Annotated in this window: 123 protein-coding genes, 1 tRNA gene, 4 pseudogenes and 1 riboswitch (2 of these 129 running past the window's edge); of the genes and pseudogenes, 23 read left to right on the top strand and 105 right to left on the bottom strand. The window is 41.6% G+C overall.

Features of this window, described 5'->3' with window-relative positions; translation table 11 throughout:
- From gndA to JV16_RS04050, 3 genes are all read right to left on the bottom strand, one after another.
- Positions 1–299 carry the 5' portion of an NADP-dependent phosphogluconate dehydrogenase gene (gene gndA, locus JV16_RS04060; protein ID WP_042534346.1) on the bottom strand. Its footprint begins 1,111 nt before the window's first position, so 299 of the gene's 1,410 nt are visible here — the first part of the coding sequence; the start codon lies at positions 297–299; the stop codon falls past the left edge of the window.
- Between the two features lie 65 nt (positions 300–364).
- Complete coding sequence (locus JV16_RS04055) at positions 365–832, bottom strand: chemotaxis protein CheW (protein ID WP_042534344.1); 468 nt, start codon at positions 830–832, stop codon at positions 365–367.
- A 4-nt stretch (positions 833–836) separates the two neighbouring features.
- Positions 837–1,961, bottom strand: coding sequence for a M20/M25/M40 family metallo-hydrolase (locus tag JV16_RS04050; RefSeq protein WP_042534342.1), 1,125 nt, complete (start codon positions 1,959–1,961; stop codon positions 837–839).
- A 164-nt stretch (positions 1,962–2,125) separates the two neighbouring features.
- On the opposite strand from JV16_RS04050, the gene JV16_RS04045 reads away from it, so the two are divergent.
- Complete coding sequence (locus JV16_RS04045) at positions 2,126–3,460, top strand: PepSY-associated TM helix domain-containing protein (RefSeq protein WP_042534340.1); 1,335 nt, start codon at positions 2,126–2,128, stop codon at positions 3,458–3,460.
- 39 nt (positions 3,461–3,499) lie between these two features.
- On the opposite strand, the gene JV16_RS04040 is transcribed toward JV16_RS04045, so the two are convergent.
- Positions 3,500–5,047 carry an acyl-CoA carboxylase subunit beta gene (locus JV16_RS04040; protein ID WP_042534338.1) on the bottom strand — a complete coding sequence of 516 codons (1,548 nt, stop codon included), beginning with the start codon at positions 5,045–5,047 and terminating at the stop codon, positions 3,500–3,502.
- Complete coding sequence (gene mce, locus JV16_RS04035) at positions 5,047–5,460, bottom strand: methylmalonyl-CoA epimerase (protein WP_035063622.1); 414 nt, start codon at positions 5,458–5,460, stop codon at positions 5,047–5,049. The genes JV16_RS04040 and mce overlap by 1 nt, the downstream gene beginning before the upstream one ends.
- A gap of 143 nt (positions 5,461–5,603) precedes the next feature.
- Here mce and prli42 point away from each other — a divergent pair, with 143 nt between their 5' ends.
- The gene (gene prli42, locus JV16_RS15495) at positions 5,604–5,699 is read left to right on the top strand and encodes a stressosome-associated protein Prli42 (RefSeq protein ID WP_009373849.1); all 96 of its coding nucleotides are present in this window, start codon (positions 5,604–5,606) and stop codon (positions 5,697–5,699) included.
- A gap of 125 nt (positions 5,700–5,824) precedes the next feature.
- Here prli42 and JV16_RS04030 read toward each other — a convergent pair whose 3' ends face one another.
- The 14 genes and pseudogenes from JV16_RS04030 to JV16_RS03965 all read right to left on the bottom strand — a co-directional run bounded on the left by JV16_RS04030 (position 5,825) and on the right by JV16_RS03965 (position 24,278).
- Entirely contained in the window at positions 5,825–7,042 is a 1,218-nt protein-coding gene (locus tag JV16_RS04030) for an RNA-guided endonuclease InsQ/TnpB family protein (protein ID WP_042534336.1), read from the bottom strand.
- Between the two features lie 133 nt (positions 7,043–7,175).
- Positions 7,176–7,673, bottom strand: a pseudogene (locus JV16_RS04025) (L,D-transpeptidase); the annotation flags it as partial.
- 50 nt (positions 7,674–7,723) lie between these two features.
- On the bottom strand, positions 7,724–8,662 hold the full coding sequence (locus tag JV16_RS04020; RefSeq protein ID WP_042534334.1) for an aromatic acid exporter family protein: 939 nt from the start codon (positions 8,660–8,662) through the stop codon (positions 7,724–7,726).
- Positions 8,663–8,727: 65 nt separating this feature from the next.
- Positions 8,728–9,828, bottom strand: coding sequence for a methylmalonyl Co-A mutase-associated GTPase MeaB (meaB, locus tag JV16_RS04015; RefSeq protein ID WP_021095270.1), 1,101 nt, complete (start codon positions 9,826–9,828; stop codon positions 8,728–8,730).
- On the bottom strand, positions 9,825–12,014 hold the full coding sequence (gene scpA / locus JV16_RS04010; RefSeq protein WP_042534332.1) for a methylmalonyl-CoA mutase: 2,190 nt from the start codon (positions 12,012–12,014) through the stop codon (positions 9,825–9,827). Before scpA ends, meaB begins: the two co-directional genes overlap by 4 nt.
- Positions 12,001–13,983 carry a methylmalonyl-CoA mutase family protein gene (locus JV16_RS04005; protein ID WP_042534330.1) on the bottom strand — a complete coding sequence of 661 codons (1,983 nt, stop codon included), beginning with the start codon at positions 13,981–13,983 and terminating at the stop codon, positions 12,001–12,003. Before JV16_RS04005 ends, scpA begins: the two co-directional genes overlap by 14 nt.
- Before the next feature lie 159 nt (positions 13,984–14,142).
- A complete protein-coding gene (locus JV16_RS04000; protein WP_042534328.1) occupies positions 14,143–15,453 on the bottom strand; it encodes a dihydrolipoamide acetyltransferase family protein in 1,311 nt (436 codons plus the stop codon).
- Positions 15,454–15,465: 12 nt separating this feature from the next.
- Positions 15,466–16,449: an alpha-ketoacid dehydrogenase subunit beta gene (locus JV16_RS03995; protein ID WP_003394199.1), complete on the bottom strand. Its 984-nt coding sequence runs from the start codon at positions 16,447–16,449 to the stop codon at positions 15,466–15,468.
- A gap of 2 nt (positions 16,450–16,451) precedes the next feature.
- Positions 16,452–17,450, bottom strand: coding sequence for a thiamine pyrophosphate-dependent dehydrogenase E1 component subunit alpha (locus tag JV16_RS03990; protein ID WP_021095266.1), 999 nt, complete (start codon positions 17,448–17,450; stop codon positions 16,452–16,454).
- A 14-nt stretch (positions 17,451–17,464) separates the two neighbouring features.
- Positions 17,465–18,886, bottom strand: a complete 1,422-nt coding sequence (gene lpdA, locus JV16_RS03985; protein WP_042534324.1) for a dihydrolipoyl dehydrogenase — start codon at positions 18,884–18,886, stop codon at positions 17,465–17,467.
- Between the two features lie 12 nt (positions 18,887–18,898).
- Positions 18,899–19,999, bottom strand: a complete 1,101-nt coding sequence (buk, locus tag JV16_RS03980; protein ID WP_042534322.1) for a butyrate kinase — start codon at positions 19,997–19,999, stop codon at positions 18,899–18,901.
- 61 nt (positions 20,000–20,060) lie between these two features.
- Complete coding sequence (gene bcd, locus JV16_RS03975; protein WP_009373861.1) at positions 20,061–21,164, bottom strand: branched-chain amino acid dehydrogenase; 1,104 nt, start codon at positions 21,162–21,164, stop codon at positions 20,061–20,063.
- A gap of 16 nt (positions 21,165–21,180) precedes the next feature.
- Positions 21,181–22,083, bottom strand: a complete 903-nt coding sequence (gene yqiS, locus JV16_RS03970) for a phosphate butyryltransferase (protein WP_042534320.1) — start codon at positions 22,081–22,083, stop codon at positions 21,181–21,183.
- 128 nt (positions 22,084–22,211) lie between these two features.
- On the bottom strand, positions 22,212–24,278 hold the full coding sequence (locus JV16_RS03965) for a sigma 54-interacting transcriptional regulator (RefSeq protein WP_021095262.1): 2,067 nt from the start codon (positions 24,276–24,278) through the stop codon (positions 22,212–22,214).
- A 123-nt stretch (positions 24,279–24,401) separates the two neighbouring features.
- Here JV16_RS03965 and JV16_RS03960 point away from each other — a divergent pair, with 123 nt between their 5' ends.
- On the top strand, positions 24,402–24,656 hold the full coding sequence (locus tag JV16_RS03960) for a DUF2627 domain-containing protein (protein ID WP_021095261.1): 255 nt from the start codon (positions 24,402–24,404) through the stop codon (positions 24,654–24,656).
- Here the strand turns inward: JV16_RS03960 and JV16_RS03955 are convergent.
- Positions 24,648–25,382, bottom strand: a complete 735-nt coding sequence (locus JV16_RS03955) for a glycerophosphodiester phosphodiesterase (RefSeq protein WP_021095260.1) — start codon at positions 25,380–25,382, stop codon at positions 24,648–24,650. The two genes, JV16_RS03960 and JV16_RS03955, sit on opposite strands and share 9 nt — an antisense overlap.
- Before the next feature lie 55 nt (positions 25,383–25,437).
- Here JV16_RS03955 and JV16_RS15100 point away from each other — a divergent pair, with 55 nt between their 5' ends.
- Positions 25,438–25,584, top strand: a complete 147-nt coding sequence (locus tag JV16_RS15100; RefSeq protein ID WP_021095259.1) for a YycC family protein — start codon at positions 25,438–25,440, stop codon at positions 25,582–25,584.
- A gap of 17 nt (positions 25,585–25,601) precedes the next feature.
- Here JV16_RS15100 and spo0A read toward each other — a convergent pair whose 3' ends face one another.
- The 23 genes from spo0A to JV16_RS03840 form a co-directional block, all read right to left on the bottom strand.
- Positions 25,602–26,381 carry a sporulation transcription factor Spo0A gene (spo0A, locus tag JV16_RS03950; protein ID WP_009373870.1) on the bottom strand — a complete coding sequence of 260 codons (780 nt, stop codon included), beginning with the start codon at positions 26,379–26,381 and terminating at the stop codon, positions 25,602–25,604.
- 216 nt (positions 26,382–26,597) lie between these two features.
- Positions 26,598–27,875, bottom strand: a complete 1,278-nt coding sequence (gene spoIVB / locus JV16_RS03945; protein ID WP_035063304.1) for a SpoIVB peptidase — start codon at positions 27,873–27,875, stop codon at positions 26,598–26,600.
- Positions 27,876–27,988: 113 nt separating this feature from the next.
- Positions 27,989–29,719: a DNA repair protein RecN gene (gene recN / locus JV16_RS03940; RefSeq protein ID WP_021095257.1), complete on the bottom strand. Its 1,731-nt coding sequence runs from the start codon at positions 29,717–29,719 to the stop codon at positions 27,989–27,991.
- Between the two features lie 18 nt (positions 29,720–29,737).
- Positions 29,738–30,187, bottom strand: coding sequence for a transcriptional regulator AhrC/ArgR (gene ahrC, locus JV16_RS03935; RefSeq protein ID WP_004889608.1), 450 nt, complete (start codon positions 30,185–30,187; stop codon positions 29,738–29,740).
- A gap of 93 nt (positions 30,188–30,280) precedes the next feature.
- Positions 30,281–31,126: a TlyA family RNA methyltransferase gene (locus JV16_RS03930; RefSeq protein ID WP_004889606.1), complete on the bottom strand. Its 846-nt coding sequence runs from the start codon at positions 31,124–31,126 to the stop codon at positions 30,281–30,283.
- A gap of 3 nt (positions 31,127–31,129) precedes the next feature.
- Positions 31,130–33,022 (bottom strand): 1-deoxy-D-xylulose-5-phosphate synthase, encoded by a 1,893-nt coding sequence (gene dxs / locus JV16_RS03925; protein WP_042534318.1) that lies wholly within the window; start codon positions 33,020–33,022, stop codon positions 31,130–31,132.
- Positions 33,023–33,194: 172 nt separating this feature from the next.
- A complete protein-coding gene (locus JV16_RS03920; protein ID WP_021095253.1) occupies positions 33,195–34,067 on the bottom strand; it encodes a polyprenyl synthetase family protein in 873 nt (290 codons plus the stop codon).
- Between the two features lie 3 nt (positions 34,068–34,070).
- Entirely contained in the window at positions 34,071–34,283 is a 213-nt protein-coding gene (locus JV16_RS03915; protein ID WP_009373880.1) for an exodeoxyribonuclease VII small subunit, read from the bottom strand.
- A complete protein-coding gene (xseA, locus tag JV16_RS03910; RefSeq protein ID WP_021095252.1) occupies positions 34,280–35,629 on the bottom strand; it encodes an exodeoxyribonuclease VII large subunit in 1,350 nt (449 codons plus the stop codon). The genes JV16_RS03915 and xseA overlap by 4 nt, the downstream gene beginning before the upstream one ends.
- A gap of 14 nt (positions 35,630–35,643) precedes the next feature.
- Entirely contained in the window at positions 35,644–36,495 is an 852-nt protein-coding gene (gene folD, locus JV16_RS03905; RefSeq protein ID WP_021095251.1) for a bifunctional methylenetetrahydrofolate dehydrogenase/methenyltetrahydrofolate cyclohydrolase FolD, read from the bottom strand.
- Between the two features lie 23 nt (positions 36,496–36,518).
- Entirely contained in the window at positions 36,519–36,905 is a 387-nt protein-coding gene (nusB, locus tag JV16_RS03900; protein ID WP_021095250.1) for a transcription antitermination factor NusB, read from the bottom strand.
- A 121-nt stretch (positions 36,906–37,026) separates the two neighbouring features.
- Positions 37,027–37,422, bottom strand: coding sequence for an Asp23/Gls24 family envelope stress response protein (locus JV16_RS03895; RefSeq protein ID WP_021095249.1), 396 nt, complete (start codon positions 37,420–37,422; stop codon positions 37,027–37,029).
- A gap of 21 nt (positions 37,423–37,443) precedes the next feature.
- Positions 37,444–38,796 carry an acetyl-CoA carboxylase biotin carboxylase subunit gene (gene accC, locus JV16_RS03890; RefSeq protein WP_021095248.1) on the bottom strand — a complete coding sequence of 451 codons (1,353 nt, stop codon included), beginning with the start codon at positions 38,794–38,796 and terminating at the stop codon, positions 37,444–37,446.
- 13 nt (positions 38,797–38,809) lie between these two features.
- A complete protein-coding gene (gene accB, locus JV16_RS03885; protein WP_021095247.1) occupies positions 38,810–39,310 on the bottom strand; it encodes an acetyl-CoA carboxylase biotin carboxyl carrier protein in 501 nt (166 codons plus the stop codon).
- A gap of 190 nt (positions 39,311–39,500) precedes the next feature.
- Positions 39,501–40,064 carry a SpoIIIAH-like family protein gene (locus tag JV16_RS03880; protein WP_021095246.1) on the bottom strand — a complete coding sequence of 188 codons (564 nt, stop codon included), beginning with the start codon at positions 40,062–40,064 and terminating at the stop codon, positions 39,501–39,503.
- Positions 40,065–40,076: 12 nt separating this feature from the next.
- Positions 40,077–40,643: a stage III sporulation protein AG gene (spoIIIAG, locus tag JV16_RS03875; RefSeq protein WP_021095245.1), complete on the bottom strand. Its 567-nt coding sequence runs from the start codon at positions 40,641–40,643 to the stop codon at positions 40,077–40,079.
- Between the two features lie 6 nt (positions 40,644–40,649).
- Positions 40,650–41,219: a stage III sporulation protein AF gene (gene spoIIIAF / locus JV16_RS03870; RefSeq protein WP_021095244.1), complete on the bottom strand. Its 570-nt coding sequence runs from the start codon at positions 41,217–41,219 to the stop codon at positions 40,650–40,652.
- 16 nt (positions 41,220–41,235) lie between these two features.
- The gene (gene spoIIIAE, locus JV16_RS03865; RefSeq protein ID WP_021095243.1) at positions 41,236–42,396 is read right to left on the bottom strand and encodes a stage III sporulation protein AE; all 1,161 of its coding nucleotides are present in this window, start codon (positions 42,394–42,396) and stop codon (positions 41,236–41,238) included.
- A gap of 4 nt (positions 42,397–42,400) precedes the next feature.
- Positions 42,401–42,790, bottom strand: coding sequence for a stage III sporulation protein AD (gene spoIIIAD, locus JV16_RS03860; protein WP_026011550.1), 390 nt, complete (start codon positions 42,788–42,790; stop codon positions 42,401–42,403).
- Between the two features lie 18 nt (positions 42,791–42,808).
- Positions 42,809–43,015 (bottom strand): stage III sporulation protein AC, encoded by a 207-nt coding sequence (gene spoIIIAC, locus JV16_RS03855; RefSeq protein ID WP_004889589.1) that lies wholly within the window; start codon positions 43,013–43,015, stop codon positions 42,809–42,811.
- Between the two features lie 15 nt (positions 43,016–43,030).
- The gene (gene spoIIIAB / locus JV16_RS03850; protein ID WP_021095242.1) at positions 43,031–43,543 is read right to left on the bottom strand and encodes a stage III sporulation protein SpoIIIAB; all 513 of its coding nucleotides are present in this window, start codon (positions 43,541–43,543) and stop codon (positions 43,031–43,033) included.
- Complete coding sequence (gene spoIIIAA, locus JV16_RS03845) at positions 43,544–44,467, bottom strand: stage III sporulation protein AA (protein WP_021095241.1); 924 nt, start codon at positions 44,465–44,467, stop codon at positions 43,544–43,546.
- A gap of 13 nt (positions 44,468–44,480) precedes the next feature.
- Positions 44,481–44,753 carry a YqhV family protein gene (locus JV16_RS03840; protein ID WP_021095240.1) on the bottom strand — a complete coding sequence of 91 codons (273 nt, stop codon included), beginning with the start codon at positions 44,751–44,753 and terminating at the stop codon, positions 44,481–44,483.
- A gap of 273 nt (positions 44,754–45,026) precedes the next feature.
- Here JV16_RS03840 and JV16_RS03835 point away from each other — a divergent pair, with 273 nt between their 5' ends.
- Positions 45,027–45,509 carry a GNAT family N-acetyltransferase gene (locus JV16_RS03835; RefSeq protein ID WP_021095239.1) on the top strand — a complete coding sequence of 161 codons (483 nt, stop codon included), beginning with the start codon at positions 45,027–45,029 and terminating at the stop codon, positions 45,507–45,509.
- A gap of 72 nt (positions 45,510–45,581) precedes the next feature.
- On the opposite strand, the gene efp is transcribed toward JV16_RS03835, so the two are convergent.
- The 4 genes from efp to JV16_RS03815 are packed head-to-tail and all read right to left on the bottom strand — an operon-like array spanning position 45,582 to position 48,270.
- A complete protein-coding gene (efp, locus tag JV16_RS03830; RefSeq protein ID WP_004889583.1) occupies positions 45,582–46,139 on the bottom strand; it encodes an elongation factor P in 558 nt (185 codons plus the stop codon).
- A gap of 18 nt (positions 46,140–46,157) precedes the next feature.
- Positions 46,158–47,219, bottom strand: coding sequence for a M24 family metallopeptidase (locus JV16_RS03825; protein ID WP_021095238.1), 1,062 nt, complete (start codon positions 47,217–47,219; stop codon positions 46,158–46,160).
- A gap of 2 nt (positions 47,220–47,221) precedes the next feature.
- Complete coding sequence (gene aroQ, locus JV16_RS03820; RefSeq protein ID WP_009373912.1) at positions 47,222–47,668, bottom strand: type II 3-dehydroquinate dehydratase; 447 nt, start codon at positions 47,666–47,668, stop codon at positions 47,222–47,224.
- A 38-nt stretch (positions 47,669–47,706) separates the two neighbouring features.
- Positions 47,707–48,270, bottom strand: coding sequence for a YqhR family membrane protein (locus tag JV16_RS03815; RefSeq protein WP_042534314.1), 564 nt, complete (start codon positions 48,268–48,270; stop codon positions 47,707–47,709).
- Between the two features lie 115 nt (positions 48,271–48,385).
- Between JV16_RS03815 and JV16_RS03810 the strand changes: the two genes are divergently transcribed.
- A complete protein-coding gene (locus JV16_RS03810) occupies positions 48,386–49,315 on the top strand; it encodes a DUF1385 domain-containing protein (RefSeq protein WP_021095236.1) in 930 nt (309 codons plus the stop codon).
- A 19-nt stretch (positions 49,316–49,334) separates the two neighbouring features.
- Positions 49,335–49,676, top strand: a complete 342-nt coding sequence (locus tag JV16_RS03805) for an SA1362 family protein (protein ID WP_021095235.1) — start codon at positions 49,335–49,337, stop codon at positions 49,674–49,676.
- 12 nt (positions 49,677–49,688) lie between these two features.
- Here JV16_RS03805 and JV16_RS03800 read toward each other — a convergent pair whose 3' ends face one another.
- From JV16_RS03800 to JV16_RS03775, 6 genes and pseudogenes are all read right to left on the bottom strand, one after another.
- Positions 49,689–50,567, bottom strand: coding sequence for a patatin-like phospholipase family protein (locus tag JV16_RS03800; RefSeq protein WP_021095234.1), 879 nt, complete (start codon positions 50,565–50,567; stop codon positions 49,689–49,691).
- 75 nt (positions 50,568–50,642) lie between these two features.
- A complete protein-coding gene (gene mntR, locus JV16_RS03795; RefSeq protein ID WP_009373920.1) occupies positions 50,643–51,071 on the bottom strand; it encodes a transcriptional regulator MntR in 429 nt (142 codons plus the stop codon).
- 69 nt (positions 51,072–51,140) lie between these two features.
- The gene (gene splB, locus JV16_RS03790) at positions 51,141–52,166 is read right to left on the bottom strand and encodes a spore photoproduct lyase (RefSeq protein WP_021095233.1); all 1,026 of its coding nucleotides are present in this window, start codon (positions 52,164–52,166) and stop codon (positions 51,141–51,143) included.
- Positions 52,167–52,263: 97 nt separating this feature from the next.
- Positions 52,264–54,039 (bottom strand): annotated as a pseudogene (locus tag JV16_RS03785) (vitamin B12-dependent ribonucleotide reductase); the annotation flags it as partial.
- 349 nt (positions 54,040–54,388) lie between these two features.
- A pseudogene (locus tag JV16_RS03780) lies at positions 54,389–55,174 on the bottom strand (ribonucleotide reductase N-terminal alpha domain-containing protein); the annotation flags it as partial.
- Positions 55,175–55,333: 159 nt separating this feature from the next.
- Positions 55,334–56,170, bottom strand: a complete 837-nt coding sequence (locus JV16_RS03775) for a lipoate--protein ligase family protein (RefSeq protein ID WP_021095230.1) — start codon at positions 56,168–56,170, stop codon at positions 55,334–55,336.
- 125 nt (positions 56,171–56,295) lie between these two features.
- Here JV16_RS03775 and JV16_RS03770 point away from each other — a divergent pair, with 125 nt between their 5' ends.
- Positions 56,296–56,667: a rhodanese-like domain-containing protein gene (locus JV16_RS03770; protein WP_009373925.1), complete on the top strand. Its 372-nt coding sequence runs from the start codon at positions 56,296–56,298 to the stop codon at positions 56,665–56,667.
- A gap of 31 nt (positions 56,668–56,698) precedes the next feature.
- Here the strand turns inward: JV16_RS03770 and gcvPB are convergent, their stop codons facing one another.
- The 3 genes from gcvPB to gcvT are packed head-to-tail and all read right to left on the bottom strand — an operon-like array spanning position 56,699 to position 60,604.
- Positions 56,699–58,153, bottom strand: coding sequence for an aminomethyl-transferring glycine dehydrogenase subunit GcvPB (gcvPB, locus tag JV16_RS03765; protein WP_042534311.1), 1,455 nt, complete (start codon positions 58,151–58,153; stop codon positions 56,699–56,701).
- Complete coding sequence (gcvPA, locus tag JV16_RS03760) at positions 58,146–59,492, bottom strand: aminomethyl-transferring glycine dehydrogenase subunit GcvPA (RefSeq protein WP_021095228.1); 1,347 nt, start codon at positions 59,490–59,492, stop codon at positions 58,146–58,148. The genes gcvPB and gcvPA overlap by 8 nt, the downstream gene beginning before the upstream one ends.
- A gap of 17 nt (positions 59,493–59,509) precedes the next feature.
- Positions 59,510–60,604: a glycine cleavage system aminomethyltransferase GcvT gene (gene gcvT / locus JV16_RS03755; RefSeq protein ID WP_021095227.1), complete on the bottom strand. Its 1,095-nt coding sequence runs from the start codon at positions 60,602–60,604 to the stop codon at positions 59,510–59,512.
- Between the two features lie 138 nt (positions 60,605–60,742).
- Positions 60,743–60,831: riboswitch (glycine riboswitch) on the bottom strand.
- Positions 60,832–61,017: 186 nt separating this feature from the next.
- Between gcvT and JV16_RS03750 the strand changes: the two genes are divergently transcribed.
- Positions 61,018–62,661, top strand: coding sequence for a DEAD/DEAH box helicase (locus JV16_RS03750; protein ID WP_021095226.1), 1,644 nt, complete (start codon positions 61,018–61,020; stop codon positions 62,659–62,661).
- Positions 62,648–63,418 (top strand): YqhG family protein, encoded by a 771-nt coding sequence (locus JV16_RS03745; RefSeq protein WP_021095225.1) that lies wholly within the window; start codon positions 62,648–62,650, stop codon positions 63,416–63,418. Before JV16_RS03750 ends, JV16_RS03745 begins: the two co-directional genes overlap by 14 nt.
- A gap of 14 nt (positions 63,419–63,432) precedes the next feature.
- On the opposite strand, the gene JV16_RS03740 is transcribed toward JV16_RS03745, so the two are convergent.
- The 10 genes from JV16_RS03740 to JV16_RS03695 form a co-directional block, all read right to left on the bottom strand.
- Entirely contained in the window at positions 63,433–63,621 is a 189-nt protein-coding gene (locus tag JV16_RS03740; protein WP_019416934.1) for a YqzE family protein, read from the bottom strand.
- Positions 63,622–63,647: 26 nt separating this feature from the next.
- The gene (locus tag JV16_RS03735; protein WP_021095224.1) at positions 63,648–64,154 is read right to left on the bottom strand and encodes a shikimate kinase; all 507 of its coding nucleotides are present in this window, start codon (positions 64,152–64,154) and stop codon (positions 63,648–63,650) included.
- Between the two features lie 13 nt (positions 64,155–64,167).
- Positions 64,168–64,584: a competence type IV pilus minor pilin ComGG gene (comGG, locus tag JV16_RS03730; protein ID WP_021095223.1), complete on the bottom strand. Its 417-nt coding sequence runs from the start codon at positions 64,582–64,584 to the stop codon at positions 64,168–64,170.
- A complete protein-coding gene (comGF, locus tag JV16_RS03725) occupies positions 64,544–64,978 on the bottom strand; it encodes a competence type IV pilus minor pilin ComGF (protein WP_042534309.1) in 435 nt (144 codons plus the stop codon). Before comGF ends, comGG begins: the two co-directional genes overlap by 41 nt.
- Positions 64,975–65,283 carry a type II secretion system protein gene (locus tag JV16_RS03720; protein ID WP_042534307.1) on the bottom strand — a complete coding sequence of 103 codons (309 nt, stop codon included), beginning with the start codon at positions 65,281–65,283 and terminating at the stop codon, positions 64,975–64,977. Before JV16_RS03720 ends, comGF begins: the two co-directional genes overlap by 4 nt.
- Complete coding sequence (gene comGD, locus JV16_RS03715) at positions 65,267–65,704, bottom strand: competence type IV pilus minor pilin ComGD (RefSeq protein WP_042534305.1); 438 nt, start codon at positions 65,702–65,704, stop codon at positions 65,267–65,269. Before comGD ends, JV16_RS03720 begins: the two co-directional genes overlap by 17 nt.
- Positions 65,697–65,999, bottom strand: coding sequence for a competence type IV pilus major pilin ComGC (gene comGC / locus JV16_RS03710; RefSeq protein WP_042893999.1), 303 nt, complete (start codon positions 65,997–65,999; stop codon positions 65,697–65,699). The genes comGD and comGC overlap by 8 nt, the downstream gene beginning before the upstream one ends.
- A 6-nt stretch (positions 66,000–66,005) precedes the next feature.
- Complete coding sequence (gene comGB, locus JV16_RS03705; RefSeq protein WP_035063299.1) at positions 66,006–67,037, bottom strand: competence type IV pilus assembly protein ComGB; 1,032 nt, start codon at positions 67,035–67,037, stop codon at positions 66,006–66,008.
- Positions 67,021–68,091 carry a competence type IV pilus ATPase ComGA gene (gene comGA, locus JV16_RS03700; RefSeq protein WP_084220260.1) on the bottom strand — a complete coding sequence of 357 codons (1,071 nt, stop codon included), beginning with the start codon at positions 68,089–68,091 and terminating at the stop codon, positions 67,021–67,023. Before comGA ends, comGB begins: the two co-directional genes overlap by 17 nt.
- A 113-nt stretch (positions 68,092–68,204) precedes the next feature.
- Positions 68,205–68,576, bottom strand: a complete 372-nt coding sequence (locus JV16_RS03695; protein WP_021095216.1) for a Spx/MgsR family RNA polymerase-binding regulatory protein — start codon at positions 68,574–68,576, stop codon at positions 68,205–68,207.
- Positions 68,577–68,765: 189 nt separating this feature from the next.
- Between JV16_RS03695 and JV16_RS03690 the strand changes: the two genes are divergently transcribed.
- A complete protein-coding gene (locus JV16_RS03690) occupies positions 68,766–69,464 on the top strand; it encodes a helix-turn-helix transcriptional regulator (RefSeq protein WP_021095215.1) in 699 nt (232 codons plus the stop codon).
- A gap of 69 nt (positions 69,465–69,533) precedes the next feature.
- Positions 69,534–69,776, top strand: coding sequence for a DUF2626 domain-containing protein (locus JV16_RS03685; protein WP_003394032.1), 243 nt, complete (start codon positions 69,534–69,536; stop codon positions 69,774–69,776).
- 28 nt (positions 69,777–69,804) lie between these two features.
- Here the strand turns inward: JV16_RS03685 and JV16_RS03680 are convergent, their stop codons facing one another.
- Positions 69,805–70,875: a class I SAM-dependent methyltransferase gene (locus JV16_RS03680; protein ID WP_042534300.1), complete on the bottom strand. Its 1,071-nt coding sequence runs from the start codon at positions 70,873–70,875 to the stop codon at positions 69,805–69,807.
- A 149-nt stretch (positions 70,876–71,024) separates the two neighbouring features.
- Positions 71,025–71,657 (bottom strand): MBL fold metallo-hydrolase, encoded by a 633-nt coding sequence (locus JV16_RS03675; RefSeq protein ID WP_042534298.1) that lies wholly within the window; start codon positions 71,655–71,657, stop codon positions 71,025–71,027.
- A gap of 130 nt (positions 71,658–71,787) precedes the next feature.
- Here JV16_RS03675 and JV16_RS03670 point away from each other — a divergent pair, with 130 nt between their 5' ends.
- On the top strand, positions 71,788–71,973 hold the full coding sequence (locus JV16_RS03670; RefSeq protein WP_021095212.1) for a DUF2759 domain-containing protein: 186 nt from the start codon (positions 71,788–71,790) through the stop codon (positions 71,971–71,973).
- Between the two features lie 26 nt (positions 71,974–71,999).
- Here the strand turns inward: JV16_RS03670 and JV16_RS03665 are convergent.
- From JV16_RS03665 to JV16_RS03645, 5 genes and pseudogenes are all read right to left on the bottom strand, one after another.
- A pseudogene (locus tag JV16_RS03665) lies at positions 72,000–72,891 on the bottom strand (M14 family metallopeptidase).
- 73 nt (positions 72,892–72,964) lie between these two features.
- Positions 72,965–74,827, bottom strand: a complete 1,863-nt coding sequence (locus tag JV16_RS03660) for an LTA synthase family protein (RefSeq protein ID WP_021095210.1) — start codon at positions 74,825–74,827, stop codon at positions 72,965–72,967.
- Positions 74,828–75,093: 266 nt separating this feature from the next.
- A complete protein-coding gene (locus tag JV16_RS03655) occupies positions 75,094–76,059 on the bottom strand; it encodes an ROK family glucokinase (RefSeq protein ID WP_042534294.1) in 966 nt (321 codons plus the stop codon).
- Complete coding sequence (locus JV16_RS03650; protein ID WP_009373964.1) at positions 76,044–76,277, bottom strand: YqgQ family protein; 234 nt, start codon at positions 76,275–76,277, stop codon at positions 76,044–76,046. Before JV16_RS03650 ends, JV16_RS03655 begins: the two co-directional genes overlap by 16 nt.
- A gap of 109 nt (positions 76,278–76,386) precedes the next feature.
- Positions 76,387–77,790 (bottom strand): spore germination protein, encoded by a 1,404-nt coding sequence (locus JV16_RS03645; protein WP_167333725.1) that lies wholly within the window; start codon positions 77,788–77,790, stop codon positions 76,387–76,389.
- A gap of 163 nt (positions 77,791–77,953) precedes the next feature.
- Here JV16_RS03645 and JV16_RS03640 point away from each other — a divergent pair, with 163 nt between their 5' ends.
- A complete protein-coding gene (locus JV16_RS03640; RefSeq protein WP_042534292.1) occupies positions 77,954–78,814 on the top strand; it encodes a hypothetical protein in 861 nt (286 codons plus the stop codon).
- On the opposite strand, the gene JV16_RS03635 is transcribed toward JV16_RS03640, so the two are convergent.
- The 6 genes from JV16_RS03635 to JV16_RS03610 all read right to left on the bottom strand — a co-directional run bounded on the left by JV16_RS03635 (position 78,785) and on the right by JV16_RS03610 (position 84,992).
- Complete coding sequence (locus JV16_RS03635) at positions 78,785–80,314, bottom strand: rhomboid family protein (RefSeq protein ID WP_042534290.1); 1,530 nt, start codon at positions 80,312–80,314, stop codon at positions 78,785–78,787. The two genes, JV16_RS03640 and JV16_RS03635, sit on opposite strands and share 30 nt — an antisense overlap.
- A gap of 59 nt (positions 80,315–80,373) precedes the next feature.
- Complete coding sequence (locus tag JV16_RS03630) at positions 80,374–80,559, bottom strand: hypothetical protein (RefSeq protein ID WP_035063295.1); 186 nt, start codon at positions 80,557–80,559, stop codon at positions 80,374–80,376.
- A 76-nt stretch (positions 80,560–80,635) separates the two neighbouring features.
- Entirely contained in the window at positions 80,636–81,586 is a 951-nt protein-coding gene (locus tag JV16_RS03625; RefSeq protein ID WP_021095204.1) for an L-lactate dehydrogenase, read from the bottom strand.
- A 157-nt stretch (positions 81,587–81,743) separates the two neighbouring features.
- Entirely contained in the window at positions 81,744–82,316 is a 573-nt protein-coding gene (locus JV16_RS03620) for a 5-formyltetrahydrofolate cyclo-ligase (RefSeq protein WP_042534288.1), read from the bottom strand.
- 55 nt (positions 82,317–82,371) lie between these two features.
- Positions 82,372–82,521 carry a 50S ribosomal protein L33 gene (gene rpmG, locus JV16_RS03615; RefSeq protein WP_021095202.1) on the bottom strand — a complete coding sequence of 50 codons (150 nt, stop codon included), beginning with the start codon at positions 82,519–82,521 and terminating at the stop codon, positions 82,372–82,374.
- Positions 82,522–82,601: 80 nt separating this feature from the next.
- A complete protein-coding gene (locus JV16_RS03610) occupies positions 82,602–84,992 on the bottom strand; it encodes a sugar phosphate nucleotidyltransferase (RefSeq protein ID WP_042534286.1) in 2,391 nt (796 codons plus the stop codon).
- A 144-nt stretch (positions 84,993–85,136) separates the two neighbouring features.
- Between JV16_RS03610 and JV16_RS03605 the strand changes: the two genes are divergently transcribed.
- Both JV16_RS03605 and JV16_RS03600 read left to right on the top strand, forming a co-directional pair.
- A complete protein-coding gene (locus JV16_RS03605) occupies positions 85,137–85,454 on the top strand; it encodes a hypothetical protein (protein ID WP_021095200.1) in 318 nt (105 codons plus the stop codon).
- Complete coding sequence (locus JV16_RS03600) at positions 85,451–85,867, top strand: endolytic transglycosylase MltG (protein WP_042534284.1); 417 nt, start codon at positions 85,451–85,453, stop codon at positions 85,865–85,867. The genes JV16_RS03605 and JV16_RS03600 overlap by 4 nt, the downstream gene beginning before the upstream one ends.
- A 30-nt stretch (positions 85,868–85,897) precedes the next feature.
- Here JV16_RS03600 and phoU read toward each other — a convergent pair whose 3' ends face one another.
- The 9 genes from phoU to JV16_RS03555 all read right to left on the bottom strand — a co-directional run bounded on the left by phoU (position 85,898) and on the right by JV16_RS03555 (position 94,822).
- Complete coding sequence (gene phoU, locus JV16_RS03595; RefSeq protein ID WP_042534282.1) at positions 85,898–86,557, bottom strand: phosphate signaling complex protein PhoU; 660 nt, start codon at positions 86,555–86,557, stop codon at positions 85,898–85,900.
- Between the two features lie 55 nt (positions 86,558–86,612).
- Positions 86,613–87,425 carry a phosphate ABC transporter ATP-binding protein PstB gene (pstB, locus tag JV16_RS03590; protein ID WP_021095197.1) on the bottom strand — a complete coding sequence of 271 codons (813 nt, stop codon included), beginning with the start codon at positions 87,423–87,425 and terminating at the stop codon, positions 86,613–86,615.
- A 26-nt stretch (positions 87,426–87,451) separates the two neighbouring features.
- Complete coding sequence (gene pstA, locus JV16_RS03585; protein WP_021095196.1) at positions 87,452–88,333, bottom strand: phosphate ABC transporter permease PstA; 882 nt, start codon at positions 88,331–88,333, stop codon at positions 87,452–87,454.
- A gap of 2 nt (positions 88,334–88,335) precedes the next feature.
- Complete coding sequence (pstC, locus tag JV16_RS03580) at positions 88,336–89,286, bottom strand: phosphate ABC transporter permease subunit PstC (RefSeq protein WP_021095195.1); 951 nt, start codon at positions 89,284–89,286, stop codon at positions 88,336–88,338.
- 75 nt (positions 89,287–89,361) lie between these two features.
- On the bottom strand, positions 89,362–90,333 hold the full coding sequence (locus JV16_RS03575) for a PstS family phosphate ABC transporter substrate-binding protein (protein WP_042534280.1): 972 nt from the start codon (positions 90,331–90,333) through the stop codon (positions 89,362–89,364).
- A gap of 120 nt (positions 90,334–90,453) precedes the next feature.
- On the bottom strand, positions 90,454–92,607 hold the full coding sequence (locus tag JV16_RS03570; protein ID WP_021095193.1) for a peptidoglycan D,D-transpeptidase FtsI family protein: 2,154 nt from the start codon (positions 92,605–92,607) through the stop codon (positions 90,454–90,456).
- A gap of 61 nt (positions 92,608–92,668) precedes the next feature.
- Complete coding sequence (locus tag JV16_RS03565; RefSeq protein WP_042534278.1) at positions 92,669–93,883, bottom strand: MFS transporter; 1,215 nt, start codon at positions 93,881–93,883, stop codon at positions 92,669–92,671.
- Between the two features lie 89 nt (positions 93,884–93,972).
- Positions 93,973–94,581, bottom strand: a complete 609-nt coding sequence (gene sodA, locus JV16_RS03560; protein ID WP_042534276.1) for a superoxide dismutase SodA — start codon at positions 94,579–94,581, stop codon at positions 93,973–93,975.
- 167 nt (positions 94,582–94,748) lie between these two features.
- Positions 94,749–94,822 (bottom strand) — tRNA-Ile (locus tag JV16_RS03555).
- A 129-nt stretch (positions 94,823–94,951) separates the two neighbouring features.
- On the opposite strand from JV16_RS03555, the gene JV16_RS03550 reads away from it, so the two are divergent.
- Complete coding sequence (locus JV16_RS03550) at positions 94,952–95,728, top strand: DUF1189 domain-containing protein (protein WP_042534273.1); 777 nt, start codon at positions 94,952–94,954, stop codon at positions 95,726–95,728.
- An 8-nt stretch (positions 95,729–95,736) separates the two neighbouring features.
- Here JV16_RS03550 and JV16_RS03545 read toward each other — a convergent pair whose 3' ends face one another.
- Positions 95,737–97,470, bottom strand: coding sequence for a methyl-accepting chemotaxis protein (locus JV16_RS03545; protein WP_042534271.1), 1,734 nt, complete (start codon positions 97,468–97,470; stop codon positions 95,737–95,739).
- A 157-nt stretch (positions 97,471–97,627) separates the two neighbouring features.
- On the opposite strand from JV16_RS03545, the gene JV16_RS03540 reads away from it, so the two are divergent.
- Both JV16_RS03540 and ispG read left to right on the top strand, forming a co-directional pair.
- Complete coding sequence (locus JV16_RS03540; RefSeq protein WP_042534269.1) at positions 97,628–97,939, top strand: type IV pilus assembly protein FimV; 312 nt, start codon at positions 97,628–97,630, stop codon at positions 97,937–97,939.
- A gap of 79 nt (positions 97,940–98,018) precedes the next feature.
- Positions 98,019–99,113, top strand: a complete 1,095-nt coding sequence (ispG, locus tag JV16_RS03535) for a flavodoxin-dependent (E)-4-hydroxy-3-methylbut-2-enyl-diphosphate synthase (protein ID WP_042534266.1) — start codon at positions 98,019–98,021, stop codon at positions 99,111–99,113.
- A gap of 22 nt (positions 99,114–99,135) precedes the next feature.
- Here ispG and JV16_RS03530 read toward each other — a convergent pair whose 3' ends face one another.
- The gene (locus JV16_RS03530; protein ID WP_021095186.1) at positions 99,136–99,495 is read right to left on the bottom strand and encodes an MFS transporter; all 360 of its coding nucleotides are present in this window, start codon (positions 99,493–99,495) and stop codon (positions 99,136–99,138) included.
- 130 nt (positions 99,496–99,625) lie between these two features.
- Between JV16_RS03530 and JV16_RS03525 the strand changes: the two genes are divergently transcribed.
- Positions 99,626–100,201, top strand: coding sequence for a haloacid dehalogenase (locus tag JV16_RS03525; RefSeq protein ID WP_021095185.1), 576 nt, complete (start codon positions 99,626–99,628; stop codon positions 100,199–100,201).
- A gap of 2 nt (positions 100,202–100,203) precedes the next feature.
- On the opposite strand, the gene JV16_RS03520 is transcribed toward JV16_RS03525, so the two are convergent.
- The 4 genes from JV16_RS03520 to JV16_RS03505 are packed head-to-tail and all read right to left on the bottom strand — an operon-like array spanning position 100,204 to position 103,191.
- Positions 100,204–100,629, bottom strand: a complete 426-nt coding sequence (locus tag JV16_RS03520) for a Fur family transcriptional regulator (protein WP_009373996.1) — start codon at positions 100,627–100,629, stop codon at positions 100,204–100,206.
- Between the two features lie 6 nt (positions 100,630–100,635).
- Positions 100,636–101,469, bottom strand: coding sequence for a metal ABC transporter permease (locus tag JV16_RS03515; RefSeq protein WP_021095184.1), 834 nt, complete (start codon positions 101,467–101,469; stop codon positions 100,636–100,638).
- A gap of 14 nt (positions 101,470–101,483) precedes the next feature.
- Entirely contained in the window at positions 101,484–102,239 is a 756-nt protein-coding gene (locus tag JV16_RS03510) for a metal ABC transporter ATP-binding protein (RefSeq protein ID WP_021095183.1), read from the bottom strand.
- Positions 102,240–102,297: 58 nt separating this feature from the next.
- On the bottom strand, positions 102,298–103,191 hold the full coding sequence (locus JV16_RS03505) for a YitT family protein (protein WP_035063293.1): 894 nt from the start codon (positions 103,189–103,191) through the stop codon (positions 102,298–102,300).
- Between the two features lie 66 nt (positions 103,192–103,257).
- Between JV16_RS03505 and JV16_RS03500 the strand changes: the two genes are divergently transcribed.
- Positions 103,258–103,512, top strand: coding sequence for a DUF2624 domain-containing protein (locus JV16_RS03500; protein ID WP_021095181.1), 255 nt, complete (start codon positions 103,258–103,260; stop codon positions 103,510–103,512).
- Between the two features lie 23 nt (positions 103,513–103,535).
- Here the strand turns inward: JV16_RS03500 and JV16_RS03495 are convergent, their stop codons facing one another.
- Together JV16_RS03495 and JV16_RS03490 are read right to left on the bottom strand one after the other, a co-directional pair.
- Positions 103,536–104,423, bottom strand: a complete 888-nt coding sequence (locus JV16_RS03495) for a deoxyribonuclease IV (RefSeq protein WP_021095180.1) — start codon at positions 104,421–104,423, stop codon at positions 103,536–103,538.
- 13 nt (positions 104,424–104,436) lie between these two features.
- Positions 104,437–105,714: a DEAD/DEAH box helicase gene (locus JV16_RS03490; RefSeq protein ID WP_042534264.1), complete on the bottom strand. Its 1,278-nt coding sequence runs from the start codon at positions 105,712–105,714 to the stop codon at positions 104,437–104,439.
- A gap of 157 nt (positions 105,715–105,871) precedes the next feature.
- Between JV16_RS03490 and vrrA the strand changes: the two genes are divergently transcribed.
- Positions 105,872–106,327, top strand: a complete 456-nt coding sequence (vrrA, locus tag JV16_RS03485; protein WP_021095178.1) for a VrrA/YqfQ family protein — start codon at positions 105,872–105,874, stop codon at positions 106,325–106,327.
- Positions 106,328–106,394: 67 nt separating this feature from the next.
- A complete protein-coding gene (locus JV16_RS03480) occupies positions 106,395–107,342 on the top strand; it encodes a 4-hydroxy-3-methylbut-2-enyl diphosphate reductase (protein ID WP_009374006.1) in 948 nt (315 codons plus the stop codon).
- Positions 107,343–107,351: 9 nt separating this feature from the next.
- Here the strand turns inward: JV16_RS03480 and JV16_RS03475 are convergent, their stop codons facing one another.
- The 9 genes from JV16_RS03475 to recO form a co-directional block, all read right to left on the bottom strand.
- Positions 107,352–108,470, bottom strand: a complete 1,119-nt coding sequence (locus tag JV16_RS03475) for a Nif3-like dinuclear metal center hexameric protein (protein WP_042534262.1) — start codon at positions 108,468–108,470, stop codon at positions 107,352–107,354.
- A complete protein-coding gene (locus JV16_RS03470; protein WP_021095176.1) occupies positions 108,467–109,171 on the bottom strand; it encodes a tRNA (adenine(22)-N(1))-methyltransferase in 705 nt (234 codons plus the stop codon). Before JV16_RS03470 ends, JV16_RS03475 begins: the two co-directional genes overlap by 4 nt.
- Positions 109,172–109,262: 91 nt before the next feature.
- Positions 109,263–109,625, bottom strand: a complete 363-nt coding sequence (gene cccA, locus JV16_RS03465; protein ID WP_021095175.1) for a cytochrome c550 — start codon at positions 109,623–109,625, stop codon at positions 109,263–109,265.
- A gap of 111 nt (positions 109,626–109,736) precedes the next feature.
- Positions 109,737–110,270 (bottom strand): hypothetical protein, encoded by a 534-nt coding sequence (locus tag JV16_RS03460; RefSeq protein ID WP_021095174.1) that lies wholly within the window; start codon positions 110,268–110,270, stop codon positions 109,737–109,739.
- A 74-nt stretch (positions 110,271–110,344) separates the two neighbouring features.
- Complete coding sequence (gene rpoD, locus JV16_RS03455) at positions 110,345–111,463, bottom strand: RNA polymerase sigma factor RpoD (protein ID WP_021095173.1); 1,119 nt, start codon at positions 111,461–111,463, stop codon at positions 110,345–110,347.
- Entirely contained in the window at positions 111,456–113,267 is a 1,812-nt protein-coding gene (gene dnaG, locus JV16_RS03450; RefSeq protein ID WP_042534260.1) for a DNA primase, read from the bottom strand. The genes rpoD and dnaG overlap by 8 nt, the downstream gene beginning before the upstream one ends.
- A gap of 295 nt (positions 113,268–113,562) precedes the next feature.
- Positions 113,563–114,369, bottom strand: a complete 807-nt coding sequence (locus JV16_RS03445) for a pyruvate, water dikinase regulatory protein (protein WP_042534258.1) — start codon at positions 114,367–114,369, stop codon at positions 113,563–113,565.
- 12 nt (positions 114,370–114,381) lie between these two features.
- Entirely contained in the window at positions 114,382–115,011 is a 630-nt protein-coding gene (gene ccpN, locus JV16_RS03440; protein WP_042894011.1) for a transcriptional regulator CcpN, read from the bottom strand.
- Positions 115,012–115,102: 91 nt separating this feature from the next.
- Positions 115,103–115,343, bottom strand: partial view of a DNA repair protein RecO gene (gene recO, locus JV16_RS03435; RefSeq protein WP_021095104.1) — the final stretch only. 521 nt of this gene lie beyond the right edge of the window; only the last 241 of its 762 coding nucleotides appear in the window; its start codon lies beyond the right edge, outside the window; the stop codon is at positions 115,103–115,105.

Here is a 115,343-nt window from a genome sequence, read left to right as displayed (position 1 = left end):
CCATCAATCACGATATCGCCTTTTTCTAAATACGGCTTTAGTTGCTCAATAGTTGCGTCTGTTGCCGCACCTGCTTTTACCATTAATAAAATTTTGCGCGGTTTTTCAAGTGCGTTGACAAACTGTTCGATGCTATATGTACCGACGATGTTTTTCCCTTCCGCCTCTTTTAAAAACTCGTCTGTTTTTTCGCGTGAACGGTTATATACGGCAACGGAATATCCACGGCTTTCAATGTTAAGCGCCAAGTTTTTTCCCATGACCGCTAAACCGATCACACCAATTTGTTGTTTCGCCATAGCAAACGTTCCTTTCTATATTTTGATTGTTCAAAAAAGAACATACCATAATCATCTTTTCTCGTTCAAGTGTTCTGTTTCTCATTTTTTATATGTTCTTTAATCGTACTTGATCCTTCTAAATGATCGAACAATATTGTCGGATCAATGACGGTAATTAGCCGATCAGGCAAGTTCGCAATGCCGATGAAATATGGCGTTTGTTGATAAGCGAGCATATTCACTTGCTTCATCATATGTGATGGGATATCAATAATTTCTTTTGCATCGTCTACAATAAACGCGACATATACATCGTCTGTATGCACAACGATGAGGCGCGTTTTTTCTGTTTCCGTATATGGACGGCGATATAAAATTTGCGACGTATCAAGCACAGGAACGAGTTCACCGCGAATGCGCACAACACCGAGCATATACGAAGGCATTCCCGGAATGATCGTCGGATGGCTCATTTTTTCGATGGAAACAACATGTTCAACCGGAATGGCATATTGTTCATTCGCAAGTTGAAAAACGACGACTTTCTCCATCGTCTCACCCCCTTGTCGCTACTTCCTCAATAATGGCGAGCACCATCTCCGTTGCTTTGACAAGTTCTTCAATTGGCATCCGTTCATTTGTTGTATGAATGTCTTCATAACCGATCGCTAAGTTTACGGTTGGAATGCCAAATCCTGCAATGACATTCGCATCGCTACCGCCACCGCTACGCAACAGCTCATGTGGACGACCAATTTTTTCAGCCGCTCGCTTCGCTACTTCAACAACATGATCCCCATCTCCAAATTTAAATCCTGGGTACATCACTTCCACGTGAACATCTGCACGACCACCCATTTCTTCCGCTACTCGCTCAAACGCTTCTTTCATTTTCGCGACTTGCGCTTCCATTTTTTCTGGAACGAGCGAACGCGCCTCTGCTAAAATGTCAACGCGATCGCAAACGATATTTGTTTGTGTTCCACCTTCAAAACGGCCGATGTTTGCGGTTGTTTCTTCATCGATGCGCCCAAGCGGCATTTGCGCAATCGCTTTCGCGGCGATTGTAATTGCTGATACGCCACGCTCTGGTGCAACACCGGCATGAGCCGTCTTTCCGTGAACGGTCACTTTCAACTTTGCTTGCGTCGGAGCAGCAACGATAATTTGTCCAACTTTTCCATCGCTATCTAGCGCATATCCAAATTTCGCTTGAATGAGCGACGGATCAAGCGCCTTCGCCCCAACGAGCCCAGATTCTTCTCCAACAGTAATAATAAATTGAATTGTGCCGTGCGCAATTTGTTTTTCTTTCAACACTCGGATCGCCTCAAACATGGCGGCAAGCCCTGCTTTATCGTCCGCTCCTAAAATCGTTGTCCCATCTGTCACAATATATCCATCTTGAATGGACGGCTTGACCCCTTTTCCTGGCACAACCGTATCCATGTGTGATGTAAAGTAAATCGGATCTATCCCTTCTTTTGTCGCAGGCAATGTGCAAATTAAATTTCCTGCACCATGACCTGTTTGTGCTGTCGTATCATCTTCAATAACGTGTAAACCGAGCGCTTCAAACTTCGCTTTCAGCACATCTGCAATGTCACGTTCATATTTTGTTTCGGAATCAATTTGCACAAGCTCTAAAAATTCATCAACTAAACGTTGCTCATTGACCATCATGCATCCTCCTATGTATGTACTCACTTTTAAGTATAACGAAAATTCCTTCATATGGCGATGAACATGTACACATAATTTTTTTCTTTCATTTCACACATTTGTCACAATTTCATTATATCATTCATCTTGAACTTCATTTCATAGTAAATTAGGAGGTTTTTATGGATTACTTAACGAACAAAGATTTTTACAAAGCAATATGGCGTTGGCACTTTTATGCTGGAATCATTTTTGCGCCATTTTTAATTATTCTTTCCATTACGGGAGCCATCTACTTATTTAAGCCACAAATTGAATCTGTTTTATACAACGATCTCTATTATGTTCAAGAGGGAGAACATGAGCTAGCCCCAAGCTACGTGATTGAACAAGTCAAAAACACGTATGAAAATGCTACTGTCGTCAGCTATCGTCCGAGCGATGCCCCTAACCGTTCAACAGAAGTGGGCATTGTTTTAGATGGAAAAACTTATATCGTTTTTGTTAACCCATATACCGGCGATATTGTTGGTAAACTCGCAAAAGAAGATAAGCTTATGAATATCATTGTCAAGTTGCACGGCGAGCTCATGGTCGGAACAGTTGGTGATCGAATCGTTGAACTTGCAGCATGTTGGGCCGTTATTTTATTAATAACAGGATTATATTTATGGTGGCCACGAAACCGCTCTTTATATGGCATTGTAAAAATTCGCTTTCATGAAGGAAAGCGCGTCATGTGGAAAGACATTCATTCCGTTCTTGCTATTTGGCTTTCTATGTTTATTTTATTGCTTATTTTAACCGGTTTACCTTGGGCTGGATTTATGGGCGATAAAATTAATCAAATCGCTACAGCCACCCATACAGGATATCCATCTGGATTATGGGATGAAATACCTGAATCTGTTATTCCAACAAAATCGGTCGCAGATGTGCCATGGGCTGCAGAAAATATGCCTGTGCCTGAATCGAAACAAAATGGGGCAATGACGATTCCGGTTGAATCAGTTATTCAAATTGCAAAAGATCGGCATGTTCATCCTGGCTTTTCTATTTACTTCCCTGAAGGAGAAAAAGGAGTATATACCGTTTCCGTCTTTCCGAACTTGCCGCAAGATCAAGCTACATTACATATTGATCAATATAGCGGCGAAGTGTTAGCAGATTTACGCTTTAAAGATTATGGGTGGCTAGCTAAAATGATCGAAATTGGCATTGCCCTTCATGAAGGTCGATATTTCGGCTTATTTAATCAATTGATCGGTCTTGTAACTTGCCTCGGTCTTATTTTCATTGCGTATAGCGGTGTTGTCATGTGGTGGAAACGACGTCCAAAAGGGGCACTTGGGGTACCACCTGCACCACAAAGCAAAAAAGTGATGCGAATAGTCACCTTTATCATTATCGTATTAGGACTTACCATGCCTTTAGTCGCTCTTTCATTAGTCATCGCTTTTATTGCCGATTGGATTGTTATCCGTCGCATTCCAAAATTGCAAACATGGTTCTCGTAAGGAAAAGCGAACAGTGCACCCACTGTTCGCTTTTCTCTACTACAACGGAATATTCCCATGTTTCTTTTTTGGACGTTCTTCCTGTTTATGGCGAAGCATATCGAGCGCTTGAATGAGCTTGATTCTCGTATCGCGCGGATCGATGACGTCATCGACCATACCGTACTTTGCGGCGACATAAGGATTGGCGAATTTGTCGCGATATTCCTCAATTTTTTGCGCTCGCGTTTCTTCTGGGTTCGGACTATTTTCGATGTCGCTTGCGAAAATAATGTTCGCTGCCCCTTGTGGTCCCATAACGGCAATTTCTGCATTTGGCCATGCGTATACGACATCTGCTCCGATCGATTTACTGTTTAATGCAACGTATGCTCCACCATACGCTTTCCGTAAAATGACCGTTATTTTCGGCACCGTCGCTTCCGAATACGCATATAAAATTTTCGCCCCATGTCGAATGATGCCCCCGTGTTCTTGTTTGACTCCTGGGAAAAATCCCGTCACATCTTCAAATGTAATAATTGGGATATTAAACGAGTCGCAAAAGCGAATAAAGCGCGCCGCTTTATCCGATGAGTCAATATCAAGCCCCCCGGCCATAAACTTCGGCTGGTTGCATACAAGTCCGACAACTTCCCCTTTGATGCGGGCAAAACCGATGACAATATTTTTCGCAAAATCTTTTTGTACTTCCATAAACGAACCTTCGTCAACGACTTGCAACACGACGTTTCGCACATCGTATGGACGCACCGCATCAATAGGAATGGCATCCGCTAAATCGGGACGGTAATCGCTTTCCTTTTGTGCAGGTGCAACAGGCGGCTTTTCTTGACAATTTTGTGGAAGATAGCTTAATAGCCGTCGTACTTGCGCAAGCACCTCTTCTTCTGTCGCTCCTGAAAAATGAGCATTTCCGCTAATCGTATTATGAACGCGCGCGCCACCTAAATCTTCTGCGCTAATTTTTTCGCCTGTCACCGTTTCAATCACTTTCGGTCCGGTAATAAACATTTGGCTCGTTTTTTCGACCATAAATACAAAATCAGTAATGGCTGGTGAATAGACAGCCCCTCCTGCACATGGCCCCATAATGACGGAAATTTGTGGAACGACGCCCGAATAAATCGAGTTCCGATAAAAAATATGGCCGTATCCATCAAGCGACAACACGCCTTCTTGAATGCGCGCGCCACCAGAATCGTTTAATCCGATGATTGGAGCTCCTGTTTTCGCCGCTAAATCCATAATATTCGCAATTTTTTTCGCATGCATCTCCCCAAGCGCTCCACCGAATACAGTAAAGTCTTGCGAAAAGACAAATACTGTCCGCCCATCGATTTTACCGTATCCTGTGACAACTCCGTCACCTGGTCCTTTTTTTCCCGCTAATCCAAAATCGGTGCAACGATGTTCAATAAACGGATTTAACTCAACGAACGTCCCTTCATCTAATAAAAGATCGATGCGCTCTCTTGCTGTTAATTTTCCCTTTTCATGCTGCTTTGCAATTTTATCGTCGCCACCGCCTAACTCAATTTCTCGGCGGCGGTCATATAGCTCGTTGATTTTATCGTACATGTCCATTACTGCCCACCGACCTTTTCACAAAGCTCATATAACACGCCTCGGGCTGACTTCGGATGCATAAAAGCGATGTGTGCACCGCCTGCACCGCGCTTCGGTTGCTCGTGAATCATGCGAATGCCGTTATTTTTTAACTCTTCGATGCGCTGTTCGATATGATCAACCCCAAGAGCGACATGATGAATGCCTTCGCCTCGCTTTTCAATAAAAGAAGCAATCGGGCTATGTTCAGAGAGCGGCTCAAGCAGTTCAAGCTTGACATCGCCAACTTTTAAAAATGCTACCCGGACTTGTTCTGATTCGACTGTTTCAATGCCAATGCACGATAAGCCAAGCGTATCCGTATAAAACGGAAGCGCCTCGTCTAACGATTTGACTGCAATACCAATATGATCGACTTTTTTTACTTCCATAAACCCCAACCCCTTTGTTGTTCTCGGTTGCAAACCATCTATGTATTTCGACATCCTTTCTCTTTTTTCCTTCTTTTTTTGCATTTTTCCTGCTTGTTTGCCGCACAGCATGTTTGTACAATAGGAAGCAAGAGGTGAAGAACATGCATTCAAAAAAAGTGCAAAAAATTGTTGTTTATTTAATGCTCGGCTCGATGCTTTTAACTTCTTTGCTCGCTGGATTAAGCATGTGGATATAGAACAAGCTGACCATATTCGGTCAGCTTGTTCTTTGTTTTATTTCAGCGCCCCAGGTTATCAATTTTATTAAAATCATAGAATAATGATAAAGATTTTAACAAAATTGTTTATCCGTCCACGTCGTTTAAGCGACATGTACTCGGATCGGGTGTAACCCCACACCCGCTATCCCATTGGCAAACGCCTTTGGGAATACTTTTCTCATGATGTTGTATGCCCCATTGACATCTGCGTGGATAAGCGTTCCGTTTTCAGATTGAAACAGTCCACGCTTGATTCGTTTTCCTTTGTATTGTTTTTGCTTTTTGATTTCTTCCATGTCTAAAAAACTGCATTTGGATGTATAGCTTTCTTCTGTCACGATGACGCGAATCCCATGCTGTTTTGCTTTGTACTGCAACTGATGAAGAAACGTTTGATACGGAATGTGAACGAATGCTTGATTTGTGCGCTTTCCGAGATGGACTTCACGCTTCCAATCTTTATTCATCCCCACCACAATCGTATCGCAGTCTAAAGACAGCGCATGTTTCATGACAAAGGCACTCGCTTGGTGCATAAAGTTTTCTACGATGCGGTTTCGTTTTTCTGTCATTTTGCTCATTCGTTTTGTCCAATCGAGTCCATTCATCTGTTTCGCTACTTTGCGGTAGTGGCTCATTTGTTTGTTGTAGTATTGATTGACGGATTTTAGACCTTTACCATTGATCACGATTGGTTGTTTGCCCACATTGTTTACAATGGTTGCGAAGTTATCTAAACCCAAATCAATACTGATGTATCTGTTGTAATCTTGTTTTTGCGGTGGAATAGGGATTTTGTAAACGACTTCGACGATGATATGGCGGTGTTTTGGAATGAATCGGACTTGTTGTAGATTTCCTTTCATGTTTGTTTTTAACCGAAACCCTTGAAAACAGGCAGGAAACGTGATGTGTTCATCGACGACTTTACATGATTGATTCGTTAGCACAAGTACATATCGTCCGTCTTTTTTGAGATATTTGGGCGGTTTCGGTCTGCCTGTATATTTGTCTTTGTTTTTTGTCCAATCTTTTATCGACTTAAAAAATGATTGCCAATTTTGATGCAACATTCTTAACGTTTGTTGGGCACATTGAGCCATTGGCATCGCTCGATAGTCTGCATCCATCCCTTCTGTTTTCAGCAGTTTGTCTAGCTTGTTGTAAGAAAGATACGTGCCGTGCTGAAAAAACGTTTGCCTCACTTGATAGTTGGCGAAGTTGTACAAGTTTTTTGACCGAAAACAATACTCATCGATCATCGGATAATACGGATGGTTTGGATAAATGATGTGCCTTTCCACTCGATTCGCCATCATGATCGTTGTTCACCTCGCTTTCTCTTTTACTATATATGTTCATCAGAGAGCCATGCAATAAGATGTAAAAATAATCACGAAAGAAGTGTGATCTCAAATATATTTTATCAAAATTTTTACGATTGAATGAAAAAACAGAACCATACTTTTTACCGAGCTGTTGGAACGATTCATTTGTTTTTACAATCGCTACTTTCGTTCCTAGTGGCACGTTCGGATATAACGCCTCGACATCGCGATTGTGCATGCGCACACATCCTTCTGTTATATAACGTCCAATCGATGACGGTCGATTCGTTCCATGAATCCCATACGTTCGTCCATCTGTCCCGCGCGCATCAAATCCGATCCATCTTGTACCGAGCGGATTGTTCGGGGCGCCGCCTGGAATATTTTTCTTTCGATAGTACGGATTGACCGCCTTCACCGTAACGGTAAATAATCCTTCTGGCGTGAGCGCATTCGTTTTTCCTGTAGCAACACGATATATACGTTCAATTTTTCCATGGCGAATAAAAGCAAGTTGATTCGTTTGTTTGTTAACAATAATCATCGGATCACCAACACGCGGATTGTCTCCAAGCGGCCAAAGCGGTGAAAGAAAAAGAAAGAAAGCAAAAAGAAGCGGCATCATCTCACCCTTTTTCAATTATTGTGCGTAAAAAAAGGGCAACCATACCGCTACAATTGACTTTTGATAATTAAATATTGTTCCATCTCTTTCACAAAATGCAAAAGAGCCGCACGTTGTTCAAACTCCTCGCGCGTTTTTGGTAACGGCATTTGTTGAAACTGTTTTTTCATCTCCTCAAGTTGCCGAATAAAACGATCCGCTGTATTTCCCGGGTGAATCGCATCGCTTAGTTCATCGATAAAATCAGCAATCATATTGCGTTGCTCGACCGTATATGTCATGGAACTAATAAGCGGCAACATCCGCTCAATAATTTCAAATTGCCGTTCGCGCATACGAAAATATCGGTAATAATAATCTTCATTGCGCAAAAAATGATTTTCAATATTTTGCAACGCAAGCGCCTTTGCTTGCTTTAACGTATCGCTCGCTAACGCAATTTCTTTTCCGTCCCATAAACTTTCATTCGTCCGTAAATAATGAACAATTTCTTTAAAAATGATGCGAAATAAGTCTTCTACGATGCGTTGATATTCTTTTAAATCTTTTTCCACGCTCGGCATGTACATATTGACGAGCAAAGCGATGCCGATGCCGATGATCATTAACATCACTTCATTATATACGAGATGCCACGTCATCGCTTTCGCCATATATACATGCAAAATAATGACCGCACTTGTCGCAATTCCTTCCGTCACTTTCAACGAAACGGTCGTCGGAATAAAAAATAACAGCAATAAACCGATCGAAATCGGATGATAACGAAGCCCTTCAAAAAAGAAAAACGAAAACAACAAACCAACTAAACCAGCAACAAACCGAGCGCGCGCTGTTTGCAATGATTTTTTTTTCGTCACTTGAACGCAAAGTAATGTAATAATGCCAGCAGAAGCAAAATTTTCAAGATGTAACGATTGGGCAATCGCAATCGCGCTCGCCGTTCCGATCACCGTTTTCGTCGTTCGATAACCAATTTTTAGCATAGCTATCACACTCCGCCCCTATTATAACACATTCAAATGTAAAAGGTGCCCATCACGGACACCTTTTACATTTGTTCATATAAACGAATTAATTGCTCGGCAGCCATCGTGACAGGCTGTTTTCCTGCCATCACCTCTTGTTCAATAGCCGGCAACTGTTGTTGTACAACTGGATGATGAAAAAAGCGGTTGTGTAAATAATCTTTAATCATCGCATGCAGCCAATCTTTCATCTGTTCTCTTCTTCTTTCCTCAAACACACCCGATTGTTTTGTCGTTTGCACAAACTGTTCGATCACTTCCCAAATTTGTTCAATTCCTTCTCCGTAAAGAGAAGAACATGTATAGGCTTTCGTTTCCCAACCTTTCGTTGCATGGCGCAAGTAGTGTAAAATTTGATTATATTCTTCTTTCGCTACTTCTGCTTTCTTTTTATTGTCGCCATCTGCTTTATTAATGACGATCGCATCGACGAGTTCCATCATTCCTTTTTTCATTCCTTGCAATTCATCACCAGCGCCCGTTAAAGCGAGCAATAAGAAAAAATCAACCATACCGCGCACCGCCACTTCGCTTTGACCAACACCGACCGTTTCCACAAGAATTACATCATATCCAGCTGCTTCACAAAGCAACATCGTCTCGCGCGTTTTGCGATGCACGCCACCGAGCGTCCCGCCTGATGGGGAGGGACGAATAAACGCACGAGGATGGCGCGCTAAATGTTCCATGCGCGTTTTATCGCCAAGAATGCTTCCTCCTGTAATTGAACTGCTCGGATCGACAGCTAATACGGCAACACGATGTCCTTTCTCACATAAAAATTGTCCAAACGCTTCAATAAACGTACTTTTTCCTGCTCCCGGCACACCGGTGATACCAATGCGAATGGAGCGCCCGACATATGGAAGAAGTTCATGCAAAATGCGCTGAGCTTTTTCGGTATGTTTTGCTGCATTGCTTTCAATAAGCGTGATCGCTTGCGCTAAAATGGTGCGATCATGATTCAATACACCTGCAACATATTCCTCAACGGAACGTTCTTTTCGTTTGACCGATCGGTTTTCTTTCGCTAAATGGGCACGATCGTTTCCTTTCACATACGACGTTGCAAACATCTTGCCGTCATCAGCCCATTCAGGCCGAGATGTCCGTTCTTCGCTCATTCACTCACTTCCTCGTAACCGAGTCGCCGATAAATTTCATGCAATACTTTTTGTGCTGCTACCGGGATGATTGTACCTGGTCCAAAAATTGCAGCTGCACCATGTTCATATAAAAATTCGTAGTCTTGTGGTGGAATGACTCCACCAACGACAACGATAATATCTTCACGACCTAATTTTCGCAACTCTTCAACAAGTTGTGGCAACAACGTTTTATGCCCCGCAGCAAGCGAGCTCATGCCGACGACATGGACATCGTTTTCAACCGCTTGCCGAGCTGTTTCTTCTGGTGTTTGAAAGAGAGGACCGATATCGACATCAAACCCTAAATCAGCAAATGCCGTCGCAATCACTTTTGCTCCGCGGTCATGTCCATCTTGTCCCATTTTTGCGATTAAAATGCGTGGTCGTCTTCCTTCTAGCTCGTAAAATTCATCCGTCATTTTTTTGACGCGGGCAATTTCTTCTTCGTTTGTAAACTCGGAACTATATACGCCGCTAACGGAACGAATGACGGCTTTATGCCTGCCTGCTACTTTTTCAATCGCATCAGATATTTCTCCTAACGTCGCCCGAGCGCGCGCTGCCTCTACCGCCAATTCAAGCAAGTTTCCTTCACCTGTTTCTGCTGCTTTCGTAATCGCACGTAGCGTTTGTTGAACGCGTTCTTCATCACGAGAAGCGCGCAACTGTTTTAATTTTTCAATTTGCCGCTCTCTAACGGCCGTATTATCCACTTCTAAAATATCGATCGGTTGTTCTTTTTCTGGACGATATTTATTCACGCCGATAATCGTCTCCGCACCGGAGTCAATTTTTGCTTGCCTTCTTGCCGCAGCTTCTTCGATGCGCATTTTTGGCAAACCTGTTTCAATCGCTTTCGCCATTCCGCCGAGATTTTCGATTTCTTCAATATGAGCCCATGCACGCTTCATTAATTCGTTCGTTAACGTTTCCACATAATACGAACCTGCCCATGGGTCAATGACTTGGCAAATGCCTGTTTCTTCTTGTAAATAAAGCTGCGTGTTGCGTGCGATGCGAGCGGAAAAGTCCGTCGGTAATGCAATTGCCTCATCAAGCGCATTTGTATGAAGCGACTGCGTATGTCCCATCGCTGCGGCATGCGCTTCTAAACATGTGCGCACGACATTATTAAACGGATCTTGTTCAGTTAAGCTCCATCCCGATGTTTGCGAATGCGTGCGAAGGGCGAGCGATTTTTGGTTTTTCGGGTTAAATGTTTTCATCATTTTCGCCCAAATGATTCGCGCTGCCCGCATTTTTGCTACTTCCATAAAATAGTTCATCCCAATCGCCCAGAAAAACGATAGGCGCGGAGCAAATGAATCGATGTCAATGCCTGCTTTTAGTCCTGTGCGCACATACTCTAATCCATCCGCAAGCGTATAAGCGAGTTCAATATCTGCAGGTGCTCCTGCTTCTTGCATATGGTAACCTGAAATGCTTATGCTGTTGAATTTCGGCATATGTTTTGACGTATACGCAAAAATGTCTGCGATAATACGCATGGACATTTCTGGTGGATAAATGTACGTATTCCGCACCATATATTCCTTTAAAATGTCATTTTGAATCGTTCCAGATAGCTGTTCTTGTTTTACTCCTTGTTCTTCAGCCGTCACAATGTAAAACGCCATAATTGGCAATACGGCACCGTTCATCGTCATCGATACGGACATTTGGTCAAGCGGGATGCCGTCAAATAACGTTTTCATATCTAACACAGAATCAATGGCGACCCCTGCCTTGCCGACATCCCCGATAACGCGCGGATGGTCGGAGTCGTATCCTCGATGTGTTGCAAGATCAAAAGCGACAGACAGCCCTTTTTGACCCATCGCTAAGTTGCGACGATAAAATGCATTGCTTTCTTCCGCTGTCGAAAAGCCAGCGTATTGACGAATCGTCCATGGGCGATTGACGTACATCGATGGATATGGTCCACGAACGTACGGCGGAATGCCCGGCATATAGTCAAGAAAATCGAGGTCTGCTATATCTTCTTTCGTATATAGCGGTTTGATCGCAATATGTTCGTTTGTTTGGAATACGAGCTCATCGAATGTTGCTCTTACTTTTTGTTCGATCGCTTTTTTCCACGTTTGTTCATCAACTGGCTTTCCATATTGTAACGATCGATTGGCAAAATTAATTTTCCCCATCCACGTTCACCCCCATATCTTTCATAAATGCGAAAATCGTATCGTAGCAGTTCGAACCGATATGAATGAATCCATTGACGCCCGCTTCTATAAACGTTGCTTCAATATGTGATGGTAGCTTTCCTGCGACATATATGCGAACATCGCTTTTTTTCGTTTTTACTTGACGCACAATATGCGGAACGGCATCTACATAATCATCATCTGTCCCGCAAATGATATAATGCGTTCCGTTTGCTTCAAGTATGCCGTTGACGGCTTCCTCTATCGTCATATAACCGTCATTTTTTACGACCGTAAATCCTCCCGCTTCAAAAAAGCCTGTTATAAAATCGGCGCGCGCTTTATGTTTTGGAATGGAACCGAGATTTACAAGATGCACAGTTGGACGCTGACCGCTTGTTTCTGCATGGCGTTCCGATGCTTTGCGAAGCTGTTCAAACGGCTCAGATAAACGCCATTGTCGAATCGGTGACACAATCACGGCTGAACTTTCCTTTTCATGTATAACATGTTGAGCGATCGCTCGACGTTTAACAAGCGAAAGCGCCTCTTCCATTGTTTTTATATCGATATACATATGATTGCTTCCGTAAGAAGTGTACGTATGTTTCGGTGCTGACGGCTCAGCGATGTTTGCATATACGTTCGTTCCGACGATCTTTTCTTTTCTTTCTTTCACATGTTGTTCGCGTTGTTTTGCTACGTTTTCAATTTCCTTTTGCACAAATCCACATTGAAGCGCTTTTGTCATCCCGCCTTGCGCTTCGATTTGTTGAAATAATTTCCAAGATTCTTCTGCTATTTGTGCTGTCAACGTTTCTACATAATACGATCCGCCAGCTGGGTCAATCACTTTTCCGATATGAGCTTCTTCTAACAAAATAAGTTGTGTGTTTCTAGCGATGCGCTCTGCAAATTCATCTTCTGTTGCAAACGGTTCGTTAAATGGTGAAACATGAAGGCTGTTTGCTCCACCGACGATCGCAGCAAACGCTTCTGTCGTTGCGCGAAGCATGTTGACGTACGGATCGTATACCGTTTTCGTAAAATACGACGTACGCGCATGAATGGATAGTTTTTGCGCTTGTTCGCTTCCTCCGAACGCTTGCACAATGTTTGACCAAATGAGCCGCGCAGCACGTAGCTTCGCAATTTCTATAAAGAAATGTGAGCCAACTGGGAAAGAAAAATCGATACGGTTGGCTACGTCATCAATCGTTAATCCACGCTCGAGACATTCGTTTATATACTCTACGGCTGAGGCAAAAGTAAATGCAAGCTGTTGAATCGCATGCCCTCCCCCATTATGATACGGATCGGCATGAACGAGGATTGTTTTCACATGTGGCATATGTGTTTTCGCCCATTTCGTCACATCTGCCATGACATCATATAAAGTAGAAAGCGACATAGGAAGCTTTCCTGTGATCGTCAATGAATGAAGTGGATCCATTCCGATCGTCCCGCGCATGCGACTAAGCGGCTGTCCACTTTCCTCAATATATGCGACAAAAAGCGGAAGAAACGGAAATGCACATGCCCCTGTATCGATGCGAAGCGAGTAATTTTCTAAAGAAATGTTTGAAAACATCGTTTTTATTTGTTCTATCGTTTGAATAACAAATTTTAGCTTCGGCAATACGACATGAATTTCTGTCTGTCCACGTTCAAGTTGATGTTTCATGAGCTCATTCCATCGTTCAGGTGTCGAAGCCTCGCACTGTTGACTGACTTCCCACGCTTTTTTTATATATCCTTCTACTTCTGTTCCGCGCACATATGAAGGAAAACCTGGATATTGTTCAATAGGCAACCCCTCTACATCAGCGCGTGTATAAATCGGTTTTAATTGAATTTGCTCATATGTTGTGGCATATAACCGATCAAACGGTTTTCCTTTTAGCGATTTCTCCACTTCTTGTTTCCATTCGTCGTAGCTTGGAATCGGAAACGATATTTGTTTCATTGTAGCACCCCATCCCCCTTTGTTGTTGAAACGCTTTCTTTTCTTATTTTTGAAAATATTCGTTACATTTTTTATTGTAGTACATCGTCGAAAGGAAGAAAAGAGAAATCGTTGATATAAGAAGAAGAGGATAACTATTCGTTACCCTCCTCATCATCATTAGTAAATTGGTGTGTTTTCTTTTGTGACATGCTCTAAAATTTCTTTGACACGCGCTAAAAAGCGACCGCAAATTAAACCATCGAGCACGCGATGATCTAGCGATAAGCAAAGGTTAACCATATCGCGAATCGCAATCATGCCGTCTTTTACAACCGGGCGTTTCACGATCGATTCAACTTGTAAAATCGCTGCTTGCGGGTAGTTAATGATTCCCATCGATTGCACCGAACCGAACGAACCTGTGTTATTGACTGTAAATGTGCCCCCTTGCATATCTTCCGGACGGAGCTTACCTGCGCGCACTTTTGCGGCTAATTCAGCAATTTCACGCGCAATTCCTTTAATTGATTTTTCATCAGCATGTTTAATGACTGGAACGAATAAGGCGTCATCTGTTGCTACGGCAATTGAAATGTTAATATCTTTCTTTTGAACAATTTTATCTCCTGCCCACATCGAGTTCATTTGTGGGAATTCTTTTAACGCTTGAGCCACCGCTTTTACAAAAAACGCAAAATACGTTAAGTTAAAGCCTTCGCGCTTTTTAAATTCGTCTTTAATCGAATCGCGATAAGCAACTAAGTTTGTTACATCGACTTCAACCATCGTCCATGCGTGCGGTGCTTCATGTTTGCTGCGAAGCATATTTGTCGCAATCGCTTTTCGAACTGGTGTCACTGGAATTTCAATATCACCTGGTTGAACCGGTACGTTAGGCGCAGCGGCTTGTTTCGGTGTTGCCGCAACTGAAGCTTCCGCTTTTGGCGCTTCTTGCACCGACTGCACAGACTCTTGAACCGGAGCGGTTGGCGCTTGTCCAGGCGTTGGAATGTTGCCGGATTCGATCAATTTCAACAAGTCTTTGCGCGTAATGCGTCCACCCATGCCTGTTCCTCGTACTTGTTCAAGGTCGATGTTGTGCTCTTGGGCAAGGCGAAGAACGGCTGGCGAATAGCGGCCTCTTTCTCCCGCCGGTTTTTTCGGCATTGCTGCTTGCGCTGGCGCTGCCGGAGCTTCCGCTTTCGGTGCTTCTTCTTGTTTCGTTTCCGCCGTTTCTATGCCTTCTCCTTCGACTTCAATCGTACAAATGACGGCGCCAACTGGCAACGTTTCCCCTTCTTTTGCGATAATTTCTTTAATGACACCAGCAAATGAAGATGGAATTTCTGCATTCACTTTATCTGTCATCACTTCGGCAAGCGGATCATATTTGTTGACACGAGTGCCAACAGATACGAGCCATTGACTAATCGTCCCTTCCGTTACACTTTCCCCAAGCTGTGGCATCGTAATTTTCTCAATCGCCATCGTGACTCCTCCTTAAAACTGCGCCAATTCGCGCATCGCCTTTTCGACTTTATCTGGGTTGACCATAAAGAATTTTTCCATCGTTGGCGCATATGGCATAGCTGGAACGTCTGGACCAGCTAGTCGCATAATTGGTGCGTCTAAATCGAATAAGCAATGTTCTGCAATAATCGCCGCTACTTCGCTCATGACGCTTCCTTCTTTATTGTCCTCTGTCACAAGCAATACTTTTCCTGTTTTGCTTGCTGCTTCAATAATCGCTTCTTTATCGAGCGGATAGACGGTACGCAAATCTAAAATGTGAGCGGAAATGCCTTCTTGCGCCAATTTTTCAGCAGCTTGCAAAGCAAAATGAACGCATAAGCCGTACGTAATAACTGTAATGTCTTCTCCTTCACGTTTGACATCTGCTTTACCGATCGGAAGCACATAGTCGTCTGTTGGAACTTCCCCTTTAATGAGACGATATGCGCGCTTATGCTCAAAGAACAACACTGGATCTTCATCACGAATCGCCGCTTTTAATAATCCTTTCACATCGTACGGTGTAGACGGCATAACGATTTTTAATCCCGGCTGATTTGCAAAAATCGCTTCAACAGATTGGGAATGATATAACGCTCCGTGAACGCCGCCACCATATGGAGCACGAATAACAATCGGACAATTCCAATCGTTATTCGAACGATAACGAATGCGCGCCGCTTCAGAAATAATTTGGTTGACAGCAGGCATAATAAAATCCGCAAATTGAATTTCAGCAATTGGGCGTAATCCGTACATCGCTGCACCGATCCCGACACCAACAATCGCAGATTCCGCTAACGGCGTATCAATGACTCGCTCTTCCCCAAATTGATCATAAAGCCCTTGCGTCGCTTTAAATACGCCCCCTTTTTTTCCAACATCTTCTCCAAGTACGAATACGCGCGGGTCACGTTCCATTTCTTCGCGAATGGCCATCGTAACGGCATCGATATATGAAATGACAGGCATGTTTATTCCTCCTCTGCGTACACGTATTTCAACGCATGTTCTGGTTGTGCGTATGGTGCTTTTTCGGCGTAGTCTGTCGCTTCGTTTACTTGTTTCATCACGCGATCAACAATTTCTTTTTCCAGCTCATCCGTTAATACGCCTACTTCTTTTAAGTAGTTCGCAAATAAATAAATTGGATCTTTTGATTTTGCTTCTGCAATTTCTTCTGGCGTACGATATGCACGATCGTCATCGTCTGATGAATGCGCTGTTAAACGATAAGCAACCGTTTCAATTAATGTTGGTCCTTCACCACGACGCGCACGATCTGCTGCTTCTTTTACGACGCGATATACTTCAAGCGGATCTGTACCGTCTACTGTATATCCTGGCATGCCATAGCCGATCGCACGGTCTGACACTTTTTCGCATGCTAATTGTTTTTCAATTGGAACAGAGATGGCATATTTATTGTTTTCGCACATAAAGATGACCGGCAGCTTATGAACACCTGCAAAGTTTGCTCCTTCGTGGAAGTCACCTTGGTTCGAAGACCCTTCTCCAAATGTAACGAACGATACGAAATCTTTTTTCTCCATTTTTGCTGCTAACGCAATGCCAACCGCATGTGGCACTTGTGTTGTAACAGGGGAAGAACCTGTGACGATTCGGTTTTTCTTTTTCCCGAAATGCCCTGGCATTTGGCGACCGCCAGAGTTTGGATCTTCCGCTTTCGCAAATGCTGAAAGCATCAATTCTGTCGGTGTCATACCGAACGTTAATACAACACCCATGTCACGATAATACGGCAAGATGTAATCTTTCGTGCGATCTAAAGCGAATGCCGCCCCTACTTGCGCCGCTTCTTGTCCTTGGCAAGAGATAACGAACGGAATTTTACCTGCGCGGTTTAACAACCACATCCGCTCGTCAATTTTACGCGCTAACACCATCGTTTCATACATTTGTAAAACGGTTTCATCGCTTAAACCGAGTTGTTTATGACGATTTTCCGCCATCATTCATTCCTCCTTTAAAAATGAATCGCTTTTCCGTCAACAGCAAGCGCCGCTTCCATCATCGCTTCTGACAGCGTCGGATGCGGATGAATCGTGTGGGCAATTTCCCAAGGTGTTGCATTGAGCACACGCGCTAATCCAGCTTCAGAAATCATATCCGTTACATGTGGGCCAACCATATGCACACCGAGTACATCATCTGTTTTTGCATCGGCGACGATTTTTACAAATCCTTCAGCTTCCCCGTACACAAGCGCTTTGCCGATCGCTTTAAACGGAAATTTGCCGACTTTCACGTCATATCCTTTTGTTTTCGCTTCTTCTTCTGTTAAACCAACGCTTGCCGCTTCAGGACGACTGTAAATACATTTTGGCACCATCGTATAATCGAGTGGATGAACAGTATTTCCAGCAAGATGTTCAATCGCGATGATTCCTTCATGTGAAGCGACATGGGCAAGTTGCAAACCACCGATCACATCGCCAATCGCATAAATATGTTTTTCTTTCGTTTGATAATACTCGTTTGTTTGAATAAATCCTTTTTCAATAACAACATCGGTATTTTCCAATCCGATTCCTTCAACGTTTGCTTGACGTCCGACGGAAACGAGCATTTTTTCAGCTGTAAACGTTTCGTTTTGTCCATTGATCTCTACTTCAATGCGTACACCGTTCTCAACAACGAGCGTGTCAGGCAATACTTTTGCCTTTGTAACGATGCGTACACCACGTTGTTTTAATATTTTTTCTATTTCTTTTGATACGTCGCGATCTTCCGTTGGTAAAATGCGATCAGCATATTCAACGACCGTGACATCTACGCCAAAATCGTTTAACATTGACGCCCATTCAATTCCAATGACTCCGCCACCGACGATGATAATGGAAGCTGGCAACGTTTCCATGCGCAACGCTTCATCGGACGTCATAACGAATTGTCCATCAATGGTTAACCCCGGTAACGTGCGCGGACGAGATCCTGTTGCAATCACGACGTATTTTGGTACGAGCATTTCATTTTCCGTTCCATCATTCATCTCAACAGAAATCGTTCCAGGCATCGGTGAAAAGATGGAAGGTCCTAAAATGCGTCCCGTTCCTTCATATACATCAATTTTTCCTTTTTTCATTAACATGTGGATCCCTTTATGCAGTTGATCAATGATCGCCTGTTTGCGCGCTTGTACTTGAGCAAAATCTAAACGCACTTCCCTAGCAAACACGCCAAACGTTTCGCTTTGTTTCGTTTGAGCATACACTTCTGCGCTGCGCAATAACGCTTTGCTCGGGATACATCCTGCATGCAAACACGTTCCCCCAAGCTTTCCTTTTTCAACAACCGCTGTTTTTAAACCGAGTTGGGCCGCACGAATGGCGGCAACATATCCGCCCGTTCCACCGCCAAGTATCACGACATCGTACTCTTTAGCCATCGTTTCATCCCCTTAAACTGTTGTTTTGACCGCTTGTGGATATTGTTTCGCTTCTTCTTCTCCACGCAACACGCGAAGTGCCCCTTCAGCAAGTGCCTGCAATTCATTTTCCCCTGGTTGCACGATGACATCGGCAATCCATTGTACCCGATCAGCAATTTCTTTCACAAACTGTTTTCCGTATGCTAAACCACCCGTTAAAATGATGGCATCCACTTTCCCGGCTAACACTGCGCTTGCAGCTCCAATTTCTTTCGCTACTTGGTATGCCATCGCGCTATAAACGAGTTTCGCTTTTTCATCACCATTTTCAATCATTTTTTCAACTTTCACCGCATCATTCGTCCCTAAATACCCAACAAGACCTCCTCCTCCAACGAGCATGCGCATCACTTCTTCACGATAATACTCACCAGAGAAACAAAGGGAGACGAGATCGCCAGCTGGAACAGTCCCAGCACGTTCCGGGCTAAACGGACCTTCCCCATCTAATCCGTTATTGACATCAATGACGCGCCCACATTTATGCGCGCCAACAGTAATTCCACCGCCCATATGTGCGACGATGAAATTGACTTCTTCATACGCTTTCCCCATCTGTTTGGCGACGCGACGAGCAACCGCTTTTTGATTTAATGCATGGAAAATGCTGCGACGCTCGATTAACGAGAAACCGGAAATGCGAGCGATCGGATCAAGTTCGTCTACAACGACTGGGTCGACAATAAATGCTGGGATATTTAATGCAGAAGCAATTTCGTGAGCTAAAATGCCCCCGAGATTTGACGCGTGCTGACCAGAGTATCCACGTCTTAAGTCTTGTAACATTGCCTCATTGACAGCATACGTACCGCCTTCGATCGGGCGAAGTAAGCCTCCGCGTCCGCATACCGCATCGAGCTTTGAAATATTTATCCCTTCATGATCAAGCGTTTCTAAAATCGTTTGTTTACGAAATTCATATTGGTCAATGATTTTTTTATACGCTCGTAACGCCTCTGTATCATGACGAATCGTTTTTTCAAAAATGGAGCGTTCATTATGAAAAACGCCAATTTTTGTTGACGTCGATCCCGGATTAATGACTAAGATGCGAAATGAATGTTCTTGCAATGTTTGCCCCTCCATTTTTATCATCGACAAAGCGAGAACGAACGTCCTCGCTTTGTTATGTTTAACGTGTGCGACGACGGCTTAAAATGTGTTGACCGTTTTGTAAAAATTGGCTGCGTGATTGACGCATTTTTGCAATGCGCTCTTCAGCTAAACGGTCTGCTGCTTGGTATGTCGGAATGCCGTCACGCTTCGCAATTTCGATGACTTTTTCAATATTGTTATAAATTTGTTCAACTTTTTTCATCGCGCGTTCGCGGTTATATCCGTATAGCTCATCCGCTACGTTAATGACACCGCCCGCGTTAATCACATAGTCTGGCGCATAAACGATACCCATTTCATGAATGATGTCGCCATGTCTTGCTTCGCGCAATTGGTTGTTCGCAGCGCCTGCAATGACTTTCGCTTTTAATTGAGGAATCGTTTGATCGTTAATCACACCGCCAAGGGCACACGGAGCGAAAATGTCGCAGTCTACGCTGTAAATATCGTTCGGGTCAACGGCTTGTGCGCCAAACTCTTCAACAACGCGTTGCACCGCTTCTTTATTAATGTCTGTAACGATAAGCTTCGCCCCTTCTTCATGAAGATGACGACATAAATTGTAAGCGACATTACCGACTCCTTGTACCGCGATCACTTTTCCTTCAAGTGAATCGCTACCGAAAGCCTCTTTCGCTGCTGCTTTCATGCCACGATAAACGCCGTACGCAGTAACCGGAGAAGGGTTTCCAGACGAACCGAATGCTGGTGAAATCCCTGTTACATAGTCTGTTTCCTCGTAAATAATATCCATATCAGCAACGGTTGTACCAACGTCCTCCGCTGTAATGTAGCGACCGTTTAATCCTTGAATAAAGCGACCGAACGCACGGAACATCGCTTCGTTTTTATCTTTCCGCGGATCCCCAATGATGACCGCTTTTCCACCGCCAAGATTTAACCCAGCTGCTGCGTTTTTATACGTCATCCCACGCGCTAAACGAAGCGCATCTTCAATCGCTGCATCTTCTGATTCATACATCCACATGCGCGTGCCGCCTAATGCTGGTCCAAGTGTTGTATCATGAATAGCGATAATCGCTTTCAATCCTGATTCTTTATCTTGGCAAAATACTAATTGCTCATAGTCGTATTGCTCCATATATTTGAAAATCTCCATCTTTCGTTCCCCCTTGTTATTCGTTCGTTGCACAAATGGCTAATGCTAATGAATACAATTTACTTTCTGCTGAATCCGCGCGCGATGTTAATACAATTGGTGCTTTCGCGCCAGCAATGATCGCTCCGACTTGCGCGCGGGCAAAATAGACGAGCGATTTATATAGCACATTCCCTGTTTCAATGTTCGGTACAACTAAAATATCAGCATGTCCTGCCACCGAACTTTCAATGCCTTTATGTTGGGCAGATTCAACGGAAATGGCATTATCTAAAGCGAGCGGGCCATCGACGATACAATCTTTTAGCTGTCCGCGTTGATTCATAAGCGACAACGCTGCTGCATCAATCGTAGCTGGCATCGCTGGATTCACAACTTCAACAGCGGCGAGCGGCGCAACTTTCGGTGTATGAATACCAATCGCTTTCGCCACTTGTACCGCATTCATAATGATTTCTGTTTTTTGTTGCAAATCAGGCGCAATGTTCATCGCGGCATCTGTGACGAGAATCGGCCGTCCATAATGTGGCACATCAAACAAAGCAACATGTGATAACACACGGCCTGTGCGAAGTCCATATTCTTTATTGAGCACTGCTTTTAAAATCGTTGCTGTCGGTACGTTCCCTTTCATTAAGACGCTTGCTTCTTTTCCATGTACCGCTTTGACGGCCATGTGAGCTGATTCTTCTTTTGTCGAAGCATGAACGATGCGGATGGCATCGCGATTTTCGTCTTGAACATATTCGGGAACAAGACGCGATAAAACGGATTCATCGCCATATAAAATAAATCGCCCGAATCCTGCTTGTAACGCTTGTGCGACTGCTTTTAACACCTCTTCGTCTTCAGCTGCCGCAACAGCTATGGTTGCTTCAGGAAATTGGGTTGCTTTGGTGATTAACGATTGTAGCTTCATCTCATCTGCTCAACCCCTTTGTTTTTTCGTCACTTTTTATTCTTGCAAAAAGCATGCCAACTTTTTTGTTATTGAAAACGCTTTATTTTATTTATTTTTTCATTGCAACTTTTTGCATACTATGAATATTATTGCATGCTTTTTTTATCAAGTCCATACTTTTCAAGCTTGTAGTATAAATTTCGAATCGAAATGCCTAGTTGTTTGGCAGCTGCGGTTTTATTTCCTTGGCACGCTTGTAAAACGTTCTCAATGACTTTCGCTTCGTATTGCTCCACGAGCTCGTTTAGCGGTTTACGCCCATAAGACAATTCATGGGACGAAAGATGTTCTGGCTCTTTCGATTTGTGCAACAATGAAATATGCTTTCGTTCAATGATCACTTCATTATATTTCATAAAAATCATCGCGCGTCCTAGTACGTTTTCTAGTTCACGTACATTTCCCGGCCAATCGTACGACAGTAAATAAGCAAGGGCATCATCCGTAATTCCCTCCACATTGCGCCCGTAATCTTGATTTAGTTTTTGTATGAGCCGTTCACATAACGCAGGAATATCTTGCTTTCGTGCACGCAACGGAGGAATGTAAATCGGCATGCGATTGAGCCGATAATATAAGTCTTCACGAAATGTCCCGTCGGCAATCGCTTTTTCCAAGTGAACATTCGTCGCAGCAATGACGCGCACATTAATTGGAATTGGCTTCGTGCCACCGACGCGCACAATTTCTTTTTCTTGTAACACACGCAACAATTTCGCTTGCATATTGGCGGATAATTCGCCAATCTCATCTAAAAAAATGCTTCCGTTGTTCGCTTCCTCAAACAATCCTTTTTTCCCTCCGCGCCTTGCGCCTGAGAACGCTCCTTCCTCGTAGCCGAACAATTCACTTTCAAGCAACGATTCGGAAATGGCGGCACAGTTTACACGAACAAATTTATGATATTTTCGATCACTAGCATTATGAATGGCGTGGGCAAACAGTTCTTTCCCTGTTCCCGACTCCCCGCGAAGCAAAATCGTTGCAGGTGTTTTCGCCGCTAATTTTGCTTGTTCAATCGCTAACATCATCTCTTCTGATGTGCCGACAATATCATCAAATGAGTATTTTGCTTCTAATGTACGAATAATTTGGCGGGCGCGTTGTAACTCAGAAGTCAACTGTTCAATTTCTGATACATCATGAATGACACCGACGCTTCCTTTTAACGTGCCGTCGACGATAATTGGCGCAACATTAACAACGACATCGCGCTTTTTCGGACCGACTTTCATGCGCACTCCTCTGACCGGCCGCCGCGTTTTCAACACTTTCATATGCATGCTTTCTCCTTCAGAAATGTCCGCTGTCGCCGGTTTTCCGATCACTTCTTCTTCTGTTAACCCTGTTAATTTTGTATATGCAGGATTAATTAAAATGCCGTTACCGTATTCATCAACAACAGAAATCGCTTCTTCTGAAGAGTGAATAATCGCTTCTAACATCGTGCGAATTTCTTTTAAATTCGTTACTTCTTCTGCTAGATGGACAACTTCTGTAATGTCTTTAAATACAGCGAAAGCACCAAATAATTTTCCAGTTTCATCAATAAGCGGGATGCGTGTCGTAATCATTTTTTTTCCGTTTTCTAATATTAATTCTTGATTCAACTCAACTTCTCTCGTTTGTAATACACGCGGCAATCCGCTAGCTGGAATAACACGCAAAATATGCGTGCCAATGACTTCTTTTTTTCTTTTTCCAATCATTTTTTCTGCGCTCGGATTCATATGAGTGACAAAACCACGTTCGTCAATGACGATCATTCCGTCATGCGTAGAATGAAAAATTAAATCGTGTTTCGTTGTTGCTGTTTTTAACGTCGCAATGAGTTGCTCTTTTTCTTCCACAAGCTGCGCAATAATGTAAGCGATATCACCAGGAATAACGACCGTATGCCCCGGACTTTCTTTGCGCAACGCAGTAAACACTTCATCATCTCCTGTGACCTCAACGATAATGTCAAGATCATCTGTTAACACATCGCGCCAATGTTTGCTCGTTTGGATCCCCATTTCGCGCGCAGCTTTTATCCCAGGGGCATCTTCGTTTCGATCCACAATCGCCACGACATCCATCAATTTCGTTTCATGAAACATTTTTAATAATGCACTTCCACCTTTGCCTGCCCCAACAATTAATACTTTTTTCATTCCCATCACCTATTCGTTTGCAATTTTTTGCAGACGCTTTCATCATACATTGTTTTTCCCTTCTTGACAAACAAACAAAAACATTTATGATGAAAACAGAACGAATGGAAAGGGTTTTGTTTTATGCAACGAATGATTGCCCTACTCATTTTACTTATTCCAGGATTTATCGCAGCGCTAGGGATTAAATGGATGCGCGATACGGTGTTTGGTATTTTGCACGCACCGATCCCTTCACTTGTCATTCAATTTTTGCTCGGTTTATTTTGTTTTATCATCGGTCTTAGCTTTATTGCAGGATTTATTTTGCACCGCGATCGAAAACGAAACAAAGTGCAACCACGTTTTCAAAAAAAGAAACGCTTCGATTCACAATGATCGAAGCGTTTTTTCGCGCACGTTTTTTGCTTTTTCAGGAAAATCTGTAAATATCCCATCAACTTCATATTGAAACATCGTTTTCATCTGTTCTTCTTTATTGATTGTAAAAGGACGAATGAGCAATTGATTGGCATGAGCTGCTTCAACAAACAATCGATCTACAGCGCGATGATACGGATGAAGCGCCAAAGCGTGTAAAGTATGGGCATAATCCCACGGCTGATGCAATTTTTCCATATATAGCAGCGCTGTTTCAATATGAGGAGCTAATTGATGACATGTTGCCATACTTTCATGGTTAAACGATGAAAAAATGACGCGCGATGCTAAACGATATTGCTCGACAAGTTCAATTGTTTTTTCTTCTAGTCGTTCGTAAGGTACAAGATTGTTTTTTAATTCTATATTAATAAGCAACGATGTGTGTTGTGCCCACTCAAGCACTTCTTGTAACGACGGAATCGGACAAAACCCGTATTGTTTAAATTTATAGTTGGCGTTTAATTTTCGCAATTGCCGATACGTCATTTGTCCAACCCATCCTGTTCCGTCTGTCGTCCGATTGACTGTTTCATCATGAATGACGACGACGACTCCGTCTTTTGAAAGTTGTACATCAAGTTCAATCCCGTCCGCATGAACACGTGCTGCTTCTATAAAAGAGGCCATTGTATTCTCTGGATGCGTCCCAGCTGAACCGCGATGAGCAAAAATATGTGTCATCCTTTTCCCACCTTTAAAAACGTTTTATACTTAACATATGAAAGGAGTGGAACTCATGCGACCGTTACAAATTTCGTTAGAAACAGCGCAAAAGCTCGCTAAAGCATTGAACGTGCCGCTAGAACAAATTATGCACATGCCTCAGCACATATTAGTCCAAAAATTGCTTGAAGTCGAAAAAAACGAGCAACAAAAAAGGTAGTCGCCCGACTACCTTTTTTAACTTGCTTTATGTTCAAGTCTTAACCGATCTGCAACCATCGCAATAAATTCTGAGTTTGTCGGTTTCGCTTTTGACATGCTGACCGTATGGCCGAACAAAGAAGAAATGGATTCTAAGTTTCCGCGGCTCCATGCCACTTCAATTGCATGACGAATCGCTCGCTCTACGCGACTAGCTGTCGTATTATATTTTTTCGCAATGTCTGGATAAAGAACTTTTGTAATCGATCCGAGCAACTCGACGTCGTTATACACCATCGCAATCGCCTCGCGTAAATATAAATATCCTTTAATGTGGGCTGGGACACCAATTTCGTGAATGATGTTTGTAATGCTCGCGTCTAAATTTTTCGGCTTGCCGTCGCGAATTGGCGAAAGAAGCGGTCGTTTGAATACGGCTGGTTTTTTGCCACATACTTGACGAATTTGATTCACTAAATGTTCGATGTCAAACGGCTTTAAAATAAAGTAAGAAGCGCCGAGTTCAACCGCTTTTTTCGTTACATCCTCCTGTCCAAACGCCGTTAACATAATGACGTTTGGCAATGGCTGTTTCATCATGCGCAACTTTTCTAGCACAGCTAAACCGTCTAAATGCGGCATAATAATGTCGAGAACGAGAACATCTGGATCGCGATCGCGAAGCAATTGCAAGCAATCTTGCCCGTTATATGCAACGCCAATGACTTCCATATCCCCTTGGCTTGTAATGTATTCTTCAAGCAAATGCACTAATTCTCGGTTATCATCTACAATGCAAACTTTTATTGTACTCACGAAATCTTCCTCCCTAAAGCAATGATCTTTTGTCACATACGTGCTTAATTCGACGCAATGGACAAAAATCCTTTTTTCTTTGCAAAATTAGTCAAATAATTTGTATTTTTCATAAAACATATGTGCACGTTTTTTCTTTCATTTTACACTACATGTTTACGCCGTGTCATGATAAAATATGACAAATTGCGTGGAAAAACAAAAAGCAAGCCAATATTAGCTCGCTTTTTGTTCGCTTTTATCATAAATGTTAATTCCGGCTTCGTGCAACATCCATTCAATGTGCACACCATACCCAGATGTCGGATCGTTGACAAATACATGCGTCACAGCCCCAACGAGTTTTCCGTTTTGAATAATCGGGCTCCCACTCATCCCTTGAACGATGCCACCTGTTTTTTCTAACAAACGTGGATCCGTCACTTTAATGACCATTCCTTTTGTCGCAGGGAATTTTTGCGGAGTGACACTCACGATTTCAACATCAAACGCCTCGACACGATCTTGTTCGACGACGGTTAATATTTTTGCCGGTCCTTTTTTCACATCTGTCGATAAAGCAATCGGCATCGGTTTATCAAAAATACCGTTTTGAATCGGCTGTGAAAGCTTACCGAAAATACCGAACGGGCTGTTTGTTTTAATGTCACCAATCACTTGTTTATCGCTTGAAAATCTCGCTAATTTTTCACCTGGACTTCCATTTCTCCCTTTATCAATGGCCGTTACCGTCGATTTGACGATCGTTCCACCACGAACGACGATCGGCTTTCTCGTATCCATATCAGAAATGACATGTCCGAGCGCCCCGTATATATTTGATTTCGGATCAAAAAACGTCATCGTTCCAATTCCTGCCGCTGAATCGCGAATGTACAATCCGATGCGATACACTTGATCATGTTTATCTTTTAATGGGGTCAAGGTCGTTTCAAACGTATGACGATCACGCGCAACAGTGAGTCGTAAAGGCTTGCCTGTTTTTCCCGCTTCTTCAATAAACGGAGAGACATCTGTCATCTTTTCGATTTTTTTTCCATTAATATGTGTAATGGCGTCTCCGACTTGAATGCCAGCCGTTTCACCGGGGGATTGTTTTCCTTGTTCTGTCTCCACTAAATGATGGCCGACGACAAGAACTCCAACTGTATTTAATTTCACACCAATCGATTGACCGCCAGGAACGACTTTAAAATCCGGTAATACTTTTACGTTTACTTGTTTAATCGGGAATCCTGCCATTTGTAAAATGACATCGCTTTCTCCGACATGTTCCCCGCTAATCGCTAATTTTTCTTTTTGCTGAACAGAAACAGCGCCTGTCGTTATCGTTTGAACAGAACCAAATACAGGTACATGCGCCGTTTGTCCTTGAAATAACATAAGTTGTTTCGGAATGTTTACATATTTTTGAAATGGTGTTGTCATACTTAGAACGATAAAAGAAACAAGGAGAAATGCACCTATTCCTTTTCTTAATTTGTCAAAATCCAAAGTCTTCACTCTCCTCGTTCCTACGTACACACCGAATCCTACACTATTTAATGTTGCCTGAAACAAATGAAATATAACCGAATAAAACGAAAAAACAATGCCAATGTTGGTATTCATACTGTTTCATTTTTGATTTTTTCCGCTAATTGTAACAACTCACGTGCATGCTGTTTCGTCAGTTCTGTAATTTCCACCCCAGAAATCATCCGGCTTATTTCGTTAATTTTTTCTTCTTCGTTTAACGCCTCGACAGTCGTCTTCGTCCGTCCATCGATCGTTTCTTTTTCGATAAATAAATGCGTATCTGCCATCGCTGCAACTTGCGGCAAGTGCGAAATGCATAATACTTGAGAATGACGTGCGACGCGATAAATTTTTTCCGCAATGGCTTGAGCGACGCGCCCACTTACTCCTGTATCTACTTCATCAAAAATAATGGATGTCACACCTTGATGTTTAGAAAAAATACTTTTCAAAGCAAGCATCATGCGCGATAACTCCCCACCCGATGCCACTTTCGCAAGCGGCTTTAACGGTTCTCCAGGGTTTGTCGAAATGTAAAACTCAACTTCATCCATTCCGTTCGCCTGCAACTTGACAGGTGTTCCATCGAGCAGCGGATCATCGTACGATCCTTGACGTTTTCGAAAAACGACATCAAACGTCGTTTTTTCCATGTATAAATCTTTTAGCTCTTGATGAATGTCATCGATGAGTTGTTTCGCATATTGCATGCGCAATTCGCTAATATGTTTCGCTTCAACGAGCAAATCAGCCGTAATGGATTGAAGTTCAGTCTGTAATTTATGAATATGATCGTCGCGATGCTGAATCGTTTCGATTTCCTCTTCTACTTTTGCGGCATATTCTAAAATGTCGCGCACCGTTTGACCGTATTTTCGTTTTAAATGATTAATTTCATTTAAGCGACTTTCAATTTCGTCAAGTCGAAGCGGATCGTATTCTAACTGATCTAACTGTTCACGTAGTTGGTGAGCGACTTCTTCTAACAAGTAATAACAATTCGATACGACTTCTTGAGCTTGTTTCACTGATGCATCGATATCGCTCACATGATCTAAATGGTTCATCGCTAATCCAATCCAATCTAGTCCACGTTGCTCCCCATAAAGCGCCTCATAACTGCTTTGTAACGCCTCGTATATTTTTTGGAAGTTAACGATTTTTCGGCGTTCTTCCATCAGCCGTTCATCTTCATCTATTTGCAAATCTGCTTTTTGAATTTCATCTAACTGAAATGTTAACAAATCTAATCGATGTGCCATTTGTTGCTCATTTTCATTTAATTTTTGCAGTTGACGCTTCACTCGTTCATATGTAGCATATAATGCTCCGTATTCTTCTAACGCGTCACGAATATGCTCGCCCCCATATTCGTCTAATAAGTGTAAGTGTTTACTTTCATCGAGCAACTCTTGATGCTCATGTTGCCCGTGAATATCCACGAGCGTTGAACCAATTTCGCGCAACGTCGCAATCGTTACTAATTTTCCATTGACCCGGCAAACACTTTTTCCGTTTACTGTTAGCTCTCGTCGAAGCACAATCATGCCGTCGCTTATATCGATGCCGAGCTCCGCACATTTGCTATAACACGGATGGTCATCTTGTTCAAGCAAAAACAATCCTTCAATTTCCGCTTTTGTTTCCCCGTATCGAACAAACTCTGCGGAACCTCGTCCGCCAATTAATAAATGAATCGCATCAATAATAATCGATTTTCCCGCTCCCGTTTCCCCTGTTAAAACCGTTAATCCTTTTTCAAACGAAAGCGAGAGCGATTCAATAATCGCAAAATTTTTAATGGATAACTCTGCTAACATGTCACATTCACACCTTTATTACAGCATGTCCAACAATCGTTTAGAAATGACTTCTGTATCTTCTGGCGTGCGGCAAATAATTAAACACGTATCATCGCCACAAATCGTTCCAACAATTTCATCCCACTCTAAATGATCAAGAAGCACACCAATGGCATGTGCATTGCCCGGCAACGTCTTCATGACAAGCAAATGACCAGCTCCATCAATTTTCACAAACGCATCCATCAGCGCTCGCTTTAATTTTTGCAGCGGATTAAATCGTTGATCAGCAGGTAGGCTATATTTATATCGCCCATCCATCATCGGCACTTTTACTAAATGAAGTTCTTTAATGTCACGAGACACCGTTGCTTGCGTGACGTTAAAACCTTCTTTGCGCAACATATCAACAAGCTCATCTTGTGTTTCAATATCATGATTTGAAATAATTTCACGAATTTTAATATGACGTTGTCCTTTATTCAACGAAAACACCTCTTTCGTGTGTATAACATATGCATATTTATACTTCTATGTTACCGAACGACAGACGAGCAAACAAGAGGGAATAACCGATCGTTATTCCCCCGCATGTTCTTTATTTTCTTTCAACTCGCCGTGTGCCCTGGCAACTACTTCTTCTGGAGAAACAGTCAAGCGATTTTCTCCTACTTCTTCTTTGCCTTCCCAACGTAAATGAAGCAAAAATTCAATATTTCCGTCACCGCCTGTAATCGGCGAGTGGGTTAGCCCAATAATGTCGTACCCTTCTTGTTGCGCAAATGCAGTAATTGTTTCAAGTACGTGCACATGAACACGTGCATCGCGGACAATCCCCTTTTTTCCGACAAACTCTTTTCCCGCTTCAAATTGCGGTTTGACTAAAGCAACGATATCGCTATGCGGCACTAAAATCGTTTTTAAGACGGGTAAAATTAATTTTAATGAAATAAACGACACATCGATCGTTGCAAAGTTTGGTAAGCCGTGTTGAAAATCACTCGGCGTCACATAACGAAAGTTCGTCCGCTCCATGACTACAACACGTTCATCTTGGCGCAGTTTCCATGCGAGCTGATTGTATCCCACATCAAGAGCGTACGACAACTTCACTCCATTTTGCAACGCACAGTCCGTAAATCCGCCTGTCGATGCACCAATGTCAACCATAATCTTATCTTTTACTTCAAGCGCGAACATTTGTAACGCTTTTTCAAGTTTTAGCCCACCGCGACTTACATACGGTAGCGCATTTCCTTTCACCGTTAGCGGAATGTCCACGGGAACTTTTTCCCCTGGTTTGTCAAGCCGCATTTCGTTTGAATACACAAGGCCAGCCATAATTGTTCGCTTCGCCTTTTCGCGCGTTTCAGCCAATCCGCGTTCGACAAGCAATACATCTAAACGTTCTTTCTTCCCTTTCATCTCTCATGCCCTTTTTCTTTTTTTCGGAGTTAATAAACAAATTCGTTCCATTACATGTTCTGTCGTTAGTCCAATTTCTTCAAGAAGTTGCGACACACCGCCATGTTCAATAAAACGGTCCGGAATGCCCATTCGATCAATAATCGCCCCATGATACCCGTGATCATGAGCAAATTCAAGTACCGCGCTACCAAATCCACCTTGCAACACCGCTTCTTCAATCGTGAGTAACGGCATATTTTTTTGTAGCAACGTGTGCAACATTTGTTCATCTAGCGGCTTAATAAAACGAGCATTCACAACTTGCACAGAAATGCCGTCATTCGCCAAGCGCTCAGCCGCTTGAAGCGCCATCGGAATCGTCGTACCAAACGTTAAAATGGAAACATCTGTTCCTTCACGCAACACTTCCCATGTGCCAATCGGAATGTTTTTTAATTGTTTATCCATCGGCACACCGAAACCGTTTCCGCGCGGAAAACGCATCGCAATCGGGCCATCATCGTATTGAATGGCTGTATATACCATATGTTGCCCTTCATTTTCATCTTTTGGCATCATTAATACGATGTTTGGAATGTGACGTAAAAAGGCGATATCAAACACACCTTGGTGCGTTTCCCCGTCAGCACCAACAAGCCCCGCTCGGTCGATTCCAAGAAACACGTTTAAGTTTTGGCGACAAATATCGTGAACGACTTGGTCATATGCGCGTTGTAAAAAGGTTGAGTAAATCGCTAAAAACGGTTTCATCCCTTGCGTGGCTAAACCGGCAGCCATCGTCGCCGCATGTTGTTCAGCGATACCGACGTCATACATGCGCTCCGGAAATTCACTTGCAAACCCTTCTAATTTTGATCCAACCGGCATGGCTGGTGTAATGGCAACGATGCGACGATCTTCGCGCGCTAATTTACGTACCGTTTCGCTAACGAGCGCGCTCCAAGAAGGAGCAGATTGTTTTGATTGGATGAAATCACCTGTTTCAATTTTATACGGTCCCGTTCCGTGCCACGTTCCCACTTTATCGTTTTCTGCTGGGTGGTACCCTTTTCCTTTTTTCGTAATGACGTGAACAAGAACAGGCCCTTTCGTCTTTTTCGCATAATGTAAAGTTTCAAATAAATCTTCAAAATGATGACCATCCACCGGTCCAAAATACGTAAAACCTAACTCTTCAAAAAACACGCCTGAAACGAGCAAATACTTGATGCTATCTTTCACTCGTTCCGCTGTTGCTGCAAGCTTTCCACCGACAGCTGGAATTTTCTTTAATAACATTTCTAATTCATCTTTTACCCAATGGTACTTCCCTGCTGTACGCAGACGCCCAAGCACGTTGTGAAGCGCACCGACGTTTGGAGCAATCGACATTTCGTTATCGTTTAAAATAACGATAATATCTTTTTTCTCGTGTCCGATATGGTTTAACGCTTCTAGTGCCATTCCGCCTGTTAATGCTCCATCTCCAATAATCGGAACGATATATTCGTCCGTCCCTTTTAAATCGCGTGCAATCGCCATTCCCATGGCTGCGGACAACGATGTCGAGCTATGTCCTGTCTCCCATACGTCGTGTTCACTTTCACTTCGTTTCGGAAAACCACATAACCCTTTATATTGCCGCAACGTATCAAACTGATTTGCGCGACCTGTTAAAATTTTATGCACGTACGATTGATGCCCAACGTCCCAAATGAGCTTATCTTTTGGGCTGTCGAACACTTTATGGAGCGCAATCGTCAATTCGACGACCCCTAAATTCGGTCCAATATGTCCACCTGTTTTTGATAATTTTTCAATTAAAAATTGTCGAATTTGCTCGCTTAATTGAACGAGCTGTTCATTTGACATGTGCTTTAAAAATTTCGGATTTTGAATCGCTGTAACATCCAACGCGACCACTCTCTTTCATGTAAGCTATCACAACTTATATCATACAGCTTTTTGTATTTTTAATTATACAAGCAAACATGTTTACACGCAAAAAAGAGCCGCTTACACGAACGTGTGAACGGCTAACATTTCTTTTCCACTATATCACATGTTGCTTCTTTCCTCAATGCTATTAATGATCGCGCGTTTCGATAACATCGCAAATGTAATGTAATAGCGGCGCATCGATTTCAGCTTCGTGAAGAAGTGTGCGCGCTTCTTTCATATGGTCATGAAGTTTTTTCTTTGCTCCATCAAGCGTCAAAAGAGAAGGATACGTCGATTTATCATTTTCGATGTCGCTTCCTACTTTTTTCCCGATTTTTTGCTCGTCTCCTTCAATGTCTAAAATGTCGTCACGAATTTGAAACGCTAAACCGAGATGATCGGCAAACGCTGTTAACAATGTTAATTGTCGTTCCGTTGCTTCTCCTAATATTGCACCTGCCCGAACGCTGTATTGCAACAACTTTCCCGTTTTATGGCGGTGAATGTATTCTAGTTGCTGCAAACTAATCGTTTTTCCTTCTCCTTCAAGGTCAGCTACTTGTCCTCCGACCATTCCTTCCGGTCCAGCTGCTTTCGCTAATTCCGAAATAAGACGAACTTTTACGTCAGATGAGATGGCTTCGTCATCTGCTACAACTTGAAAAGCGTATGTCAGTAGCGCGTCGCCCGCTAAAATGGCATTCGCTTCACCGAACACTTTATGGTTTGTCGGCTTACCGCGCCGTAAATCGTCGTTATCCATACTTGGCAAATCATCATGAATGAGCGAATACGTATGAATCATTTCGAGCGCACAGGCAGTTGGCATCCCGATGTGTACTGGCTTCTGAAACGCATGTAACGTAGAAAGCAATAAAAGAGGACGAATGCGTTTTCCACCTGCTTGCAGCGAATATAACATCGCCTCTTTGATCGTTTGAGGCGCTTGTAACGATTCAATATACGCGGGAAGCTGCTGTTCGATTTGTGATTTATATTGTCGCAATAACGATTCCAATGTTTACTCCTCCTGCACCGTAAACGGTTCAAGCTGTCCATCTTCTCGTAAAATAAATTCCATTTGCTTTTCTACTTGTTGTAGTTTGTCATGACAAAACTTCGACAATTTCATCCCCTCTTGGAAAAAGTGAATCGCTTCTTCTAGCGGAACGTCCCCTTCTTCTAACTTTTGCACAATTTCTTCAAGTTTACTCATCGCTTCCTCAAATGTCATACTTCTTCCTCCTCAATATTCGAAACAATGCAATGTGCACGTCCATCTTGAAAACGGATATGAACACGATCCCCTTCTTGCAGTTGTTTCACTGTCTTAATGAGCGCTTCCTGCTCATCGTATGCAAGGCTATATCCGCGCTCCATAATTTTTAGCGGACTGAGTGCATCGAGTTTTGCCATCGCCGTGGCAAGCGACCATTTTTTTTGTTTGATTATATCGTTCATATAGCGAACGATCGTCTGTTCTAACGTGCGGACACGATCGACCGCTTTTTCGATTCGCGATTGTGGATGATGAGCAAATAACGTAAGCTGCAATTGTTGAAGCTTATGTTCTTTTTGTTTGAGCATATCGTTCATTTGTCTTTGCAATCGATCAACTAGCATATCTAACTGTTGTTCTTTTTGTTCATATAACCGTTTCGGATAGCGAAACGCATACGATGAACGTAACGATTGCAACCGTTTTTGTTCCGCGTTCATTCGCTCTTTCATCGCTCGAATGAGGCGAGCTTGTTGGTCCGATACACGCGAAAGCAAATCAGCGACATGCGGCACAGCAAGCTCTGCTGCCCCCGTCGGTGTCGGTGCTCGCAAATCGGCAACAAAGTCAGCGATCGTATAATCCGTTTCATGTCCGACAGCAGAAATAATCGGAACGCGCGAATGAAAAATCGCCCGCGCCACAATTTCCTCATTAAACGCCCAAAGCTCTTCAATCGACCCACCACCACGACCGACGATGAGCACGTCGATATATCCGATGTCATTCGCTTTTTGAATCGATTGAACGATCGATAACGGAGCTTGTTCCCCTTGAACGAGCGTCGGAAACAAAATGACTTTCGCTAGCGGATAACGGCGACGAATCGTCGTTAAAATATCGCGAATGGCCGCTCCCGTTGGCGAGGTCACCACGCCAATATGTTGCGGAAATTTCGGAATCGGCTTTTTATGTTCCTTAGCAAATAATCCTTCTTGTTCTAGTTTCTTTTTTAATTGCTCATACGCTAAATACAGCGCGCCAACACCATCCGGCTGCATCTCTTTTACATATACTTGATACGTTCCGCTCGGCTCATACACAGAAATTTCACCGCGGACAAGTACAGTCATTCCATTTTCCGGCTTAAACGTTAACTGTCGATTATATCCCGCAAACATGACCGCTTGAATGCGCGCTTGTTCGTCTTTTAAAGTAAAGTACATATGCCCACGCGAATGATATGTAAAGTTTGAAATTTCCCCTTTAATCCATAAATCTTGCAAATGAGGGTCGACTTCAAATTTCCGCTTAATATATTTCGTTAACGCTGCAACTGTTACATATCTCATTTCTGCCACAAAAATAACCTCGCTTATTTATGTAGTTCCCGCGCAGCTTGTATCGTGTTGTGCAACAACATCGTAATCGTCATTGGTCCAACTCCTTTTGGTACAGGAGTAATGTAGCTTGCTACTTCTTTTACATCGTCAAAATCGACATCCCCACACAATTTTCCGCTTTCTAATCGATTGACGCCAACGTCGATCACAATTGCTCCTTCTTTCACATATGGTGATGTAATGAGCTTCGGTTTGCCGACAGCGACGATTAAAATATCCGCTTGACGCGTAATCGCCGCTAAATCGTTTGTGCGCGAATGACAATATGTGACCGTTGCGTGTTCACGTAAAAACAGCTGTCCAACCGGTTTACCGACGATATTGCTACGACCGACAACAACGACATGTTTTCCCGCAATATCGACTTGCAAAGATTGAACCATATATAAAATGCCGTACGGTGTACAAGGCAAAAACGTTTTCTGCCCCGTCATCATTCGTCCAATATTTAGCGGATGAAACCCATCGACATCTTTTTCTGGTGCAATCGCTTCAATGATATGTAGTTCATTCATTTGTTTTGGTAGCGGCAATTGAACTAAAATGCCGTGTACCGATTGGTCTTCGTTTAAACGAGCGATTTGCTCTAGCAAAAACTCCTCAGATATGTCGTTTGGGAAAGTAAGTAAAATCGAACGAATGCCAATTTCTTCACATGCTTTTTGCTTCGCTTTTACATACGATTGTGAAGCGGGATGATCTCCAACGAGGATGACCGCTAATGCAGGCTCAATGCCTTGTTGTTTTAACTGCTCGACTTCTTTTGCTAATTGTGCGCGTTTTTCTTTCGCTAGTTCAAAACCGTTAATGATTTGTGCTGCCATAAATCCTTCTCCCCCTTATTCGTTTAAGACAATGTTTCTTTTATTTTCGCAAGTACGCCGTTAATAAAGCGACTTGATTTTTCATCGCCAAACACTTTTGCTAATTCAATCGCTTCATCCATGCTTACATTGAACGGGATGTCATCCATATATTTCATTTCAAATACAGCCATGCGTAAAATGGAACGATCGACATTCGCCACGCGCTCTAATGTCCATTTTTCTAAATGTTGACGCAATAAGTCGTCAATTTCTTTTTGATGTTCCACCACGCCGAAAACAAGCATTTCCATAAATGGATCGGTCTCTTCTTCAGCGACGTTTGCAATCGCCGCATGTGGTTCAATGCCTCCCACGTCAATTTGAAACAATGCTTGCAACGCTTTCTCTCTTGCTGTATGCCGTTTCATGACCAAAACCCTTTCTATTCGTAATGTCGAAAATTATACCATGATCATAACACATTTCGACGAAAGAAAACACTCACCCATCGAAAAAGGGCGATCTCATAAACGAGATTGCCCCTTTTCTTTACTCGACTTCTGCCTCTGCTTTGGACGATTCGAATTGAACGCCAACAACATGAACGTTCACTTCCGCTGTCTCTAATCCTGTCATCGTCAACAATGCTTGGCGGACGTTTTCTTGAATTTTTTGCGAAACCGTCGGAATCGATACGCCAAAATTCATTACACAATAAATGTCAATGACAATCCCGCGGTCCGTTAAGTCGACTTTTACGCCTTTACCGTGATTTTTTTTCCCTAATCGCTCAACGACACCTGCTGCAAAATTACCGCGCATTTGCGCTACCCCTTCAATTTCAGACGCCGCAATCCCTGCGATGACTTCAATCACTTCCGGTGCAATTTCTACCTTCCCTAAGCTGTTATGACCGTTTTCCATTTCTAATACATGTTCAGACATAACGGATTCCCTCCTTTATCATTAAGAGTTCATTACATCGTATGTTTCTAAAAACTTTGTATTAAAGTTTCCTTCGACAAATTTTTCATGATCAAGCAATTTTAAATGAAACGGAATTGTCGTATGAACTCCTTCAATAACAAATTCACTTAAAGCCCGTTTCATGCGGGCAATCGCTTCTTCGCGCGTCGGTGCGTGAACGATCAGTTTGGCGATCATCGAATCATAATATGGCGGAATCGTATAGCCTGGATAAGCAGCTGAATCTACCCGCACTCCAAATCCACCTGGCGGCAAGTACATTTGTATTTTTCCGGCCGATGGCATAAAGTTTTTCGCAGGGTTTTCCGCGTTAATTCGGCATTCGATAGACCAACCGTTGAACGTGACATCTTCTTGCTTCAACGTCAATTTCTCACCTGATGCTACACGAATTTGCTCTTTAATTAAATCGACACCTGTCACCATTTCCGTTACTGGATGTTCGACTTGAATGCGCGTGTTCATCTCCATAAAGTAAAATTGGCGATTGCGATAGTCGTAAATGAATTCGACCGTTCCTGCTCCCGTATACTGCACAGCTTGCGCTGCTTTGACAGCTGCTTCTCCCATCTTTTGACGCATTTCTTCATCAAGCACAGGAGATGGTGTTTCCTCCAACAGTTTTTGTAAACGTCGTTGAATTGTACAATCGCGCTCGCCGAGGTGAATAACGTTTCCATATGAATCTGCTAACACTTGAATTTCAACATGTCGGAAATCTTCAATGTACTTTTCAATATATACACCCGGATTTCCAAAAGCAGTGGCCGCTTCTTGTTGCGTAATCGTAATTCCTTTTCTAAGCTCTTGCTCATCTCGAGCGACGCGAATTCCTTTTCCGCCTCCACCTGCGGTTGCCTTAATAATAACAGGATACCCTATTTCATTCGCTAGTGCAATCGCTTCATCGATACTTTCAATAATTCCTTGCGAGCCGGGAACGATCGGCACCCCAGCTTGTCTCATCGTTTCACGCGCAACATCTTTCGTTCCCATTTTTGTAATCGCTTCCGGACTCGGCCCGACAAACGTTACATTACATTCCCGACAAAGCTCAGCAAAGTCTGCGTTTTCAGCTAAAAATCCGTATCCCGGATGAATAGCATCACACCGAGTTAATGTTGCCACGCTCATCATATTTGTAAAATTCAAATAGCTTTCTTTAGACGTTTTCGGACCGATACAATATGCCTCGTCCGCCATTTGAACATGAAGCGCTTCACGATCCGCTTCAGAAAATACAGCGACCGTCTCGATGCCAAGCTCTTTGCACGCCCGAATAATCCGAACAGCAATTTCCCCACGATTGGCAATTAACAATTTTTTTATCATAACTATCGCTCCTTTATTCAGGCTTCACAAGGAATAAAGGTTGTCCATATTCAACGAGCTGGCCGTTTTTCACAAGCACTTCTACAATTTCTCCATCGACTTCTGCTTCAATTTCATTAAACAACTTCATCGCTTCAACAATACATACAATTGTATCTTTTTTCACTTTATCACCAATTTTCACGTACGGTGCAGCGTCTGGTGATGGCGCTGCATAAAACGTACCGACCATCGGCGATGTAATTGTATGTAAGTTTTCTGTTGCAACAACTTGTTTTTCCGGCTTTACTTCTTCTTTCACTTCTACCTTTTCAACAACTTGTGCCACCGGTGCTTGTTGTTGAACAACAGCTGTTTGCGGCACGTCTACTTTTGGTGTAGCAACAACAACTTGTTCCGTTGCTCCAGCTTTTTTCATTTTAATTTTTGAGCCATCATGTTCATAGACGAACTCAACAATGTTTGACTCGTTTACTAATCGGATTAATTCGCGAATTTCTTGGATTTTCAACATTGACTTACACCCCTCGCCCCATCATTTGTAGAAAAAGATTATACAATACCATGATACGACACACCTTTTCCATTATTCAATAAAATGATAAGAAAATGTTAGAAAATTTATATCTGGTCATAAAAACAATTATTATTATATAGTATTATAAAATTCGTTTTCAACCGAAAAAAAATAACCGGGCAACCGGTTATTTTTGGAAACGAACAGCTACATCTTGTACGCGGCCGATCTCGCTTTGAACGAGCTGAATAATTTCGTTCGCTGCTTTTTTCGAATGTTCTTTTGCTTTCACTGTAATATGCACTTGATTTTCATGGACACGAACAAGCGCATCGTCGTATCCTTTCGATTTAATTAACGTTTCTAGCACCGCTTCTTTTTCTGCAATATTCGATAGTTGTTGTAATTGATCGATCGCTTTACTTTTTTCTTCCGCAGATACGTTATTGGAAGCGACAATCGCATTCAACTCTTGGCGCAACTTGCTTCGTTCATCTTCAATTTCAAGGCGAAGGGCTGTAAATAAATCATCGCTTGCTGTATTCGTTTGTTCAACTGTCACTTCTTCTCCGTTGGCAACTTCTTCTTTCATTGCTTCATCCGTTGGTTTTAAGTCCTTTTCATTGTTTGCTTCCTCTTTTTGCTCAAATGCCACTTGTTCTGTCACTTGAGGGCTTGTGACATAATACACCGATAAAACGACAACTAAACTAAACATTGTTAATAACCAAACCGTTTGCTTTTTCAACATATGTTCTCCCCCTTACTTTTTTGGTAAAACAGCGACGCGATGGCTCGGAACGTTCAACGTTCGCGTCACTGCTTCGACAATCCATTTTTTCACTTGTACTTGATCGGCTCCTTTTGCCACAACAAGCACACCACGAATGTCTGGCTTTTTCGTTTGTAAAACGAGCGGTGTTTCTCCGTCCCCTTTGCGTACGATCACGATTTTTTCGTCTGTTGATTCATCTTCAATTTGACGTTTTCCACCTTCTTTATCTTCTTCCATCGTTCGTTTTTTCTGAACGGTTACATTTTTTTCGAGTACGTTTTGTTCCGTTGCATCGACATTGACGATCACTTTCACTTCACCAACGCCAACAATCGCTTCAAGCGCTTCTTTTAATTGTTGTTCATATCGCTCTTCATAGTCTGCAATTTGCTTTAATTTTTTGTCTTCATCTGTTTGACGAAATACAGTTTGAGTTGTTTCTTGTTGAACGCGTTTTGCTGGCGAAAAGTTGAACACATTGCCAAAGATCATAAATGATAAGCCGATGGCTAAAAGAATGGCAATCAGTAAGTTTTTTTCAATCCATTGTTTCACCCCTCCCTACTCCCTCCTTTCAAGATGAATCGTAATCATCTGTGGATCTACTCCCCACATTTGTGCTAAAAAGCGGGCAATGTCGTCGTGTTTTTCTGTAATCGACGGCGAAGATGGAATGCGAATCGGTTTAACAACAGAAGTCGTTTCTTCTGCTAACTCCACCGTAATCGCCTCAATCTGAGGGGGGATTTGTTCCGACTCCCCAATTGTTAATGAAATGTCCGTCACCGTTAAACCATATGTGCGCATCAACTCCTCAGCCGCTATGTTCTTTAGCTGGACAGCCATTTGTTCTAAAATATATGCACGTTGTGAGGCTTGTATTTCTTTTTTCTTTTTTTCAATGTCATTTTCAAGCGTTGCATGTTGTTGTTGCTGAATTGAGGCAAACCATGTATTTACATCCCCATGAAATAACCGAAGAAGCGGAGAAAATAAAATGAAAATAAACAATAAACCGACAACCATCTTGACGTATTTTTGAAATGAACCGTTTGGCAAAATGAGTTCAATGACAACGGCGAGCAAGATGAATGTAATGATATGGGAAATCCACTCAGTCAACAGTCCCACAACGTCTATTCTCCTTTCAGCGAACCATCATCGTTAAATTTCCTGCTGCAATAATAACTGTCATGCTTAAAAAAAACATAAGCGATACAATCACGAGGGCGGTGAGTACATACATCATGCTTTTGCTAATTACGCTCAAACAGGAAATGACGATGCCTCCCCCCATCGGTTGCAATATCGCAGCAGCTAGCTGATAAATGAGAGCGATGACTAAAATTTTGATCGCTGGAAACGCGGCAATAAGAAGCAATAAAGTGACACCGAACAAGCCGACTGTATTTTTTAATAAGACGGAAGCGGTCACAACTGTATCTGCCGCATCCGTAAACATTCGCCCGATAATCGGAATAAAGTTTCCTGCCACAAATTTAGCGGCTCGTATCGCAATCCCATCGGCAATAGCTGTTGTCGCTCCCTTAACGGACAATACACCGAAAAAAATGGTGAGCATCACACCAAGTGAACCGATGCTAATGTTGCGCAACAAATCTGCTAATTTTGTTACTTTATAATGTTCGCTCAATAAACTAACAATGCTTAAAATCGTTGCTAAAAATAGAAGCGGCAATGAAAAATGTTCAATGATCGTTCCTGTGATATTCATAAAAAACAACACAATCGGATGAAAAAAAGCTACGGATACAACGCCGCCTGATGACGCCATAAGCGCAAGTAAAATCGGTAAAAGAGCGATCATAAAACTCGTCATCGTCTGAATGGCTTCCTTTGCGTACGTGACAGCAACGTGAAAGCTGTTTAACGCAATAATCATCAGCACCATATAAACAACCGCATGTGCGACTTTGCTGACAGCATGATGTGAAAACGCGTTTTGTAGCGATTGTAAAAATAAACTAAATACCGTTAATAAAATCAGTGTGCCAAGCAATTTTCCGTTTGCCATCAGCTCGTACAATAAAAATTTCATAAACGCCTGCAACCATTCACTGAGCGATAGTTGTTTCTCACCGTTTATAAACTGCCAAAAAGATCCTTTTTGACTTTCAGGCAATAACCCTCCATACTGTTGAACGATATGATCCCAATATTGTTTAATCGATTCAACCCCAACTTGTTCAGCTTGTTGTTTGACGAATTCATTTGTTGGCGGTGATGCTTGTACAACGGAAGGCAAGAAAAAAAGGAGAAAGAAAAATAAAATGGGAGCGCGCCTCATGTCATCACCCCTTCATCGGAAGAAAGCTTAAAATCGTTTCAATAAGAGCTGTTAAAATTGGGATGGCCATTGCTAAAATTAAAATCTTTCCACCTAGTTCAATTTTTCCAGCAATCGCTCCTTGCCCGGCATCTTTAGAAATTTGTGCACCAAACTCAGCAATATATGCGATGCCAATAATTTTTAATATCGTTTCAACGTATACCGTTTGAACGTGCGCTTCATTTGCTAACGTTTGAACCATGCGAAAAATGTCTTGAATGCGATCAATTAAAAATAAAAAAATAACTGTTCCGACAAAAACGGTCAGCAAAAGTGAAATATTCGATTTATGTTCGTTTAAAATCGTTACTAAAAACGTGGCGATAAGCCCAAGCCCGACAATTTGTAAAATATCAATGGGTACTCCCTCCTAACTTTGAAACAAAAAAACAGATTTAATTTTTTGAAATAAATCTTGAACGATCGAAATGACTAAAAACAAAATATAAATAAATCCTAGCAGCGTCACCCATTGAGCATATTCCTTCTTCCCAAATCCTTCTAAAACGGTATGCAAAAACGCAACAACAATGCCTACGCCAGCAATGCGAAAAATTAAATCTACGTCAACACCCATTTTGAATGTCCTCCTCTATATGAGTAAAAGCACGATGAGAATGCCTGTTAATACCCCTAAACTTTTCATCATTCTTTCATACCGTTGCTGTTTTTCCATGGCATCTCCTTCTTCTCGCTCTAAATGCACCATCGTTAAACGAATGTAATTTTGTTGAATTTCATGATCGTACTGTCCAAGCGTCTCGCCAAACTGTTTCATAATCTCAAACTCTCCTTCTTTTAAGGCGGTCATTTTCCATACTTCATGCAAGCTTTCTTCCCACGCTTGGCGAGCGTTCATCGTTCCTTTTTGCAACTTATGCGCAAACGATTCAAACAACCATGATAACGGTCGCGATAGTTGCTGTGATAATCGAAGGGAAGCGTCCATTAACGGTGTATGCCCGTACATAATTTCTGCTTCCAACGACTGCAACGCCATTTTTAATTGGCGCAACTGTTTTGTGCGTTCTCTTAAAAGTCGCGACGCTTCAAATCCTGACCATGTCGTTGCTAATATAATACATATCGCTCCAATCCATTTCATTCACATCACGCCCATCTTTCGATATATATCGCGCCCATGTGAATCACGAATCGCTTGAATCGTTCCTGGACGTCCGACATTTGTTAATTCAACAAATCGTTCAAATATAGCTTGTTCCATAATCGGACGCAGCGCTGGACGTTTCACGACGTCAGCCATATGGCGACCGTGCGCTGTCATAAATAAGCCAACTCCTGCATGCACCGCTTCCAAAATGGCCGTACAATCCGCTTCACTTCCAATTTCATCAACAATTAAAACGTCCGGGCTCATCGAACGAATCATCATCATCATCCCTTCCGCTTTCGGGCATGCATCGAGCACATCGACGCGATAGCCGAATGTAAATTGCGGAATGCCTTTGACACAGCCGGCAATTTCTGATCGTTCATCGACGATGCCAACTTTTTGAGGAGCAATACGCCGATCTGTCACCCCGCTGCTGACGATGCGTGCAATATCACGAAGGAGCGTTGTTTTTCCTGTTTGTGGTGCCCCGATAATCATCGTATTGAGCCATCGTCCATCGTATAAATAAGGGAGAAGGGGAACAGCCATGCCGATTTGCTGCCGAGCCATTCGAATATTGAACGATGTAATATGTCGAATCGCTTTTACTTTTCCGTCTTCTACAATCACTTTTCCAGCTAAACCAACGCGATGTCCACCTTGAATAGTAATGTAGCCTTTTTTCAGCTCTTCTTCGATTGTGTAGAGAGAATATTGGCTTAATTTATTTAATAGTTCGATTCCTTCTCCCATTTGTACGACATGCGGACATATGTACGATCTCCCACCAGCAATGACTTCAAGCGGTCGTTCAATACGAATGCGAATTTCTTCAATCGTAAATTGAGAAGCGATAGGCAATGATTGAATCGCATGAACGATCCCCTTAGGCAACAGATCAAACACCGCTTTCATCCTCTTCCCTCCCTCATTTCACGACATAAATACCGATTAATATACATACAACCCCAGCACCAATCCATACGAGCTTAAACAATGACAGCTCGTTTGCCACTGCAACAAGACCAATCATCATAACGACTAAAAAAATGGTCGGACCAACGACAGCAAGCAATGTATTGACCGCAATCGCTTTTTTTACATCATTGAGCGACAACATGACAATCGCTGCACATAATTCAATGGCCGCAGATAAAAAACGTAAACTCGCCATCGTCCAAACAGTTGCATCAATTTTCATCGCATCCTCCTTGTACAACGGTGCTAGTACAACGTATGCTGAAACAAGCGAATTCAGAAGTATAGAAAGGAAAAATTCATCAGGAAATATGTTTGCAGATAAAAAGGATAAATCATACAATAATAGTGACTCTCTATTTTTCCTAAAAAGAAGAATTATTTGAAAAAGCACAAACATTTGAACAAATTTATGGTAAAATTGCTAATAGGTTTAATCGAGCAATTTAGAACACTGAATAACATGTGAAATAAAATATTGAAAGGAACGCTAAAGATGTCATACATCATTCGTAAAATGAAACAAGAAGATATAAAACAAGTTCAAGATATAGCGAAAATAACTTGGAATGCTACTTACGAGGGTGTTATTCCTTCAGATGTGCAAGAAAATTTTTTAAAATCGGCTTACAGCGACGAGCGAATGAAACAACGATTACAACACTCTACTCTTTTTGTAGCTGAAGTAGAAAATAACATTGTAGGATTTGCTAATTTTTCTTCAGTGAGAGAAGATGGAAAGGTTGAATTATGGGCTATTTATGTTCATCCAGAACAACAAGGCAGGGGAATCGGCTCAGCCTTATTACAAAAAGGGATGCAAATAAACGGTGTAAATGAAATTTATGTAAATGTTGAAAAAGATAATCAAATCGGAAGAACCTTTTATGAAGCTAAAGGTTTTGAAGCTGTGAAAGAGTTTGATGAGGAATTTGATGGTCATGTGTTAAAAACGATCCGAATGGTGTTAAAACTTTAAATATCCCATATACGAAATTCAGCTTGTTGACTATGTCAACAAGCTGAATTTCCTTCTTTTTACGATTTTCCATTACGCACGTGATACGTATGTGCCATCTGTTGTGTTAATAATTAATACATCGCCTTCGTTGACGAAGAACGGAACTTGAACGACAAGACCCGTTTCTAACGTTGCTGGTTTTGAACCGCCAGATGCTGTATCCCCTTTAATGCCTGGCTCTGTTTCAACAACTTTTAACTCAACTGTGTTTGGCAACTCGACCCCAATCGTTTCGCCTTGATACATCATAATAAATACTTCCATGTTTTCTTTTAAAAACTTTAATTCATGCTCAATTTGTTTTGCAGGAAGTTCGATTTGCTCGTACGATTCCATATCCATGAATACATGTTGATCGCCGTTTGCATATAAATATTGCATTTTACGGTTGTCGATTTGCGCTTTGTTTACTTTTTCACCCGCGCGGAACGTTTTTTCTTGAATCGCGCCAGTGCGCAAGTTGCGAAGTTTGGAACGAACGAACGCCGCTCCTTTTCCTGGTTTCACATGTTGGAATTCAATAACACGCCAAATGTCACCGTCAACTTCAATCGTTAAGCCTGTACGAAAATCGTTTACTGAAATCATGTTCATTTCCTCCTACGTCTATAAAGTAATGAGTTCTTTTGGTGAAAGAGTGAGCCGCTCATTGCCGTTTTCTGTAATAACGATGTCATCTTCAATGCGAACACCGCCTAATCCTGCTATGTAAATGCCTGGTTCGACCGTCACAACCATCCCCGGCTGTAGCACAGTATCCGAACGCATCGACAGCGCCGGCATTTCGTGCACTTCCATGCCGAGTCCATGACCTGTGGAATGCCCGAAATACTCACCAAATCCGCAAGCAGAAATGTAATCGCGTGTGAGCGCATCTGCCTCTCGCCCTGTCATTCCTGCACGAATATGTTCGACACCACGAAGCTGGGCTTGTAACACGACATCGTATATGCGTTTCAACTCATCGCTTACTTCGCCAACCGCAACGGTTCTCGTGATGTCGGAGCAGTACCCTTTATAATATGCGCCAAAATCAAGCGTGACGAGCTCCCCTTTTTCAATGACTTTCTCTGTCGCTACTCCATGTGGCAACGCTGAGCGCACACCGGATGCAACGATGATGTCAAATGATGAACTTGTCGCCCCTTGTTTACGCATAAAAAATTCTAGCTCATTTGCCACGTCTATTTCACGGACACCTGGGCGAATAAAATCGAGAATATGACGAAAGGCGGCATCGGCAATCTCGGCTGCTTCCTTTAATATCTTAATCTCTGCTTCACACTTAATCAAGCGTAACTTTTCAACCGCACCGGAAACCGGAATAAGCGTTGTTTTGAGCGCTTTTTCGTATGATGAGAACGTTGCATATGAAAGATCGTCTTGCTCAAATCCAAGCTTTTGAATGCCTAATCGCTCAACTTGTTTTGCTACTTCTTCAATGAGCGTTTGCGTATGTTGCACAATTTCATATCCTTCAATTTGTCTTGTCGCTTGTTCGACATAGCGAAAATCTGTAATAAATACAGCATCTGTTTCGCTAATTAAAACGACACCAGCTGTTCCTGTAAAATTTGTCATATAGCGACGGTTATATTCGTTTGTAATAAGAAATCCATCAATGCCGTGCTCAGCAAATTGCGCACGAAGTTTTTGTACTTTATCCAATGTTATTTCCCCTTCCCTTCAACCATATCAAGCAACGCTAAAATCGCCAACCGATATCCGTTTATACCAAGTCCGACAATTTGCCCTGCTGTCACCGGAGCTAAAACAGATTGATGACGAAACGCCTCTCTTGCATGAATGTTTGAAATATGTACTTCAATGACTGGCGTCTGTACGCTTGCGATTGCATCACGCAATGCATAGCTGTAATGCGTAAACGCCCCAGGATTGAAAATGATCCCGTCATATAACGATTCCGCCCGATGAATTTGGTCAATTAACGCCCCTTCATAATTGCTTTGATAGCACGTTAACTCCGCCCCATATTCACTAGCAAATTCCGTTAACTGTTTTTCTAGTTGGGCAAGTGTCGTATGCCCATAAATGTGCGGCTCTCTCATACCGAGACGATTTAAGTTCGGACCGTTTAAAAGGAGGAATCGAACCATTCCCCCTCTCCCCCCTTTACTGATGAAAATACATATGGTTATTTTACCACATCGACCTGTTTTTGTCGCCTCATCTCTGCAACTTCAAACGAAATGGAATAACCGATGAACATCCCATATAAAATGTAAAAGCATACCGTCGTTACAATTGTATTTCGCTCAAGTTGTGGAACAGCTTTTAATTGCGGAAAAATCGGATTTAATACGTAAAAAACAAGCACCCATAGCCCGATGCCAAAAGCAACCCCCGGCCAAATGCCTTGACGATTTTTTAAGAAAGCGTAGTACAGAAGCGCAGCAATGACCGAAGCGAGCCCAATGAACAAAATGGCAATCGCCTGACCGAGCGCCCCGTTTTTCCAATCACCGATCGCCCACGGTTGCAAAATAAAATTTGGCGCCACTTCTGTAAAATGAAAAAAATAAGCACAATATGCAAGGAAGCTCCAGAACACGCCCCCAATAAAACCGATCAACGCGACTTTTGCTAAAACGGGCATTGGTTTTTCTCTTTTGTTTTGTTCAAGTTGTGCGTCTTGTTTTGTTTTCGTTTGCACAGTAATCACCTCCGTTTTTATCTTGTCCAAAATGTTGGATCTCATGTGTATCGTTTCTCATTTTTGGAAACAATACAAATACAAACAATACATCGACCTAGAGGTTTTTATCGTTTTCTTGTAGAATATAAGAAAAAAGAAAATAGGTTGGTGTCTTCTTATGAGCAAAAACGTATACGGTGGGCAAGCGGTCATTGAAGGTGTCATGTTTGCTGGACGCAATCATTCCGTCACGGCCATTCGCCGCAAAGACGGTTCGATTGAGTATTTTCACGTTCCACGCGAAACAAACAAAACGCTTGCTTCATTTAAAAAAATTCCGTTTCTTCGCGGCATTTTTGCCATTATTCAAGCAAGTGCGAACGGATCGAAACATTTACAATTTTCGAGCGAACGATATGATCTCGATCCGAACGAAGATGAGACGCTACAAGCTGAAACCCCGTCCAAATGGACGATGATTTTAGGTGTTGCACTGATCGGCGTGTTGTCGTTTCTATTCGGCAAATTTATTTTTACCCTTATTCCTGTATTTTTGGCTGAATTAACGAGACCGATTTTCCCATCGGACACAGCTCAAATACTTGTAGAAGGATGTTTTAAACTTCTTTTACTTTTAGGTTATATTTACTTTATTTCGCTCACGCCACTTGTTAAACGATTGTTTCAATATCACGGAGCGGAACATAAAGTAATTAATGCGTACGAAAATGGTTTACCGTTGACGGTTGAACATGTACAACAACAATCTCGCCTTCATTATCGTTGTGGCAGCAGCTTCATTTTATTTACTGTCATCATCGGCGTATTCGTTTACATGTTCGTCCCGACCGAACCGCTTTGGGTGCGCGTGCTAAACAGACTAGCACTTATTCCAGTTGTACTAGGATTGTCTTTTGAAGTATTACAACTAACAAACGCGTTGCGGCATGTTCCTGTGTTGCGTTGGTTAGGCTATCCTGGTTTATGGCTACAACTATTAACAACGAAAGAACCGACTGACGATCAAGTGGAAGTAGCTATCGCATCATTTCAACGTTTGCTTGAGTTAGAGGGAGAAGCGACGAACGAGCAAGAAGAAGTGGTGTAACATAAAGGAGGTGGATCGATTGCGTCGGCGCCCATTCCCGCTTATCACTTTGCTTATTGTGTTCGCTATTGTTGGGTTTTCTTATCGTCTATGGAACGATCCGATGCAGTTGTTAAAACAAGTGTTTCTCATCGGATTGGTCGCAGCTGTCTTTTATGGCATATATAAATGGATACAAAGACAAAGCTTTAGTCGTTCGTATCAAAAAGCGGTAAAACAATCGAAAAAGCTCCACCACCAGAAAACGAAGCCGACGTCGAAAAAACAACCGCGCCCAACCGCTTTAAAGAAAAAGCACGCTACTCATTTAACAGTCATTGAAGGAAAAAAAGGAAAGAAAAAAAATCGGGCTTCTTTTTAACCCGATTTTTTTTTAATACGTCCACGTTTTTAAAAATTGTTTGGTGCGCTCTTTTCCAAACGAAATGAGCTTCTTTTTTTCTTCATCCGTTACTGAGAAATCGGTGGCAACGACATGTTTGACAGGCAGAAAAATGATATTTTTTTCATGGCGGCGCGAAATGTATCGTTCATCGTGCGCCTCGCGCATCGTTTGAAACAACGCTTCATACAAATCAATGGCATTATTAATTTTCTTTTTTGCTTTTTGCGCTTGTCTTGCACTTAGTTTGATGCCTAGAACAGGCCGCTTTTTTCGCTCTTCATCAAATAAAAAAATCGGAAAATTGCTTAGTAAGCCGCCATCAACGACAATATGCTTTCCTTCATCTGTCTTTAACTGTACAGGCTCAAAAAAATAAGGAATGCCGACGCTCATTCTTACTGCTTTTGCGACGGAAAAGCGGAGAGGATCAATGCCGTATTTCGGCAAATCATCTGGCAAAATAAGCATCGTCCCATTCGTTAAATCGGAAGCGACGACGCGCAATCGTTCATGCGGCAAATCAGCAAACGTGTACACACCTTTTTTACTTAACTGCTCTGCGATCCATCGTTCGAGCTTTTCTCCTTTATATAACCCCATTTTCCAATAAAGGACGAGCCATTTTAACCATGCATACGGGATGATTGTATGTCTCTCATCGAGAAAGTCCATTAAATTCATTTCTTCGATCATGTCCACAATTTCCTTGCTTGTAAATCCCGCCGCAATAAACGAAGCAATAAGCGCCCCTGCGCTCGTACCAGCAAGCCGTTTAAAACGAAAACCTTTTTCTTCGATCGCCTCATATGCTCCAATTAACGCAAAACCTTTGACTCCTCCACCAGAAAACACACCGTCAATCTCCATGCCCTTCCCTCCCTCGCCATATATGTATGAAAAATGGGAGAGATTGAGCATAAAAAAACAAAAAAGAACAAGCGTTTATGCCTGTTCTTGCTCGTTTTGCTTTTGAATGTTGCGAAGCGCTTCAAGACGTGACCGATCTTCCTCAAAGTATTGTACTAAGTCACCGATGCGGTCAATCGCGTTCCAGCTCAAATGATGTTCGATTCCCTCAACATCGCGATAAATGTTTTCTTCATCGACGCCAATGAGACGCATAAATTGTTCAAGCAACTCATGACGATACACGAGTCGTTTACCGATTTTTTTTCCTTTTGGAGTAAGCACAAGCCCGCGATACTTTTCATATACTAAATATTCGTCTTTATCAAGCTTTTGAACCATTTTTGTCACAGAGGAGGGATGAACAGATAACGCTTCAGCAATATCTGACACGCGAGCGTATCCTTTTTCTTCGATCAATATATAAATTTGTTCAATATAATCTTCCATGCTTGGTGTTGGCATACGTTCCCCTCCTAAACAAACATCCGCAATCATTATGATTATAACATGTTTACCAAGCATGACAACTATTTACGTAAAATATTCAATTGTCGCTTCGGGAAAAAATTGTGCAATATACGAGCGAATCGTGTCATTTAACCGATTCGCCTCTTCATCCTGATACACATATTTCCCGATGCCGTATCGTCCCCATTTATATTTTCGTTTCGTTTCGTCAAGATCGAGCTTCGTTTTCGGATATCGTTTTTGAATAACTGTTTTCGCCGGTTTAGTGAAGCGATGTTGGATTAATTCGAACGTTAAATCCGTTAAGTCGATGCCTTGCAAATTTGTATTCAGTCGTTCAAACAGCTCAAAATATCCTTCTTCCCAACCGTCATGCATATAAATCGGAGCGACGATAAATCCGAGCGGATAGCCAGCATGCGCCACTTTTCGCGCCGCCTCTAGCCGTGCGTCAAACGAAGACGTCCCCGGTTCAAAGTTTTGAATAACATACCGTGAATTGACGCTAAAACGAAAGCGTGTTTTTCCATGATGTTTTGCATCAAGCAAATGATCGACATGTTCATATTTTGTAACAAAACGGAGCCGACCATATTCCGTCGCTCCAATAAATTCAATCGCTTTTTTTAAAGCATGTGTCAAATGGTCGATGCCGACAATATCGGACGTACAAGCTGCTTCAAAGCGCGTAATTTCTGGAGCGCGTTCATCAATATATGCTTTCGCTTGAGCGAAAATATCATCCAGATTGACGTACACACGAATGTAAGGCTTGCTTCCAAGCGTCGTCTGTAAATAACAATAATGACAATGCCCCATGCACCCCGTCGCAAGAGGAATCGCATATTCGGCGGACGGTTTAGACGTATCGAATTTTAATGTGCGCCGAACACCGACAACAAGCGTTGATTTTGCGTTGCGATATTGCTGAAGCTCGTTATCTCCCGGAATGCCGCGCACTTGGTTATGCGATGTCGTTTCGCGAATGTCGATATGCATATTCGTAAATTTTTCATATAGCTCTTTACCGAGCGGATAATTCAGCGCTTCGGGCTCAAAATAAACAAGCTGAGGAATAAATGGCTTCATACAATCACCTCAATGTTAGTATGGTTTATTCGCATGAGGTGATGAAATACAATTTTTGTAATAAAATAAGGAACGGGTTTTCCCGTCCCTTTTTACGTTATAAGCCACATTTTAATTGGGCACCGCAACTTGTGCACGTGTTGCAGCCACCGATTTCTTCGACCGTTCCTTCACGGCATACTGGACAAATGTTTCCGACTTCCGAACCGATTGTGACGTCCGTTGCGCGTAAATCTGGGATCGTTTCAACAAGCGCAACAGCTCGCTTTTTCGGTTCTTCTGGCAGAAGCTCTAGCTGCTCTTCGACCGCATGTTCTTCTGCTTTTAATGTTAATACTTGCGCATCACGGCTACCGTCAACATAGACTGTTCCACCTTTTGCACCACCTCGCCATAAACGCTCGTACACTTTTTGCACTTGCTCGACCGTATAGCCGCGCGGTGCATTCACCGTTTTCGAGAGGCTTGAATCGACCCAACGTTGAATAATGCATTGTACATCCGCATGCGCTTCTGGCGATAAATCCATCGCGGTTACAAACCAATGCGGCAAGTTGTTCGGATCTGCTTCTGGATGTTTATCTAAATATTCTTGAACGATATCCGCCTTCACTTCAATAAACTTACCTAGACGGCCGCTTCGATAATAAGAAAAGGAAAAATATGGTTCGAGTCCTGTGGACACGCCGATCATGGTCCCTGTGGATCCAGTCGGAGCAACCGTTAATAAATGCGAGTTGCGAATGCCGTATTTTAAAATATCTTGGCGAATATCGTCCGGCATTTTTTTCATATAACCGGTGTGAATAAACGCTTCACGCAATTTCATCGTTTCTTCTTCTGTTTCACCAACTAAAAACGGAAAGCTTCCTTTTTCTTTCGCAAGCTCAATCGACGCACGATACGCCGTTGTCGCAATTGTTTTAAACAGCTCGTCAACTAACTGATTTCCTTCTTCCGAACCGTACTCTTTTTCGCAATAAATAAGCAAATCCGCTAGTCCCATGACGCCAAGACCGACGCGGCGCTCCCCAAGCGCTTGTTTTTTATTTTCCTCAAGGAAGTACGGGGTTGCGTCAATAACGTTATCTTGCATGCGGACACCGACTTCAACCGTCCGCTTTAATTTTTCATAATCCACAACTTTCTTTTCTTTATCGACCATATTCGCCAAATTAATTGCAGCTAAATTGCACACAGAATAAGGTGCGAGGGGCTGCTCACCACACGGATTTGTTGCGACAACTTTTTGTCCGTACGCTCTTGCGTTCGTCATGTCGTTGGCGTTGTCGATAAAGAAAATGCCTGGTTCGGCGGAATACGTTGCGCAAATGTTAATGAGCTTCCATAGCTCGCGCGCGCGAATTTTCCGGTAGACGCGAACGCGATAGCCCATTTTCTCCCATTCACGCACATCGCCGACTTCATGCCATTTTTCGTTGTAGATGCGCATTTCTTCTTCCGAGTACGTTTCAACATCTGGAAAGCGCAATTCGTATTCTTCATCGTTTTCTACTGCCTGCATAAACTCTTTTGTTAAGCAAACGGAAATGTTCGCCCCTGTTAAAAAGTCCGGATTGTGCACGCTATACGTTCCGCCTGTCCGCAACTTTTCTTCCGCGTCTTTAATAATTTTTTCTGAAAAGCCGCCGTATCCTGGGATGTTTTTGTAGTTAACAATTCCTTGATACATCGCGCGCTCTTGTTCAGTAAGCGGTGTAAACTTTAGTTTTTCTTTCGCTGCTTTTTGAATGCCTTCATCTTCTGTATTTTCAAGCAAATAGCGCAAAATGCGTGGATTTTGCATTTTCGAAATAATGAATTCAATAATGTCCGGGTGCCAATCGGCCAACATAATCATTTGGGCGCCACGCAATTTGTTACTCACTCATTTGAGTGGGTGTGGTCATTTCTGCCACACTCTCTAGCTTTCACTAGAGATCGGACTATCTCATCAAAGAGGAAGCCTCTTTGTCTCGTGCCCCATCATCTCGTCACCGAATATGATGGTCTACTCCTTCCATTTTCAAATCAGGAAGTTTCGATAGTCTCTGAACCTTCATCTCCGTTTCCAGAGATGCTTGGCTGCTGGTCGCCCATTGTTCCATCCAATTGATTTTTACACCGTCACGCTTGCCGTTGCCAGCTACGTTGTGGTTCAATTGGCTTTAGGGTGTTCCAGCAATTCACGAGATTTTACTCCCGCCGATGGCGTTTTGTTAACGGGAGCCACCTTGTTCGACAAGATGGGTCAGTTTTGCAATGTCGTCAAGCCATGACACTGAACCGGACGATTTTCCATTTACTCCGCGCGCGAGTGTATTGCGTGGACGAAGGGTAGAACCGTTCGTTCCGACACCGCCACCGCGGCTCATAATTTCCATCACTTGTTTGCGATGTTCAGAAATACCTTCACGCGAGTCTTTCACAAATGGCATGACGTAGCAGTTGAAGTACGTCACTTCTGTTCCAGAACCTGCTCCATATAATACGCGCCCTGCTGGAACGAAATTTAGACTGACAAGCTGTTCATAAAACTTTTCGAACCACTCTTGCCGTTTTTCTTCCGTTTGCTCAACAGCGGCTAGCCCGGTTGCGTTCCGCTTTGCAATTTGCTCATAATAAATTTCTAATGGTTTTTCAATAACATCAAGAGAACGAACGACAATGCCTGTTTTCGCCTCGTCCCCTTCTAACACATGGCGATATTCTTCTTCCACAAGCACGTGTGCTTTTTTACTCTCCCAATCCAACTCGACAATAAACCCAAGCCCACGCGCCGGAAACTTCGGATCTTCCTTCACTGTTAAAACGACAAAATCCCCGACGCTTAGCGTCAACTTTTCCGTATCTTTAAACGAATAGCGATCAAGCATCACTAAGCGCGACACACCCTTATATGTAATGTGCATCTCAGGAGTAATCGGGTGCACTTGTGGAAATAGGCGAATGTCTTCATTCAACTTGTCCACATTCACCGTCATTTTTTCAGAAAACGCAACCGTCATGTTTACCTCTCCTCTTCCAACATAATCTTACTACATTAAACTACCATATATCGACAACAATAATCAATAAAAAAATCAATATGTAGTATGTTTTTTTACAAAACCCATACTACATATTGATAATTAAGTCAAGTGTTTTTTATTTGTCAAGAGGAAAATTTACCTTTTAAAATTCCATTCATCTGTTTCATATTTATTTCTCGCTAGTTGCTGAACGTACAGCCGCTCATCATCGGTTAATTCATATCGTTCCAACTGAATGTTTAAACCTTTTTCAAATCCTTTGAAAAATGCTTCTTTCGCCTCATCGATCGTCACTTTTCGATCGGTTAGCTCATTGATTGCGACCGCTTTGTTTTTAAAATTTTGTCGCAACCGCTCTTTCACTCGTTCGTTCGGATACTTAAACAAGCTAAAAAGCATCTCTTCATCTAAGTCTAATAAAATCGAGCCATGTTGTAAAATGACCCCTTTTTGTCGCGTTTGGGCGCTTCCTGCCACTTTTCTTCCTTCGACAACGAGCTCATACCAAGACGGTGCGTCAAAACAAACAGCCGAGCGCGGATTTTTTAAATCCGCTTTTTCTTCTTCTGTTTTTGGAACAGCAAAATACGCATCAAGCCCAAGGAAACGAAATCCTTCCAAAATGCCTTGTGAAATGACGCGATACGCTTCCGTCACCGTCTGCGGCATAGCTGGATGCGCTTCTGATACGATAACGCTATACGTTAACTCTTTATCATGAAGCACACCACGTCCGCCTGTTGGGCGTCTCACAAAGCCAAGTCCGTATTTTTTTACTGCATCCATATCGATCTCTTTTTCGACTTTTTGAAAATAGCCGATCGAAAGCGTCGGTGGGTTCCAACCGTAAAACCGAATGGTCGGTGGAAAGTGTCCTTCACTATGCCATTCTAACAACGCTTCATCAAGCGCCATATTAAACGCTGGGGAACAATTGCCTGAGTCGATAAATCGCCATACTTCTTTTTCCATCTACTCCACCCTTTCCTCTATCATTTTATAGTGTAGCAAACATAATAAGTCAATGGAAAATGCTTTGCTTCTTGGACGAAACATTTATATAATAGACGTGGCAACGATGAAAAAGGAGGGTAAGCATGACGACAGTTCTTATTATTCTCGGAGCAATCATTGTGTACGCGGTAATTACATACTTTTACCAAAAGCGAGTCGTTAAAACGCTTACGGAAGAAGAGTTCCGCGCAGGTTATCGAAAAGCGCAACTCATCGACGTTCGCGAACCAGATGAATACGCTGCCGGTCACATTTTAGGAGCACGTAACATTCCACTTTCACAACTGCGTTTACGCATGAAAGAATTGCGTAAAGACCAGCCGATTTATTTATATTGCCAAAGCGGACTTCGCAGCGGCCGTGCGGCACAAATGCTTTACCGAAAAGGATATCGCGACCTTTACCACTTAAAAGGTGGATTTAAAATGTGGACAGGAAAGGTGAAGAAAAAATAAGGTGCCAAGCCAAAACGCCTGGCACCTTTTTTTATTTCTGATAACGCAAAATCGGTTTGCGGGCCGCCGTCGTTTCATCCAATCGTTTGACGACCGTTGTATGCGGTGCTTCTTGGACGATTTCCGGCGTTTCTTCCGCTTCTTTCGCAATTTGGATCATCGCATCAATGAACGCATCGAGCGTTTCTTTTGACTCCGTTTCCGTCGGTTCGATCATCATGCACTCTTCGACAATCAATGGGAAGTAAATCGTCGGCGGATGGTAGCCGAAGTCAAGCAAGCGCTTTGCAATATCAAGCGTGCGCACACCCAATTTCTTTTGCCGCTTTCCTGATAGGACAAACTCGTGCTTGCAATGACGGTTGTATGGCAAGTCGTAATATTCCGCTAAGCGACGCATCATGTAGTTAGCGTTTAATACCGCATACTCTGTCACTGCTTTTAAGCCGTCTGGCCCCATCGAACGAATATACGTATAGGCGCGAACGTTAATGCCGAAGTTGCCATAAAACGGCTTCACGCGGCCGATCGCTTTTGGTCTGTCATAGTCGAAATAGTATCCATCTTCTCCCTTTTCCACCGTCGGTTTCGGTAAAAATGGAATAAGATCCGCCTTCACACCAACTGGACCAGACCCAGGGCCACCGCCGCCATGCGGACCAGTAAACGTTTTATGAAGGTTTAAGTGCACGACGTCAAAGCCCATATCGCCAGGGCGTGCTTTGCTTAACACCGCATTTAAGTTTGCCCCGTCGTAATACAGCTTTCCACCTGCGGCATGCACGATTTCTGCCATTTCTAAAATATTTTCTTCAAAAAGACCGAGCGTATTTGGGTTTGTGAGCATAAGCGCGGCTGTATCTGAACCGACGACGCGGCGTAAATCGTCTAAATCGACAAGCCCTTCTTCCGTCGATTTCACCGTCACCGTTTCAAACCCGGCAACTGTTGCCGACGCAGGATTTGTTCCGTGCGCCGTATCAGGGACAATGACTTTTGTGCGATTGTAGTCGCCGTTTGCTTCATGGTAGGCGCGAATCATCATCAGTCCTGTCCATTCTCCATGCGCACCAGCGGCTGGCTGCAACGTCACCGCATCCATGCCGGTAATTTCTTTTAAATGCTCTTGTAAGTCATACATTAATTCAAGCGCCCCTTGCACCGTTTCTCCCGGCTGAAGCGGATGAATGTGGGCAAATCCAGCGAAGCGAGCAACGTTTTCATTTATTTTCGGATTGTATTTCATCGTACAAGATCCAAGCGGATAAAAGCCGGAATCAACCCCGTGGTTACGCTTTGATAGCGCTGTATAATGACGCATAATGTCAAGCTCTGACACTTCAGGAAGCTCCGGTGCTTCTTGCCGAATGTAATCGGTTGGAACGACTTGTGCAACATCGACTGCTGGTACGTCTAGTGCTGGTAAGCTATATCCGATTCGTCCTGGCTTGCTTAATTCAAAAATAAGCGGTTGATCTTTATGCATGACAATCCCCCAATTCTTTCACAAGCGTGTCGATTTCTTCTTTCGTGCGCAATTCTGTGACCGCAATTAACATGCAGTTTTGCAGTTCTGGATAATCGCGCCCGAGATCGTAGCCGCCGATGATCCCTTTTTCCAACAGCTTTTTATTTACTTCCGCTACGGGCTTGTTCAGTCGAACAACAAACTCGTTGAAAAACGGTCCTGTAAATACGACATCAAATCCATGATTGACGAACGCTTCTTTTGCATAATGCGCTTTTTGAATATTCATCGTCGCCATTTCTTTTACACCTTTTTTGCCGAGCGCGGTCATCGCCACCGATGCGGCGAGCGCATTTAACGCTTGGTTCGAGCAAATATTTGACGTCGCTTTGTCGCGGCGAATATGTTGTTCACGCGCTTGCAACGTCAAAACAAAGCCGCGTCGCCCTTCTTCATCCGTCGTTTGTCCGACGAGACGCCCTGGAATTTTGCGCATGAGCGCCGATTTCACCGCAAAATAACCGCAATGTGGACCACCGAATTGGGCTGGAATGCCAAACGGTTGCGCATCGCCAACGACGATGTCTGCACCGAACTGACCTGGTGGTGTTAATACACCTAACGCAAGCGGATTGCTTGCGACAACAAACATCCCTTTATGCGCATGAGCGATTGGTTCAATTTCTTTTAGCGGTTCGATTTGTCCGAAAAAGTTTGGATATTGCACAATGACGCATGCGACATCTTCATTCATTTCTGCTTGAAGAGCGTCAAGATCCGTTACACCATTTTTATACGGTATGTCTACCACTTCAAGCCCCGGTCCTTTTGCGTACGTTTTCACGACATCACGATATTCCGGATGCACTGCGTTTGATAATAATATTTTTTTCTTTTTCGTATGCGCTGCGCTTAACAACGCTGCTTCCGCTAACGCTGTTCCACCATCATACATCGACGAGTTGGCAACATCCATGCCCGTCAGCTCACAAATCATCGTTTGAAACTCGAAAATTGCTTGCAATTCCCCTTGGGAAATCTCTGGCTGATATGGCGTATACGCTGTATAAAATTCGGAACGTGAAATGACATGGTCAACAATCGTCGGGATGTAATGATCATACACCCCAGCTCCTAAAAATGAGGTATATGTCTTCATATCGGCATTTTTTGCGGCTAATGCCATTAATTCTTTCATTAGTTCCGGTTCTGATTTTGCTGGCTTAATGTTGTATTCGCCTTGAAAACGAACGCTTTCTGGAATATCAGAAAACAGTTCATCAATCGATTGCACACCAATCGTTTCTAACATTTGTTGCTTATCTTCTTCCGTCATTGGCAAATAACGATGAAGCATAACTCTCTCTCCTCACATTATTTTGTGCGTTTATAAAACGGCGTTGCCACTACTTTCGCTTTTAGTCGTTTCCCGCGAACATCTACTTCTACTTCTGTATCAAGGGGAGAATACGCTGTAGAAATCAGTGCTAGGCCGATATTTTTTTTAAGCGTTGGCGACTGAGTTCCTGTCGTCACAACACCAACTTGCTCACCGTTTACATATACCGCATATCCGTGACGCGGAATGCCTTTGTCGATCATTTCAATGCCGACAAGTTTACGTGTTGTTCCTTCTTCTTTTTGTTTTTTCAATACTTCTTTTCCGAAAAAGTCAACGTCTTTATTCGTTTTAACTGCAAATCCAAGCCCTGCTTCGATTGGCGTAATGTCTTTCGCCAATTCTTGCCCATAAAGCGGCAAGCACGCTTCAAAACGAAGTGTATCGCGCGCACCGAGCCCGCACGGAAGCACTCCGTCTTCTTTTCCTGTCTCTAAAATCGCTCGCCAAAGCGTTTGGGCATCTTCTGCTCGGCAATACAGCTCAAACCCGTCTTCTCCTGTATATCCTGTCCGCGACACGAGCGCTTGAACGCCTGCGACATCGATGTGATCGGCAAAAGCGAAAAATTTCATGTTAGATAAATCAACAGTCGTCAATCGTTGCAACACTTTTTCCGCAAGCGGCCCTTGTAGTGCCAATTGCGCAATATCGTTTGAAATATTGACAAGTTCAACATCCCCCACTACATGCGCTTCAAGCCATGCAAAATCTTTTTCAATATTTGCGGCATTGACAACAAGAAGGTAATGATCGTCTCCTTTTTTATAAACAAGTAAATCATCAACTGTTCCACCGTCTTCATCGCACATAAGCGTATATTGGGCGCGACCATTTGTTAATTTTGCGACATCGTTTGTCATCATTTTTTGTAAAAAGGCAAGGCTATCTTTTCCTTTCACTTCAAACTCGCCCATATGCGACACATCAAACAATCCTGCCCGCGTCCGTACGGCTTCATGTTCTTCTTTAATGCTAGAAAATTGCACGGGTAACTCCCAACCGCCAAAATCAATCGTTTTTGCGCCATACTCTGCATACAGAGGAAATAGCGGTGTTCTTTTTAACATATGCTCCCTCCTTGTTCATAAAAAAAGACAGACGACCCCCATATTGTCATATGGTAGTCTCTGTCCTTTCACCTGAAAGTTTCCCTGTAATAGGTGTCCTCGTGGGTGGTTCACATTCGTGAACGCTCTCCAGAGCTGCGTCAAACAAGAGTTCTTTTGCCTGAGAGATTCGTGTTGCCACTTGCTCCTTCGGCGCTACATTCCGTAGTCTCTCCCCTTGTTCTCATCCGCCCGTATACAATTGTCGTTCTTGAGCCACACTACATGTAAGAACTTAATAAAACAATTTTATAAACTTTCTTACGTTTTTTATTATCTTATAACTTCTCTTTTGTCGCAACATCTTTTTATAAATAAAATACGTAAATTCTTTTTTATTTCAAACGAAAATGTTCGGAAAATGAGGGATACTTATGAACGTCACAGTACATTGGGAGAAAAGTTGGAAGGAAGAATTTATGACGCGCATCGAACGTGACGGTCCGTGGTCAAACTGGGAATTGTACGAGTTGGCGCTTGAATCAGCCAAAGCGTTAACTATTCCTCAGTTTGATGGACTACAAGCGCCAAAACATTTGCCACATATAACGATTTTACCTCATCAATACGATGTTGCACGTCAAGTTGTCGAGCAAATGAACGGAAAAGCCATTTTAGCGGACGAAGTCGGGCTGGGAAAAACGATTGAAGCAGGATTAATTTTAAAAGAATATATGATTCGTGGACTTGTGAAAAAGGCGCTTATTCTCGTTCCCGCTTCTCTCGTCTCGCAATGGGTGCAAGAATTAAATGAAAAATTTTTTATTCCTGCCGTTGCTCAAAGGAAAAGCTACGTATGGGAACAATGTGACGTTGTCGTTTCATCAATCGATACAGCGAAAAAACAACCGCATCGGGATATCATTTATGAACAAACATACGATATTGTCATTATTGACGAAGCACATAAATTGAAAAACAATAAAACAAAAAACTATGAATTTGTCCAAGGATTAAAAAAGAAGTTTTGCTTACTGTTGACGGCGACACCGATTCAAAACCGCGTGGAAGAAATTTTTCATCTCGTTTCTCTACTGAAACCTGGGCATTTAGGGAATGCCGAACAATTTCAAAAAAGGTACGGAAAGCTACGCACATTACATGATGATGCCCATTTAAAAGAACTTATTCGAAAAGTAATGATTCGACATCGTCGCCACGATACAGGAATTGAATGGACGAAGCGGCACGTCGAAACGATGTTTATTGATTTTTCGGAAGCAGAACGAAACGTATATGAGACGATTCGACAATCAAAGCCCCATTTTTCCGATACATCGTTGTCACACATTACGTTATTGCGTGAAATATGTAGTAGTAAAGAAGCGCTTTTTTGCACGTTAAAAAGCATGATGGAGCGACATCCGGACATCGAAACGACCATTGGTGCATTGTTACAAAAAATGAATGAAATCACCGAACATACAAAAGCAAAAAAAGCGCTGGAACTTATTCAAACAATAAACGATAAAGTGATTGTATTTACAGAATACCGAGCGACCCAATTGTATTTGCAATGGTTTTTTAAACAACACGGTATTTCTTCTGTACCGTTTCGTGGCGGATTTAAACGAAGTAAAAAAGATTGGATGAAAGAGCTGTTTCAACATCGCGCTCAAGTGCTTATCGCGACAGAGGCAGGAGGAGAAGGGATTAACTTACAATTTTGCAACCATGTGATTAACTACGATTTGCCTTGGAATCCGATGCGTCTAGAACAACGAATCGGGCGTGTTCATCGTCTCGGACAAACAAAAGATGTGCACATTTATAATTTTGTTGTGCGCAACACGGTCGAAGAACATGTATTTGCATTACTGTACGAAAAAATTCGTTTATTTGAACGGGTCGTCGGTGAATTAGATGACATTTTAATGAAGCTACAATCCCCAACGTTTTCGAACCATTTGGAGCGCATGATTGCTCAATCAAAAAGCGAAGGAGAACTGAAAATTAAAATGCAAAATTTTGTAGAAATTTTAGCAAATACGGAGGAACGGACACATGCAGCAAGATGACATCCAATCTTTTCTTGAACGTTTTTTTATCGCTACCCATTGCCCAATTCTCGAACGTAGCGATGGACATATACGTGTTCAGCTCACGACCGAAATGGATAAACAATTAATGAATCGCCCGTTTTATTGGCATTATGTTGAGCGCATCGGTGCTGTAGGTGAACCATTGCAACTATCGCTCATCACGAAACGATCCATTCACGAACAAGGAGAGTATATTCATTTTGGTTCTCCACGCCTTCATCAAATTTTTTCGATTGCTAAAATGAACGGGCGGTTCGTTCGGCTCTATGAACAAGTATTCGAACGATCTGTCGCTCTTCATCCGTGGCTTCATACAAACATATTGCTTTCATATGAATGCGATCGGAAACAAGATCGTTTATTATCATTAGGTATTCATCTCATTAGCGGAACAATCGTCGAGTCATTTTACGACGTATTAAAAGAAAAACAATGGGGCGTCACTGTGCCAGATTATTGTTTTACGATTTCTCCACTGATTAAGCCAATGAGTGGACTTGCACGTCTTGAAGCGTTTGTTGAACGTCTCATCGCCTCCGAAACGCATGAGTGGGCAGATGGAGCGCGCGCCCGTTGGGAAGAAGACTTAGCGTTACTGCAACATTTTTATGAAGGTGTCGAGGAGAAACAAGAAGAATATGAAAATGAAAAGGAAGCGTTGCGACAAAGATATGAACCGAGAATTCACATTTCAGTTATTAACGGTGGGTTATTTTATTTGCAAGCGAAATAAGGCTAGTATTAGCCTTATTTTCGCTTAAATAAAAGCATAATGGCATACGGAATGACACCGAACCAACGATATAAAAATGGCTGCTTTTGCTGTTTTTTTAACTGTTTCTTCTCTTGTCTTTGTCTTTTCCGTTCATCTTTTGGTTGATCTAAATATTTCACAACTTGTTCGGTCATAAATTTAACATAGTCGTTTCCTGCCATCGTTCATCACCTCGATGCTAGTATCGTCAAAAACGAGGTGATTTAAGCAAAGATACGATGTTTTCTACGATGTCATCAATCGTACGATTTGTTGTATCGATCGTCATATGAGCTTCACGATACCACGGAAGTCTTTGTTCAAATAGCTGTTTTATTTGTTTTTGTTTATTTTCCATCAGTAGCGGTCGGGTCGTATCATCAGCTAAACGACGAAACAATTCATGTAACTCACAATGTAAATAAATGACGATTCCATGCTCGCGCATAAATTGACGATTTTCTTCTTGAATGACAATCCCGCCACCTGTTGTAATAATGACATGTTCTGTTGGAAGCTTTTTTAATGTTTCACGCTCGTACGTTCGAAATGCCTCCTCCCCCTCTTCCTCAAAAATTTCCGTAATCGTTTTTCCAACTTGTTGCTCAATATATGCATCCGTGTCGATCACAGGTAGCTGTAATACTTCTCCTAATCGTTGGCCAATCGTCGTCTTGCCCGCCCCCATAAACCCTGTTAAGTAAATCGCCCTCATATTCTCTCCCTTTCTAGTATAGTTCTTTCCACCCCGAAATGTCGTTTGTTAATACATGAAATTGAAACTGAACGTCATAGCGAAATTGAGCATTCGTTATACATGATACATTGACAAACCAAACATCCGCTCCGTTTTTCGTTGCATGATACGTTGCCCGACCGCGAGGAAATGAAATCGTTTGGCTTAATGATGGCACGTTTTCCGGTGCATTGGCAAGCGTTTGTTTCACATGAATGAGCGTTTGTTTCATTAAATAATCTGCTTCATACCACTTTTTCTCTTCTTCAAAAAACTGTATGTCTGTATGATACAATGCCACAGCGTGGAGAAAAAGAGCGCTTATAAACAACGCACACATGACCGTAAACGGCAAAATAACACCTTGTTCATTTTTCATATGATCGAAAAGACGGGATAAACGCTTCATATACATCCCCCTTATCTGTGAATACTCGCATGCGAATGCCCGTTTGTTCTTTTTCATACGATATATGTTGAATAGATTGAAGCATAATTTCATGACCGGTAGCATTTACACGCCGACGAATGATCGTTCCATACTTTTCGTACGTCACGCGCTCACCCGTCCATTTATCGAATTGAATCGTTGTCCCGTATATCCGAACGTCTTTTGATTCCCTTAGTTCCATTTTTGCTTGTTGAATAAAAACAAGCCATTCAAAATAGTGAAAGTTCCCGCGTTTTGCTGTATAGTTTAACGATAAATGAAATGCCGTTGCCAATAAAGATAAAATGATTAAAAAGGCGGTAAGCGACATCAATACTTCAATTAACGTAAAGCCTCTTTCTGTTCGAATCATTGCAACAATGGCTCACATCTTTCCTTTGTTCTTTTTAGCCAATCTTCCCAACGAACGCATCGCTCATTCGATCGCAAAAATAATAAAAATGTACGTTTTCCCCGAACAACGACCGTTTCGTTTACACGAGGTTCATTCATCATTGCCTCATATAAAATTTCATTCGCAATCGTCTCTATTTTTTTGTTTTCCCGTTCTATAACAACAATTGTCCAATGAGCGAATAACATAGCGATTAAACCGCTCCATAAACTAAGCGAAACGAGCAGTTCAACAAACGTGAAACCGTTACAATTTTTGTGCATACACTCTCCCTTTCCCTAATTGAAAAACGATTTTATATTTTTTATGTCCGTATGCAACGAGAAGCGTCCCTGCTTTATTCACATTGCCGTTCGGATAATAATAAAGTGGCGGAGATAACGTAGCCATTTGAAATTGAAAAGGGGAAGGGAAGGAACGAGCGAGGAGCTCCCTCCCAAACGTCCCTCCTTCTTTCACTTGATAACGACATGTGTCGAAATAAAATATAATCGCTACCGTCTTTTTCCGACTCATTGCATATTGTTGTGCATATAACATATCATTCCTAAACTGTTCTAAAAAATATTGCAACTGCCGCTCAGCTAACACGTGCTGAAACGGTGGAACGGTAAACGACATGATGCTCGTTACAACAAAAAGAACGATTAACATTTCGATCAACGTAAACCCTCGTTCATTCACTTTCTAAAACGTCTCCTCTACTCGTGATGACAATCGCTTTTCCATTTGGACAGCGGTTACTTTCAATATATTTTCCATCTACTAACTGTTGCACCGTCGGGATCGTTCCATGCTCCATTTCATATGCTTTCACTTGGGATTGAACCATCTTTAAAAACGCTGAACATCCTTTGTTATTAATCATACTGTTATGTTTTGTCACATTTGGGATCGTAATTAAAATTAAAATGGTAATGACCATTAATACAATTAACATTTCAATTAATGTGAATCCTTTTTCATTTCTCATATACATCCCCCTCTATATATGATTTAACAGTTGGAAAATAGGCCATAGCATAGCAACATACATCAAAACAACAAAAACGCCAATACAACTAAGCAAAAGTGGTTGCGTAATATATACAATTTTTTTTAGACGATTTTCTAATTTTTGCAACGAAAACTGGCTATAATGAAATAATTCTTGCACTAATTCTCCGTTCGACTGCCCGTGACGAATGACAAATGACAGTTCCTTTTCGTAATACTTCCGCTGCTGAATCATTTCATCTAGCTTTTCACCTGCGCATAGTTGCTGTTTCATGATTTTCGCTTCTTCCTTCAGTAATGGGAGGTGGGATTGATGCTCAAAAATTTGTAGCGCCTCATAAATAGACAGCCCTCCTTTTAACAAGTGACTTAATTGTAAAGAAAATACTTGCGTATGAAATGACACAATCCATGAACGGACAAGCGGGAGCTTCATAAACAAATCTACTTGCTTATGAATGGGCCATGAGCGAATGAAAAACAAATAAAACAAGCCTAAGAAAACGAACATCATGAGCACAGCAGAAAGTATACGCGGAAACCATACTGTAGCAGTAAACATGAAAGTAGAAAAAGATGAACGAGCATGAAACGAAGAAAGAAGATGAGAAAACTGGGGAGCCAATACTTGCTGAAACATGAAAAACATCATGATACAAAAACTAAAAAGAAATAACGGATAACGCAACATACGTTTCACTTGCTCAACGTAACGTGCCCTCATTTGTCCGATTTCCCCTGCTTCTATCAATCCGTGAGCAAGTTGTCCATGTTGCTCGGCAAAAAAGACATATGCTAAAAGATGAGAATGAAATTGGATGCGAGAAAAAACTTCATGAATCGGCACACCTGATCGCAATGCGTGTACACAGTCGTCCAGATCGCGTTGCTTTGCAGGAGGTTGTTGAATTTGCAAAAACTCAATCGCTTGAGCAAGCGAATACCCTTTACTAAGCAATTTACCGAGTTGAAGGAAAAACATACTTTGCTCCTGTAACGACCAATTACAACGTCGCTTCATCTAACAACCAACTTTCAATGACGCTTTCATGTAAAAAACCGAACGCAATTCCTTTTTTAATGACATCTTTTAACCGAGTGTACATATATGTCGCTTGCTCTCCTTTCACTGCTCGCATCGCTTGTGCCAGTTCATTTCCATATAGCAGTTCATAAACAGCTGCTCGTCGAACAGGTCGATACTGTCGACAAAAAGGTGAGCATTCTCCTTCACAAAACGGACATTTCAATTGTACGAGACGTTGCGCTGTTACAGCGACTAATGTTTGTGCCATTTCTTGAAATGGCACACCAAACTCAAGAAGACGATAAATCGCTCCAACGGCATCTTTCGTATGCATAGTCGTTAGCACGAGATGTCCTGTTAACGAGGCGCGAACGGCAATTCGCGCAGTCTCCGCATCACGAATTTCCCCAACCATAATGACATCTGGGTCATGGCGGAGAATCGCTTTCAACCCTGCTGCATACGTAATACCAGCTTTTTCGTTTACTTGCACTTGCAATACATCTTCCGCCCGCTTTTCAACCGGATCTTCTAGCGTGATAACATTTCGTTGAAAATGGTGACGACATACGTTTAACAAACTGTATAGCGTTGTCGTTTTTCCGGATCCAGTCGGTCCTGTAAAAATAATAAGCCCATGAGAATAGTTTAATAAGGCGAGCAACTTTTTTGCCATTGAAGGGAAGAGCGCGAGTTGTTTCAGCGGAAGAAATGAATGTAACGGAAGCAAGCGGATAACTAGGCTTTCGTCATAGATGGTAGGCAACGTTGATAACCGAAGATGTACAGTCGTGTGGGCAAGGTTCATTTCCATCGCTCCGCTTTGCGGACGACGACGTTCTCCAATATCCATATCAGCGAGAAATTTAAAGTGTGCAAGCAAACGTTCACACGTCTGTTTCGATAACACATTTTTCGTAACGAGCATCCCCCCTAAGCGAAATTGCACGAGCGCATCTTGTTTACGCGGAACGATATGAATGTCGGAAGCTTGAAGAATATAAGCTTCTTCAATCAGGCGATCAGCTAACTGTTCAATTGCCTGCAACGTCATCCCCCTTTCCCTATTTTTTTCGCCTTCATTATTCAACATGTTTCGTCAAATTCCTTCTTCATTCGTAAAAAATTCAAAAAAAATATTCACCCATGTGCGGGTGAACGTCATGAAACACATACGCGACGATATTTTTTTGCGATGTTTTTTAACGCTGAAGGGTTATAGCCAACAACAAGCCGTTTGCCATCTGTGATGATTGGACGGCGAAGGAGACGAGGTTCTTTCACAAGTAGCTCAACGACTTTCGATAACGGCCACTCTTCAACATTTTCAACAAGTTGCTTAAATGATTGGCTACGCGTTGCTAAAATTTCATCGATTCCTTCCGTCGTTAATGACAATAAGTGCAACAATTCTTCATAGGTCGGTGTTTCACGAAACAAATGACGCTCACGAAATTCAATATTGTTGGCGCATAACCACTTTTTTGTCTTTCGACACGATGTACAACTCGGGTGCATATATACAGTCAGCATGACAACACACTCCTCTCTCCACTCATGTTATACATATTGTATAATTTTTGTTTAATATTTGTACAGTAATTTGTTTTAAAACTTTGTGAACGTTACAAAAAGATAGGGAAAAAGGCCTATATATGCATTTCCATTGTGGAAATACATGTATTATAATGTAAATGAATGAACATATAGGAGTGAGACATAATGGACCAAGTATTAAAAATCACAAGCGTCCTTGCCGATCCGACTCGTTACGAAATTTATCAGTATATTGCTAGAAAACATCAAGAAGTAACCGTTCAAGAAATTGCTGATGCTTTTCATATTCATCCGAACGTCGCTCGTCTTCATTTAACAAAACTTGAAGATGTCAATATGCTTGTATCCGAAACGAAAAAAACAGGAAAAGGCGGCAGACCGAGCAGACTATACCGCCTATCTGATGATGTCATTCAGCTTCATTTTCCGTTTCGCGACTACCAGCTGTTATCAAAAATTGCGATCCATGCGATGATGAAACTCGGAGAAGCAGGGAAACAAGCGTTGTATGAAACAGGAAAGTTATTTGGTCAAGAACTTGTACAACAACACGTTCAATCGATGCAAGCGCTTGACCAGTTAAGTGTGGAAGAAAAAATGAACATTTTACAAAAAGCGGCCGAAGCAGCAGGATTTTATCCGACGTTCCATTATAGCGAAAATCAAGGGAAAATTTATTTTGAAATTTTCAACTGTCCGTTTAAAGAACTTGCATTTGCACATCCAGATTCCGTCTGTTATATGCATAATGCCTTTTTAAAAGGGATGTTAGAAGTATTGTTTACAAACGCTGAACTAGTCACAGAAGAAATTATGCCATCAGGCTGTAATTCATGTACGTATCAAGCCATCCTAAAAAAATAGAACGTTTACACAACCATTTCAAGTACATTATAATAAGTAAGGGAAACGGTCAGAAAAGGAGGGATACATATGGATCGTATGTTCCGCGTCTTGTCATTTTGGACAGGAATTTTTGCTGTCATGTTTTATCTTGGCCATATGCATACAACGTCATTATTGTTCCTCGGCCAAACAGGATTCTTTCTTTTGTTAAGCTACTTAAAATTAACAGAAAGAATGTACATTTACATTTTCGGTGCGTATTTAACGGTCTTTTTTGCCGGATTTACGTACTGGACAACGTTTATGATGGTCCCTGGCGTGGGCGAATAAAAAGCGATGAGTGCACCTCATCGCTTTTTTATGTAAAAATTGGAACATTCATCTTCTTTTGTTGAACCATCACTTGAAATGCTCTTCCAATATCGCCCATAACGAGTGAGCGAATGGCGCGGTTGTGTCGACTTTGCTCAGAAAACGGATTCGGATCATGATGTTCAATGAGTTCATTCAAAATACCTGCCTGCAATAAAAACTCATCTTGACGCCATAAATGAGTAAATGACCAGCCCGCTTGTTCCCCATAAAAACGTAACGCATCCCACTGAATATGCGTCGTGAGATCCATTTCTCCCGGATAACGAAGCGGATCATCAATAAGCTGATGGCGATAATAACCACGTAAACTGCCCTGTTTTCGTGCTGGATGTTTCCACTCTTCATCAGTGTACCCATAATCAACTGTAAAAATGATCGCCTCATCAATCGCTTGATTAAGCTGAAAAATAAACTTTTTCATCGCTAACGGGATTTCAAATCGTTGCCCGTCAACGAGCTGAATGTTCCGCTCTACGATATATTCAACAATTTCTTCGTTTTCAAGCGGAGCGCACTGTTCAACAAGCTGATCGCCTTCTACTGCAACAAAACATTCATATATTTGACCGTTCCGTTTTTCAATGACATGAACAGGAAAAGCATCAAATAATTCATTGCTAAATACGATGCCGGAAAAAGCGGAAGAAAGCTCAGCAAAACTCGAAACAATATGTACGTGATCGATCAATGAAGCGAGTGTTTCCGCTTGTTTTTCTCGATGATACGGACTTGTTTCAACGATCGTATATTTGCCTTTTTCAAACGTGTTTGGCGATTGGCGCTTCCACTGTTCTAAAACGGCATAAGCAAATCGACCTGTTCCTCCACCGATTTCGCATATAAATGGCGGAACATCATATGTTTCTATTAAACGAATAAATACGCTCGCGAATACATGCCCAATAATATGTCCGACGTTGCTCGTTGTAATAAAATCTCCTGCACGTCCGATTTTTTCTTTTCGTTGCATATAATATCCGTATTGTTCATCATACAACGCTAACTTCATGTAATCTGCGTATGACAAACGTTGATTTCTCATTTTTTCTAACATTTTTTTATCTGCACCCTTTTTTCACTATTGACATAGTGTTTAATTTGTTATATTGTTAAGTTAGTAGCTTAACTATATCCCCTCCCATTATAGGAATAAAAACATCCCCCAAACCCCCTTCTCTGTATGGAGAAGGGAATTTTTTTTGCCTAAAAACCGTTTAAAAACGGATTCGTATCCATCTCTGCTCCGATCGTTGTTTCTGGACCATGACCGCATAACACAACCGTTTCTTCAGGAAGAACAAGGAGCTGACGATGTATGCTTTGCAACAGCTGTTCGTAATTTCCTCCTGGTAAATCGGTGCGACCGATGCTTCCTGCAAATAATACGTCTCCTGACACGATCGCTTGAGCATCTTCTACGTAGTACGATACACTACCTGGTGAATGTCCCGGTGTTTCAAGCACTTGAAGCGAGAAATCACCAATCGTCAACGTTTTCTCTTCTTCAAGCAACACGTCAGCTTCGTTTACAATGATCGTTTCTCCCATAAATAATAAAGAGCCATTTTTCATTGGATCTGTGAGCCAATGTTGTTCTTTTTTATGTACATATACAGGAATCGACCATTGGTTTCTTACATCGTCCACAGCTCCAATATGATCAAAATGAGCATGTGTAAGCAACACAGCTAACGGTGTCCAATGTTTTTCCAAAATATGTTTAATTAATTTTTCTCCTTCGCTACCTGGATCAAAAATTAAACACGTCCCATTTTCATGAACGAGCACATACGCATTTGTTTGCAATGGACCTAAAGGAATTCGCTCCCACTTCATCTCATTTCCCCGCTTTCTGTATATTCTATCCTCATTGTACACGAACAACATACGTTTTGCACCTCGACAAACGTAACAAAAACGTTTACAATGAAAAAGGAATAATCGGTATACATAAGGAGGGGAAGTTATGCCAACAGGAATTATTTTAGTCGTGATTTTTACGTTAGTCACATTGCTCGCTGCTTACGGTGTGATCCGTTCGTTGCGCGAGAAAAATTTCCTCGGCGTATTGCTCGGGATCGGAACAGTTGCCGTATTCGGTTGGTTTACAATTATGACTGTTATTTATCACGGATATCCAGTTGCCCATTAAAAAGACGCCAACGTATCGGCGTCTTTTTACGTACGAGCAAGGGCGGTCATAAAAATACCGATGCTTTCATTGTAAATAGAATGAAACTGAGAAAACGGAAGCGGATTCACCCCTTCGCCAAGCTCAATTGTATACCCACATCGCTTCCAATTGAAAATAAACCAATCGCGATATCCTGCATGGCTGTCAATGTAACGAACAGGTACATACCCACTCCACTTCGCAAATTCATTCACTTCTTCTTCCGCTTCGGGTGGCTCGCATTGTTCATATCCCCAATAAATTTCTTTTCCTTGCGTATGAAAAGCCAATACTTTTAAAAAATCACGCTCCATTGTCAACGTTGCCATCGCTTGCACTTCCGGTTCTGTTAATGGAGAAAAACCAGGAAAATCGCGGGGAGCAGGGGCTTTTGGAACTTTTCTTTCTTTCTCTACTTCCCATTTCGCAGGAAATTGATTGTTTAAATCTATCCCCCGAATGTTTGCTTTCCATTGTGAAAAATCTTCGCTTCCTTCGTTTATGCTTAATACCTCCTCTTCATAATGTTGAGCCGCTTTCCTTCCATGTAACACAAGATCGACTCCATCTGGATTGACCATCGGCACAACTGATAACGTCGTTTTTTTATACAATGGTTGTACATCGTATCCAAACAGATGTTGCTTATCCTTCAATGCTTGCACATAGTCGCGCACAAACGCCATCACAACTGCTGATGTAATCCATTCATTCGCATGAAACGACGCGTTCATGTGCACATATGTTTCTCCTTCGCCAATTTGCAATTCAATGATCGGTTTATTTAGCACACTTCGTCCAATTTCATGTATACGAACAATCGAATGATGTTGCAGTTGTTCGATATCACACATCAATGTCGAAAAGTCGTACATCGCTCTCTCCCCCTTGTTACATTGTATGAACGGTACTTTTGTCCGTATGTATAGCTAGCTAAAAGAAAAAAGCTAGCCCTGTCTTAAGAGCTAGCTTATTGTTTATTTTCTTGTTGTTTATTGTAGAAGCGCAACAAGTCACCATATACAATTTTGTCAGAGTAATCGAGCTCTTGTCGCGCCTTCTCCATATACGGCTCGCAATAAGATACATCGACTTCTGTTCCTGTTTTTTTATCGTAACATGCGTTTTTCGTATATACATAATCTTTTGTCACAAAACTACCGTCACGAAGAACGACGAAATCAAGTTTATCTTTTGAGAATAAGTCTTCGCCAAAATGAATTTGATTGCGTGTATCAATGCCTAGCAAATGAAGCAATGTCGGCTTCACATCAATTTGTCCAGACACTTTTGAAATCACTTTCGGCTTTTTATCTGTCACACCTGGAATATGGATGATCAACGGAACACGTTGTAATTGAACGTGATCAAATGGCGTAATCTCATCCTTGCCTAAATATTGAGCCATCGCTTTATTATGGTTTTCCGAAATGCCGTAGTGGTCGCCGTAAAGGATGATGATAGAATTTTCATACAATCCTTCTTTTTTCAACTGCTCAATAAATACTTTTAACGCCTCATCCATATACCGAACCGTTGGGAAATAACGGTTTAACGTTCGGCTATTTGATGTGTACTCCGGAACCATTTTATCTTCTTCCCCTAATTCAAATGGGAAGTGGTTCGTTAATGTAATAAACTTTGTATAAAATGGTTGTGGCAACGTTTTTAAATGCTCGACAGATTGTTCAAAAAACGGAATATCTTTCAAACCCCAACCAACTGAATTTTCTTCCGTAATGTGATAGTCCGTCATCGAGAAGAAACGATCATACTTCATTGATTGATACATCACATCACGATTCCAGAAACTTTTATTATTCGCATGAAATACGGCTGAATAGTAACCGTAGTTTTTCAATATTTCTGGCGTCGCGTTATACTCATTTGTCGCATGTGTGAAAAAGACAGCACCACGACCAAGTGGGTATAACGAGTTTTCAATGAGAAACTCCGCATCAGATGTTTTTCCTTGTCCTGTTTGATGATAGAAATTATCAAAGTAATAACTTTGTTTAATAAAGTCATTTAAAAACGGCGTAATTTCTTGTCCATTTACAGTGTTGTTAATGACAAAACTTTGTAACGACTCCATCGAAACGATGATGACGTTGCGACCTTTTGCAATACCGAACAATTGTTTGTTCGGTGCTTTTTCGTTCGCATTAATGTAGTTTTGAATATCTGCTAATTCGCTACTATCCGCTAATGCACGCTGCGCTTTTGAACGCGACTGCAAAATAATATCATACACATGGTAGTTGTATATACCTAAGTTTTTAATTAACATTTCGCGGTCAAACGTACGCGTTAATAATTCTGGGCGCTCCGTTTCCGCTAATCCTAGGTTAAACAACGCAAGTGCCACGGTCGCAATAAAATATGTGCGACGGAATCGTTTTGTCGCAGGCACATACTGTGCAATCGATACTTTTTTATACGCCATCCAAGCAAGCAACACAACGTCGAGGAAAAAGAACATGTCAGAAACGTTCATTAATTCAAATACACTATTTCCTAAGTCGCCCATGTTGTTCGTTTGGAACAGCACAGGAATGGTAATAAAGTCGCTAAAGAAGCGGTAAAACATGACGTTCGCATACAAAACGAATGAAACAATGAAACTTGTAATTACAATATAGCGATTCCGTCGTTTTTCGCTCATAAATAAAGCAAGCCCAAAAATAAATAACAGGAAGCTTAATGGACTAATAAATAAAATGAACTCCTGCTTCCATGACTCAATTTTTATATCAAAACTATTTTTATAAACTAAATACGTCTTTAACCATAAAAGCAATACCGTTAAAAGAACGAAACGGTAATTTTTCATATGCTCTCCCTCCTTTAATCCACTCACATCCGATGCTTATTCTATGCTGTATGAGGAACATCCGTTTTTTTACATTTTTTTATCTTAACCAAAGACAATATTAATACTTTCTTAACAAAAAAGCAACTGTTTCTTAAACGATAAACGATATAATAGACAGGCCGCGCATCCACATATGACTGTTTTACACCTTTTCTTATGAAAATGCAAGACGTTTTTTACCGACAAATTTTCGACAAAAAAACAGACGATTTTCTCGTCTGCTTTTACAATATATTTGTTTTTACTAGCCATGCCCCGCCAATCACGCCCGCATCGTTTCCAAGCGTAGCAATGACGATGTCAGCAGCCTCAGCCACGCGCGGAAACGCAAAACGTTTAAAATGACGAGCAACCGCTTGCGCCAATAAATCTCCCGCTTTGGAAACACCGCCACCAATTACAATTTTCTCTGGATTTAAACCGTTCGCTAAGTTAGCGAGCGCTAAGCCGAGATGAAATGTCACTTCATCGACGATTTGCAGCGCGAATGCATCGTTTTCTTTCGCTGCATCAAACACATCTTTTGCTGTCACGCCCCCCATTTCGTTCCATACATCACGCAAACGGCTTCGTTCGTCCGTTTGTTGTAACCGCTCTGTCGCAATGCGAACGATACCTGTGGCTGAAGCGATCGTCTCTAAACATCCTGTTTTGCCGCAATTACAAGGCGCTCCTCCTTCTGGAATGGAAGTGATATGTCCAATTTCTCCACCAGCACCGTTTGTGCCGTGAACAATTTGACCGTTTACAATCACACCGCCACCAACGCCTGTGCCAAGCGTAACGAGAATTAAATTTTTCGCGCCATCGCCCGCTCCTTTCCACATTTCTCCGATTGCTGCAATGTTGGCATCGTTATCAACGACGACAGGAAGTCCTGTTTCCATTTCTAATCGATCTTTGAGAGGGAAGTTTTTCCAACCTAAATTTACTGCTTCATAAATGTCTCCTGTCGCCATGTTGACTGGCCCCGGTGCACCGATGCCAATACCGACAAGACGTTCTTTTGATTCATCTAATTCGCGCAACTTTTCATCAATCGCTTTTGCAATATGTGTTGTAATATGTTTTCCTTGTTCCGATTTATCTGTAGGAATTTCCCACTTACAAATGATTTCCCCATACATATTGACGAACGCTAATTTTACCGTCGTTCCACCTAAATCTACACCGACTAACCATTGTTCCATTGTTCCTTCATCCCTTTTTCTCTTTTTTCTCGTTCAATTTGCGCTTCATGGCGCAAAATAAGGAGCGCCATTTGATAATCTTTCACGTCGATGAGCTGCGCTTGAAATAATTCTTTCACTTCTTCTTCCATCAACTCTAAATCAGCAAGGCGATCACCGACGTAAATGATCGTTCCATATTTTTTTAACAACTGTTGCACATCATATACAGATTTCATTTTCTTCACCTATACGTATAAGCGTTTTCAATCCACATATTCTAAATGTATAAGGAAAACAAAAGGTCGTCAAGAACTGAACAATGACTTTGCGATATTTTTCACATTTTTACCGGTCTGGATCTTTCGGATGTAAGACAGTTGGACGACGATTTTTTAACGGAATTGGTGAGCGAATAAGTACATCGCGCATTCCGCGATACGAAAATGGAATAAACGGCCATAAATACGGAACACCGAACGATTGCATGCGCACAAGCATCATTAACCATACAGTAATTCCAACAACATAACCAACGACACCAAATAGTGCTGTTACAATGAGCAACGCAAGGCGAACGAGCCGGTTCGCTAGTCCAAGCTCATAACTCGGTGTTGCAAACGTCCCGATCGTGGCCATCGCAAAATATAAAATGACTTCGTTAGAAAACAGGCCAACTTCCACTGCAATTCCACCAATCATTAACGCAGCAACGAGTCCAAGCGCCGTGGCTAAGGCAGATGGAGTGTGAATAGCTGCCATCCGCAACATATCTAGTCCAAATTCGATGAGCAATATTTGTCCAAACAACGGAATGTTTCCTTCACTTGATTTTGCAACGAACGATAAAGCGTTTGGAACGAGTTGTGGCGTTTTCATCCACATATACCAAAGCGGCAATAAAAAAATGGAGAGCCATACCGCAAGAAAACGAACGAAGCGCAAATACGCGCCAACAATCGGCTTATTTCTGTATTCTTCCGCATGTTGTAAATGATGCCAAAACGTTGCTGGTGTAATTAATACGCTCGGAGATCCATCCACAAAAATAAGCACGTGCCCTTCATATAAATGAGCAGCAGCCGTGTCTGGCCTTTCCGTATATCGAACGACAGGATACGGATTGAAGTGCCTTCCCGAAATAAATTCCTCCACCGTTTTTTCTCCCATCGGCAAACCGTCTGTATCAATTTTCGCTAATGATTGTTTTACTTCTTCAACAATCGTCGAATTTGCAATATCTTCAATATAACAAACACATACATCTGTTTTTGAACGGCGGCCAATTTGCATATATTCCATCCGTAATGAACGGTCGCGTACTCGTCGTCTCGTTAATGCTGTGTTAAATACAATAGTTTCCACGTATCCATCACGTGCCCCCCGAACGACACGTTCCATATCTGGTTCTTGCGGTCCGCGTACTGGATATGTACGTGCATCAATTAAAATTGCCTTTGCCATCCCATCTACGAACAAAGCTGTCGGTCCTGCAAGCACGCCATCAATGACCTTTTCGAAATCATCTGTTTCATCCAATTCAACATATGGGAGATGCGTTCTTAATAACTTATTTAACGGTTGCTCATCTAACGCCCCATCCGGTAATTCAGATAACAATTTCATTAAGTAATGGAGAATATCATCTTTGACAAATCCGTCAATCATAAATAATGCCATATCTTTTCCAGCATAATGCACATCTAAATAAATGACGTCAAAACTTTTCCCTACCCCAAGCTTTTCTTTCATATATGAAACGTTTTCTAAAAGACGTGAAGATACTTGATTCACTTCAATCACCTACCTTACATTTACTACCATCCATCTTTGACATATCGCCATTCATTCATACATATTTCCTTTTATGCACACATACATTTTTTATAAATGTAAGCTTGACCGGAGGAATGAGATGAAACGTCTATTATCACTTTTTATATTGCTGTTCGTGTTTGTCGTTATTATCCAAACGTTTGAGCGACCAGCTCGTGAGACGATTATGTTTTTTCCGATCGATCCAACTGTTCGCTTTACACAGGCTCAAACGAAATTATCGTTGCACCCAAAAAAGAAAGAAACACGCTACATCATCGATTGGATCGTCACTTCATCGCTCGATCGAACCGCTTACTTACGACAAGATATTTCTTTGTTATTTGCTAATGGGCGGCTTATTGCTATCCAATCGAAATGGAAAGAAAACGGAAAAAAACTTATTCAACAAAAACAGCTCGAACAAAAAGGAAGTCGATTATTTCAAGCGATTTCATACCATCAAGGAGAGTTGCATAACGGCAATGATATTCGAAGTAGTCAAAAAATGAGCGGAGATGCATTATATGTGATAGACTCATCCTTTGCACCGCTTCAATCGTTTCGCAAGCCAGCGACAAACGAACAAAAAAAATGGGCTAGCACATTAAATAAACAAACACAAGCCATTGTCAACAAAGCTGCTAACCAAATGGCAACCATCTTATCAAAGGACGATTATTACCATTTGTACTTAACCGAGCTTGTTCAATATAATGAACAGCCGTTTATGGATTTAACGACAAATGAAACAGAGACGATGATCGGAAACTTATGGGAAGGATTATACAAAAATTATTTTTTAGGCATAAAAAAACAGAACGGTTCGATGGAATCCCCAATCGGCAGCACCGTTCCGCTTATTTTAATTAAAAAAGATTACAGCCAGCTGTTTGTCGTGACAGAAACAGCAGATGGAGAACTGATCATATTAAAGCAATTGCTCGATTTCAAACAATAATTGTTTATATTGTTCATCGTCTGGATGAATGTGCAATGCACGTTCTACTGCTTGTTTTGCTTTTTCGTAATTTTTTTCTTCTGCATACAATAACGCTAAATAATAAAACGCTTCATGAAAACGGTCGTTTTTTTCAATGGCAGCATATAAATACCGTTTCGCTGCATCGTAATCTTTTTGTTGAATACGAATATACGCACGTAAAAAATCTGCTTTATATGCTTGCTCATCTCGTTCATTGATGATTGTCAACATTTGTTCGGCTTGACCGTATTCCCGTTCATCAATATACTGTTTGGACAATGCAAGAATGAGTTGCGCTTGATCTGCTGGCGGTCGTTGAAAGCCAATATATAAACAAATTGCCGTAACGACCGCTGTGAACAAAGCAGCCAACCATTGTCCAAGACGGGCGCGCTCTTTCGGGAGATGGACAATGCTTGCAGCTAAAAATCCACCGATTAAGCCACCAATATGGCCGGCATTATCGATATTTGGAACAACGAGACCAAACGCTAAATTAATTCCAATGACCGTCAATACGTTCATGCCGATTGTTCGAAAAAACAAATGTGGATGTGATTTTCCAAAATATAATAAAGCCCCAAAGCATCCGAAAATCGCCCCAGACGCTCCTGCAGATACAGACGGCGAAAATAAAAAGCTAGCGAGCGAGCCTGAAAAACCAGCAAAAAGATAAATGGCTAAAAAGCGAAACGAACCGTACAATTTTTCAACAAGCGGGCCTAAATAATATAGTGCAAACGTATTCATAAGCAGATGTACAAAACCAATATGCAAAACGATCGGAGTGAAAAAGCGCCACCACTCTCCTTGTAAAATGAGCGGGTTAAATTTCGCACCGTATTCAATAAGTGTCAACGTATTTGTACTTCCACCGTTCCATTCTAAAACAAAAAACATCACAATTTGCAAGGCGATAAATACGTATGTAAATCTCGCTTTTCCACGTTCAAATATGCGCCGTTCATTTTCATACAATCGCTCAGCAAACGACAACACGTGTTGTTTAAATGCTTGTAATTCGTGTTGTAACATCGGAGAATCATCAGGTACATATACTTTCAATGATTGATGAAACAACATGTTTAGTTCACGTAGTACGGCATACATATTGTTTATATGCATCACAAATGTTTTCATATGTACTCGTTCAGTCGTTAACGGGCGATGAACGTACAGTTCCCAATCGTCAACAGGAGGGTACATCATGACATATATGTTAACGACTTGAAGATGACGGCGAAATTGCCGCCTCCGCCATTCATCAACGGCAGTCATGGCGCGCTGCATATCATTTTTTAACGATACGCTCCAATCGATGTCCGTACGAACGAGACGAACGATTGGTGCTTTTCGTTCACGCGTAGACTGCAACCAAAATTCTCGTTCATCGGGCGATAAATACACGATTTCATAGTTCGCCTGCAAAAATTGAAACGTCATTTGCCAATATACAAAATCAAAGCGAATGCTCAACCTTCCCTCTCCCTTCGCTATCATACCCTTCTTTTACCACACTCTTTTACAAAGCGCAACTATTTGTACTTTTGTAAAAACAATGTTGGTACAAGACGTTGGCGAATAAACGGAATAGACATTCCCCATTGAACTACTCGCTTTTGAACTGCTTCCCGCTTCAATATTTCATTCAACAATCGATAGCGAAACCGATAAAGAACAAGCCCAGCGACTAAAGTGACAATCAATGTTTTTCCATTCAATATGATCACCCTCCTCATGCTTACTGTTCCCTTTTCTCATTAAAATTATAAAAAGGTTGCCTCATCATGAGACAACCTATTGCAACCCAACGCGTTTCATTACATCTTTTAACACATTGGCAGAGTGAGTAAATTTTTCTTTTTCTTCTTCATTCAATTGCAATTCGACGACTTCACGAATACCGTTACGGTTTACGATCGCTGGTACGCCGATGTACATATCGTTTTGACCATATTGTCCTTCTAAGTAAGCTGAAACAGTAAGCACGCTATTTTCGTTTTGTAAAATTGCTTTTGTTAAACGAACAAGTCCCATCGCAATACCGTAATATGTTGCACCTTTTCGTTCAATAATTTGATACGCAGCATCGCGCACGTTCACAAAAATGTTGTCTAAATCTTCCTGTTTATATTGTGGTTTTTCTTTCATCATATCAGCAATTGGACGGCAGCCGATAAACGCATGGCTCCAAACCGGCAATTCTGTATCACCATGTTCTCCAATGATATAAGCATGTACGTTACGTGTATCGACATCGAAATATTCCCCTAGCAAATAACGGAAACGAGCTGTATCTAAAATCGTTCCTGAACCGATGACGCGCTCTTTCGGTAAGCCAGAGAACTTCCATGTTGCATATGTTAAAATGTCAACTGGATTTGTTGCAACGAGAAAAATCCCATTAAATCCACTCGCCATGACTTGATCAATAATGTTTTTGAAAATTTTCGTGTTTTTCTCCACTAAATCTAATCGTGTTTCTCCCGGTTTTTGATTTGCCCCTGCTGTTAACACAACAATGTCTGCATCTTTGCAGTCTTCATAATTACCGAACCAAATTTTTGTTGGCGATGGAGCGAACGGCATACCGTGGTTTAAGTCCATCGCATCCCCTTCAGATTTTTCTTTATTAATGTCAATAAGAACGAGTTCTTCTGTCACCCCTTGGTTTAAAAGGGCAAACGCATAACTTGAACCGACAAAACCTGTCCCAACTAAAACAACACGATTTACTTTATTTGACATGTTCCTTCCACCTTTCGTATATGTCATTTTACAATATGTGCATTGTTTATCTGTTTCACACTTACATTGTACACTGTTTCACAAAGTTTATGGGGCATGAATTATTAACATTTTGTTAATTTTTTCTCCTGTATAATATGAAAACGCTTATGCTGTTTTATAATTCGCTTTCACAAATGATTATTCCTTCATTCGTAATGATCATTTTGACAGAAATATCATGCTTTTCAATCGGCAACGCAGAAACGATTTGACAATCATATGCAAGTGAAAGGGTGTCATTAGGAAAATCGACTAAATAACGATCATAATATCCTCCACCGTAGCCAAGACGATACCCGCCTCGAACGAAAGCAAGGCCTGGAACGAATAGCAAATCGATTTCATGTTTTTGTACTTCTTTCGTTTCTTCTACAATCGGTTCATATAAATCAAAAAAAGTGCGTTCTATTTGTTGAAAACAATCAATTTTTCGAAACGTCATTTGTTTTGTTGTTACATTGCATTTCGGAATCGCAACTTTCTTCCCTTCTTGCCACGCTCGTTCAATAATACAAATCGTGTCTACTTCGATTTGTCTTGAAATCGTTATACCGATCATGTGTGCCTTTTGCCAACTATGTTGTTGAAATAATATGTCGTGAATGACGTTCTCTTTGTTCTTCCGCTCTTCTTTTGTCATATGTAAGAGACGTTGTTTCATTTGTTGTCGTAATTGTTTCTTCTCCATTATCCTTCCCCCTATTTCATAAAAAAATAAGCAGCAGGAAAAAAAATCCTACTGCTTACTTCGTTTCACGATGAACTGTTGCTTTTTTGTCTCGTGGGCAATATTTTTTCAATTCAAGGCGCTCTGCGTTATTGCGCTTATTTTTTGTTGAAATATAGTTGCGTTCGCCGCATTCTGTGCATGCTAACGTAATATTTACACGCATCGTTCTTTCCCTCCAAACAAAAGTATTATAATCACACCTTTCCATCATATCATTTTTCTTAAACAATTTCCATATGAATTTTATACGTTTTGATATTGCCGAATTTTCTTTATATAGTATTTCGTATATTCTTTTGCTTTTTGAGCATTTGTCGCTTGGGAATAAATCGTTAACGTCGGTTCATCTACCTTTGGTAAAATGAGTGTCCATGCCCCATCTTCATGATACACTTTTATGCCATCTGTAAAATCAACATGTTTGTCATAACATTCTTCTAACAATTTGCGCATGACAGCTGCTCGTTCATGCCATGGGCAATAAACATCGCGGCATGATAAATGAATCGTTGGGATGGACGAAATAACCGTGCGGAGAGAACAACGTTCAATAGCTAACAAATGAAACAGTTGTACACACGCATACAGTCCATCAAAATAAAAATGAAATGGTTCATGGTGATGAGCAAACAAAAAATCTCGTCTCGCATCTTTGACATACACGATATCGCCGTGTAAACGTTCTGCTAACGTATGCAACATCGATGGGACCCAAGAGGGAACAGCCACTTTTTTCGTTTCACTAAATAAAAGCGATACTAATACGTGCAATGAAATGACTTCCTCATTCGTCAATGCCGTTCCTTGTCCGTCAAAAATTCGAAAACGTTCGCCTGAACGATCAAATACGATCCCAAAATGAGCGTGCTCCCGTTTAATTTGCTTGCGAATATGTTCGTCGTCTTGATGATCTGTCCAAACGACTTGAATGGCAAACGACTGAAGTGTATGTTCAATGATTTCCCGCAGTAAAGGCGAGCTACAAACGACTACTTTCCATTGTTCCGATGACGAAAAAGGAATCCATTGTCGTAAGGCACGAACGTACAATTCGTCTTTTTCTTTTTGTTTCATCGCTTCACCGATTTGTGTCAATGACACATAACAAGCATGTTCATGCTTCATTTGTTGCTCAATAGCTCGTTCCATCGCTCGATCGATCGGGTAGCCATATCCATCATAGATGTCAACAATCGCTTCATCATGTTCATCCATCGTAATAAATACACCGCCATGATACTGTTTATGAGGGACAATATAACGAAAAGCTGGCAAATATCCACCTTCATATATGTTTGTATGCATGCCATACATGTGTAAACATTCGGCAAATAGCATACCCATTGCTCTCGAAAATGGATGGCCGTCAAAGCCGATTAATATGCGACTATCCTTTTCATATAGGCTACTGTACGCGGAAGCAAGCCTCGTTATAAATAGCGGATGGGCATCAATATATGCCCGCATTTTTATTCCTTGTTCACTGAACAACGTTTTCGTATGTTGTTCCCCCCATACAATCGAATGTTTCACTTTCGTTTTTTCGGCAATTGTTTTATTCGGCCAAATTTTCACTCCATGTTGCACTTTCACTTTATTTTCTAATTTACATTTTGCTCCGATGACCGCATAATCAAATATTTCATTTTTTTTGCCGATGTATACATCATTAGCAACGATCGCCCCGCGTAATTCACTATGTTGATCAACATATACGTCAGGCCAAACAATCGATCGTTTTAACGATGCATGTTTACTGATCACTGAACGTGGGCCGATGACCGTGTAAGGTCCAACCGTTGCGTAGTCATCAATACGTACATCATCTCCGATCATAATCGGTCCTTCTAATTTAACCCCTTGCGCAATCTTAACCCCTTTACCAACCCATATAGCAGGGGCAATTTCTTTATAGTGAGAAGGAACGAAACGTTGATTCAGTAAATCGATATGTGTTTGATGATATTGCTCAATGACGCCAATATCGGACCAATATCCATCTGCTTGCCATCCGTATATCGGATATTCGTGTTGAACGAGATATGGAAAAAGATGTTGACTAAAATCGTAAGGTGGATGTTGTGGCATATAATCAAAAATAGTTGGGTGACAAATGTAAATGCCTGTATTCACTAAATCGGTACATACTTCATTCCATTTTGGTTTTTCTACAAAATGAATAATTTTCCCGTATCGATCTGTTACAATTCCACCATATGAAAGAGGAGTCGCTTCGTGGTGCATAAGAACGGTAACTAATGATTGTTTGGAGAAATGAAAATCGATCGCTTGCTGTAAATCGATCGTCGTCAACGTATCTGCGCTGATGACGACAAACGTATCGTCTAAAAACGACTGCGCATGTTTTACACTTCCTGCCGTCCCAAGCGGCGTCGCCTCTTCAAAATAATGAAGATGCACACCAAACCGCTGTCCATCCCCGAAATATTCAATAATTTCTTCACTTAAATATTCAACAGTTACAGCAATATGTGTAATACCATATTGTTTTAACCACTCAATACTATACTCCATCACAGGTTTATTCATAATCGGTACGACCGGCTTCGGAACATGGCAAGTTAACGGACGTAACCGCGTTCCTCTTCCCCCTGCCATAATAACCGCTTTCACAACATATCCCCCCCAAGTGAAAGCACACTTTTTTCTATCATATCATGACAGCTACTTGCGGACAATAGATGAAAATTGTCGATTTGACACGAAAATGATGCATGATCGCTACATTCCTATGTATAATAAAGTGGGGTGAAAAACATGATCGAATATACATTTATTGGACTCGTTTCTTTTGCTATCATACTATTGCTTATTTCTTTCTTCCAAAAAGATCCCGTCAAAGAAGTAGAAGAACAAGTAGAACAGCTAACATTATCGACGATGCAACAATTATACGAAGTAAAAAAGCGAGTGAAAGCACTTGAAGAAGAGTTGCTTGTCGGAATCGAGCCATTTTCGAATGAAGAGCAAATTGCTCACTTATATAAACAAGGGTGGACAAAAGAGCAAATTGCTCGCAAGCTTAACATGCCGATCGATGAAGTGAATATAATGATCGCGAGGAATGAACGATGAAACGGACAACGCGTGCCTTTGCGGGTGGGATATTGTTTGCTACAACGATAATCGCTACAATTTACTATACAAATCATAACGAATCAAAAAATAATACCGTAAGCGAAAAACAATATGAACAGCTCGTTGCTGAACGAAACGAACTAGCGAATGCACTAGAAAAATTAAAAAAAGAAACGAAAAAAACGACACCACCTCAAAAAGAAACGTACATTTATACGTTAACAATCGCTAAAGGGGAAGCAAGTCGCGACATTGCAGAGCGTCTACAACAAGCGCATATTATTGATGACGCCCAGTCGTTTTTAACATATTTAGATGCACATCAATTAACGCGCGCGGTACGCCCTGGCACATACGTCATAACAAGCGACATGTCATATGAACAAATTGCACGAAAAATAACAAAATAAGGATGTCCAACATTGGACATCCTTTTTGCTTTAATCGTTTAAGTCGTAATGTTTTCCCTTCACTAAGTAAAATACGTTTTCCGCAATGTTTGTTGCATGGTCTGCAATGCGCTCAATGTAACGTGCTGTAAACGAGAGTTGAGTAATTTGTGCCATCGCATCTGGATGTGCTTTTGTGCGCTCAAGCAACTCCCGAATCGTTTCACCGTACAGACGATCGACTTCATCATCCATATCCGCTACTTTTTTCGCAGCGACGACATCCTCCTCATAATATGCTTTTAACGTTAACGAAAGCATATTTACCGCAATGTCGTGCATTTTTTCTAACTTATTTAGCGAAATGACAAACGGCTGTTCACCGATGCGAATAGCTGATTTTGCAATATTGACTGCAAAGTCTGCCATGCGCTCAACATCTGTGGCAATTTTAATGGCGACAATAATGCGGCGCAAATCAATGGCAACCGGCTGCTGTTTTGCAATTAATAAAATCGCAAAATCGTTAATTTCCTCATCAAGCAAATCAATTTTTGTGTCGTTTTCAAGCACTTGTAATGCTAAATCGTTATTTTTTGTTTTTAACGCTTCAAACGATTGAGTTAATGCAATTTCTGCCAGACTTCCGAGCTGTAATAGTTGATCACGCAACGTTTGTAAATCGTCATCAAATTTTTCACGTACAGCCATGTTGACTCCCCCTTTTATTTTGAAAAAATCGTGCGAGCACGCCCGCACGATTTTTTTATCCAAATCGACCTGTAATGTAATCTTCTGTTCGTTTATCGTCTGGATTCGAGAATAGTTTATCTGTGTCGCTATACTCAATCACTTCACCGTTTAAGAAGAAGGCCGTTTTATCAGAAATACGAGCAGCTTGTTGCATGTTATGTGTGACGATAATAATACTATAGTTTTTCTTTAATTCTTGCACAAGCTCTTCTACTTTTAATGTTGAAATAGGGTCAAGCGCAGATGTTGGTTCATCCATTAAAATAACATCTGGCTCAATCGCTAAACAACGCGCGATACATAAACGTTGTTGTTGACCGCCTGATAATCCATATGCATTCGTATGCAAGCGATCTTTTACTTCATCCCAAATGGCTGCACCACGTAAACTTTTCTCAACGATTTCATCTAAAATTTTCTTATCACGAATACCGTGAATGCGCGGACCGTATGCGACATTATCGTAAATCGATTTCGGGAACGGGTTCGGCTTTTGGAATACCATTCCAACTTGCGTACGCAATTCTTCTACACGATACGACTTATCGAAAATGTTGCGACCACGATACGTAATTTCTCCGGATGTACGTACGCCCGGCACAAGTTCAATCATTCGGTTTAACGTTTTAATATACGTTGATTTTCCGCATCCTGACGGACCGATAATCGCTGTTACTTCATTTTCGTAAATATCTAAATCAATATTTTTTAACGCATGATGTTCGCCGTACCATAAATTTAAGTTTTTCGTCCGGTACACAACATTTTTTTCACTTCGTTCTTCAGCTTGTTTATTTTTACGTTCTTTCACAACTGTTAATTCCATTAATAAGTTCCCCTTTCAACGCGCAATTAATAACGTTTTTGAAACTTGTTGCGAATGAAAATGGCAATCGAGTTCATAAAGATTAACACAACGAGCAAGACAACGATTCCAGCTGCTGCAACGTTTTGGAAGTCAGCTTGTGGACGCGATGTCCAGTTATAAATTTGCATCGGCATAACTGTAAATGTATCAAAAATACCACGTGGCAAATACGCTAAAAACGTCGGGATACCTAAAACGACAAGCGGTGCTGTTTCACCGATAGCACGGGATAAAGCTAAAATACTACCTGTTAAAATACCTGGGATCGCTGCTGGGAGAACGATGCCATAAATCGTTTGCCATTTCGTTGCTCCCATACCATATGATGCTTCGCGCAATTGATTCGGCACGGCACGAATTGCTTCTTGTGCCGCAACAACGATGACAGGAAGAACAAGCAAACTCATCGTCAAACCCGCAGCAAGAACGCTACGACCTAAATTCAGTTCACGAACGAAAAGTGTTAAACCAAGTAAGCCGAATACGATTGATGGAACACCTGCTAAGTTCGAAATATTCGTTTGAATAAAATCTGTAAAGCGATTTTTTTTCGCATATTCCTCTAAGTAAATCGCTGTTCCAACTCCAAGAATGAGCGAAACAGGGGCAACGATCACCATTAGCCATAACGAACCGACTAACCCCGCTTTAATCCCCGCGTTTTCAGGACGGCGAGACGGAAAGTTATTTAAAAAGTCGATATTTAGCCAGCCAATTGCTTGAGTGAATATCCGATATAGAAGGACGACGAGAACAATAAGTCCAAACAACGTCGCTAAGAAAAATAAAAATTTTAACACGTTATTTCTCAATAGGCGACCGTTCATATGCTGAACGACACGTTGTTTATCAATTAACTTCTCCATGATTAATACTCCTCCCTAAAGCGACGAGAAATGTATTGTGCGAGTAAGTTCATAGCTAACGTAAATACAAACAGCGTCATACCGACTGCATAAATGCTGTAATAAACCGTTGTACCGTATCCGGCATCTCCTGTTGTGACTTGAACAATGTATGCTGTTAACGTTTGGATCGATTTCGTGACATCAAATGTAAAGACCGGAGAGGAACCACCCGCTACTGCTACAATCATCGTCTCACCGACAGCACGAGAGATCGCAAGCATAAACGATGCTGCAATACCTGATGTCGCTGCGGGGAGGACAACTTTTAAAGCAACTTCTAACTTCGTTGAACCGAGACCAAGCGCTCCTTCACGAATGGAGTTTGGCACAGAACTCATCGCATCTTCAGATAAAGAAGCAACCATTGGAATAATCATAATACCCATGACAATCCCTGGGCTTAATGCGTTAAAAATCCCTAAGTTCGGAATGACCTTTTGTAAAAGAGGTGTAACGAACGTTAATGCGAAAAATCCGTACACAATCGTTGGAATTCCCGCCAACACTTCTAATATCGGTTTTAATACTTTCCTTGCTTTTTCAGACGCATACTCACTCAAGTAAATCGCTGAAGCTAAACCGATTGGAATCGCAACGACCATGGCAATCGCTGTCGTTAAAAGAGTACCCGTCACAAGCGGAGCGACACCAAACGAACCTGTTTTTTCATCCCATGGAAGCCATTCTTTGCTCGTTAAAAATTCAACGATCGACACTCGTTCAAAGAAAATAAACGTTTCAAATAGCAATGTAAATAAAATACCGATTGTCGTCAAAATGGAAATGATCGCTGTCAATAATAGAAACTTTGGCATCAACCATTCAACAAATTGTTGTCCGTTTTGTTTTTTCTTATTTTCTTTAATCATATCACGGACGGAATATGAACGATTCCCATCTGTCATCGCCATAATATGAAAACCCCTTTCCAAATTCATGGCAAGATGAGAAGCGACCGTGGAGTCGCTTCTCATCTTTACGTGTCGTTATTTTAATCCTTCAATCTTTTTCAATTGCTCCTCATATTTTTCTTGTGGAAGTGCGACATAACCTACTTCTTCAGCAAACTCTGCACCATTTTCTAACAAGAATTTCGCGAAATCATACACTTGCGCTTTTTCTTTTAACGCCTTTGTGTTCACATACGTAAATAACGGACGAGAAAGTGGTGCATATTCACCGCTTTGAATTGTTTCGTGTGTTGGTTCAACAGGACCGTTTCCGTTATCAATTGGCACAGCACGTAATTTATCTTTATTTTCAACGTAGTATGCGAATCCAAAGTAACCGAGAGCATTTTTATCCCCTGCAATACCTTGAACAAGCACGTTGTCATCCTCAGATAATTGAGCTGTTTTGTTTAACGGTTGTCCATCTAAAATAACTTCATCAAAGTAGTCAAACGTACCAGAGTCATGTCCTGGTGAGAACAATTTAATTTCTTCGTTTGGCCATTCTGGACGAATGTCTGACCATTTCACTTTGTCATCGCCGTTTACTGCACCTGATGTGAAGATTTTCTTTAACTCATCGACTGTTAAATAATCAACCCAGTCGTTATCTTTATTCACTAAAATGGAAAGACCATCGAACGCAATTTGAAGCTCTTCAAATTCAATACCGTTTTGCTCAGCAGCTTGTTTTTCTTCATCTTTAATCGGACGAGAAGCGTTTGAAAAATCCGTTTCGCCTTTTGTAAACTTTTCAAATCCGCCACCTGTTCCAGATAAACCAACAGATACTTTCACATCTGGTTGTTCACCCGCATACGCTTCAGCGGCTGCTTCAACGATTGGGTACACTGTTGATGAGCCATCAACAACTACGTTTCCGCTCAATTTTTCTGCGTTACCTTCCGCATTTTCGCCGCCTTGCTCAGCGCCACCACCACATGCTGTTGTGAATGCTAGTACAGCGCTTGTTACACCTGCGAGTGCAAACCATTTGTTTTTCTTCATCTTTTGATTTCCCCCTACTTTTTCAATTTGTTTTTTGTTTTGTGCCACGAGTTATAGAATAATGGAAAGGTATTAAATTCGTTTTAAACGAATGTTAAGCTTTTGTAAATTCGCTTTCTTTTATCTTTCCATTGTTTGTTCCTCATTATTCAACGGTTCAGTAGGAGATGGTTGACCAGATTGACGTTGCTTTTTCAACTCAAAATACGCATCTAAAATTTTTCTTCCGATATAGTTATTAATCGGATAATGGTTTCTCGCATTTTGATATACCCATGGCACAACGACAGCAAACGCCACTTCTGGATTATTGTAAGGTGCAAAGCCAACTAACGTTAAATTGTATGTTGGCGTCATTCGTCTTGATTTAATCGGTCCATCATAAAACGCCTGTGCCGTTCCTGTTTTTCCTGCTGGATCATACGGAGCATTTGCGAAAAAGGCACGAGCCGTTCCGTTTGAACCGTGCATGACGCGATAAAAGCCTTCACGCACACGCTCAATATATTCTGTTTTCATATCAATTCGGTTTAACACTTTCGGCTCGAACGAGTAGATGATGTTACCTATTTGATCTTTTTCGCTAATTGGTTCACGAATTTCTTTGACAACATGCGGTTGAATGCGATATCCACCATTCGCAATCGTTGAGACGTATTGCGCCATTTGAATCGGTGTATATACGTCAAACTGTCCAATGGCTAAATCGAGCAAGTGTCCTGGAAGTGTACTTTGTCCCGGCCATCCGATAATTTCCCCAGGCAAATCGATGCCTGTTTTCACCCCTAAACCGAACTGATTAAAGTAGCGTCGCATAATGGAAAATGCTTCTTTTTTTATCGGTAGCGCTTGATGTGGGCGATACGTAGAACCGGCAATAGCGATCGCTGTTTTAAACATATAAACGTTTGACGACATTTCAAGTGCTTTTAAATCGTTCATCGGTCCTGGACGAATACCGCTATGCGATTTTTTTGTCGGCGTCCCTTTAATATATAACGGTTCGTCAATCAGCACCGTGCCAGGTTGAATGACACCGGTTTGAAACCCTGTCAATACGGTCGCACCCTTTACCGCCGAACCCATCGCATAAGCAGATGTAATCGTCCCAAGGGCATAATCTTTTAATACAACTTTTCCGTTTTCATCGCGTGTATATCGTTTCCCAGCTAACGATAAAATTTCTCCTGTATTTGGATCCATCATGACGACGAAAGCACGATCAAGCAATTCTGTTCCACTGCGTCGCTTCATTGTCATTAATTCTTCCTCAATAATTTGCTCGACGCGTTTTTGTAATTCCATATCAATCGTTAAAACGATATCTTTTCCACGTTGTCCTTGCGATATTTCAATCGTTTCAATAATGTTTCCTGCTTTATCAGTCACATTTTTTATTTTCGCCTTTTGCCCACGCAATACATCTTCATATTGTGCTTCAATATAACTTTTTCCTACTCGGTCATTTCGGTTATAATCGCGCGCTAAGTAATAGTCAAGCTTTTCGCGCGGCAACCCTTCTTCTGACGATGTTATATTTCCAAGCACTGTACGAAACGTATCACCATGTGCATATTGACGGTTCCAATCTGTCGTCACATCTACACCTGGTAGCTCCTCTAAATGCTCACTAACAACAGCATATTCTTCGTCCGTTACTCCTTCATTTTTAATCATTTGCGGGGTTAAAGCGTATCCTCTATTCATTTCCCGAAAAATAGCAACAACCTCAAGCTCACGTTCTTTAATCGTTTTTACATCTTCTTCTGTAATGCGCTCGAGTTGCAATTGATAAATGTCTTTATCTTTTAATTTTTTTTCTCGAAACAACTTCCATTCTTTTTCAGTAATTTTTTCTTTTGCTTTCTCTTCGTTTGTCAAAATCCAATAATCTTTTATATCTCGCTCTGTGACGCGTTCGGTCGACTTTTCAATATATGTGGCTAACTTTTTAGCTACTTCAATCATTTCCGATGGCTTCGTTGTTTGTGTGCGTGTATACGTAATCGCATGAAGCGGCTCGTTATCGACGACGACTTGATAGTTACGGTCATAAATTTTTCCGCGCGGTGCTGGTGTATGAACTGTGACATTTTCTGTGCGCTCGACTTCTTTTCGATATTGTTCACCATAAACAATTTGAATGACACCTAACCGTAAAATAAGCGCAGAAAAAAGTAAAAACACAACAAAAAATAGCACGTTTAACCGAAATGGCAACTGCATTCGTTTTTTCTTTTTCTTCGCTTTGTGAGCATGTTGTATTTGTTTCAAAACGCGCGAGCACCTCCTTTACTTGCTCCTTCCTCATTGTAAAAGAAACGCTCGCAAATTTCTACATCGAAAGTCGAATACGTCGCACAAAAAAATAAATAATGAAATGACCAGCTCCAACAATTAACATTAATGATGGAATGGCCTCCTTTGCATCAAACAACGTAATGGCTAATAAAAACAATAAAACAGACGTCGCACGTCCCCCGTTTAAAAATAGTTCACGCATAACAATATATTCAATTCGCCATTCTTTCGCATGATTGCTTTGACCAATAACGTCAAATGTAAGCGACAAATATGGAACGAGTAAAATAGGATATCCGATGGCGATTAATGCGCCATAGATGATTAACTTTACATATGATAAATCAAAAATAATTAAAAAGACGGAAGCATACAACAGTACACCACCGAATAAAATGGCACGCAACCGCCATTGTCGCTTCATCCACTTCGACGCAAAAGAATACGTCATAAACGAAACAACTGCATTGACGAATCCAAATACACCGAGTGATTTTTCAGTTCCTGTCGCCATAAATAAAAAAATGGAAACAATAAACACAAACGTTCCTTCACGAAATCCTTGAAAAAAATGAGCGTTTGTAATCATTCGCCAATTTTTATTTTTCTTTCGCTCGTCATATACAGAACGAAGCGCAAATTGTCCTGCTGAACGCCGTCGCTGTAAAAAAAAGCTACAAATGACAGCCGCAATAAATAAGCATAAAGAAGCTAAAAAAATGACCATATACCCGGTAAACTTCTCGCTTGAAGCAATGACCCACCCTGAAAGCGGTGGACCGATCATTCCTGCAACAGATGTCATCGCACCAAGCAATCCATTAAATAAATCACGCGTATTTGGTTCAGTGATTTCAAACGTTAATACGTTAAATGCGAGCCAATAAAAGCCGTAACCAATGCCAAGCAAACCGCCGAGTAAAAATAAATGGTTCATCGCTCGATCACCGCTAAATAATACGACTAAAAAAAAGAATGCTAAAAACGTCACACCCATTCGTAACACAATGACACGATCGATCTTTTTTGCGATTTGACCGGCTACGATAAATGCAAGCGGCTGCCATGTGACAATGGCTAAATTATACACACCTAGAGCTTGAAAACTGTTCACTTTTTTCCAAACGTATACGTTTACAAACGTATTCGACAAGGCGATACTAAGGGAATATAATCCGCCAATTGCTAACAAAAGAAACAATTGTCGATGTGTGCGAACGTGCGCCACCATTCGTTTCCATTTATTCATAGGCAAACTTCCTTTCTTGACAAGTAGTTTGCCTACTCTTTTACAACGATATACAAAAAGAGCTCGACAAATTGTCGAGCCCTTCTTCATTATTTCGCTGCTGCGTAACGCTTGGCCACTTCGTCCCAGTTAACAACATTCCAAAATGCTGAAATATAATCTGGACGACGGTTTTGATATTTTAAGTAATACGCATGCTCCCATACGTCTAATCCTAAAATTGGTGTTTTTCCTTCCATTAACGGTGTATCTTGGTTTGGTGTGCTTGTCACTTCAAGTTGACCATTATGGACGACAAGCCAAGCCCAACCAGAACCGAAACGTGTTGCTGCCGCTTTCGAAAATTCTTCTTTAAATTTTTCGAAGCTTCCAAACGTACGATTGATTGCTTCAGCTAGTTCACCTGTTGGTTCACCGCCACCATTTGGCGAAAGAATAGTCCAAAAGAGCGAGTGGTTCGCATGTCCACCTCCGTTGTTACGAACAGCTGTACGAATATTTTCAGGTACCGCATCTAAATTGGTCATTAACTCTTCAATTGTTTTGTTTTGCAATTCTGGATGGCCTTCAAGCGCTGCGTTTAAATTTGTCACATACGCGTTATGATGTTTTGTGTGATGAATGTTCATCGTTTCTTTGTCAATATGTGGTTCTAACGCGTCGTAAGCATAAGGCAATTGTGGTAATTCAAATGCCATGTTTCATTCCTCCTCATTCATTATGTAATTGTTCACAAATGAAACCGATTAACTGGATTAAGAAACAGAAAAGTTTCATAAGTGAACCTACCTTAAGAGTACCAAAATACATCGAATGTTTCAAATTATTTGCAAAAAAACCTCGCTAATTTACTTAGCGAGGTAAATGGACCCTGCAGGACTCGAACCTGCGACCAGACGGTTATGAGCCGTCCGCTCTAACCAGCTGAGCTAAGGGTCCGCCATATCCGATGGTAATTTTAGCAAAAAAGGCGGAAAGCGTCAATACGTGCAACACACGAAACAAAAAGGTTGTGTACTAAATAGAAAAAGAAGTAGAATGAGAAATGATGACGCATAAAGGATGTGAATGATTATGTGGAAACGGTTGTTACAAAGTCTTTATTCTCCTGTACATATTGCACGCTTTCGTTTTCATCCAATCGGAAAGGCGATTAGCTACGTGTTTTTTTTATCGCTTATTGCAACGTTACCGATTGCCATTTACTTTACAATGAGCATAAACAAAATGATCGGCTCAACGCATCAATTATTAAAAGAAGAGCTTCCTCCATTTGAAGTCGTCGATGGAGTATTGACATCAAACATACAAGAACCGATTGAACTTACGCATCCAAACGTGACCATTTTATTTGATAGCACAGGTACACTCACAACAGATGATGCAGCGCGTTATACGAATGCCGTGGCGTTTTTAAAGGAACAATTTGCGCTTGTTGCCAATGGACACGTTCAGTCATATCCGTATGCTTTCATGCAAGCGGAACGTTTCACAAACGAAGAGGTATATGAATTTGCCCGCACGCTTCAATCGTTGCTTCCTATTGTGATTTCATTATCGTTTCTCGTATTATACTTTTTCACATGTACGAGCAAATTTCTTTATGTTACCGTTCTTGCATTCATCGGACTTATTTTTCGCGGCACGTTAAATAAGCGTGGAACGTACCGCCATATGTGGAGTATCTCTGCTTATTCAATTACATTATCAACCATCTTTTTTACAATCATGGAAACTCTACAAATTGTCGTGCCTTATGCTGTCGCTTTAGATTGGTTCGTTTCTGTCACGATTTTGTTCGCTTCCATCAAAGAACTTCCTTCTATTAAAGAAGCAGGCCATTAGCCTGCTTCTTATAGTTTAAATGCTGCAGTCAGTGCGGATAATGATTGCGATAATTCATTTAATCGTTCACCAACACGATGCATATCATTCATCTGCTTCGTTTGATCGTACGAAACAGACATCATTTCTTCTGCGCTTGCTAGCGTTTGTTGAGCAACAGAAGCAAATGCCACCGTCACCGTCTCAATCATCGGCAATAATTGCTGAAACTGCTCCAATTCACCTTCCATTTGCGCCACGTTGCGATTGACGCGCTGAATTTCTTTTAACAAATGGTCAAACGAACGCTTTGCCTCATTTGCGGACGTGAGTTGATGTTGTAAATGTGTGACCATCCCTTCAAACTGGTTTGTCGCATGAATTGATACTTCTTCCATCGCAAAAATGGACGATGTAATTTCTTCCGTTGCCTTTGAAGCATGTTCCGCCAGCTTTCTCACTTCTGTGGCGACGACCGCAAATCCTTTTCCAGCTTCTCCAGCGCGCGCCGCTTCAATTGTTGCGTTGAGCGCCAATAACTTCGTTTGCTCGGCAATTTGTCGAATGACATCCACAACTTTTGTAATCGACGTCGAATGATGTTTTACACTTTGAATCGTATCGTTTACTTTTTTAAATTGCTCAGCAAATGAATGAATATCAGCAATTAAATGCGTCAGCCGTTTTTCCCCACTCTTTGAAGATTCGTTCATATCAGTCGCACTGGCTGAAATGTTTTTCACACTTACTAATACGTGTTGCATCCGTTTTTTCATCTCATCGACGCGATGAATGCTTTCGTCTGAAGCATTGGCCGTTTCTTCTGCCCCTTGTTTCACAGTAGAAATCGCTGCCAAGAGCTGATCGTTTGATTCAATGGCATGTTCAGACACATGCTCTAAGTCGCCTCCTGTGATGGCTAGCTGCTTTGTTGTTTCGTCCATTTCACGAATGACATTTTTCATGCTCGTCAACATCCGTTGGAAGCTACGCGCAAGCGAATCAATTTCTGGCGTTGTCGAATAAATATGTTCGTCAACCGTTAAATCTCCACGTGACAATCGGCTCATCGCATGACGAAGTTGGGCAATCGGCTTCGTTAATCCACTTACTAACCATTTAATCATCAGCGTGGAAATAATGACGCTTATCATAATCGCTACAACGGTTAAATATGCAAGCTGTTGGATCGGCTTCATAAACTGTTCATCCGGTACAGCAACGACATATGTCCCTTTCAATTCTTGAATAGTTTTATATGCAAATGTATATGTACGCCCGTTCCATTCCAAATGCGACACACCATTTTTTTGTTTCGTAATTGTTTGTTGGACGGATGTCGGTACATTGAGCTGTCCATTTCGTTCAAACGTTTTTACTTGTCTATCTCCAATTAAAAAAATGTCTACGCTTAATCCATCTTGCATCAGTTCCGCCTTTTGTTGCTTTACTGCAGACCGCAAACTTTTTTCAAGCAGTTGCTCATTTCCAGCATGAATATACATAAGATTACGTGACACTTCAAACATCATCGTCGCCTCTCGCTCAAGGCGATTTTCGATCGCTTTTACCGTCGTTTGTTTCGCTTGATGATAAGCAATCATCCCAACGGCACTTAACGAAATAATTAACACACCCAAAAATAAAATAAATAAACGGTTTTGTAAATTAATTTTTAATAACCATTGTTTTATTTTCGGTGATGGTTGAAATACAGGCACTCGGACAAGCTCTTTTATATGTTTTAAACGCTGTCTCAACATATATCCCCCCTTCGACAAATACAGACAAAGAATACCAAAAACATGTCAACGTGATGTGAAGAACATGTAAAGCAATGTAAAGAGAATGTAATTTTTACGCATATATCGTTTGGACAAGCCATATGGATAAAACAGAAGAATGAAGCGGGGGAATGCCATGAAAAAAGTTTTCTTCTTTCTTGTATGCATTGCGATATGTGCGATTGCTTACCATGATATAACAGAAGGGACAATTCATACAATTCGTGCAGAAAAAACGTTCAAACCAACAAAGGAGCTTCCATATCGTGAAGTCATGATCCAACGAGGCGATACGCTCCTTTCTATCGTCGAGCGTGAGATGAATGGGAAATTACCCGTATCCATCGATCAGCTCATTGCTGATTTTCAAACGTTGAATCCACATGTTAACGCCCATTCCCTTCAAATCGGAAAAACGTACCGCATTCCGTACTATAAGCAGAAATAGCAAAAACGTTGTCAACAAACAAGAAACATTGCTACAATAAAAAATGATTCGATTAATACGTTAAAGGAGCGATTGACTCGTGAGCGAAATCATTCATCGTTCAAAAACCCGCCCCGTTCGCGTTGGGAACATTACAATTGGGGGGAATAACGAAGTCGTCATTCAAAGTATGACGACGACAAAAACGCATGATGTAGAAGAAACCGTTGCTCAAATACATCGACTCGAAGAAGCTGGATGCCAAATCGTTCGCGTCGCTTGCCCAGACGAAAGAGCAGCTGATGCGATTGCTGAAATAAAAAAACGCATCAATATTCCGCTCGTTGTCGATATTCATTTCGACTACCGCCTTGCTTTAAAAGCGATTGAAAACGGAGCAGATAAAATTCGGATTAACCCCGGAAACATCGGAAAGCGGGAAAAAGTAGAAGCGGTTGTGAAAGCAGCAAAAGAACGTGGAGTTCCGATTCGCATCGGGGTAAACGCTGGTTCACTTGAAAAACGCATTTTAGAAAAATACGGCTATCCAACTGCGGATGGTATGGTCGAAAGCGCGTTACATCATATTCGCATTTTAGAAGACCTTGATTTTTATGACATTATCGTTTCACTGAAAGCTTCCGATGTTCGTTTAGCGATTGAAGCATATGAAAAAGCTGCGCGCACATTCGACTATCCGCTCCATCTTGGCATTACGGAATCGGGTACGCTATTTGCCGGAACAGTAAAAAGTGCTGCGGGACTTGGTGCCATTTTAAGTAAAGGAATTGGCAATACGGTACGTGTATCCCTTAGCGCTGACCCTGTCGAAGAAGTAAAAGTAGCACGTGAATTGTTGAAAACATTCGGTCTTGCGGCAAACGCTGCGACATTAATTTCTTGTCCGACATGCGGAAGAATTGAAATTGACTTAATTCGTATTGCAAATGAAATTGAAGAATATATCGCCCAAATTAAAGCGCCAATTAAAGTAGCGGTCCTCGGTTGTGCGGTCAACGGGCCAGGAGAGGCGCGCGAAGCTGACATCGGCATTGCAGGGGCACGCGGCGAAGGATTATTGTTCCGCCACGGAAAGATTGTCCGGAAAGTGCCTGAAGAAGCAATGGTTGAAGAATTGAAAAAAGAAATTGACAAATTAGCGGAAGAATATGCATTGAAAGGAAAGCAAAAATAAGAGGGGAATATTCCCCTCTTATTTACCAAAATCGGACGAAAAAGCTTAAAATAATGGACACAGCCCCAATTCCAATCGCCCAAGCCCCTAACGTTTCTGCTCCTCGACGTCGGGCAATGAATCCAAAAATAATACCGGCTGCCCCCATAATGACTGGCATTAAGAAAAGAGAAACAACCGATAACGCAAGTGCAAGCCAGCCAATGCCACGACCGTTTTGTTCACGATCGACTTCTTTTTCAGAAAATCGAATCGGCTCAGCAATTTCACCTGCTGTTTCTTCCATAAAATCTCGTTCAACATTTGGAACAGTATCCACTCGATTCACAACAGTATCTATTCGTTCGTTGTCATATGATCGACGCTGATGTTCATTGTCCATGACCATTCCCTCGCTTTCGTAAAATGAGGAGCACTATTATTATGCAATAAGCGATACGTCATTATAGATGTTACTTTATGTCAATGATATAATGGGCAAGAAAAGCACATCATAGGAAGGATGAACAAACATGATCAAACGGCGATTTGGTATCGATATTGATGGAACAGTAACATGTCCAAGTACGTTTATTCCATATTTAAACAAGTCGTTTCAAAAAAACTTAACGCTTGATGATATCACCGATTACGATTTAGTTCCTTTTTTGGATACAACGGAAGAAAAATTAAATGAATGGATGGAACAATACGAACCGATCATCTACAGCGAAGCACCGCTTGCGAACGGAGCATTAGAGGTCATTAATAGTTGGAAAGATGAATATGAGCTATATTATATTAGCGCTCGAGGCCGTCACTTGTATGAAATAACAGAAAAATGGTTTCAACAACAAGGTGTTCATTACCATCATATCGAACTGATCGGTTCACACGATAAAATTGAAGCAGTAAAGAAATATAAAATCGACATGTTTTTTGAAGATAAATACGATAATGCTTGCGATATTGCTGAACAATGCCTTATTCCTGTCATTTTATTTGATACTCCTTACAATCGCGGTCCGCTCCCAAAAGGCGTTATTCGCGTGTACAATTGGTATGAAGCGAAAAAACAAGTAGAACAATTGCTCACAACAACAAGCTGACATTACACGTCAGCTTGTTGTTGGCACATCGGGCATGTTCCGTACACTTCAAACTTATGCCCTGAAATCGTATATCCGTGCAAATCTTCCACTAATTCATTCATCGGACACGTTACAAGTTCTTTCGTTTTTCCGCACGACATGCAAATAAAATGGTGATGGTGATGATGCACATTACATGTAAACCGAAAGCGCTTCTCTCCAGACAGCTCAGTCATTTCTAAAATGCCGAGCTCAACAAATAACGCTAAGTTGCGATAAACTGTATCGAAACTAAGTCCCGGATACCGATCTTTCATGACATCAAGCACATCTTTTGCCGTTAAATATTTATCTGTTTTTGCAAACAGCTCAAGCATTTCTTCGCGCTTTCCTGTATACTTAAACCCCTTTTCTTTCATTAACCGTAGCGCTTCAGAAACGTTCACGCTTCGTCATCCTCTCTTCCATTTTCTCCACACGATCGCACCAATTAATATACAGACAGCTAACAACACAATCGTCCCGCCGGGAGCTAAATTTAAATAATAAGAAAGAAATAAGCCAACAATGACAGCAAGCTCACCAAATAGAACGGACAACCATAACGCTTGTTTAAATCCTTTTGCGATTCGAATGCTCGCGGCAACAGGAAGCGTCATGAGTGATGAGACGAGCAAAATGCCGACAATTCGCATCGATGCGGCAATGACGAGAGCAACGAGCACGATGAAAACAAAATGAAGCACCCTTACCTTTACTCCCGATGCTTGTGCATATTCTTCGTCAAATGATAAAATAAACCACTCTTTATAGAGCAGAAAAATAACAGCAAACACGATGAAAAAAATGATGCTAATTGTCCATACATCTGTTCGGCTTACCGCGCTAACGCTTCCGAACAAATATGAAAACAAATCGGTATTGAAGCCATCCGCAAGTGAAATAAAAATGACGCTTAAGCCGATGCCTCCTGATAAAATGATCGGAATAGCTAATTCTTGATAATGCTTATATACGGTACGCAACTTTTCAATAAATAACGAACCAGCAACCGAAAACGCCATGCCCAAATAAATCGGGTTGAATGTCGCTCCCATGACAAACGTTTTTTGTACAAGTAAACTGGCCGCAATTCCTGCAAGCGTGACATGACTCAACGCATCCGCAATAAGCGATAATCTCCGTACGACAATAAACACACCTAAAAGAGGAGCGATGAGCCCAATGAATATGCCAACAATAAACGCATTTTGTAAAAATTCATATTGAAATAACGCCTCTAGCATAATCTCCCCCCTTTCTATGCATGGTCATGGGCAAGTAGGTGAAGATGATGCCCGTAAAATGATGCTAAATCTTCTGTTTTCAGCTGCGCAAACTGTTGCACGCTTCCATGAAAATGCAAATGTTTGTTTAAACAAGCGACATGCGTGACTTTTTCCGTAATTGTTCCGATATCGTGCGTCACAAGAAGCAACGTCATATGATGTTGTTTATTCAATCGTTCAAGCATGTCGTAAAAGCTTTGTACATGATGCACATCGACCCCGACAGTTGGCTCATCTAAAATTAAAAATTCAGGTTGCGACACGATCGCACGTGCAATAAATACGCGTTGTTGTTGACCTCCTGAAAGTTCGCCAATGTTTCGATGAATAAAAGGGCTCATGCCGACCGCATCAATCGCTTCATATACTGCTTTTTCGTCGCTTTTCTTTAATCGGCGAAATAAACCGAGCTTTCCAGCTAAACCGCTCGCTACGACTTCATATACTGTCGCAGGAAACCCGGTATTAAAACTGTTTGCCTTTTGGGAGACAAAGCCAATTTTATGCCAATCTTTAAACTGCTCAATCGGCGTGCCGAATAAAAAAATGCGCCCTGTTTGCGGTTTTAACAACCGCAAAATGCATTTTAACAACGTTGATTTCCCTGACCCGTTCGGACCAACTAAACCAACGAAAGCGCCTTTCGGAACGCGAAAATGAATATGTTGCAGTACATCTTCATCATCATATCGAAACGATACGTCTTCTATCCGTAAAATATCGTCCATCGTTTGACCACCTTAATTCAAAATGATTCCGATTCATAGTATAACGCATTTGTTTTCATTAATGAATAGCAGACTTAAATTTCGCTCCACGCACTTCTTGTGTATTCATAATCGTAATAAAGGCATTTGGGTCAATTTCATATACAATTGATTTCAGCTTCGTCACTTCCAGACGAGTAACAACAGCATAAATCACTTCTTTTTGTTCGTCCGTATATCCGCCTTTTCCCATCAACTTCGTCGTTCCACGGCCAAGTCGATTTAAAATAGCATCTGACACTTCTTCATAACGATCTGATACGATGAACACCGCTTTTGTTTCATCTAATCCTTGAATGACCGTATCAATCGTTTTAAAAGCGATATAATAAGTTAAAACGGAGTACATCGCTTGCTTCGGTCCGAATACAAACGCAGCCCAAGTAAAAATAAAAACGTTTGTAAACATGACAAATTCTCCAACAGAAAACGGCAACTTTTTCGTCATTAAAATACCTAAAATTTCTGTGCCATCTAATGAACCACCGTGGCGAATAACGAGCCCTACACCTGCGCCAAGAATGGCTCCGCCAAACACCGTTGCTAAAATGGAATCTGTTGTAAAAGGGGATACATGATGAAACAACCGCTCCATCACAGCTAACACAACGATTGAATAGAGGGAAGAGAGCATAAACGTTTTTCCGATTTGTTTATAACCGAAATACATAAACGGCGCATTGAGTAAAATGACAAGCGTGGCAAAGTTCAACCATGCGTAGTTTGGAAGAATGCGATCAAGAATAAGCGATATACCGATGACCCCACCATCAATAATTTCATTAGGCACTAAAAACAATTCGATCGATAACGCAGCAAGCGTCGCACCGATCGTCATCATTACAACACGATACATTAAATGGCCAATTGTCTCTTTTTTATGTTGTCTTTTCAAACAAATCTCCCCCTTCATCTATTTCATTATACCATTGCACCCTTCCTTCTTTCCTCTCATATGGTAAATAAGGAGGGATGTTACGTGAATGTGTATCATAAAATCGTCCAGCATAAAATGAAATCCATCACCGCAAATGAATTAATGATGTATGCCAAGGAATATAACGTTTCGCTTTCCCAAAAAGACGCAGAAACGATCATTCAAATGATGCGCGAAAAAACGATCGATATGTTTAATGAACAAGCGAGGAAAAATTGGATTCGCGAACTCGCCCAGCGCACATCACCGCAACTTGCTAAACAAGCTAATGACTTCATTCGACAATTTATACAGTAAGAAGGCTGCCTACAGACAGCCTTCTACTCGATAATTTTTTCTCGAACGTTTCGGTCAAACTGTTGCGCACGCAACATCGCGATTTCAAATTGATATGGCGGTTTCGCATCTTTTTTCTCCCCAACATATGGCGTTTCTAAAATTTTTGGCACGTGCATAAGCTGTGGATGATGAACAATATAATTTAGCGCATCAAAACCGATATAACCAAAACCGATATTTTCATGACGGTCTTTCCGACTTCCACACGGATTTTTACTATCATTAATATGCAATACTTTTAGACGATCAAGCCCGATAATGCGATCAAATTGTTCTAATACGCCATCAAAATCGTTCACAATATCGTATCCCGCATCGTGTGTATGACATGTATCAAAACAAACAGAAAGCTTATCGTTATGCGTGACACCGTCGATGATTTTTGCTAACTCTTCAAAGCGGCTGCCACATTCAGACCCTTTTCCTGCCATCGTTTCTAAAGCAATTTGCACTTGTTGGTCATTGGTAATGACTTCGTTTAACCCTTCAATAATTTTTGCAATGCCTGCTTCCGCGCCTGCACCGACGTGCGCACCAGGATGGAGGACGAGCTGCTTCGCACCAATCGCTTCTGTTCGTTCGATTTCCGAACGTAAAAAAGAAACGCCAAGCGAAAACGTGTCTGCATTGATTGTATTGCCGATATTAATAATGTAAGGGGCGTGCACAACAATTTCTTCAATCCCATGTTGTTTCATATGGGCAAGCCCTTGATCAATGTTTAGTTCTTCGATTGGTTTACGTCTCGTATTTTGTGGCGCACCGGTATAAATCATAAACGTATTTGCTCCATATGATACTGCTTCTTTACTTGCGGCTAACAACATTTCTTTTCCGCTCATCGATACGTGTGAACCGATTTTTAACACGTCTTTCTCTCCCTTATTTCTTTTTCGCTCTTTGTTTTTTCAACTGTTCTCGCAATTTTTTCTTATATCCCGGTTTGACTTTCTTTTGTTTTTTCGCTATTTTTTCAACAAGTTGCTCAACTTCATCTTTTTTCTCTTTTTTCCGCCCGTTCCATGCATCGAGCTCAATCCATTCGCCATGACGGAAATCGCGATGAAGGAAATGAATTCCCTTTTTCTCTAACTTCACTAGCGCATGTTGATCAGATGGTTCGTAAATCGTTGTTGCCGTACCAGCATAACCTGCACGGCCCGTTCGGCCCGTACGATGTACGTAAAAATCTAAATCCGTTGGCAGTTCATAGTTGATGACGTGGCTGACGCCTTCAATATCAATTCCACGCGCCGCCAAATCTGTTGCGACAATGTATTGAAATTGTAAATCACGAATCGCTTTCATCATCTTTTTCCGCTCGCGTGGAGTTAAATCTCCATGTAACACGCCTACTTTTAATCCTTTTTCAATTAAACCGTTCGCTACTTCATCGGCCGTTTTACGCGTGTTTACAAAAACAATCGCTAAATATGGGTTGTAACTAACTAATATATCGTGTAAAAGCTGCAAACGATCACGATGGCGAAGCGGGATTAAAATATGTTCAATGGCTGGTGCCGCCACTTGTTTCGGAGCAATATGAATATGTGTTGGGTGCTCCATATATTTTTTCAAAAACGGCTTTAACTTTTCTGGAATCGTCGCTGAAAAGACGAGCATTTGTAAATCTTCTGGCATTCGTCCCGCCACTTGGTCGACATCTGTAATAAATCCCATATCAAGCATGACATCTGCCTCATCAATAACAAGCATCCGAGCCGTATGAACAAATAGCGCTTGTTCGCGAACGAGATCATACACGCGCCCCGGCGTGCCAATGACGATATGAGGTTGTGTTTTCAACTTTTCAATCGATCGTAATTTATCCGTTCCACCGACAAAACAACGCGCTGTAATGCGATGATCATTTGGACAAAATTTCGTTATTTTTAACACTTCATGATAAATTTGTGTAGCTAACTCACGCGTCGGCGCTGTAATAACCGCCTGTACTTCCTCAACGTGTGGATCAATGCGCTCGATGATTGGCAATAAATATGCATGCGTCTTTCCTGTTCCCGTTTGTGATTGTCCGATCACGCTCTCTCCACGCAAGACAGCGGGAATGACACGCTCTTGAATCGGTGTTGGTTTATGAAACTTTAAATGATGAAGCGCCTCTATAATAAACGGATGAAACGAAAAACGTTCAAACATAGTTTCTCATCCCCTTTCTTCTTCAGTAAAAAAATAGACCAGTTACATATTATATACGAACATAAACGGTTCATTCAACTATATGAGCTTTTCTGCATATCGTAGTATAGATAAGAAAAGCGCAAACCTTCACTTTATACAGAAAGGAGGAACTTCATTGCGACATCCATTTATGTTTCCACCTTCCCGTTCGCCTATGCCGCCTATGTGGCAGCAACCGATGATGCGCCAAGCACAAGGGGGCATGTTTTCCCGATTGTTTGGCAGCCAATTTCCTGCTCAAACGTTTGGTGCTGGCGGTGCATTGCCAAGTATCGATTCAATGTTAACGAATGTACAAAAAATGTTAAACATGGTCCAAACGATTACACCAATGGTGCAACAATACGGTCCACTCATTAAAAGCGTTCCGTCGATGATGCGCCTTTTTCGCGAATTTAAACAATCAGACACAACAAACGAAACAACTAAAACAGCAAGCGAAACAAACGAAACAGCACGCGCAACGAGCGCGGCAACGACAGAGCAACAACCCCTAAAAAAACAAAAACGCGAACGAAAACAAGAAAAAACGAATGAAAAAGGGAAATCTGTGCCAAAACTATATATTTAACTTTTGTATGTTCGCTCCTTCTTTTATATAATGAATACGACAAACACGCCAAGAAGGAGCGATCCATATGGAAGTCATTAAAATTACGCCACGCGGATATTGTTACGGAGTCGTTGATGCGATGGTCATCGCCCGCAACGCCGCTCTCGATCCGACGCTGCCAAGACCGATCTACATTTTAGGCATGATCGTTCATAATAAACATGTGACAGATGCGTTTGCAGAAGAAGGAATTATTACACTTGACGGTCCGAATCGACTTGAAATTTTAGAAAACATCGATCGCGGCACAGTCATTTTTACTGCTCACGGCGTTTCACCTGAAGTAAAACAGCGAGCAAGAGAAAAAGGGCTTGTCACTATTGACGCTACATGCCCAGATGTGACAAAAACACACGAGCTTATTCGCGAAAAAGTAGCGAACGGATACGAAGTCATTTACATCGGAAAAAAAGGGCACCCTGAACCAGAAGGGGCTGTCGGCGTTGCGCCACACGCCGTTCATTTAATTGAAAAACCTGAAGATGTAGAACAACTAAATATTCAAGCAAAACATATTATTGTGACGAACCAAACGACAATGAGCCAATGGGACGTTGCACATATTATGGAAAAAGTAAAAGAAAAATATCCACATGTTGAAATGCATCGTGAGATTTGTTTAGCGACACAAGTGCGGCAAGAAGCAGTCGCTGAACAAGCAAAAGAAGCAGATGTCACGATCGTTGTCGGTGATCCGAGAAGCAATAATTCAAACCGACTTGCTCAAGTATCTGAAGAAATTGCTGGAACGAAGGCATATCGTGTAGCGGATGTGACTGAAATCGACATCGAATGGATTAAAGACGCCAAAAAAGTAGCAGTTACTGCCGGCGCATCTACACCGACACCGATTACAAAAGAAGTCATTGACTTTTTGGAACAGTTTGACCCGAACAATCCTGAAACATGGAAAAGAGAACGAAAAGTTCCGCTTACAAAAATTTTACCAAAAGTAAAAAAAAGAGGCGAATAAGCCTCTTTTCTATATAAACGTAAACGGTTCCGTATGAGCTTGTGATACGTATATATCGACATCAAATTTTTGTTGCGTAAACATCGTTTTTAATACGTTCGCCACCCCTTCTTTCATCACTTTTTCGACATGATGTCCCGGATCAACGACATTCAAACCTAACATTAACGCATCATGGGCGACATGATAATATAAGTCGCCAGTGACGTACACATCCGCACCGCTCATTTTTGCTTGATGAATATATTTATTTCCATCTCCACCGATAACTGCAACTTTTCGTACACGACTCGTCAATTCGCCAACGACACGAACAGCCGGTACACGCAATGCAAGTTTGACATGTTCAGCAAATTGTTGCAATGTCATTTCTTCGCTTAACGTCCCAATTCGTCCAAGCCCATATGTCGTTCCTTTATTTTCAAGCGGATATATATCATATGCCACTTCTTCGTACGGATGTGCTTGTAACATCGCTTGAACAACTTTTCTTTGCAGACGCGCAGGAACAACCGTTTCTATGCGCACTTCTTCCACTGTTTCTAACGTTCCTTGTTGACCGATAAACGGATTAGCTCCTTCTTCTGGTCGAAACGTTCCGATTCCTTCGCTATTAAATGTACAATGGCTATAATTTCCGATATGTCCAGCCCCCGCATCACCAATCGCTTTTCTCACCGCATCCGCATGTGTACGCGGCACATATACAACAAGCTTTTTCAGCGGTTCTTCATACGTCGGAACAAGGACGTCAACGTTTTGCAACTGAAGCGCTTCAGCGAGCCAATCATTTACCCCTCCTTTTGCAATATCTAAATTTGTATGCGCCGCATAAATCGCAATATTATGTTTTATACATTTTTCAATCATACGACCGTACGGCTGATCGGTAACAATATGTTTAAGTGGACGAAAAATGGGCGGATGGTGCGCAATGATTAAATCAATGTTTTGTTCGATCGCTTCATCGACAACATGTTCTAATACATCTAACGTAATCATGATACGGCGAATCGGTTTATTTAGCGTGCCGATTTGTAACCCGATTTTATCGTCTTCCATCGCCAAATGTTTTGGGGCAAACTGTTCAAATAGTTGAATGACTTCATATCCGTTTGGTGTCTTCATCGCTTCAAAACCTCCTCTACCATTTGTAATGTGTCAACAAATTGTTGTCTCTTTTTGACTGCATCTTCCGTTTTCGCATATTTCAATTGCTCGATAACGTTTTGCCAATGCTTCATTTCCATCGCCCATTTTTTTTCAAATACTTCGTTTCGTTCTTTTAGTAAAAACGGACCGAGCAACAGTTCAACATGAAGCTGCGTGTACGGACGATAAGGGTCGCCACGCTCTGCAACGAGCACTTCATACATTTGCCCATCTTCCTCTAAAATGCGTTCATCAATTAATTCCCACTCATTTTCTAGCAACCATTTTCGCACAATATGTGCACCGACATTTGGCTGTAAAATTAAACGTTGAACGGATGTCAATTTTTCCTTTCCTGCTTCTAAAATGTTTGAGATGAGCGTTCCTCCCATCCCTGCGATCGTTACACAATCGACTTCATTCGGCGCCACAACTTGTAGCCCATCCCCTTTTCGAACGGAAATGACGTGAGAAAGCCCACACTTTTCGACTTGTTGTTTGGCAGAACGAAACGGTCCGTCCGCCACTTCCCCTGCAACTGCTTTTGTTATGTATCCGTGCAAATACGCATAACACGGCAAATACGCATGATCTGAACCGATGTCCGCTAGTACGCTTCCTTTTGGAATAAATGAAACAACTGTTTGCAATCGCTTAGATAACTGTAATTCGTTCACGATCAATCACCACACTTTTTTCTTCAGTTTATCATGTTTTATAAGAAACGAAAAATCCCTTCACCGAAGTAAAGGGATCTTTCTTCTCCGCTTATTTTAATTCAGCAAGCCATTTTGCCATTTCTTCTGCTTGATCTGCAGGCACCAAGCCACCCGGCATGCTTCCGCGACCGTTTACTAGCACGTCTTTAATTTGGTCAACAGATAGACGATCACCGATACCTTTTAATGCCGGACCAACGCCACCTTCATAGTTCGCACCGTGACATGCAACACAGCTTTTTTTGTAAATGTCTTCTGGACCTGCAGCTGCTGTTTCTTCTGTCTTCGCGCCGCCTTCTTTCTCTTTCGCAACTTCTTTCATATCCCCAAGGCCTTTCACAGACAGAAAGAAAATGAGACCAATTCCCATTACCATAATGAGTGCAAATGGGATTAACGGATTGCGATTCATACTTTACCCTCCCTTATGTAATAAAGCATGTTTTTCAAAATGAAAACGTTACAAACAATTTTATTGTACTTTAAATTCCCATAAAGGAAAAGCCCTGTATGTAAATTTTTTTTAAATGAAAAATGAAGAAAAAAGAAGAACGATGCCGACCACGCCCGAAATGACAAAATACATAAGTGAAAAACGCCAACCGATGAACAACCAGACGAAACAGTTGCCCATCACAGCAATCGCTAATGCCCCCATACTTCCAGAAAAATAAACATCGCACGCGCGAATAGAAAGCAGAAGAAGTGATAAAGCGCCACCGATAAGAGCCATATGAACAACGATTTTATGTTTTGCAAAAAAACGAACAGAAACAAAACAAATTATGACAAAAAGTGACAAAATGAGCGTTTGCAAAACGAACGACAATTCAGTAAAATAAATGACAAGAAGGGCGAAAAGTAAACATATACCGATCATCACTGCGGTTGCACGAATCGCCCACGCTGGAACTTGCTTCGTTTGTGTCTCAACATCGTCGCGATTTCCTTCCGTGTACAACGCAAGCAAAAAATCGCAATATTGTTCCGGCAGCAATCGCGTTTGTTTCCAATATTTAATTTCATTAATAATGATTTCTTTTCGTTTTTGTTCCATTGAATACGCATTCCTTCCTAAATAAAGAAATAGCTTACTTCCATTGTAAGAAGTAAACTATTTCTTGTAAACGGTTATTCTAAAAAGTCTTTTAAACGTTTGCTACGGCTTGGGTGGCGTAGTTTTCGCAACGCTTTTGCTTCAATTTGGCGAATGCGTTCGCGCGTAACACCAAACACTTTGCCCACTTCTTCAAGCGTTCGCGTACGTCCATCATCAAGACCAAAACGAAGACGAAGCACATTTTCTTCTCGGTCTGTTAACGTATCTAACACATCTTCGAGTTGTTCTTTTAACAGCTCATACGCTGCGTGTTCAGCTGGAGATGTCGCATCTTGGTCTTCAATAAAGTCGCCTAAATGAGAGTCGTCTTCTTCGCCAATTGGCGTTTCAAGCGATACAGGCTCTTGGGCAATTTTTAAAATTTCGCGTACTTTTTCCGGTGTTAAGTCCATCTCTTCCGCAATTTCTTCAGGAGATGGCTCGCGGCCGAGGTCTTGTAAAAGTTGACGTTGAACGCGAATAAGCTTGTTAATCGTTTCAACCATATGAACAGGAATACGGATCGTACGCGCTTGGTCAGCAATGGCACGAGTAATCGCTTGGCGAATCCACCATGTTGCATATGTGCTAAATTTATATCCTTTGCGGTAATCGAATTTTTCGACCGCTTTAATTAAACCCATATTTCCTTCTTGAATTAAGTCAAGGAAAAGCATGCCGCGACCAACGTAACGTTTCGCAATGCTAACGACGAGGCGAAGGTTTGCCTCAGCTAGACGACGTTTTGCTTCTTCGTCTCCTTGTTCAATGCGTTTCGCTAGCTCAATTTCTTCTTCTGCTGATAATAGCGGTACGCGACCAATTTCTTTTAAATACATGCGAACAGGGTCGTTAATCTTTACCCCTGGAGGAACGCTTAAATCATTTAAATCGAACTCTTCGTCTTTTAAATCATCGAAGTCTGGGTCGTCTAAATCTGCCTCATCTAAATCAGACTCGGCGACGACTTCGATCCCTTGTTCATTTAAATACTCATAATATTCATCCATTTGATCGGAATCAAGATCAAATGCAGATAATCGCTCAGCGATTTCTTCATAGGTAAGAACGCCACGTTTTTTACCTAGCTCGACTAATTGTTCTTTTGCTTGTTCTAACGTTAAATCGGAATGTGTTGACTTTTCAGCCATTTATTCCCCTCCTTCCAAAATGCAAAGACTTTCGCAACGCAATCATTTCGCTTGCAATGCGTTTCGCGCGCTCATAATCTTTTTGCCGTTCGGCATCGCGCAACTGCGCTTCTTTTTGCTTGAGCAACTGCTCTTTTGGGTAATTGAGCACGCATTGAATGTAATCTCGTAACTCGGCTGACGAGATGTCTTCGTTGATCGGCATCATAGACAGTTCTGTAACGATGCGCTTTAATTGCGGATCATGAATGCGTTCAAGTAACGAGCTTACATCGGGTTCGTGTCCTTCTTCGTAAAACGCATATAAATAGGCGGCAATAGCGCGATGTTCTTCGACGTTAAATGCGCCTTGAATCGCTTCTTGAACAGCGAATGCGATTGCTTTATCGCGCAACATATGAGCAATTAACATCCGCTCTGCTTTTTGAAAAGCCGGTAACAGTTTCGCCTTCACAGGCACAACAACCGTTTCACGACGTTCTTGCTTTTGTTCGACTTGTTTTTTTCCATAAACCATCATTTGCTCGCGTAGCGCATCCATGGAAATGGAAAATTCATTAGCTAGTTGTCGTAAATAATAATCCGCTTCAATTGCATTAGATAACCGGCTAATTTCTTTCACTGCTTCTTCAATGTAACGAAGACGCTCACTTTCGTTTTGTAAATGGCGGCCGCGCTTTAAATATTCAAGCTTAAACGCTGTCAGCGACAAACTGGCATCAAGCACATGATGGCGAAAACGATCCGTGCCATATCGGCGTACATACTCGTCAGGGTCGAGCCCATCTGGCATCATCGCGACTTTTACATAGCAGCCAGCTTCAACGAGCGTTTCCGATGCTCTCAAAGCAGCGTCTATTCCCGCTCGATCGCCATCATAACAAACAATGACCGATGAAGCATTGCGACGAAGCATGCGCGCCTGTTCTTCCGATAAAGCTGTTCCCATCGTTGCTACAGCGTGGGAAATGCCAGCTTGCACAGCAGCAATCACATCTGCAAATCCTTCAAACAGTACCACTTGCTGTTTTTGACGCATCGGCAAACGCGCTTCATGAAAGTGATATAAAATATGGCGTTTATTAAAAATTGGCGTCTCGGGGCTATTCATATACTTCGGCTCTTCGTTTCCGAGCGCTCTCCCCGAAAAAGCAACTGTTTCTCCTTGATGGTTATGGATGGGAAACATAATGCGATGACGGAAACGATCAAAATATGAGTCCTCTCCCGATTTTTTCACAATGAGTCCGGCCTGTTCCATAAGCGGAAGTGAGAAGCTTTTGTTTGCTAAAAATGTGACAGCTGCATTCCAAGACGGCAAAGCATAGCCAATTTCAAACTGCTCAATGAGCTCGCGCGTAAAGCCTCGTTGAAGCAAATAGTTTAATGCTTCTTCCCCTTCATTTGTATGCATAAGCAAATGATGATAAAACTTTTTTAATAACTCATGCGCAGCAATCATCGTCGCTGTTTCTTTCCGTTCCGCTGTCGGATGCTCATCAACGACGTGCGATAAATCGACATTCGCTCGCGGTGCTAATCGCTTTACTGCCTCTATGAATGTAATCCCTTCGATGTCCATCAAAAACGAAAACACATTTCCGCCTGCTCCACAGCCAAAACAATGATAAATTTGCTTTTCTGGTGAAACAGAAAAAGAAGGTGTTTTCTCCCCGTGGAAGGGACATAACCCAAAGTAGTTGCGTCCTTGCTTTTTTAGTGAGACATACTGTTGGATGATGTCTACAATATCGACTGAGCGACGAATGTGCTCAACCGTTTCCTCAGGAATGCGTTGTCCCATATTTCAACAGCTCCAAACATATTTCGACAAAACTTGTTTCTGAAATAGAAATGTTTTGTATGTTTTTATTCTCCATCGCGCGAAACAATCCTTCTTTTTAAGAAAAAAATATTGTCGAAAATCCCGATGCATTGTCACTTGACAATTAGCTATAAATAGTTTATTCGTCCTATGTTCAGTCTAAACCTGTTTTATCACAATTTTTTATTATAATATAAAAAACATCAATTGGCTATAAAGTTTTTTATGAAAAAGGAAAAGCACATATCACACGTTGTGACTGTGCTTTGACTGCTTATTTTTCCCTTTTACGCATAATATTCATAATGACGTTCGCCGTTTCTTCGACTGCTTTATTTGTCACATCAATGACTTCGCAGCCCATTTTTTTTACGATCCCCTCAAAATATTGCAGCTCTTCTTTAATTCGATCAATGTTTGCATAAATAGCACGGTCATCTAATCCGAGCGATTTTAACCGCTCACGACGAATTTCATTTAGCTTCTCTGGACTAATTTTTAAGCCAAAACATTTTTCTGGCGGCACTTGAAACAATTCTTCAGGTGGATCTACTTCTGGAACGATCGGTACGTTCGCCACTTTAAATCGTTTATGGGCTAAATATTGTGATAACGGTGTTTTTGACGTGCGCGATACACCAACTAAAACGATATCCGCTCTTAAAATACCGCGTGGATCTCGCCCGTCATCGTACTTGACCGCAAACTCGATCGCTTCGATTTTTCGGAAATAGTCTTCATCTAATACGCGAATAGGTCCAGGTTCGCAACGTGGCTCCATTTGTAATAACTTCGCCATTTGCTCAATAAGCGGTCCGATAATGTCGTATACAGGCACTCCTTCACGTGCCGCTTCAGCTAATAAAAATTGACGCATTTCTGGTACAACTAACGTAAATACAATGATGCCGCGATTCATTTTTGCTAAAGCGACGACTTCCGATAACGTCTCCACATCTTCGACATAAGGAACACGTCGAAATTGAACGAGCGCCCCTTGAAACTGGCTCGCTGCTGCTTTTACAACGAGTTCGGCCGTCTCCCCTGCTGAGTCGGATACGACGTATACGATTTGACTCATGATTTTCCCCCTTTAAAGCACGTCTTCATTCGCTAACGCGACAAGCACCTTCGTCATATTCGTTTTCGTGATGCGCCCTACAACTTCGTACCCTTTGTCCACCTTTTTAACGACGGGCATCGCATCAATTTGTTTTTCAATTAATTTTTGGGCGACATCAATAAGTAAATCATCTTTTTCGCAAAATGTAATATTCGGCATGCGTGTCATAATAATATTGACAGGAATAGATGTCAACTCTTGTTTTCCGATGCTCGCGCGCAACAAATCTTTGCGTGACAATGCCCCAACAAGCAACGATTCATCATCTACAACAAACAACGTGCCAACATCTTCCAAAAACATCGTGACAATCGCATCATAGACGCTCACATTTTCATTAATAACAACAGGAATGGACTGATAATCGCTCACTTTCATTTTTTTAATTTTATCAGCGAGCAGCTGCGTCCCCGTTTTTCCTGTATAAAAATAGCCAACACGAGGTCTTGCCTCTAAGTACCCAGCCATCGTTAAGATAGCTAAATCAGGCCGTAACGTCGCCCGTGTTAAATTGAGCTTTTCAGCAATATGCTCACCTGTAATCGGCCCGTGGTCTTTGACGATTTGTAAAATTTGTTCTTGACGTTTATTGAGTTCGATTGTCGCTCACCACCTTACAATAGGCTACACTATAAGACCATATTATAATTCATCGTTATATTTTGCAAACAAAAGTGGGAAGCGGACAACGTTATATTTGTCCGCTTTCACCTTTTAACATATGGAGCTGCTGTAAAAACCGTTTTGTTTTCAGCGAAAGACCTGAATATTCATCGTAATAAGCTGAAATGATCGTTTGTAGTTGTTGTTTCGTTTCTTGTTTGACAGCAATTTGGCCAATGCGAGACAAATCGACGTAGTAAAACAGGCGAAGTAATTTTAAAACCGATGGCGTCATCGGGATGCGGTGTGGATCGTGCTCAAAACAACGG

This window comes from Anoxybacillus ayderensis (genome assembly GCF_000833605.1).
In the GTDB taxonomy this organism is placed as follows: Bacteria; Bacillota; Bacilli; order Bacillales; family Anoxybacillaceae; genus Anoxybacillus; species Anoxybacillus ayderensis.
Note: the sequence above shows the minus strand (reverse complement) of the source record. Positions and strands in the feature narration are given on the sequence as shown.

Coding starts and splice junctions, on each gene's coding strand:
- JV16_RS04055 (WP_042534344.1), bottom strand. CDS start 832: ATGGAGAAAGTCGTCGTTTTTCAACTTGCGAATGAACAATATGCCATT.
- JV16_RS04050 (WP_042534342.1), bottom strand. CDS start 1,961: ATGGTCAATGAGCAACGTTTAGTTGATGAATTTTTAGAGCTTGTGCAA.
- JV16_RS04045 (WP_042534340.1), top strand. CDS start 2,126: ATGGATTACTTAACGAACAAAGATTTTTACAAAGCAATATGGCGTTGG.
- JV16_RS04040 (WP_042534338.1), bottom strand. CDS start 5,047: ATGGACATGTACGATAAAATCAACGAGCTATATGACCGCCGCCGAGAA.
- mce (WP_035063622.1), bottom strand. CDS start 5,460: ATGGAAGTAAAAAAAGTCGATCATATTGGTATTGCAGTCAAATCGTTA.
- prli42 (WP_009373849.1), top strand. CDS start 5,604: ATGCATTCAAAAAAAGTGCAAAAAATTGTTGTTTATTTAATGCTCGGC.
- JV16_RS04030 (WP_042534336.1), bottom strand. CDS start 7,042: ATGATGGCGAATCGAGTGGAAAGGCACATCATTTATCCAAACCATCCG.
- JV16_RS04020 (WP_042534334.1), bottom strand. CDS start 8,662: ATGCTAAAAATTGGTTATCGAACGACGAAAACGGTGATCGGAACGGCG.
- meaB (WP_021095270.1), bottom strand. CDS start 9,828: ATGAGCGAAGAACGGACATCTCGGCCTGAATGGGCTGATGACGGCAAG.
- scpA (WP_042534332.1), bottom strand. CDS start 12,014: ATGGGGAAAATTAATTTTGCCAATCGATCGTTACAATATGGAAAGCCA.
- JV16_RS04005 (WP_042534330.1), bottom strand. CDS start 13,983: ATGAAACAAATATCGTTTCCGATTCCAAGCTACGACGAATGGAAACAA.
- JV16_RS04000 (WP_042534328.1), bottom strand. CDS start 15,453: ATGGCGATTGAGAAAATTACGATGCCACAGCTTGGGGAAAGTGTAACG.
- JV16_RS03995 (WP_003394199.1), bottom strand. CDS start 16,449: ATGCCTGTCATTTCATATATCGATGCCGTTACGATGGCCATTCGCGAA.
- JV16_RS03990 (WP_021095266.1), bottom strand. CDS start 17,450: ATGGCGGAAAATCGTCATAAACAACTCGGTTTAAGCGATGAAACCGTT.
- lpdA (WP_042534324.1), bottom strand. CDS start 18,886: ATGGCTAAAGAGTACGATGTCGTGATACTTGGCGGTGGAACGGGCGGA.
- bcd (WP_009373861.1), bottom strand. CDS start 21,164: ATGGAGATTTTCAAATATATGGAGCAATACGACTATGAGCAATTAGTA.
- yqiS (WP_042534320.1), bottom strand. CDS start 22,083: ATGAAGCTACAATCGTTAATCACCAAAGCAACCCAATTTCCTGAAGCA.
- JV16_RS03965 (WP_021095262.1), bottom strand. CDS start 24,278: ATGAAAAAAGTATTAATTGTTGGGGCAGGCAAAGGTGGAAGTGCATTA.
- JV16_RS03960 (WP_021095261.1), top strand. CDS start 24,402: ATGCAACGAATGATTGCCCTACTCATTTTACTTATTCCAGGATTTATC.
- JV16_RS03955 (WP_021095260.1), bottom strand. CDS start 25,382: ATGACACATATTTTTGCTCATCGCGGTTCAGCTGGGACGCATCCAGAG.
- JV16_RS15100 (WP_021095259.1), top strand. CDS start 25,438: ATGCGACCGTTACAAATTTCGTTAGAAACAGCGCAAAAGCTCGCTAAA.
- recN (WP_021095257.1), bottom strand. CDS start 29,719: ATGTTAGCAGAGTTATCCATTAAAAATTTTGCGATTATTGAATCGCTC.
- JV16_RS03930 (WP_004889606.1), bottom strand. CDS start 31,126: ATGAAAGGGAAGAAAGAACGTTTAGATGTATTGCTTGTCGAACGCGGA.
- JV16_RS03915 (WP_009373880.1), bottom strand. CDS start 34,283: ATGACATTTGAGGAAGCGATGAGTAAACTTGAAGAAATTGTGCAAAAG.
- folD (WP_021095251.1), bottom strand. CDS start 36,495: ATGGCAGCACAAATCATTAACGGTTTTGAACTAGCGAAAGAAAAACGC.
- nusB (WP_021095250.1), bottom strand. CDS start 36,905: ATGAAACGGCATACAGCAAGAGAGAAAGCGTTGCAAGCATTGTTTCAA.
- JV16_RS03895 (WP_021095249.1), bottom strand. CDS start 37,422: ATGTCTGAACATGTATTAGAAATGGAAAACGGTCATAACAGCTTAGGG.
- accC (WP_021095248.1), bottom strand. CDS start 38,796: ATGATAAAAAAATTGTTAATTGCCAATCGTGGGGAAATTGCTGTTCGG.
- accB (WP_021095247.1), bottom strand. CDS start 39,310: ATGTTGAAAATCCAAGAAATTCGCGAATTAATCCGATTAGTAAACGAG.
- JV16_RS03880 (WP_021095246.1), bottom strand. CDS start 40,064: ATGTTGAAAAAGCAAACGGTTTGGTTATTAACAATGTTTAGTTTAGTT.
- spoIIIAE (WP_021095243.1), bottom strand. CDS start 42,396: ATGAGGCGCGCTCCCATTTTATTTTTCTTTCTCCTTTTTTTCTTGCCT.
- spoIIIAC (WP_004889589.1), bottom strand. CDS start 43,015: ATGGGTGTTGACGTAGATTTAATTTTTCGCATTGCTGGCGTAGGCATT.
- spoIIIAB (WP_021095242.1), bottom strand. CDS start 43,543: ATGAAATGGATTGGAGCGATATGTATTATATTAGCAACGACATGGTCA.
- spoIIIAA (WP_021095241.1), bottom strand. CDS start 44,467: ATGAAAGCGGTGTTTGATCTGTTGCCTAAGGGGATCGTTCATGCGATT.
- JV16_RS03840 (WP_021095240.1), bottom strand. CDS start 44,753: ATGAAAATTGATGCAACTGTTTGGACGATGGCGAGTTTACGTTTTTTA.
- JV16_RS03835 (WP_021095239.1), top strand. CDS start 45,027: ATGTCATACATCATTCGTAAAATGAAACAAGAAGATATAAAACAAGTT.
- efp (WP_004889583.1), bottom strand. CDS start 46,139: ATGATTTCAGTAAACGATTTTCGTACAGGCTTAACGATTGAAGTTGAC.
- aroQ (WP_009373912.1), bottom strand. CDS start 47,668: ATGGTTCGATTCCTCCTTTTAAACGGTCCGAACTTAAATCGTCTCGGT.
- JV16_RS03815 (WP_042534314.1), bottom strand. CDS start 48,270: ATGAGATCCAACATTTTGGACAAGATAAAAACGGAGGTGATTACTGTG.
- JV16_RS03810 (WP_021095236.1), top strand. CDS start 48,386: ATGAGCAAAAACGTATACGGTGGGCAAGCGGTCATTGAAGGTGTCATG.
- JV16_RS03800 (WP_021095234.1), bottom strand. CDS start 50,567: ATGGAGATTGACGGTGTGTTTTCTGGTGGAGGAGTCAAAGGTTTTGCG.
- mntR (WP_009373920.1), bottom strand. CDS start 51,071: ATGCCAACACCAAGCATGGAAGATTATATTGAACAAATTTATATATTG.
- splB (WP_021095233.1), bottom strand. CDS start 52,166: ATGAAGCCATTTATTCCTCAGCTTGTTTATTTTGAGCCCGAAGCGCTG.
- JV16_RS03775 (WP_021095230.1), bottom strand. CDS start 56,170: ATGGAAAAAGAAGTATGGCGATTTATCGACTCAGGCAATTGTTCCCCA.
- JV16_RS03770 (WP_009373925.1), top strand. CDS start 56,296: ATGACGACAGTTCTTATTATTCTCGGAGCAATCATTGTGTACGCGGTA.
- gcvPB (WP_042534311.1), bottom strand. CDS start 58,153: ATGCATAAAGATCAACCGCTTATTTTTGAATTAAGCAAGCCAGGACGA.
- gcvPA (WP_021095228.1), bottom strand. CDS start 59,492: ATGCTTCATCGTTATTTGCCAATGACGGAAGAAGATAAGCAACAAATG.
- gcvT (WP_021095227.1), bottom strand. CDS start 60,604: ATGTTAAAAAGAACACCGCTATTTCCTCTGTATGCAGAGTATGGCGCA.
- JV16_RS03750 (WP_021095226.1), top strand. CDS start 61,018: ATGAACGTCACAGTACATTGGGAGAAAAGTTGGAAGGAAGAATTTATG.
- JV16_RS03745 (WP_021095225.1), top strand. CDS start 62,648: ATGCAGCAAGATGACATCCAATCTTTTCTTGAACGTTTTTTTATCGCT.
- JV16_RS03740 (WP_019416934.1), bottom strand. CDS start 63,621: ATGGCAGGAAACGACTATGTTAAATTTATGACCGAACAAGTTGTGAAA.
- JV16_RS03735 (WP_021095224.1), bottom strand. CDS start 64,154: ATGAGGGCGATTTACTTAACAGGGTTTATGGGGGCGGGCAAGACGACG.
- comGG (WP_021095223.1), bottom strand. CDS start 64,584: ATGAAGCGTTTATCCCGTCTTTTCGATCATATGAAAAATGAACAAGGT.
- comGF (WP_042534309.1), bottom strand. CDS start 64,978: ATGATTCGAACAGAAAGAGGCTTTACGTTAATTGAAGTATTGATGTCG.
- JV16_RS03720 (WP_042534307.1), bottom strand. CDS start 65,283: ATGCACAAAAATTGTAACGGTTTCACGTTTGTTGAACTGCTCGTTTCG.
- comGC (WP_042893999.1), bottom strand. CDS start 65,999: ATGTATATGAGAAATGAAAAAGGATTCACATTAATTGAAATGTTAATT.
- comGB (WP_035063299.1), bottom strand. CDS start 67,037: ATGAAGCGACGTTGTAATTGGTCGTTACAGGAGCAAAGTATGTTTTTC.
- JV16_RS03695 (WP_021095216.1), bottom strand. CDS start 68,576: ATGCTGACTGTATATATGCACCCGAGTTGTACATCGTGTCGAAAGACA.
- JV16_RS03690 (WP_021095215.1), top strand. CDS start 68,766: ATGGACCAAGTATTAAAAATCACAAGCGTCCTTGCCGATCCGACTCGT.
- JV16_RS03685 (WP_003394032.1), top strand. CDS start 69,534: ATGGATCGTATGTTCCGCGTCTTGTCATTTTGGACAGGAATTTTTGCT.
- JV16_RS03680 (WP_042534300.1), bottom strand. CDS start 70,875: ATGTTAGAAAAAATGAGAAATCAACGTTTGTCATACGCAGATTACATG.
- JV16_RS03675 (WP_042534298.1), bottom strand. CDS start 71,657: ATGAAGTGGGAGCGAATTCCTTTAGGTCCATTGCAAACAAATGCGTAT.
- JV16_RS03670 (WP_021095212.1), top strand. CDS start 71,788: ATGCCAACAGGAATTATTTTAGTCGTGATTTTTACGTTAGTCACATTG.
- JV16_RS03660 (WP_021095210.1), bottom strand. CDS start 74,827: ATGAAAAATTACCGTTTCGTTCTTTTAACGGTATTGCTTTTATGGTTA.
- JV16_RS03655 (WP_042534294.1), bottom strand. CDS start 76,059: ATGGAACAATGGTTAGTCGGTGTAGATTTAGGTGGAACGACGGTAAAA.
- JV16_RS03650 (WP_009373964.1), bottom strand. CDS start 76,277: ATGAAATCTGTATATGATGTGCAACAGTTGTTAAAAAAATATGGAACG.
- JV16_RS03645 (WP_167333725.1), bottom strand. CDS start 77,790: ATGAAAGAAAAGCTTGGGGTAGGGAAAAGTTTTGACGTCATTTATTTA.
- JV16_RS03640 (WP_042534292.1), top strand. CDS start 77,954: ATGAAACGTCTATTATCACTTTTTATATTGCTGTTCGTGTTTGTCGTT.
- JV16_RS03625 (WP_021095204.1), bottom strand. CDS start 81,586: ATGTCAAATAAAGTAAATCGTGTTGTTTTAGTTGGGACAGGTTTTGTC.
- JV16_RS03620 (WP_042534288.1), bottom strand. CDS start 82,316: ATGGAGAAGAAACAATTACGACAACAAATGAAACAACGTCTCTTACAT.
- rpmG (WP_021095202.1), bottom strand. CDS start 82,521: ATGCGTGTAAATATTACGTTAGCATGCACAGAATGCGGCGAACGCAAC.
- JV16_RS03605 (WP_021095200.1), top strand. CDS start 85,137: ATGATCGAATATACATTTATTGGACTCGTTTCTTTTGCTATCATACTA.
- JV16_RS03600 (WP_042534284.1), top strand. CDS start 85,451: ATGAAACGGACAACGCGTGCCTTTGCGGGTGGGATATTGTTTGCTACA.
- phoU (WP_042534282.1), bottom strand. CDS start 86,557: ATGGCTGTACGTGAAAAATTTGATGACGATTTACAAACGTTGCGTGAT.
- pstB (WP_021095197.1), bottom strand. CDS start 87,425: ATGGAATTAACAGTTGTGAAAGAACGTAAAAATAAACAAGCTGAAGAA.
- pstA (WP_021095196.1), bottom strand. CDS start 88,333: ATGGAGAAGTTAATTGATAAACAACGTGTCGTTCAGCATATGAACGGT.
- pstC (WP_021095195.1), bottom strand. CDS start 89,286: ATGGCGATGACAGATGGGAATCGTTCATATTCCGTCCGTGATATGATT.
- JV16_RS03575 (WP_042534280.1), bottom strand. CDS start 90,333: ATGAAGAAAAACAAATGGTTTGCACTCGCAGGTGTAACAAGCGCTGTA.
- JV16_RS03565 (WP_042534278.1), bottom strand. CDS start 93,883: ATGAATAAATGGAAACGAATGGTGGCGCACGTTCGCACACATCGACAA.
- sodA (WP_042534276.1), bottom strand. CDS start 94,581: ATGGCATTTGAATTACCACAATTGCCTTATGCTTACGACGCGTTAGAA.
- JV16_RS03550 (WP_042534273.1), top strand. CDS start 94,952: ATGATTATGTGGAAACGGTTGTTACAAAGTCTTTATTCTCCTGTACAT.
- JV16_RS03545 (WP_042534271.1), bottom strand. CDS start 97,470: ATGTTGAGACAGCGTTTAAAACATATAAAAGAGCTTGTCCGAGTGCCT.
- JV16_RS03540 (WP_042534269.1), top strand. CDS start 97,628: ATGAAAAAAGTTTTCTTCTTTCTTGTATGCATTGCGATATGTGCGATT.
- JV16_RS03530 (WP_021095186.1), bottom strand. CDS start 99,495: ATGGACAATGAACATCAGCGTCGATCATATGACAACGAACGAATAGAT.
- JV16_RS03525 (WP_021095185.1), top strand. CDS start 99,626: ATGATCAAACGGCGATTTGGTATCGATATTGATGGAACAGTAACATGT.
- JV16_RS03515 (WP_021095184.1), bottom strand. CDS start 101,469: ATGCTAGAGGCGTTATTTCAATATGAATTTTTACAAAATGCGTTTATT.
- JV16_RS03510 (WP_021095183.1), bottom strand. CDS start 102,239: ATGGACGATATTTTACGGATAGAAGACGTATCGTTTCGATATGATGAT.
- JV16_RS03505 (WP_035063293.1), bottom strand. CDS start 103,191: ATGAAGGGGGAGATTTGTTTGAAAAGACAACATAAAAAAGAGACAATT.
- JV16_RS03490 (WP_042534264.1), bottom strand. CDS start 105,714: ATGTTTGAACGTTTTTCGTTTCATCCGTTTATTATAGAGGCGCTTCAT.
- JV16_RS03480 (WP_009374006.1), top strand. CDS start 106,395: ATGGAAGTCATTAAAATTACGCCACGCGGATATTGTTACGGAGTCGTT.
- JV16_RS03475 (WP_042534262.1), bottom strand. CDS start 108,470: ATGAAGACACCAAACGGATATGAAGTCATTCAACTATTTGAACAGTTT.
- cccA (WP_021095175.1), bottom strand. CDS start 109,625: ATGAATCGCAATCCGTTAATCCCATTTGCACTCATTATGGTAATGGGA.
- JV16_RS03460 (WP_021095174.1), bottom strand. CDS start 110,270: ATGGAACAAAAACGAAAAGAAATCATTATTAATGAAATTAAATATTGG.
- rpoD (WP_021095173.1), bottom strand. CDS start 111,463: ATGGCTGAAAAGTCAACACATTCCGATTTAACGTTAGAACAAGCAAAA.
- dnaG (WP_042534260.1), bottom strand. CDS start 113,267: ATGGGACAACGCATTCCTGAGGAAACGGTTGAGCACATTCGTCGCTCA.
- JV16_RS03445 (WP_042534258.1), bottom strand. CDS start 114,369: ATGAGTCAAATCGTATACGTCGTATCCGACTCAGCAGGGGAGACGGCC.